Origin of the sequence: Flavobacterium sp., assembly GCF_027483985.1 — a bacterium.
Lineage (GTDB): Bacteria > Bacteroidota > Bacteroidia > Flavobacteriales > Flavobacteriaceae > Flavobacterium.
In genome coordinates, this window is sequence record NZ_JAIXTJ010000017.1 from 1 (window position 1) to 115,343 (window position 115,343).

The following is a 115,343-nucleotide window of genomic DNA, read 5'->3' on the forward strand; positions in this document are numbered from 1 at the left end:
ATCGTAGCAACACTAGAATCACTAATACAAGGCGCAACTCCTGCTAATGTATAGGTAAACGTACTTAAAGTAGCTCCAACTGCTGGAGTAAAAGTACCATTAACAGCATCAAATGTACCACCCGAACCTGTAGTTCTTACCCACGAACCTCCTAACTGTTCACCTGTGATAATACTAAACAAATCAACAAGACCACTTGAATCACAAACCGTTAATGATCCATCTAATCCAGCGTCCAATTGTGCTGTAATATTTACTGAGGCAACACTAGAATCTGCGCCACAAGGTGCAGCGCCAGTCACTGTATAAGTAAATGTACTAGAGGTCGTTCCAGCTGTAGGAGTAAATGTTCCTGATGCTGCGACAAATGTTCCGCCACTACCAGTGCTACGAACCCAAACACCTCCCGAACTCTCGCCCGTTATTAAACTAAATAAATTTATTGACGTAGAACTGCTTCCGCAAATATTGATACTGCCATCTGTGCCGGCGGTCGGTTGTGAAATAAAATTAATCGTAGCAATGCTGCTATCATTAATACAAGGAGCCGAACCTAATAAAGTATAAGTAAAAGTACTATTTGTTGTTGTTCCTGATGGTGTAAAGATTCCAGCAGTTGCGTTGAATGTTCCTCCTGTACCAGAGGTTCTTACCCAAGATCCACCTGTTTGTTCGCCGTTTATTATTGTGAATAAATCAATAGGATTTACATTACCAATACAAATATCAATAGTTGCATCTAAACCAGCATTTGATTGTGGATTAATAGTAACTGTTGCAATACTTGTATCACTTGTACAAGGTGCTACACCATTTAATGTATAAGTAAAAGTACTTGTAGTTGCGCCAACAGCAGGTGTAAAAGTTCCAGCTGCTGCATTAAACGATCCACCAGTACCAGAAGTTTGTGTCCATAGTCCGCCTGTTTGTTCACCTACAATTAAGTTAGCTAGATTTATTGAACTTGTATCTGTTTCACATACTGTTGTGCCTCCATCTGTACCGGCATTTGGTTGAGCAACAAAATTGATTGTAGCAATACTTGAATCATTAATACATGGCGCAGTACCTAATAAAGTATACGTAAAAGTACTATTTGTTGTTGTTCCTGATGGCGTGAAGATTCCTGCGGTTGCATTGAATGTTCCTCCTGTACCTGAGGTTCTGACCCAAGATCCACCAGTTTGTTCGCCGTTTATTATTGTGAATAAATCAATAGGATTCACATTACCAATACAAATATCAATAGTTCCATCTAATCCTGCATTTGGTTGTGGATTAACAGTAACTGTCGCAATACTTGCATCACTTGTGCAAGGTGCTACGCCATTTAATGTATAAGTAAATGTACTTGTCGTTGCCCCAACAGCAGGTGTAAAAGTTCCAGCTGTTGCATTAAACAATCCACCAGTTCCGGTAGTTTGTGTCCATACACCTCCTACTTGTTCACCTGTAATTAAGTTGGCTAGATTTATTGAACTTGTATCTGTTTCACATACTGTTGTTCCTCCATCAGTACCTGCATTTGGTGGTGTATTAACAATTACCTGAATTAATTGAAATGGTCTACACGTAACGTCCGTTGGAGTTGGATTTGCGATAGCATACACATAATAAGTACCTAAAACATTTGGCAAAGAACCAGAAGAACCAAGAACCGGGGCATCATAAGTTGCAACTCCAGTTCCTGAAGGTGTCACAGTACCTAAAATTGTACCTCCAGAATACATATTTGTTCCTGCTTGAGGTGTCGTAAAATATACATAACTTATACTGTTAGCAGCTGTAAATGTTGTAGAAACTGTAAATGGCGTTGGATCAGAATTTAAACATAAAGTTTGTGTTGGAGATGGATTTGTAATTGTAGGACATGTCGAACAATTATCTAAAATAATATTAAAAGATTTAACTCTGATACATGGATTATTTGTACTAATCAAACTCATAAATATTGTTTGACTTGAACCAGAAGTTAAAACATAAGCTGCAGGATTTGCAATACTATTTGCAGCTCCATTTTCAGCATCAGCTTGATTTGTATAATAATAAACATCATAAGCTCCTGTTCCGTTTAATGGTCCCAAAACAGTTGGCTCATTAGAAGTTAAATTAAATGTATTATTTGGAATACAATTAGTGATTGAATTTGGAGTAAGTGTATCATCCGGAAAAACTTCGATTGTTACAGGCTCAGTAACTGTTCTAACAATAGTTGCTGGTGGTCCAGGCACATTACATTGGGTATATCTTACTTCTGCAGTATAAGTTGTGGTAACAGAAGGACAAACTGAAATAGATGCTGTTGTTCCAATTGGGTTACCATTTTGTAACCATCTAAAACTTGTAAGCGAAGGACCAGATGGCGTAAATCTCCACGATTCATCATTTGCAATCCACTGACCTGTATTTCTACCAGGCGCTGCAATCCCTTCGGCTACCGTTTGACCAAGTAAACCAATTACACCACTACCGCCATTCCATCCTGCACATACACTTCTTCTTTTAACGTGTACATCAATAATATTAGTCGACTCATATAAAACCAACTGACTTTCTTGCAAACCTTGACCTGTTCCACAAGAAAATAATGGCATATTTTTAACATTGACAATTAATTTTCTACACGGAGCAACACCATCAACAATGTACCTAACATCCACTGGTGTAGCTGCTGGTGTAGCGACTGCAGGATTTGTATCTTGCATTGGAAAGAAAATTGAATTTAAAAATTCTGGTTCAGCCGTACCTAAAGCTGGTATGGTAGCTGAGAAAGGCCAAGGACTAGTTCCGGGTTGGCAATTCGGATTTGTAGTAACAAATGTTAAGTAAGTATTTGTACTTAATTGAAAAGCATCAAAACAACTTCCGAAGAAACTAAAATCAAATGGTAATGGAGTAGCTGCAGAATACGCGTCATCAATAGTACATAAAGAAGTACCTGCATTCCCCAGCGGAGCTAATGGTGCAAATGGAATTGATGAAACTGTATAAGATGTTGTATCTTTGATGTCGATATAAGAAGCAGTCAACGTTGTACAACTTGAAGCATTACATAATACCGGATTTGGAGCATTAACTGTAATTTCATTCGGACAACAGTTTGTAATAAAAGACAATACACCTGTTGAAGGCTGACTTGCACAACCTGTTGCAGTATTAGTAATCACCACAGTATAATTTCCTGCTATTGCGCTATTAAAACTAGCTACGTTACCTGGAGCTGGAACACCACTTGGGACAGTCCATACATAATTGTAAGTTCCAGCAACTGATGGTGTTGCTTGTATCACAGCAGGTGTCGTATCACCAGTACATTTAACAGGACTGTTCACTAATACCGATGGCGATGGATTTATTGTAATTGTAAAACTTCTAACAACATTCGTACATCCGCTTAATGAAGCTGTGACCGTTATTGTTGATACAATTGGTGCCGATGTACTATTTGTTGCAAGTACATTTGTAAGGTTACCTTGCCCGGCACTACCGATAGCTAATAATGGATTGCTATTAGTCCATTCAACTGTTGAGCCTGGTAAATTCGTTGGAAATGATAATGATGGTATCAATGTTCCATTACAAACCACTTGGTTAGAAGGTACAATTAAATCTAAGGTATTAACCGTCACAGTTACTGATCTTGTAACTGTACAAGTAGCATTAGTAGTGAACGAAATATCATCAATAGCAAAATCATTTCCAGCTGCGGTAGTTGTTCTATCATACATTACAATTTGTGCCGTAGTACTACTTCCGGAATTCCAAACATAAGAATATTGGGTCCAATTGCCACAAGTTGACAATAATGGCGCAACGCCAACTCCTTGTGAAACACCATTAATTAACACCTCAATGGCCGCTGGATTTGGAACAGCAACTGATTGTATCCAATAACTAAAGGTATGATTTTGATTAGCAATTACAGGTACCGTTTGACTCCATAATCTATCATTACCAGCATTCAAATTAGAACCATCTACTACCATCATATTTCCTGTACCAGTAGTATGATCTGGGCAATTTGAAAATGGCGTAAACCACAAATTTGGCGCAGTTACTATTCCATAAGCACGTTGAACACCAACGACTGGTGCAGTATTCAAAAATTGATAATCAGTACTAAAACCTATATTACCTTGAGAAAAATCTCCATTATTTATTAAATTTCTTGGTGATGTTATCGTTGAAGAAACAGTATATGTTGTTGTGGCTGTAGGACTAACTGTTGGCGTAGCACTTGTCGGAGCAGTTAATGTCGGATCAGACGGAGATGCTGTCCAGTTATAAGAAGAACCTCCACTAACTGATAAAGTAGTATTACTTCCACTACAAATTGCAGTATTGGCAGATACAACCAAAGGATTGACAGGATTTGCTATAACTACGTTAGTTTGAGAGGTAGTATTGGAAGCACTATCTAAAACTGAAACAGTATAAGTTCCAGCAGGTAAACTTGGAAAAACACCATTATTATTACTCAAAGAAACTGGTCCTACAATAGAATACGTAACATAAGGTGTAGTTCCTCCTGACGGATAAATTGCAATCGATCCATCTGTAGAAGTTGGACAAGATGTATTTAATGCTGAATAAGTTAACGTTAACGGCGAAGCTGGCGGTGTTACAGACAAATCATCTATAGCAAAATCATTTCCGACACTATTTGTGTTAAAATTTCTCAATTCAATATTCACACAAGCATTGGTTGGTGTAAAAGTATAAGTCCTTAATTCCCATCCCGATGCAGGCAATGGTGCTAAGAAACTTGTTGGTGAAGTTACAACAGTTGCATTATTAAAAACCGCTCTAATGTCTGATTGTGTTGCTGTATTTGTAACATTTGAAGAAATACTTTTAATCCAATAACGGAATGTATAAGTCACTCCAACTGTTAATCCGCAAACACCACCACCAGTATTTCCTGCTTTCCAAAAACTTGGATTTCCTCCATCATTACTTCCGTCAATTAGCATCATTTTTCCGGTAATCAAACCCGTTGTATGATCAAAACCACTTATAAAATTTGAAACATTGTAAGGTAAAGGATTTGCATCAAACGCATAATCACCAGGAGATGTAGTTCCAGTTGGTGCAGCCAAATAATTATAACCTGTATTATTTATGTTAAATCCAACGCCTACTCCACCTGACTCAAAATCACCATTAACTAATAAATTTTGGGATGTTATTACGTTGATAAACAAACAACTTAACAACAGATAGAGGGTACTTTTTTTCATTGTGCAAAATGTTTTAAGGAGCGAAATATACATAAATTTAACCAAAATTTATCTTAAAATTTCTAAATTTTAAAATTAGAGTTTTGATTGCCAATTATAATTCAATAATATTTATCTTTGCATACAAAATTTGCTAAAAAAATCTTATTAAAAAATGAGCCATAACGAAGAATTTGCCGACGAAATCGGAAACAATCATATTGCCACTAATGAGCAAACGCCACTTAGAAAAGACGCATTTGATAAAAGCGATGATGAAAAAATTGAATTAATAAAAAAAGATGTAGAAAATATTCTTTTTACGCTTGGAATGGACTTAACAGATGACAGCCTTAAAGGTACACCTAATCGTGTTGCAAAAATGTTTGTTAAAGAAATATTTGGCGGATTAAATCCTACTAAAAAACCAAGTTCTTCAACATTTGACAATAAATACAAGTACAACGAAATGTTAGTTGAAAAGAACATTACCGTTTATTCCACTTGCGAACACCATTTACTTCCAATTGTTGGTAGAGCTCACATTGCCTATATTTCAAATGGTACCGTTGTAGGTCTATCAAAAATGAATCGCGTGGTAGATTATTTTGCCAAAAGACCTCAAGTACAAGAGCGATTGACAATTCAAATTGTAAAAGAACTTCAGCAGGTATTAAACACAGAAAACGTTGCATGTGTTATTGACGCAAAACACCTTTGTGTAAACTCTAGAGGTATTAGAGACATTGAAAGTAGTACGGTAACGGCTGAATTTGGTGGAAAGTTTAAAGAAGAAAATGTGAGAAGAGAATTTTTAGATTACATAAAACTAGAAACAAATTTCTAAAAACAATAATCTAATTCATTTCAAAAAAGCTACTAAAATATGCAAATCTATAAAAACCAAACGCTTAAAGTTTATAACACGTTATCTGGAGAAAAAGAAATTTTTACTCCAATACTTGAAGGTGCCATTGGAATGTATGTTTGTGGACCAACTGTTTACAGTAATGTCCATTTAGGAAATGTTAGAACTTTTATGAGTTTTGATGTAATCTATAGGTATTTAATTCATTTAGGCTATAAAGTAAGATATGTCAGAAATATTACCGATGCCGGACATTTAACCGATGATGGTGATATTGAGAATGACAGGTTTGTAAAACAATCACGACTAGAAAAATTAGAACCGATGGAGGTCGTTCAAAAATATTCTGTAGACTTTCATAAAGTTTTGGATTTATTTAATTTTCTACCTCCAAATATTGAACCAACCGCAACTGGTCATATAATCGAACAAATTGAACTTACTGAAAAGTTAATCAAAGATGGTTTTGCATATGAAAGCAATGGTTCAGTTTACTTTGATGTTTTAGAATATAATAAACGTGGATTGAACTATGGCGAATTAAATAATCGTAACGTAGATGAATTATTAGCTAACACTCGCGATTTAGACGGGCAAAGCGAAAAGAAAAATCCACAAGATTTTGCTTTGTGGAAACACGCAACTCCAGCTCACATTATGCGATGGAATTCACCTTGGGGTGAAGGTTTTCCGGGTTGGCACCTTGAATGTACAGCAATGAGTACAAAATACTTGGGCGAACAATTTGATATTCACGGCGGCGGAATGGATTTAAAATTTCCGCATCACGAATGTGAGATAGCACAAGGAAAAGCTTGCAATGGCGTTTCACCAGTTAAGTATTGGATGCATACCAATATGTTAACTATGAACGGATTACGAATGAGCAAATCTACAGGAAATTATATCCTTCCGATGGAATTAATTGAAGGTGGAAATAACTTTTTTGAAAAACCATTTCATCCAAATGTAGTACGTTTTTGCTTTTTACAAGCACATTATAGAAGTGTTTTAGATATTTCTAATGATGCAATGGTTGCCAGTGAAAAAGGTTTTAATCGCTTGATGGAAGGACTTCAAATTATTACTGAAATCGAACCTAGTTCATCATCATCTATAGATGTCGCATCTTGGAGACAAAGCTGTTATGATGCGATGAATGATGATTTTAACACGCCAATATTAATTGCTCAGTTATTCGAAGGAATACGTTTTGTAAACATCCTAAATGATAAAAGAGAAACCATAACTTCATCTGATTTAGAAATTTTAAAAAATACTTTAGAAGAGTTTGTATTCGAAGTATTAGGTATCAATAACGAGAAAAATTCTAATAATAATATCGATAAACTTGAAGGCGTGGTTGCGATGTTAATTGAAATGAGAAAAACCGCTAGAGAAAATAAAAACTGGTCGTTATCTGATGAAATTAGAGATAAATTATTAGCGTTGGGCATTCAACTTAAAGATGGAAAAGAAGGAACTTCATTTAGTATTTAACTCTTAACAATAGTAGAATGAAAAAAATGCTTATTGCTCCTTTTATTTTACTAGTTAGATTCTATCAAGAAGGAATTTCTCCATTTACCCCAGCTACGTGTCGATTTGAACCAACTTGTTCTAGCTATTTTATTGAAGCCTTAAAAGTACACGGATTAATTAAAGGCCTGTATTTAGGAACGAAAAGGATATTGAGTTGTCATCCGTGGGGAAAAAGTGGCTATGATCCTGTTCCTGAAAAAAATTGTTCTCACAAATAACACAATATTAGAATTAAGTAATTTTAAAATTACTATTTTTGATAAATTACCATTAAAAAGAAATAAAAATGATTTGGAATCCCTCAGAAGGAATACACATTGGTTCACTTAACCTAAGATTCTACAGCTTAATGTTTGTAGTAGCGTTTACTCTTGGTTGGTATATAATGAAGAAAATTTTTATCAATGAAAAAGAATCTTTAGAAAAACTTGACACACTTTTTGTTTGGGCTGTTTTGGCTACCTTATTTGGTGCTAGATTAGGTCATGTCGTTTTTTATGACTGGGAATACTTTAGAAATCATCCGCTAGAGATTTTATTACCTTTTAAATTTGAACCTGAATTTCAATTTACTGGTTTTGCAGGATTAGCAAGTCACGGCGCGGCAATTTCAATGATAATAGTTATGTATTTTTACGGCAAGAAAGTGGTAAATAAACCATTGTTATGGGTTTTAGATAGAGTTGTAATTCCGGTAGCTTGTGGTGCTATATTTGTCAGACTTGGAAACTTTTTTAATTCAGAAATAGTTGGTAAAATTACCAAAAATGAAACTTTCGGAGTAAAATTTGTAAGAGATTATTATTCTCCTCAAGATGCGGTAGATAAAACTCAAATTTCAAATCCTGATTTGGCCTACGATGCTATCGCAACAAATCCGAAGTTTGCCGATTTATTAGCTGCTGTTCCAATGAAACACCCAGCACAATTATACGAGGCTTTTTGCTATGTTTTTGTTTTTTTCTTCCTATTATACTTATATTGGAAAACGGATACACCAAGAAAACACGGATTAATATTTGGTACGTTTTTAATTCTTCTATGGACGGTTCGTTTCATTGTAGAATATGTTAAAGAAAGTCAAGGTGGTTTCGAAAATGCATTAGGTTTATTTTCTACTGGACAATGGCTAAGTGTTCCATTCATTCTAGTAGGATTGTATTATCTTTTTATGGCAGAAGAGCCACTTCCAGAAGATTTAATTAAATAATTAAATGATATCATATTAAATAAAAGAGGACTTAATTGTCCTCTTTTTTTTTATGAAGTAATACAAAGGAACGACCTATTGCAATTTCTTATGACTGATTGAATACTACCAAAGAATAAAGTAAGTGCATTTATAAGTCTTTTACAAATCCTATTGAGTATGAAAAAAAATGTAGTACAACTGAAGGTATGTTAAATATAAATCGTACGCCAACTACATCAGATAGAACATTAATCCGTTTTCTATTTAATGTAGTAACACTAGTATATATTCTATTTTGAATACTTACCAAACAACAAGTACGACAATAAAAAAAGGCTACCTTTAATAAGATAGCCTTTTTTAAAATATTTTAATGATAATTAAACGTGATGACGTTCTTCAATATCTTGAATATCTTTTTTATTCATAGAATCTACTAAAACTGGTGTAGCTATAAATAATGAAGAATATGTTCCAACGATAATACCTACAAGCATTGCGAAAATAAATCCTCTAATTGATTCACCTCCGAAAATGAACATAATTAACAATACCAAAATCATTGTTAATGAAGTATTCAATGTTCTAGATAATGTGGTGTTAATAGATGCATTTACAACATCTTTAAACGAACCTTTAACATTTCCTGCTAAGAACTCTCTAATTCTATCAAATACGATTACGGTATCATTCATTGAATATCCAATAACTGTTAAAATAGCAGCAATGAAATGTTGATCCATTTCCATATGGAAAGGCATTACTTTATATAATATAGAATACAATCCTAATACAAAAATAACATCGTGGAATACTGCAGCAATCGCACCTAATGAATACTGCCACTTACGGAATGAGATTACAAGATACAAACCAACAACTAACATTGCACCAATAACAGCCCAAAATGAGTTTGTTTTAATATCTGCTGAAATCGCTGCTCCAACTTTAGAAGCTTGTAAAACACCTAATTGTTTTCCATCGTAAGAGTTGATAAAATTGTCATAAGACGTATTTGTGTAATACTTTCCTAAAACTTTATATAATTTTTCATTTACTTCTTTATCAACGTCAGCGCTTTCCTCTTTAATTTTATATTTAGTAGTCAATTTCAATTGATCGTCATCTCCAAAAACTTTAGCTTCTACAGCTGTACCGAATTCTTTAGATAATTCTTCAGAAACTTGAGTTGGTTCTACCGCTTTTTCAAATTTTACTTGAAAAGTTCTTCCTCCAACAAAATCAACACCTTCATCAAGACCATTAACAAAGAAGATAGAAACTAAACTTCCGATAACTACAACAGAAGAGAATAAGTAAGTCCATTTTTTAACACCGATAAAGTCATAATGGAAACCTGTAAACCAATTTTTCGTAATTGGTGTTGTAAATGTTAAAGCTCTATTGTTAGCGATATCTTTATCAATAAATATTCTTGCGATAAAGATTGAAGTAAATAATGAAGTTACTATACCAATTAATAATGTAGTTGCAAAACCTTGAATTGGTCCAGTACCAAAGATGAATAAAATTGCACCCGTTAAAACGTGAGTTACGTTAGCATCAATAATCGAACGCATTGCACCTTTCCATCCGTAAGAAGCGATAACTGCATCTCCTAAAGTTTTACCTTCGCGCAATTCTTCTTTAGCTCTTTCATAAATAATGATGTTAGCATCAACCGCAGTACCAAGTGTTAAAACAATACCAGCAATACCAGGTAAAGTCAATACAGCACCTAAACTTGCTAAGATTCCAAATAAGAATAATAAGTTTACCAATAAAGCAACATTAGCATACCATCCAGCTTTTCCATAATAGAAAACCATCCATAAACATACTAATAAGAAACCTACAATAGAAGATAGAAATCCAGCGTGGATAGCTTTTTCTCCTAAAGATGGTCCAACCACTTCTGATTGCACAATTTCTGCAGCAGCAGGCAATTTACCAGCTCTTAAAACGTTAGCTAAATCTTGAGTTTCAGTTACATCAAAATTACCTGAAATTTCAGATCTACCACCAGCAATTGGTCCTGTTGATACTCCTGGCGCAGAATAAACTACATCATCAAGAGCAATAGCAATAAAACCTTTGCTTGTAAATGCGTTACCTGTTAATTGTTCCCAAACCTTTGCTCCTTGTCCGTTCATCTGCATAGAAACAGCAGGTTTACCTAATTGATCAAAAGTATCTCTAGCTTCGGTAATCACACCACCACTTAATGGAGCAACTCCGTCTTTATTTCCTTTTAAAGCATAAAGTTCAAAAGTTTCAACATCTGTTTTAGTCTTTTCGTCTTTGATAACTGTTGGTTTTCCCCATACGAATTTAGCAAAACGCTTGTCTGCTGGTAACAAAGAACGAATATCAGCTCTTTTTAAATAAGAATTAATTTTAGCCGTATCCTTAACAGATACAATACCTAAAATTGGACCACCACCTTGTCCTACGAATTTATCTAAAATTGGATTTGCACCCGTTTTAGCAGCAACTGAATCTTTAGTTTTATCAGCTAACATATCTTTGATGGAATCTGTTGCTGCAGTTTTAACTTCTGGAGTTTTTACATTTTTTTCAGTAGCTTTTAAGGCATCGTTCGCTGCCATTAAGAAACCACCCATTTCATCGATTTTGTATGCTTCCCAAAACTCTAATTGAGCAGTTGATTGTAATAATTTTTTGATACGGTCAACATCTTTTGCTCCTGGCAATTCCACAAGAATTCTTCCTGTTTGTCCCAATTTAGCAATATTTGGTTGCGTTACACCAAATTTATCGATACGTTTTCTCAAAACTCCGAAAGCTGATTCAACTGATTCATCCACTTTACGACGAATCACTTTTTTAGTTTCATCATCTGACATTTTGAAGTTGATCTCATCAGATAAATTTTTATTAGCAAAAATATCTGGCGAAGCTAATTTTGTATCACCTTTAATAGCATCAAACGCAATAAAAAACGCATCTAAAAAAGATTGATTTCCTTGACGGTTAGCTTGCGCATCTTCTAAAGCCTTATTGAAAACAGCATTTTTAGAATTGTTAGAAAGACCTTTTAAAACATCTTTCACAGAAATTTGAAGAATAACGTTGATTCCTCCTTCAAGGTCAAGACCTTTATTGATTTGTTTTCCTACCACTTCATCATAAGTGTAGTCAACAAGACCAAACATACTAAAAACTTTTTTGTTTTTAATATCGTTAAGATATTCAATTTCTTTTTCTTGGTTTCCTTTTGCAAATGCCTTGGCGTCATTTTGCACACCATTGGATACAAATGTGAAAGAAAGTTGGTAAATACTTACCAGTGCAAATAGAATTGCGAAAAATTTAATAAGTCCTTTATTCTGCATTATTACTAAAAATTAATTAATTTTTTTGGTTTTGGTTTTAAAAAAACAAGTAAACATCAAGTAATCTATTGATTTTCAATATAAATCAACAAAAACACTCCTATACACGTTTTTTGAAACGTGCAAATATATAATTAACCTAAAGATTAACAAATTATTTACACATTAATATCAAAAAAAAGACTGCAAAAATGCAGTCTTTTTAAAGTATTGTATATTAATTTACGATAAAATCGATTTCAAATCACCATTCATTGCGCGAACTGCGTCAGCACTTTTTGCAAATTTTGCTTTTTCATCTTCATTCAAATCGATGTTTACAATTTCTTCGATACCATTTTTTCCGATGATGCAAGGTACACCGATACAGATATCGCTTTGACCATATTCACCATCTAACATCACTGAACAAGGAATCATTTTCTTTTGATCATTTAAAATAGAATCTACCAAAAATGCTACAGATGCTCCTGGCGCATACCAAGCAGAAGTTCCTAACAAAGCCGTAAGCGTAGCTCCACCTACCATAGTATCTGCTGCAACTTTAGCTAATTCTTCCTCAGATAAAAATTCAGAAACTGGAACTCCGTTATAAGAAGCTAATCTTGTAAGAGGAATCATCGTTGTATCTCCGTGACCACCGATGACCATACCTTGAATATCGTTAGCAGGTTTGTCTAAAGCTAATGAAAGATAGGTTTTGAAACGTGAACTATCTAATGTTCCGCCCATTCCAATAATTCTATTTTTTGGTAATCCAGTTGCTTTTAACGTTAAATAAGTCATAGTATCCATTGGATTAGAAACTACGACAACAATTGCATTAGGAGAATGCGCTAATAAATTTTCAGCAACTCCTTTTACAATCCCAGCATTGATTCCAATTAATTCTTCACGAGTCATTCCTGGTTTTCTTGGAATACCCGATGTAATAACTACTACATCACTTCCTGCAGTTTTTGTATAATCATTAGTACTTCCAGAAACTTTTGTATTGAATCCTAAAGTAGTTTGTGTTTGCATTATGTCTAACGCTTTACCTTCTGCAAAACCTTCTCTAATGTCTAATAATACGATTTCACTCGCAATTCTTCTGTAAGCAATAGCGTCTGCGCATGTAGCTCCTACGTTTCCTGCTCCTACTATGGTAACTTTCATTTTATTGTGTGTTTATATATTGATACTAATTAAAATTCGTATTGTACTGACAAGTTTGAATTCACAAATTTACCAAAAGCAATTGAAGTTTGTATATAAAATTTGCTAATTTGGTATCTACCTGCAATTTCTCCTAAAGCATTAAATTTGGATTTGTAAATATCTTTCAACTTTTCGTTTAAAACATATTGTACCGGAATAGTTTTTTCAATCTCTCCTTTTGGTCCTGACAAATAGTATTTAAAATCACTTTGATTAGTAATAATACTGGTCATCAACTCAAACTTTTTCCACTCTTTGGAAGCACTTAATTGAAATTGCCAAGTATTAACTTCTCCTGTCAACTTATTAATACCTAAATTTCCATAAGATGTATTAGTGTCTAAAAAACCAAAACTAATTTCTTCTTTAGAATAAGCAACTAATCCTGCTAAGTGAATTTTCTTTGCTTCAAGAGTTTTAAAATATTGACTGAGATTGTGCTTCAAGCCAAACCCGTACACTTGATAATCACCACGCTTTAATTTTACTTTTGTGGAATATTTTGCTATGACCTCAAAACCTTTCCAAAGTGAAATAGAACCTTGTAAATAAGGATAATATATGGTTTCTTGATTGACTCCTTTTGGAGTTTCAATTCTAACTTGATTGCCATCAATTTGACCAACTAAATAATATTGATTATCATTTCCCAAAGCTGTAGCAACTGTTGCTGATGTATTGTTTTCAATAGTAAAAAAAGAAAAATCAGCATTTTTTATTTCGAAACTTCGATCTCTTTTTGGAACAAAAAATAAGTTACTATGCAAACTTAAAGTTACATCAAACAATTTTCTCTTTTTTGGAGAAGTCATCCAACTCGAAGAGGCTTGATAAACTGCGACATCTGTAGCTGGAGTAATATATTTTTCAGAAAAATAAGTTGCATCTTCTAGAAACAACCCGATATCTTGTATCGCTTGAGGTGATTGAGAAAAGGATTTGCCTGAAAAAATCAAACAAATCCCTATCAATATGTATTTATAAAAGCTATTACGCATCAATATTCGCGTAAACAGCGTTTTTCTCTATAAATTCTCTTCGAGGCGGAACTTCGTCACCCATCAACATTGAGAACACTCTATCTGCTTCAGCAAGATTGTCAATTGAAACCTGACGCAAGGTTCTAAAATTTGGATCCATTGTAGTTTCCCACAATTGTTCTGCATTCATTTCTCCAAGACCTTTGTAACGCTGAATTCCTGCGCTTCCGCCCATTCTTTCATTGGCTGCATCACGTTGATCATCGTTCCAAGCGTATTCTTTTTTGTTTCCTTTTTTAACTAAATATAATGGTGGCGCAGCGATATAAACGTGTCCGCCTTCAATTAATTCTCGCATAAATCTGAAAAAGAAAGTAAGAATCAACGTAGCAATGTGACTTCCATCGACGTCGGCATCACACATAATAATTACTTTATGGTATCTTAATTTAGATAAGTTCAATGCTTTCGAATCTTCTTCGGTACCGATGGTAACTCCCAAAGCCGTGAAAATATTTCTAATTTCTTCGTTTTCAAAAACTTTGTGGTGCATTGCTTTTTCAACGTTCAAAATCTTACCTCTCAATGGCATAATTGCTTGAAAGTTTCTATCACGACCTTGTTTTGCCGTTCCACCTGCCGAATCTCCTTCGACTAAGTAAACTTCACATTTTGCTGGATCTTGTTCAGAACAATCAGATAATTTTCCTGGTAAACCTCCACCACCTAAAACGGTTTTACGTTGTACCATTTCACGAGCTTTTTTAGCAGCGTGACGCGCTTGAGCAGCAAGAATTACTTTTTGAACAATGATTTTAGCATCATTAGGATTTTCTTCTAAATAGTTTTCAAGCATTTCAGAAACCGCTTGTGAAACTGGAGAAACTACTTCCCTATTTCCTAATTTGGTTTTTGTTTGACCTTCGAATTGAGGTTCAGAAACTTTAACGGAAATAATAGCTGTTAATCCTTCACGAAAGTCATCTCCTGAAATTTCGAATTTTAATTTATCTAACAAACCTGAAGCATCAGCATATTTCTTTAGCGTACGAGTTAATCCCATACGGAAACCTTGTAGATGTGTTCCACCTTCGTGGGTATTGATATTATTTACGTAAGAAAAAATATTTTCTGAATAACTTGTATTATAGACTAAAGCAACCTCGACTGGAATTTCTCCTTTTTCGTGCTCCATACTAATTACGTGCGAAATAATTGGCTCACGACCAGCATCAAGAAACTTAACAAATTCCTTAAGACCTTCTTTTGAATGAAAAACTTCGCCTTCAAAATCGCCATTGTCTTTTTTGTGACGCTTATCAGTTAATGTAATTGTAATTCCTTTATTCAAAAAAGACAACTCACGCATACGAGCTGCCAAAGTATCATAAGAGTACTCTGTTGTTTGTGTAAATATAGTTTTATCTGGTTGAAAGGTTACCATCGTACCACGCTTGTCGGTTGTACCAACTTGCTTTACCGGATACATTGCTTTTCCTTTTTCGTATTCTTGTTCGTAGATTTTTCCTTCTCTAAAAACGGTAGCTTTTAAATGGTCAGAAAGTGCGTTTACACACGAAACACCAACACCGTGAAGTCCACCAGAAACTTTATATGAATCTTTGTCGAATTTTCCTCCGGCACCAATTTTGGTCATAACTACTTCAAGAGCAGAAACACCTTCTTTTTTGTGCATATCAACTGGAATACCACGACCATTATCTTCTACTGAAATAGAATTATCTTCATTAATGAAAACACTAATGGTATCACAATGACCAGCTAACGCCTCATCAATCGAGTTATCTACAACTTCATAAACTAAGTGGTGTAAACCTCTAACACCTGTGTCGCCAATATACATAGAAGGTCGCATTCTAACGTGCTCCATTCCTTCAAGTGCCTGAATACTGTCGGCTGAATAGCTATTTTTTTTAATTTCGTCGCTCATAATAAATTATATCGTATGTATGATTTTTGTCTAACACGCAAATATATAATAATTAAGGCGATTTTAAAGCATTTTAAAGCATTTTGTCGTAGAAGTTATTAACATTTGTCTATTAATAATTTTTAATTGATTTAAAACGATTTTTTGAAGTTAGCAGCATTGCGTTTTATACAACTAATTGATATTCTGACGAATGCTGTTTAGCCCTGATTGCAATGGAAAGCTTTTTCTTTTGTTGCCTGAGGTTACTCGAAGGCAACAAAAGAAAAACTTGGAATGGAAAGCAGGAAAATGGATTGCTGATAAAAAACTAACCATTCGCTCCTTTAAAAAAGATATGAGCATCTGAAACAAGTTTAGATTAAACAAAAACGCCCATCAATAATGATGAGCGTTAAGAATCTGAACAAGTTCAGATTAAACAAACAAACTAAACTTCAATATAAAACCAAGAAACTACGCTTGACCTTATGCTTTAATATAGGCATCGTCGTGAACATTTGCCACTGCTCTACCTGATGGATCATTCATATTTTTGAAAGCTTCATCCCATTCTAATGCTATTTTTGTACTGCACGCCACACTTGCTTCCTGAGGAACACATAACGCAGCTGCATCACTAGGGAAATGTTCATTGTAAATTGAACGATAATAATACTCTTCTTTAGATGTTGGTGTTTGAATTGGGAATTTGAATTTTGCATTAGCCAATTGCTCGTCAGATATTTCTCTTGCAACAACTTCTTTTAGCGTGTCGATCCAACTGTAGCCTACGCCATCACTAAATTGTTCTTTTTGACGCCAAGCCACACTTGCTGGCAACATATCTTCAAACGCTTTACGCAAAACCCATTTCTCCATACGCTCACCGTTGATCATTTTATCTTGTGGATTGATTCGCATAGCTACATCCATAAACTCTTTATCTAAGAATGGAACACGACCTTCAATTCCCCAAGCGGCTAAACTTTTGTTAGCTCGCAAGCAATCATACATATGTAATTTACTTAACTTTCTAACTGTTTCTTCGTGAAATTCTCTTGCATTTGGTGCTTTGTGAAAATATAAGTAACCGCCAAATAACTCATCTGAACCTTCACCTGAAAGAACCATTTTGATACCCATAGATTTAATAACACGCGCCATTAAATACATTGGAGTTGAAGCACGAATTGTAGTTACATCATAAGTTTCAATATTATAAATTACGTCACGAACTGCATCTAAACCCTCTTGAATTGTGAATTTTATTTCGTGGTGAATCGTTCCTAAGTGATCGGCTACTTTTTGTGCCGCAGCCAAATCTGGCGAACCTTCTAAACCTACTGCAAACGAATGTAATTGTGGATACCAAGCATCAACAGTGTCACCTGACTCAATACGTTTTTGCGCATACTTTTTAGCAACTGCCGATGTAATTGATGAATCTAATCCGCCAGAAAGTAACACACCATAAGGAACATCACTCATTAACTGACGGTGAACTGCCGCCTCAAGCGCCACTTTAATTTCTTCAATACTTGTTGCGTTATCTTTAACTGCATCATATTCTGTCCATTCTCTTTTGTACCATTGCACAAATTCGCCGTCTTTGCTTGATAAATAATGTCCTGGTGGAAATAATTCAATTTTAGTACAATATCCTTCCAAAGCTTTTAGTTCAGAAGCTACATAAAATGTTCCATATTGATCCCATCCAATGTATAAAGGAATAATTCCCATATGGTCACGCGCTACAAAATATTCATCTTTTTCGACATCATAAATTGCGAAGCCAAAAATACCGTTCATTTCGTCAATGAAATGCACTCCTTTTTCTTTATACAAGGCTAGAATTACTTCACAATCACTTTCGGTTTGGAATTGGTATCTACCTTCAAATTGTTTACGTAATTCTCTGTGATTATAAATTTCACCATTAGCTGCAAGGACCAAACTTTGGTCTTGACTGAACAAAGGTTGTTTTCCAGAAGCTGGATCAACGATTGCCAACCTTTCGTGAGCTAAAATGGCTTTGTCATTACTATATATTCCGCTCCAATCTGGTCCGCGATGACGGATGATTTTAGCCATTTCTAATACTTGAGGTCTCAATGTTTCTGCTTTTTGCTTTAAATCGAAGGCACATACTATTCCGCACATATTTTATTCTTTTATTGAGGACAAATAATATTTTATCCATAATTAATTATTAAGCAAATTTGAGCAATACTAAACAATACCAAAACACAATACCTTATTTTAGTTATAAATCGTAACTAAATAATGATAATTTATTAAAAATTATAATCTACATACTAAAAAATTCCATTTTAAAATTAAAACAAACTGAAAATCAAATCTTTATAAAAAATATGAAAAAACTTACAAAACAAAATCAAAATTGCATTTCATCGATTATTTGAGAACAAAAGTAGCACAATACCTAAAAAAAAGTTAAATTTATAAGACAAAACCCTAAATATTAACGAAATGGAAAAAAAATTCACTTTGCCAGTATTACTATTTATTAGTAATCTGCTTGTAGCGCAAGTTGGTATTGGAACGACTGATCCAACTTCTACCTTAGACGTAAACGGAACCTTACGAGTAAGAACATTACCAGCTTATAACTCAGCAACGGCTACCAAGGATTCGGTATTAGTAGCCGATGGATTGGGAAACATAAAAAGAGTGACTGCCAAACAACTTTATGACAATTCTATCAAAACCTTAATAAAAGGAAGTTTTGCAAGCTCGTCACCACTTTCCTTGTCTATTTTGTCTGGTAGTGCTAAAATTCCATTTGATTTTGCAGAATTTGATGTTAATAATGAATTTAATATTTCAACCAATTCCTTTACACCAAAGCAAGACGGAATATATGAAATTTCGGTTCAAATAAAATCTTCTGGTGTACTTTCTGCATCGACAAACTTTGGTGTTTCAGTTTTAAAAAATGGAGTAATTATTAATAGAAGTAATTTTCCAAATGTTGGCGTATTAGGAATAAACGTAACTCCACCAATAAGAAATTTGTCAACACTAGTTCAATTAACTACAACCGATGTAATAACTTTTAGAGCTAATTCTGATTTAATTTCTGTCTCAATATTAGCAACTAGAGAAGATTGCTTTTTTACAATTAAGCAAGTGAGATAAAATATGATTGCGGGTTATTAGGGTTATAAACGAAAAGCCAGTTAACTAACTGACTTTTTCAACTTTAAATTTTGAATTATTAATCTCAAACTCAAAGCCTACTTCATTCCCTAATAATTTACTACCTAGTGGCGACTGTGGTGAAACTGCAATAATTGTTTTACCTTCAATAGTGATTTTGGGTAAAGCTGCACTAATAAACAATGTCATTCCGTTTGCTTGAACTAAACTTCCTAAAGCTATTTTATTATGATTCACGGAACCATCAATCTTATCTAGAATCGATTTTTGATCAAAAACCTCTTTCAATTTGTGATTGAGTTTTTCTTGCTCAATATGCATCATTGACAAAGCGGTTTCGTGTTTATCACCAGCCGAACCTTTTGCATCGTTTTGCGCATCGACCGTTAATCCCGAAATCATATCGCGAAAAACATCGATTTTGTCTTGAAGTAATTGCTGGTGTTGTTGAAGAATTTGTAGTTTCATATAAAAAGACTAAACCACAAAGTTCACGAAGAAAGCACAAGGAACACAAATTAAATAGTGAACTTCGTGACTGCTGCAAGAACTTTGTGGTTAAAATTTAAAAATCAAATTTATAATTAGCACCAATCAATCCTTGTACACCTTGCACAGGATAATTGATCCATCTTTGGTAGTTTTGGTTCGCTAAGTTATTTCCTTTAAGAAAAAAGGTTAATCGATCACTGTATTTATATCCAACGTGTGCGTTTAAGTCGAAATAACTATCTAATGTTGTTGTTTCTGTTCCATAAGTTGGTGGATAAACAGCTGTAAGTCCTTGAACAAATTTTAAATCTTTTCGTTCTCCAACAAAGAAAACACTGGTTCCAGCATACCATTTATCAGTGATATTGAAATCTAAATTTGCTCCTAATTGCAATGAAGGTAAATTCCAGGCTTCAGCTTGCGTATCGGTTGTGTAACTGCTAAACGTTCCGTTAACTCCAAAAGATACATTTTTAGAGAAATCAGCTTTTAGTTCGCCATAAAAACTAACTGTTTTAACATCATCATAAACTACATCAAAGGAATTTCCAAAGGCATAACCATTTTTGTTAGCGTTAGAAAACGAGAATTGATTTCTAAGGAACATTGGTTTAGCACCTTCATTCATAATCGAACCGCGAATGTTGTATCCGATTGTATTAGCTAATTTTCCTTTTAATCCGACATAAATATCAAATTTTTGATCGGTTGGAGCGATTCCTAATGTTGGTGAAACAAAGAAATTTTGCTGTACAAAGTCTTGAAACGAATTTTGTTTTAAAGCACCTTCAGCACCAGCATAAGCTACCATTAAATCACCAACAACTTTATAAGACGCCGTTATATTTGGATAGATGAAAAATTTATTTTTCCCTGATTCTGTTGCCATACTGTAGAAAAATCCGGCACCAAAATTTACGGATAAATCTTCTCTATTTATTTGGAAACTTGGTTTCACTCCAAAACTAGTATAACCATATTTTAATTCGGTTAATGCATTGTAATCTTTATCAAATTTTCCATTGATGTAATCTAGTACAAAATCAACTTTTATCTTTTCATCCATAATATCCAATCCAAGTGACGGTTTTATTACCAAGCGATTTTCTCCAGATGAAAAAGCATCTGAAAAACGATTGAATTTTATTGTAGCTTCTTTTAAAACACTTTCTCCAAGTTGTAAGCGTCCGCCAAGCGAAATGTTTTGATAGGTTTGCTTAGAATCAATTCCGTTAATAAAAGCATCTCTATCAGCCGCCACTAGATTTTCAGAAAACAACGGATTCAAACCATACCAGTTATACATTTGACGTTGGTAACCTAAATCAGCATTCCAAGAAAGCGTTCTTGATCTACTACCATAAGTCAAATCTAAAGATGAATTCGAAAATTTATCATCTAAAACCAAATCTTTTATGCCACCTTGAGAAGAAAGATGACGCAACATTGCACCGATATAATTGTTGTTTTCTAACGTTTGTGTAACAAACAATTCAGCATTGATATTTCCATAATTTCCTGCCGCTAGCGTTGCATAATTATTATAAATTTTCTCTTGAGCAGCTTTATCAACTCCAGCAGCTTTTCCTTTTGACGGTGTGAAAGTTGAAGCTACAGGAAAAGAAAAAATATTGTATTGAATGTTCTCTTTTTTAGAAGTTTCATCGTCTTCTAAGCTAGGTGTTTCTTTTACTTTAAAAGCATCAGAAATTGTTGCAGTATAGGGTTTAACTACATTTACAACTTCAGTTCCGATGTTTTCATCTTTCTTTTGAGCCACCGTAAATTGAGTTCCTAAAAGAACGGTTACTATAGCTATTTTATATTGGAAATTGATCTTCATTTTTTTTATTTTTAGGTATTCCGACTGACTAAATAGGATATTAATTGGCTTTATTTTACTATAGATGAATTGGTTTTACTTTCCTCATTTTTAATAGTATTCAATTCGGTTTTGGCTTCTTCCACTACATCAGCAAAGTCGGTGAAATTCTCGATTACACCATCTAAAATAGCGGTTGCTTGAAAACTATCTTTTAATCCGAAATAATTTTTTGCCATAACAATCAATCCTTTGGCAGCAAAGTATTTGTAGCCTGAATAATCTTTGGCAATTTTTTGAACCACCTTATTTGATTCTGCAAATTTTAAATCCTTGTTTTTAAAGTAGGCGTCATAATAAAGCGCTTCGGCAGCCAATTCACCTTTAGCAATTTTCAATAAATTAGCATAGGCGATTCTTGCTTTAGCTTCGTCATTGGCTTTTATTGCTGAACGTGCTACAATAATTTGAGCATCACTTTTTACTTTATTATCGGTTTTTGGATTTGCCAAAACTTTATCTGCATAAACTACTGAATTAGGATAATCTTTTTGAGAGTAATAAGCTCGCATTAAATTAGCTTGAGCAAAAGTCACATTTTGAGGAAAATCAGCTTCGGTTTCTAATCTTTTTAAAACTGGAATAGCTTTGCCAAAATCATCCTTTTTCAAATGAATTTCACATAAACGAGCCAACGATTGTTCTGTAAATTCATTTTTAGATTGCGCAATTACATAGTCGTAGTTGGCTACAGAATTAGCTTCTAAACCATCAGCATAATAAGATTGTGCTAAATAAAAATTAGCTTTTAGTGCGTGAATTCCTTTTGGAAATTTCGCAACATAACTACTCAAAGTTGCAATGGCTTGTTTAGTATTGTTTTGTAAATATTGCTTTTCAGCAGCTTCATAAGTATCATTATCCAATTCAGCATCAGAAACTTCAACAAAATCTAAAGTTCTTACCCAAGTAGCATACTCATCTACTTTACCATTTTCAACATAAATCAATCTTGCTGTTGAAACGGCTTCTAATGCTTCAGGAGTTCTTGGATAATCGGCTGCTACTATTTTGAATTTAGCAATAGCTTGATCGTCTTTATTGGTGTTGTAATAAATTAATCCTTGACGTAAAACTGCTTTTGATGAATAAGTTCCGTTTTTGAATTCAGACAATAATTGGTCGTACGTTTTAAGTCCTAAATCAGATTTATTATCGGTAACATAAGTATTTCCGAGTTCAAATAAAGCATCGTCGCGGTATTGAGATATTTTAAATGTTTGAATAAACTTATTGAAGTCTTCAATTTTCTTATCATTTTTACTTACAAATCCGTAAGAAATAGCTTTTTGAAAGGCAGCATAATCGGCATCAACACTTTTCAACTCGATAGCTTTATTGTAAGCATCCATTGCTGGCCAATATTTTGAAGTCACAAACCTACAATCTCCTAATCGTAAGTAAGAATCGTTCAAACGAATTTTATCTTCTTTCACCGCATCAATTTGTGCCTGAAAATAATTACCAGCTTGATCATATTCTTTTTGTTTAAAATAACAATAAGCGATATTGTAATTTAAATTCTTAAATTCAGGTGTGTTTTTTGCTTCACTCATTCCTTCAAATTGTTTGAAAGTTAAAAGCGCTTCATTAAAATTATCTAAAGTAAATTCTGTTTCGGCTTTCCAAAATGTTGCTCTGGCAGAAAATCTTGCCTCTTTTTGTTCTTTTAATGATTTTAGAAACATTTTTTGAGCTTCTTGATAATCACCATCTGTATAAAATTCTAAACCTCGATAAAAGGTAACTTTTTGATAAGCTAATCTATTTTCGGGACTTTTATTTTTTTCTAGTAAAACTAAAGCTTGCTTATAATTTTTAGAAGTAATATACGAGTTAATCAACAAATTTTCAATTTCATTTTTGCTTGGTGACGTTGGATATTTGCTCAAAAAAGAAGACAAAACATCAGGAACCGATTGATAAGAGTTTCCGATTTCGTAGCTTAGTTTTGCGTAATTTAAATTAGCATCTTCTTGAATTTTTTTATCAAAATCCATTTCGGTTGCGGTCTTAAAAGCGTTTAAAGCTTGTTGTTTTTTGTCGGTTTTTAAATAACTTTCACCAAGATGATAGTAAGCATTTTGAGCAACAAAATCATTTCCATCAATTATTTTATTGAATTGTGAAATGGCGTTTTCATAATCTTTTTGTTGGTAATAAGTATAACCTAATTGGTAGAAATCTGTGTTATTCCATTTCCCTTTTTTACCTTTATATTCTTTTAAATAAGGCAAAGCTTCGTCGAATTTCTTCAAATTAAAGTAACTTTCACCAATAATTTTATTCAATTCAGATTTTTCTACTGCCGATGATTTTGCCATTGCAGCTTTTCCTAAATCAATGGCTTTTTGGAAATTTCCAAGTTTAAAATTCATATCAGCTTGGAAATAAGACATTTTATCTTTGTACTTATCAATATCCGAAATTTGCTCGAACTGCTTGTTCGCTTCAACATAGTTATCATCTTCATAATCCATAAATCCTAAATAATACTTGGCTTGAGAACCAAATTCTTTAGAGTTTTGAACTTTATTGAAATAAACTTTTGCTTCTTTTTTATTTTTAGCACTAAAAAAAGCGTAACCTTTTTGAAAATTATAACGCTCCAACTCTTCATAAGTCAAAGCACTTTCGTCAACTTTATTGAAATATTCTAGCGCTTGTGGATAATTTCCGTTTTCAAAATAAAATGTTGCTACACCAATAAAAGCCTGATTTTGTTTTGTACTAGTTGGATAATTAGCAACAAAATCTTCCATTAATTTATCAGCACCTGATTGATTCAATCGAATCGCACAATTGGCAATGTAGTAGGCACAATCAGCTTGAACTTCTTGCTCCTTGTTGTTTTGCTGCACTTTTTCAAACAAAATTTGAGCCGCTAAATATTGCTTATCGTTGTATAAATCGGTAGCTCTATCAAATTCTGAGAGTTGGTTGGTGTAAATAGCAGTTTGCTGAGCCGAAATTGTAGCTCCAGAAACCAATACATTTAAAAATAAAAAAGCTGTTATTTTACGCATTTCATATATTTTTTTTATAATCATTCAAAATTATCATTCTACTAGGTATAACGAGAGATTGTTTTGTTTTATTATAAACATTTTTCTTAACAATCTAATTTTAGATATTAGATTTTAGATATTAGATTTTAGATATTAGATTTTAGATATTAGATTTTAGATATTAGATTTTAGATATTAGATTTTAGATATCAGATTTTAGATATCAGATTTTAAATTTTAGATATCTGACTTTAAAATTTAGATATCTGACTTTATAAATAAAATAATGTTAGGCAATTTGGATTTTTTTTTAAAACCACTAAACAGATTTTTATTATAATTCGAAAAAGTCGTTTACCTGACTTGATTATCTATTTCTATGGTAATCAAAAATTGGACAATTCCAATCTTTTCGGATGCTTTTAAGGCTTTCATTGTCCTATTTCAGAAAATTACATTATTCTAACTATTACGGCACAATATAAGTCAACAAGTTAAGTTTCTAATTTTAGCATTCTAAAATTTATATATCTAAAATCTAATATCTAATATCGAAAATTTATTACTTTTACCTCCTAAACAAAATTTCCTATGTCACAACCTGTATTATCTTTAAAAGACGTTACTATATACCAAGAAAATAAAGTTATTTTATCGCAAGTAAATCTTGAAGTAAATCACGGTGAATTTCTTTATATTATCGGAAAAACTGGTACAGGAAAAAGTAGTTTTATGAAAACGCTTTATGGCGATTTGCCTTTAACAGAAGGTGAAGGACATATTGTTGAATATGATTTAGCAACATTACAAGAAAAAGATATTCCTTATTTGAGAAGAAAAATAGGAATCGTATTTCAGGATTTTAAATTGCTTCCAGATAGAAATGTGAACGACAATATGTTGTTTGTGTTGAAGGCAACTGGTTGGGTTGATGCAACCGAAATGCAAAATAAAATTGATGAAGTTCTTGATAAAGTTGGTATGAAAGGATTTGCGAATAAAATGCCACACCAACTCTCAGGTGGCGAACAACAACGTGTTGCAATTGCAAGAGCTTTACTAAATGACCCTGAATTAATTCTTGCAGATGAACCAACAGGAAACCTTGATCCACAAACAAGTGCTGAAGTTCTGGAAGTTCTAAAAAACATCAATGCCAATGGAAAAACTATTATTATGGCAACGCACGATTATGCTTTGTTAATGAAGTTTCCATCAAAAACACTAAAATGTGAAGACGGTGCTATATTTGAGGTTGTGCAAAGAACGGTTTAGGTAAATTAATCTTTTGAAGTAGCAGAACGAGTACCATTGGATAAAAAGCAATGTGAAATCGATCGCACTGGAAACAAGAAATTCCAGAAACAAAAATTATATAAAGCACACTCAAAGAACAGAATAGCTGAACAGCATTACTTGTTTTATAATTTTTGAAAGTTATCAACGAAAATGATAATCCAAGCACTGTAAATAAATTATTTTGAACTTTGGAAATTGCTTTAAATAAAAATCTACAACTTTCAAAGTAGCTCGTTTTTGACTTGTTTTTACATTCACTAACAATGTAATTCCCTTTACTAGCATTGGAGTATAAACAAAATACATAAGCTTTTAATAAATTAAGCTTATTGTTCCTGAACTGTTCTTTAAAATCTTCATTGGCAAGTATTTTTATTTGATGACTTGACAAACCTTCTAAAGTTTTGGCTCGTTGGTTTTCACCAGGTATAAATTCGATATCTTTTCTATAACAATCTGCTTTTGCACCAACATAGTTGTAATAAGTAACAGCACCTATATAGCTAATTGTGTAGTCGCCAAAATTCTTTTTTAAAGATAATATCTGAAAAAAAATTAATACCCAACTGAAAGCTAACACAATCGAAAATTTTGAAAACAAGATATACTTTACTTTTTTGATATAAAAAAAGAACAATAAAATTCCTATTCCTAAAGCAACTGGCTTGATAAGTGCACAAAAAAACAATACTGATAAAGATAAAACAACATAATCAACTTTTTGGCTTTTATAATATTTGGTAATAAAAAAGACCGCTAGCAACAGCAAAAATGAAAATATAGTTTCTGGTAAAAATTGAAAAGCATAAGCCAAATTACCGATGCAAAAAATAAATAGCAACGACCAAGTAAAAGCATTTTTTCGATTGATAATCGCTTCAACTATTTTAAAAAATAATATAATTGATGAAAACCAGACGCTAAAATTAATCAAAAACGACCATTGCAATACCATTGCAGTATAACCACCAAACAAATAAGGAAATCCAAAAATTGCCGCGATTAACAGCGGTCTCGTTGGACTTACTTGGCCATTATGATACAACATTTTGGCGGCTTCTAAATACGTGACATCATCACCCAAATAATTAAAATGAGGCACTAATTGAAGTGTGAAAGAAAAAATCAACACCCAAAACACTGCAATTAAAAACAACAAATATTCGTATTTTATTTTTGAAATCATTTAGCTGATAGTTTGGTTGCCGTAAATAGGATGTTACGATGTTTTACTGAATAAAATATAAGTAATACAACAAAAGGATAAAACAATACGTGGAAACGATCACCTTGAGTGCTGGAAATTCCTGAAATCAAAAAAACATAAAAAAAGTAGGCACAAAAGAACAAGATAATCTTTGGTACTTTCTTATGCAATACTACCAATAGTACCGAAAAAATAAGACCAAACAACGTGAGTAATTTGTTTTGCCATTCCGAAAGTTCTTTAGCAATATTTACTATTAAATTAAATCCTATAGATTGGTTTTTATTTTCTAAAATCAATAAATTGGAAGAACCTGTTTTGGTATTTTCTTCAATATCATCAATATAGGCTGCTACTAAATTTTTAGTGTTAAATTGAATTTGTGATAAAAAATCTCGAGTGGCCACTTTCTTTTGATTGGTAAAATCTAAACTAAAAATATAAGTTGCTCTAGAATTAGTAGATTGATTGAGCACTTTATTTTCCTTAAAACAAACGGCTTTACTTCCGAGATAATTGTAATAAGTGACATCGCCAATATAACTAAAAGTGTAATCACCAAACTTAGCTTTCATTGCAATCATTTGAAAAACAAGTAGAAAAACGACTAGAATAATTAAAATAAAACTCTTTGCTAAAAGTGATTTTAGCAACTCTTTATAGAAAAATAGCAAAATTAGAACTACAAAAAAGATAATTCCAGGACGAATTAATATTGAAAACAAAAAAATAAAAACAGCAAGATGAAGATATCGAATTGTATAGGTTTTAAAATATTTAGTTAAATAATAAAATGCAAGTACCATCAAAAAAAGAAAAGGTAGTTCCGACAACATAAGGGTTATGTTAATAGAAATTCCTATAAAACTGATAAATAAACAACTTATATAAAAGGAAGTTTTTCTTGAAAAAAAAAGTAATAATTGTTTAAAAAACAATTGAACCATTAGAACATACAGAACAACGTTTGTCAGAAGCAATAAAGCTGAAAATATTGAATGATTATCTTTAAAAAATACTGGTAACGCATAAAAAAAAGAAAGTCCGATTGGTCTATATTCGTGAACTGCAAATTCAGTAATAAATAATTTTACAGAATTAACATAACTATCACAATCTGGACAATAAAATGATTGCTTAAGTAACTGTAAACTAAAAACTAAGGTAAGTAGAAAAGCTACAGAACTAAAAAGTAAAAGTAACTCAAAACTTATTTTTTTATTTACAGCCATAGGATTTAGATAAAATATTTACATATTTTTACAAAAATATATATTTAATGAGAGAATTAACAATTATAATTCCAGTATTTAATGAAGAAAAAACGATACATTTATTGCTAGACAAAGTAAAAAATGTTGCTTTAAACGGAAACTTACAAAAACAAATTATAATTATTGATGATTGCTCGACCGATAATACTAAATCGGTGATTAATGACTATATTAAGACTAATGTTGAATTTAACATTCAATTATTTTCTCACGATAAAAACAAAGGAAAAGGCGCGGCAATTCATACAGGAATCTCAAAGGCAACTGGCGATTTTACCATAATTCAAGATGCCGATTTAGAATACAATCCTGAGGAATATAACATTTTATTGCAACCTGTTTTAGATGGTTTTGCTGATGTTGTTTATGGTTCGCGATTTATGGGTGGAAATGCGCATCGAGTATTGTTTTTTTGGCACACCATCGGAAATAAATTTTTGACATTCTTATCCAATATGTTTTCTAATTTGAACTTAACCGATATGGAAACTTGCTATAAATTATTCAATACCAAAATATTGCAATCAATCGTTTTAACTGAAAAAAGATTTGGTTTTGAACCCGAAATCACTGCCAAAATCAGCAGAGTAAAAAAAATCAGAATTTATGAAGTAGGAATTTCATATTATGGAAGAACTTATGAAGAAGGAAAAAAAATAAACTGGAAAGATGGTTTTAGAGCTATTTATTGTATCCTTAAATATGGACTTTTACGTTTAAAATAATTGCATAGTTTGTCACAGAAAACAATTGTCATATCAGGTATTAACATGAAAGATGGTGGAATTTTCACTATTATGGACAATTGTTTGCAAAAAATATCACAATACATTCAAAATAAAGACATTAAAGTCATTGCTTTAGTTCACGATAAATCTAAATTCGAATATCCAAATATTGAATATTTAGAATTTCCTGAGGCCAAAAAATCTTGGTTCAAACGCTTGTATTTCGAATATTTTTACTTTAAAAAATTAGCTAAAAAATTAAATCCTGATATTTGGTTTTCATTGCACGATGTTAGTCCGAATGTCATAGCTAAAAAACGATTTGTGTATTGCCATCATCCAACCGTTTTCTACAAAGCAACGTTCAACGATTGGAAATTTGATTACAAAGTCGGTGTGTTTTCAATATTATACAAGTATTTATTTCAAATTAATATTAAGAAAAATGAAGCTGTTTTTGTGCAACAACATTGGATCAAAAAAGAATTTGAAAAACTATATAATATCAATAACGTAAGAGTTTGTCAACCAGAATTTGTTGCAGTATCAAACTCAAAAAAAATTAAATTAGATGCTTCTAAAATTCATTTCTTTTATCCGTTAATTGCTAGAAGTTTTAAAAATATTGAATGTATTGCAGAAGCTCTACAACTCCTACCCGATACTTTGAAAAATCAAATACAAGTGCATTTAACATTTGGTAAAAACGATTCTAAATATGGTGATTATATTTTAAATCACTATTCGTTACCGCAATTTGTTTTCACTGAAAAATTAACCCGAAACGAAGTTTTTAGTTACTATGAAGCTATGGATTGCTTACTTTTTCCATCAAAACTTGAAACTTGGGGTTTACCTTTATCGGAAGCAAAAGGATTTAACAAACCAATCTTGGCTGCTGATTTACCTTACGCTAAAGAAACTATTGGTGATTACGAAAAAGTATCGTTTTTTGATGCCAATAATCCAAAAGAATTAGCGCGTTTGATCACTGATTTTGTTGCTAAAACCATACAATATCAAGGAAATAAATATACTTTTGATACCAGCAATCAGTTAAACGATTGGAATGCTATTTTTGATTTTATACTTAAAGAATAATTTATGCCTTTTTTTACAGTAGTCATTCCGCTTTATAACAAAGAAAAATATGTTGAAAATGCTCTTAAAAGTATTCTCAATCAAACGTTTACTGATTATGAAGTTTTAATTATAAATGATTGTTGTACCGATAATAGTATTGAAAAAATACTTCCTTTTTTATCAGAAAAAGTCAAATTAATTCATCATCCGAAAAATAAAGGACTTTCAGCAAGCAGAAATACCGGAATTGAAAACGCAACATCCAACTACATCACTTTTCTCGATGCCGACGATTTGTGGAAAACTAACTTTCTACAAACCATTCATCGGCTAATTCATAATTTTCCGGAAGCTAAAATTTTCGCAACGAATTATGAAGAAATTTATCCGACCAAAACCTACAAACCGTACAATGGTTCAAGTTCTCTAGCAGAAAATTATGAAGGTTATATCAACTTCTTCAAATTAAACATTGGACAAGGAATTTATAATCACGGTAGTGTTTGTGTGCACAAAGAAGTCTACCAAAAAGTCGGAAATTATGATGAAAATATCAATTTTTCAGAAGATATTGATTTTAATATTAGAGCCAATTTTCATTTTAAACTCGCCTACTCTTCAACAATCGCGATGAGCTATTTAATGCAAATTGAAAATCAAATTACAGCAACATCAATTGTCAATAAAAAACTTCCAGACTATAACAAATACAAATCATTTGAAGAAAAAAATGCAGACGTTACCACGTACATCAATTTTGAAAAATATGTTTTGGCCAAAAAACTCAAACTTTATGGCGATAGAAATGCTGCACATTTACTAATCAAATCTATAGACACATCAAAACTCAATTGGAAACAGAAAGTTTTACTAAAATTGCCTACAAATTTGTTAGTGACAATAGATAGCATAAAATCTTATTTAATAAAAAAAGGCATAAAAATAGCTACTTATTCGTCTTGATGTAAGAAACAAACGACTTGTAACTTCTAATGTAATCGTCTTCATCATAAACTTCGGAAGCTAAAACTAAACAAACTGCACCAGAAGAAAAATTGTCTAATTCTCGCCAAATATTGTTGGTGATTAACAAACCTTTATCGGGTTTGTTTAAAGTAATTACTTCTTTATCTGTGCCATCTTTTAGTACCACATCAAAACTTCCAGAAATTGCAATTAGAATTTGGTTTAATTTTTTATGTGCGTGTCCGCCACGTTTTGAAGTGCTCGGAATATCATATAAATAATAAACTCTTTTTATTTCAAAAGGAACCACACCATTTTCAAGTACGGCAATATTACCTTCTTTATTTATTATTTTAGGAATATCAATTAACTCAATGTTCATTTTTTAGTGATTTTAAAAGTGATAACCATTGCATTCCAATGTTTTCGAGTTCAAATTTTGACGCACTTGCAATACTGTTATTTTTACAATGTAAATATAAGTTTTTATCCTCAAAAAATGTATTTATGGCCTTAATCATCGCTTCTTTATTTTGATTCTCTACCAACAAACCATTTTGTAAATGATTGATAATTTCTGCTGGACCAGTTTCACAATTGTATGCAATTACTGGTATTCCAGAAGCTAACGATTCTATTAAAACCATTGGTAAACCTTCATATTTACTGGTAAGTACGGTATAAAGCGCTTTAGAGTAATAAGCATATGGATTGGCAACATTACCCTTGAAAACAATTCTATCCTTCTGCCCTATTTTTTCGGCTAAATCGATCCAATTTTGCTTTAACTTTCCGTCGCCTAAAATTATTAGTTTGATATTATTCTCGGGCAACTTTGATTTCGAATAACATTCTATCAGATGATCAAATTGTTTTATATTCTTGTTCATACTTCCGGCTGCAAGAATAAAATCGCCTTTAAAATCAATATCTTCTGTTTGAAATCGATTTATTTTTTTAAAATCAATAGGATTATAAATTAACGTAGCGTTTTCGATTTGATAACTATTTTCTATTTTCTTTTGAATTCCTATGGAAACCGGAACAAATTGCTTGCATTTTTTGTAAAGCAACTGTGCAAAAAATTTACTTTTTGGAAGGTAAGATTCCAAATTATTGCTGTGAATAGTTTGTATGTGATTCTTATAAAGAAAGTTGTGGATTATAAACTCTTGCCAAAAAAAATGCTTGTCTCTAAAATCAATTATAAAATCAAAATTTTGATCTTTTAGATACTTTTTTAAGTGAAAAAATCTTTGAATTCTGTTTACAATTCCAAATTTACTTGAGCTGTATTTGGCTAGATGCATCACCTTGCCTGAATGATCATATTCTATTTTTCCTGCAAAAACAATGTGATGTACTTCAATACCTTGATTTACAAAAAAGTGCGATAAATTTGCAGCACAACGTTCCGCTCCACCATCAGATAGTGTTACAGTGACAAGTGCAATTTTTGTGGGCTTCTTATTTAAATTCAACACATTAATTGTTTTATCATACTACAAAATTTAATTACAGTAGTACAAAGATGGGCAATACTTCAAAAATCAAAAATCGTAAATCAACAATCATAAATATTTGTGTATTTTAGCAAATGTAAATAAAACTTTTAAATGCGCATATTACTTGTAGGTGAGTTTAGCCGATTACATAATTCTCTCAAAGAAGGATTGCTAAAATTAGGACATCAAGTTGTTCTTGTTAGTAACGGTGATGGCTTTAAAAATTACCCTTCAGATTACTCTAACAGAGCATTTTGGTGCGAAAGCAAAATCGGCAATATTCCACGACAACTTATCTACAGATTAACCCAATTTGATATTTCAAAAATAGAACGTGGTATTCGTTTTTATTTTCTCTTAAAAAAATTAAAAGGATATGATTGTGTGCAATTAATAAATGAAGCTCCGATTCAAACCACAGCCAAATTGGAATTGTATTTATTAAAAAAACTTTTTACTCAAAATCAAAATTTCTTTTTGTTGTGCAGCGGTGTCGATCACTACACTTTGAATCATATGCTCGAAAAAAAAGAGCGTTATTCGATAATGAATCCGTACTTTGAAGGAACGAAGGAAATAAAAGAACAATATAAATGGATGTTTGACTTCAATTCAAAAACGCACCTCAAAATACACCAATTTCTTGCAAAAAACGTCACCGGAATTATTGCAAGTGATTTAGATTATGTAAATCCATTAAAAAATCATCCGAAGTTTTTGGGAATGATTCCGAATCCAATAATAATTTCAAATCACAACTTTATTGAAAACCCAATTCAAGGCAAAATAGTTATTTTTCTTGGGATTAATTTGGGAAACTCTTATAGCAAAGGAATTCCTTTTTTTGAAAAAGCATTGGAACTTATCAAACAAAAATATGTTGACAAAGTTGAAGTTATTGTGACTAGAAATATACCGTATCAAGATTATATCAAACTGTTTAATAAAGCGCACATTGTTTTAGATCAAATCTATGCTTATGACCAAGGGTACAATGCCTTAGAAGCTATGGCAAAAGGAAAAGTAGTATTTACTGGTGCCGAAAAAGAATTTGAAGACTATTACCAATTATCTAAAAAAGTAGCTGTTAATGCTTTGCCAGATGTTGACTATTTAGTTACAGAATTATCGTTTTTAATTGAAAATCCGAACGAAATTGACGCTATCGGAAATCGAGCAAAAGCTTTTATTAAAAAAAAGCACGACTATATAAAAGTAGCTGAAAAATATTTGAATGTATGGGAGAAATAAAAAAAATTGATGGTTACTTTCTTATTTTTATAGCAACAGTTTTATTTTATTGCTTAGTACTAGCTCACATTGGATTTGAATTTTGGGATACGGGTTACATTCCGAGTTTTTCTTGGCGAATCGTTACGGGAGAAAATGTTTATGAAGATTTTCTTTATAAAGGTCCGCCAGTAACTTTATACTTTCATTCTTTTTTTATGAAATTTCTTCCTGAAATGGGACAATTTTATTGGATAAGAGTTACCAATTACCTAATGTTTGGTATTCAAGTATTTTTCACCGTTACAGCTTTTGATAATTTTTATGGCTTACAAAAATTAAATATTAATAAATGGGCAATAATGACCATAGGATTTGTAATTTCTTTATTGAATTTTCCTCCTTATCCTTGGCCAACAACCGACGGATTATTTTTTGCCTCTTTAGCTTTATTTTTTTCTTCAAAAATTAAAGAAAACAATACTTTTTATTTGATTTTAATTGCATTATTTAGCGTTTTATCAGCTCTAACCAAACAATCATTTTATTTAATCCCAATATTTTTTATAGTTTTTATTACCATTCAAAACGGAATTAAAAAAGGATTAATGCTATCGCTATTCATTTCTTTTTTTATTGCGTTATTTCTTTATTGGATTACGACAATTACTACGTTAGACAATTTCCTTAAACAAACCACAGGACAAACACATTTAAAAGACTTACTTTATGCTGGATTTTTAAATTATTTCTGGATTTATGATAATAAAATTCAAATCTATGTAATCCTATTTTTTGCCATCGTATTATCCTACTATTTTAGGTTTAAAAATGTACCTTTCAACTTTAAAAAATGGTTTGAAATAGTTTCAGCTATTGTACTATTATTTTCGATTGGATTGTGTTTTTCATTTGAATTTTTAATCGCCTCAAGAATTGCAGCAATCGCTTGCGTTTTTGGATTATTAAGTAAAATAGATTTTACCTTTGAAAGTTTCAAATACTATTTACCATCATTACTTTTACTGGGAACTGCTTGGTGCTCAGCCATAAGTTTAGGCTATCCTTTTCCAATTTTATATACAACTGGTATCATTCTATCTTTAATTTTGATATTTCAAAATCAGTTTGAAAAAATTACTCAACTAAAATTTTTTTTGATTTTATTGCTAAGTTTACTAGCAGTTTCGCATAATTATAAACCCTATAGAGAACAAAATATATCAAAAATTTCAAGCTCATTAAACGAAATAGCACCAAAACTAAACTATATTTATACGACAAAAGACAATTTAAAAAAACTTAAAGAATTAAAATCATTAAGAGCCAAATATGGTTTAAAAACAATTGTTGCACCCAATATGGCGATGACCAATTATATTTTTAATAGCAAAAGTCTTTTTCCTGCCGATTGGATAATTAATACAGAAGTGAATCGAGATGCAACAACTTTCATTAACATTGCAGCTAAAAAAGAAAACTACCTATTTATTGAAAAATCATTTATTAATGGCGAAGAATTAATGCCTTCAAAAAGAGAAAATTTTAGTATTATTGCTGATTACATCTACAAAAATTTCAATAAAATTCAAGAAACAGAACATTTTATAGTTTACAACGGATTAAAAACAAATGAAAGACTACCTAAAATTAATTAGAGTTGAACAGTACATCAAAAATGCGTTTGTTTTAGCACCGCTTTTTTTTGACAGTCAATTTCTAAACCTAAACCATTTGACTAATGTGATTTTAGCAGTACTTTGTTTTTGCATTGCATCAAGTAGCATCTATGTTTTAAATGACTATTTTGACATAAACGAAGACCGAAATCATCCGCAAAAAAAATTTAGACCACTTGCCTCAGGAAGTATTAGTATAAATAATGGATTACTACTAATGACGATTTTGCTGATAAGTTCAATAACTATCTCTTATTTGATATCGGTGGAGTTATTTGTTGTGATTTTATCCTATTTAGTTTTAAATTTCTTATATTCTAAATGGCTTAAACACATTGCTATTCTAGACGTAAATATCATTGCTGTTGGTTTTATACTCCGTATTGTTGCTGGATCAGTAGTAAGTGATGTCGAACCTTCGATATGGATTTTATTGATAACCTATCTTTTAGCATTATTTTTAGGAATATCCAAACGAAGAACCGATGTCATTCTCGCAGAAAACGGAAATGATGTGCGCAAAAATATTGAAGGTTATAACCTAATTTTTATTGATATAATTTTAGGAATTTTAGCCTCAATAATTATTGTTTGCTACATCTTTTATTGTATTTCGCCCGAAGTTCAATTGCATTATCAGTCCAATTTATTATATGTTTCAATAATTTTTGTCATCAACGGAATCTTTAGGTATTTAAAATTGGTTTTCGTTGATCAATCCACTTATTCACCGACCAAAATAGTGTTGAACGATCGTTTTATCCAACTTACAATTTTAGGTTGGTTATTATTAATGAGTTATTTATTATATTTCAGAAATTAAAATGAAAATATTAGTACTTGTTGACTTTGACAAAACACTTTATAAAAAAGATAGTTTAATAGAATTTACAAGATTCTACAAAGGAAATTTTCAATTAGCAATTGGATTTTTTGCACTTGCTCCTACACTTATCAAGTGGAAATTAGGAAAAATTTCAAATGAAACTGCTAAACAAAAGTTCCTAACTTATTTCTTTAAAAACGAGCCCTATCAATTATTTTTAGAAAAAGGTAAACAGTTTGCACAAGAAAATATTCCAAAAAACCTCAACAAAAATATTTGGAAAAATATTCAAAATCTTCAAGAAAAAAACGCCGATATTTATATTGTAACTGCTTCGTTTAGCGAATGGATTCAAGGCTGGACCGAAGAAAATAATATTCAAATCATCGCCACAGAACTTGAAATTATTGACAATCAAATTTCGGGCAATTTCAAATCAAAAAACTGCTATGGAATTGAAAAAGTAAATCGAATTAAAGAAAAAATAACTTTAGATAATTACGAAAAAATAATAGTTTTCGGAAATGGAAAAGGTGATTTTGAGATGCTTCAACTAAGCAAATAAACTCTTCCTAAAATAAATACACAAGGTAATAAAATAGATAAAATAAGTAAAAGCGTGTGCCATCACAACGCCTTCAATTGAAAATTGAGCAACCAAATAAATACTACTAAAATACAATACAAAAAGCGAAAATAATTCCGATACAATGAACGCTTTAGTTAGTTTCTTGGCATAAAATTGGTATCCCAAAATAAATGCCGCAGCTTTAAAAACATCACCAAGTAATTGCCAAAAAAACAATTTGGACACGGGTAAAAATTCTTCGGAAAAGACAAATTGTATGACTAAATTTCTTAAAAAATATAGCACAATCATTCCTATTGTAAATAAAGGTAGAATTCCTTTAAAGTAGTTCCAAAATAGCGCTTTGGTTTCGGTTTTATCTTTGGCAATGGCAAGTTTGGGCAAATAATAAATCGCAATTAGCGAAGTAATAAACATAAAATAGTAAGATGAAATTCTGGTCATCGCTTCCCAAAAACCGGCTTGCTCTAAACCTAGAGTTAGAATAATATTTTTCCGTATGGCAAGAAAAACTAAAGGTCCAAAAACTGCTGAAACTAACGCCATCAAAGAATAAGAGGACAAATTTTTAAGAAAAGAAAGATTATATGAACTTAAATTAATAAGGCGAACTATCTTCAGTTCTTGATTGATGGCAACAAATGAAACTAAAAACAAAACCGATGGCGTTACAATAATTGATAGTAAAGCACCTTCGGTATTCAATTTCCAAATCAATAAAACAGAAGCTAGTAAACCAATTAAACTCCCGATAATATTGATATAAATGACTTTTTTGTAGGCACCAAATCCGTTAATTGTAGCTATTAAAAAGATGTTTCCAATATAAAATGGCAAAGCAACCGCAAGCGACTTAAAGATAAAACCATAATTATACTTTGCTCCAAAAACAGTATTATTTAGATAATCTGACAAGAAAAACAAACCCAAACTTATAGCAAGACAGGCAAATAATACTGTGATGAAAATAGTAGAAATTGTCTTTTTCAATTGCTGTTCCTCCGATTGGTGTTCGGCAACATATTTCACAACGCCATTTTCAAAACCCAATGAGGCAAAAGCTTCTGTTGTGGTTAGAAAATTTCTCAAATTTCCTACCAAAGCCAATCCACTTGGACCAACAAAAATAGCTATGAATTTAGAAGTAATAAATCCGACAAAAATCTTAATTAAAATACTAATTCCGTTCAAAGAAATTACTTTAAATAAAGGTTTGGATAGTATTTCTTTGATAATATTCAATTAGTAGTTGTTTAAAATTTCAATTACAAAACTTACCTCATCATCAGTCATCACAGGACTTATTGGCAAACTCAAAACTTCATTATGTATCTTTTCTGTAATAGGAAATGATAAATGATTCCATTCAGGAAAAGCTTCTTGCTTATGCGGCGGAATTGGATAATGAATAACGGTTTCAATTTTATTTTGTAACAAATATTCCTGTAAATCGTATCGGTTTTTCGTTCGAATGACAAACAAATGAAAGACGTGATTCGCAGAAAAATCCCATTGCGGTAAGATGATTTTATCGTTTTTAATTTCAGATAAATAACGTTTGGCAATAGCTCTTCGATTTTCGTTATCAGTATCTAAATTAGGCAATTTAACATTCAAAAAAGCTGCCTGAAGTTCGTCTAATCTTGAATTAACACCAACAAATTGATTATGATATTTTTTCTCTGAACCATAATTTCGTAAAGAAAACAGTACTTTGGCTAACTCATCATCATTAGTTGTAATTGCTCCACCATCGCCAAGTGCACCAAGATTTTTGCCAGGATAAAAGCTGTATGCAGCGCTAGATTGTTGATTGTCGATTGTTGATTGTTGATTGTTGAATACACCGTGAGCTTGCGCTGCATCTTCAATTACTAGTAAATTGTGTTTGTTTGCAATAGCATTAATTTTATCCATTTCGCACAACTGACCGTATAAATGTACGGGCAAAATAGCTTTAGTTTTAGAGGTGATTTTTGCTTCAATCAAATCAGGATTGAGGTTATAGGTTTCTAATTTTGGTTCGACTAAAACCGGAACTAAATCGGCTTGTAAAACAGCTAAAACACTAGCGATATAAGTATTTGCAGGAACGATAACCTCATCTCCTTTTTGCAATTTTCCGAGTTGTATGTAAGCTTTAAAAAGTAGTACCAAAGCATCCAGACCATTGCCTACTCCAATACAATATTTTGCATTGCAATATCTGGCAAAATTAGATTCGAACGACTTTACTTCGTCACCCAAAATAAACCATCCTTTATCTAAAACCAACTTCATTTTTTCTTGAAACTGTTCTTGATAAGCCAAATTTAATTTTTGTAAATCGAGGAATTTTATCATATCAAAACCGATTCTAACAGGTGATAATTTTTAGTTTGAACTTCATAAAAATTTTGAACAACGGTTTTCGCACCAAAACTTTCTTTCCAAAACAGCAAGCCTTGATTGATTTTCGTTCCTTGTTGTTCATTTGAATTATTAAAATCAAAAAAATGTTTGTCTTTATAAACTTCGGTAATCAAATGGTGGTACAAATAATCTAAACTTCCCAATGCATTTTTATCTACATTTCCAGAAATATACTGCGGATGAGCAACTTTTTCAGTACAAAAAACGGTTGTTCCTGCCACAATTTTATCATTGTGATAGACATTAAAATGACGAATGTTATTAGGAAATCGTTGTTGCAATAAAGTGATTTCTTCAACGGTATGAACAGGTTTTATTTGATGTTTCTTATTCAAGTTAGGAATCAAAATTTCATTCCAAAACAATTCAAAATTTAGTTCTTCCTTAATAATTAAACTATTTTTTTTGCCTCTGCGAATGCTTTCTTTTCTGGTTTTCGAAATAAAATAGGGTTTTGTTAAATCAATTACAGAAAGTGCATCTCTCCTATTCAATTGAGCTTGAGTCAAAAACAAACAATATTCTAATTCATCCGAATAATAATTTAAATAAAAATTAGGTATGGTTTTAATTGTTAATGTTTCAACTGAATTTTCATTCAAAAACTGCAAAACACTTTTGAACATAGAAATAACTGAACTTAATTTAGCTTTAGCATTTAAAACTAGTCCGCCGTAGGTCAATCCTTGATGCGAATAAACCGATGAACCTGTTCGATTGGCTGGCAAAACGGCTACTAATTTTTCTTCATCAAAAACCATTAACGAATAATCCTCAAATCGATCAGAATGATACTCCATAAAATTTCTATCGAATAGAAAAGTAGCATTCTTGGCAACACTTATAAAAGTATTCCATTGATCAAAATCTGATGTAGTATATAATCGAATTTGGTAGTGCTTCACAACTAAAATTAAAACTCTGGAAAATTACACATTTTTTTACTAGTAAATCGGATTTCAAAAATAGTCATAATTAAAAATAAATGACTAATTTAGACATCATAATTGCTATAATTCTGTGAATCTAAAACTACATTACCTTGTATTTAGTATACTTTTACTCTCTTTTTGCAACTGTTATGCGCAAAACATAACTTTATTCAATCAATTTAATGGCAGATATGATTTTACATTTGTAGGAAATACTATGAATTTAGGTGAAAACAATATCACTCCAGGATGTAGTAATTTATTGGTAACTTCATCGAGTGCATCATTAAATTTAAATCCTAATCAAGAAATTAAAGCCGCTTATTTGTATTGGGCAGGTTCAGGATTTGGTGATTTTGATGTTAAATTAAATTCAGAAACAATTACGCCACAGCGCACTTTTTCAAATGTTGCTTCCAGTACAGGACTTTCCTATTTTAGTGCGTTTGCAGAGGTTACCGATCAAGTGATTGCTACCGGAAATGGAACCTACACCTTATCTGATTTTAGTATTACACAAACATTACTAAATATCACAGGTTATTGCAACAATAGAACCAATTTTGCAGGTTGGGCAATGGTGATCATTCATAAAGATTTGAATTTGCCGCTCAATCAAATTAATGTATACGATGGTTTACAAAGTATTCCGACTGCCTTAAACATTACCTTAAACAGCTTAAATGTAATTGATAATAACGATGCGCAAATAGGGTTTATCGCTTGGGAAGGTGACTCTAATTTGGCAATCAATGAAACGCTGAGAATCAACGGAAATATCCTTAGCAATCCGCCATTAAATCCTGCTAACAACGCCTTCAACGGAACAAATAGTATAACCAACAGTGCAACTCTTTTCAATATGGATTTGGATGTTTATAACATTCAAAATAATATCAATATTGGTGATAATACCGCCTTGATACAACTAACCTCTGGTCAAGATGTTGTTTTAATTAACGTCGTTGTAACCAAACTCAACAGTCAATTGCCCGATGCAACTATAGCGATCGAAACAGTTAATCAATCTTGTAATTCCAAAAATTATATTGTGGATTATACAGTTTCCAATCTAAATTCAACAAACCCATTGGCAGCAGGAACTCCAATAGCCATTTATGCAAACGGAATACTAGTTGGTCAAACGCAAACACAAAACGTTATTCCGATAGATGGTTCTGAAAACGGACAAATTAGTATTATTTTGCCTGATGCAATTACGATAGATTTTGTACTCACGTTTGTTGTTGATGATAATGGTACAGGAACAGGCATTGTGCTCGAAATTGCGGAAAACAATAACGATGATATACAATCACTAAGCCAATGGTTTTCGCCCGATTTCAACGAATTACAAGACTTATTTACTTGCAACGAAGGATTTAATGTCGGCACTTTTAATTTTTCAGATTATGCCAACTTGGTATTAGCCAATGCTACCGATAATTTTATAGGATTTTATGAAACGTTAGCCGATGCAACCAATAATACCAATCCAATTAGTAATACTACAAATTATAATACAACCGCACCAAAGGAACTTTTTATCAGAATTGAAAATGATAATTGTTTCAATATTACATCTTTTAATTTAAGAACAAAAAACTGTGCTCCAACTATTTATAATTATGTTTCTGCCAATACTGATGGATTTAATGACACCTTTTTCATCGACGGATTGCGAAATGTTTTTGTAAATTTTGAATTAGAAATTTACAACCGTTGGGGAAGATTAATCTGGAAAGGAAATAACAACACCTATGATTGGGACGGAACAATCGCTATCGGACCAACAATAAGCTCTTCTTTAGCTCCAAAAGGAACTTACTTTTACTTATTGAATTTAAACGATGTTGATTATCCTAATCCTTTGGTTGGTTGGTTGTATTTTACCAAATAGTACTAACTAAATTTTAAGATTGCATATTTTAAAATTCTCAGTAACTTCGCACCTTAAACACTTTATTACATTTGAAACAAATCACTTCTATACAAAATCCTTTTATTAAATCTTTGGTGCTTTTACAAGAAAAAGCCAAAGCTCGAAAACAATCAGGAACGTTCTTAATTGAAGGAAAACGCGAAATTGAATTAGCAATAAAAGGAAATTATCAACTTGACACTATTCTATTTTTACCAGAATTAATTTCTGAAAGTGACATCAATAAAATCGTCACGACCAAAGTCGATTTGATTGAAATTACAAAAGATATTTATCAAAAACTTGCCTACAGAGACACAACTGAGGGCATTGTTGCTGTAGCAAAAACCAAAACACTAGCATTAAACGATTTACTATTACCAAAAGATGCTTTGATTTTGGTAATGGAATCCATCGAAAAACCCGGAAATATTGGCGCAATGCTACGCACTTGTGATGCTGCAAAAATTGACGGTGTAATTATTGCAAATCCAAAAACAGATTTATATAACCCAAATATTGTTCGTTCAAGTGTGGGTTGTCTATTCACAAACCAAATTGCAACTGATACAACCGAAAATGTAATTCAGTTTTTAAAAGACAAAAAAATTGCAGTTTTTGGTGCCACCTTGCAAAATTCTAACGCTTATCACACCCAAGATTACACCACTGCAAGTGCCTTAGTTGTTGGTACAGAAGCTACTGGTTTAACCCAAGCTTGGCGTGATAATGCTACTCAAAACATCATCATTCCGATGCAAGGTGAAATCGACTCGATGAATGTATCTGTAGCTGCAGCTATTCTACTATTCGAAGCCAAAAGACAAAGAGGATTTAGTTAGAAGTGATAAGTGAAACAAAAATAATGAAATGCCTAAATCTCAAAACTAGCTATAAATAACCTTTACTCGTACAACAATACAATATACAACAATACAACAAACTAATTTCAAAAAAATGAACTACAAAATAATCCTCGCAACCTTACTAACTAGTTTTAGTTTGAATGCACAAATTAAAGAAGCAAAGCTTGATGCTTTAGTTGAAAAAACAATGAAAACTTTTAACGTGCCTGGTATTGCCGTTGCAATAGTTAAAGACGGAAAAGTCGTACTCTCAAAAGGTTATGGAGTTGCCAATATCAATACGCAAAAAAAAGTAGATGGAAATACGCTCTTCGGAATTGCATCTAATAGCAAAGCTTTTACTGCTGCTGCATTGGCTATGCTTGTGGATGAAAAAAAAATCAATTGGGACGATAAAGTAATTCAATACATTCCCGAATTTAAAATGTATAACGACTACGTTACCAATGAATTTACCATTCGAGATTTGTTAACTCACAGAAGCGGATTGGGTTTGGGTGCAGGAGATTTAATGATTTGGCCCGACGGACACGATTTTAAGCCGAAAGATATTGTAAAAAACATCCAATTTTTAAAACCAGTTTCATCTTTCAGATCGCAATATGATTATGACAATTTATTATATGTTATTGCTGGAGAAGTAATCGAAAAAGTGTCTGGAATAACTTGGTGTGATTTTGTAGACCAACGTATTTTGAAACCTTTGCAAATGAACAATTCGGCTACAAATTGGAACCGATTAAAAGACACTACAAATACCATCGTACCTCACGTGCCAACCAACGGAAAACTCGAAGTTGTTAAACGTTACACAAACCCAATTTTTGATGCTGCTGCCGGAATCTATTCAAGTACAAATGATTTATCCAAATGGGTAATTGCTCAATTAAATAAAGGAAAGTATGATGGTGACAAAGCACTTTTTAGTGAAACGCAGCACAAACAAATGTGGACACCACAAACCATTTTACCCAATAGAGAAAGTAATCCGTATTCTTGTAATTTTACAGCTTATGGTTTGGGTTGGAGATTGAATGATTTAAATGGCCATCTTCAAGTATCACACACAGGCGGTTTAGACGGAATTGTGACACAAACAATAATGATTCCAGATCTTCAACTTGGTATCATTGTTTTGACCAATCAGCAGTCTGGTGCTGCATTTAATACTATATCTAACACAATTAAGGACAGTTATTTAGGATTACCTTATTTTGATCACTTAGAAAATTTGTCAAAAAATAGAAAATCACAAGAAGAAGATGCTGATAAAATTACAGAAGAAGTTTGGAAGAAAGTAGATGAAAATTCCATAAAAAGAACGACTATAGACGTAACAAAATACATCGGAACTTACAATGATAATTGGTTTGGAGAAGTTTATATTTATGTAAAAAGAGGTATTTTATTTTTCAAATCCAAACGCTCACCGAGACTTTCAGGTTCCGTACAATTCTATAAAGACCAAAATTTTGTAGTGCGTTGGGATAACCGAAGTTTTAATGCCGACGCTCATATCTTCTTTGAATTAGATGCTCAAGGTCGCGCTATAAAATTCAAAATGAAAGCCATTTCGCCATTAACCGACTTTAGCTATGACTTTCACGATTTAGATTTTTATCGAACCGATAATTAATTCAAAATAAATACTTTTCCGAAATCCAAATTCTTTAAAAAAAATGAAAGAATTTGGATTTTTTTTATTGCAAATTCAATACAATTTAGTATTTTTAGCTAATTGAAGAATTGGCTATGACAGAAATTGATTTAGAAGAAGAGAAAAAAGCATTAGCACGCGAATACAAAGAACTACTTCGCATTAGTTATCAAACACTTACAGCTGATGACAAGAAAATAATACGAAAAGCATTTGATGTTGCCGTCGATGCACACAAAGACCAACGCCGAAAATCAGGCGAAGCTTATATTTTTCATCCTATTGGTGTGGCCAAAATCGTGGCTTCTCAAATCGGACTTGGCGCTACAAGTATCGCTGCGGCTTTGATGCACGATGTTGTGGAAGATACTGATATTACCGTTGAAGATATCGAAAAAATGTTCAATCCTAAAATTGCACAAATTGTTGCTGGATTGACTAAAATATCTCAAGTAAAAAAAGATTTAAACATCTCAATGCAAGCGGAAAACTTCCGTAAAATGTTATTAACATTAAATGATGATGTTCGTGTAATTTTGATAAAAATTGCCGATAGATTGCACAATATGCAAACAATGGATTCAATGCCTGACTACAAACAAGTTAAAATCGCATCTGAAACATTATATATTTATGCACCACTTGCCCATCGCTTGGGTTTGTATAACATTAAAACAGAACTTGAAGATTTAGGATTAAAATATACCGAACCCGAGGTTTTTAAAGATATCGTAAGCAAAATCAAAGAAACCAAAGAAGAACAAGACGAATACATCAAATTAGTTTCCGATGTTTTAAAAAAATCTCTAGATGAAGAAGGCGTTGAATATGTTATAAAAGGTCGTCCAAAATCAATTTATTCGATTCGTAGAAAAATGTTAGCTCAAAATGTAAGTTTTGATGAAGTTTACGACAAATTTGCGCTCCGAATAATTTATAAATCCAATACACACGATGAAAAATTTCTGGCTTGGAAAATTTATTCTTTAATTACAGATCATTATCGTCCGAGTCCAAGTCGTTTGCGCGATTGGATTTCTTCCCCAAAATCATCGGGTTATGAAGCTTTGCACATCACTGTGATGGGTCCAAAAGGTCGTTGGGTGGAAATTCAAGTACGAAGCGAACGAATGGATGAAATTGCCGAAAAAGGATACGCTGCACACTACAAATACAAGCAAGGCGCAACCGAAGAAAATGGCTTAGATGTGTGGTTAAATCTTTTAAAAGAAGCTTTAGAAAATTCAGAAACCAATGCAGTTGATTTTGTAGAAGATTTCAAAATGAATTTGTATGCCAAAGAAATCTTTGTTTTCACACCCAAAGGAGAAATTAAATCACTACCAAAAGGCGCAACTTCACTCGATTTTGCCTTCAGTATTCATTCTGAAATCGGAATAAAAACACGCGGAACTAGAGTTAATGGTAAATTAGTACAACTAAATTACGAACTAAAAAGTGGTGATCAAATAGAAATTATTACATCGGCCAATCAAAAACCAACCATTAACTGGCTAGACTACGTAACAACATCGCGAGCCAAAACCAAAATCAGAAATGTTCTTAACGAGAACACTAAGAAAATCGCAGAAGAAGGAAAAGAATTATTAACTAGAAAACTGAAACATTTAAAAATCACTTTAAACGAAGGCGTTGTAAATGAATTGGTTAATTATTTCAAATTAAAAACAAGTCTTGATTTGTTTTACCGCGTTGGAATTGGTTCTATAGAAAACCAACAATTGAAAGATTATGCTGCTCAAAAAAGCAATACGCTTATCAATTTCTTCAAAAATAAAATCAAACGTACACCAAGCACAAATTCTGATGAAATTCATAAACAAGAGCTCAGTAATAATTACGATTTATTAGTTTTTGGTAAAGAACAAGACCGATTAGATTATAAATTATCTACTTGTTGTAATCCAATTCCAGGTGATGAAGTATTTGGTTTCGTGACCATTAATGAAGGAATAAAAATTCATAAAAAAGATTGTCCGAATGCTATTTCATTGCAATCTAATTATGCTTACCGCATTATGCAAGCTAAATGGATTGATTCAACGCAACAAGAGTTTAAAGCCATTCTAAAAATTACCGGAATGGATACTCTAGGGTTAACCAATGAGTTGACCAAAGTAATTTCGAACCAAATGCACGTAAACATTCAAAGCATTGCACTAAATGGTGATGCCGGAATTTTTAACGGACAAGTTACGGTTGTCGTTCAAAACAATACCATCTTAAAAAAACTAATTGACAACATCAAGAAAATCGACGGAATTGATAAAGTATCAAGAGTAAACACCAACTAAATTTTATTATTAACAACAGTTTATAAATTTAAACGATTAAACTTTTTAACTTTAAACTAAAAATTTATCTTTGCAGAATATGACACAAATAGCATCAGATAATACCAAAAATCAAGAAATCGTAAAGAATGTTTTTACAGCCTATCTTGAAAACAAAGGACATCGTAAAACGCCTGAACGCTACGCAATTCTCCAAGAAATTTATAACAGTCAAGAACATTTTGATATCGAAAATTTGTATATCAAAATGAAAAATAAAAATTATCGCGTCTCTAGAGCTACATTATACAATACTATAGAATTACTTTTAGACTGCGGCTTAGTAAGAAAACATCAATTTGGACAAAATCAAGCACATTATGAAAAATCCTATTTTGATAAACAACACGATCACATCATTATGACAGATACTGGTGAAGTAATTGAATTTTGTGATCCAAGAATTCAAACCATCAAGCAAACAATGGAGGAAATTTTTGGTATAGAAATCACTAATCACTCTTTATATTTTTACGCAAATAAGAAAAACGAATAAATAAAGTCAAGACATCTTCTTGTCGAAACAACTAACTACAAACAATAAACAACAACACAATGACCGTAGATTTACTACTCGGATTACAATGGGGTGACGAAGGAAAAGGAAAAATCGTTGACGTACTTACCTCAAAATATGATATTATAGCACGTTTTCAAGGCGGACCAAATGCAGGTCACACTCTGGAATTTGATGGTATCAAACACGTTTTAAGAACCATTCCATCAGGGATTTTTCACGATAACAATATCAATATTATTGGAAATGGTGTTGTAATCGATCCTGTAGTTTTTAAAGGCGAAATCGATGGTTTAGCAAAATTCAATTTGGATATAAAATCTAAATTAATCATTTCAAGAAAAGCACATTTAATACTTCCTACACATAGATTGCTAGATGCGGCTTCTGAGGCTTCAAAAGGTAAAGCTAAAATTGGTTCTACTCTTAAAGGAATTGGTCCAACTTATATGGACAAAACTGGTAGAAACGGAATTCGTGTTGGCGATATAGAATTAGAAGATTTCAAAGAACGTTACAGAGCATTAGCTGATAAGCACGAAGCAATGATTGCTTTCTATAATGTGGACATTCAATACAATTTACCAGAATTAGAAAAAGAATTCTTTGAAGCAATCGAAGATTTACAAAAATTAACTTTCATTGATAGTGAAGAATATTTAGCACAAGCACAAAAAGCAGGAAAATCAATTCTTTGCGAAGGTGCACAAGGTTCGTTATTAGATGTAGATTTTGGAACTTATCCTTTCGTTACATCATCAAATACCACAGCTGCTGGAGCTTGTACTGGTTTAGGGATTGCTCCAAATAAAATCAAAGAAGTTTACGGAATTTTCAAAGCTTACACTACTCGTGTGGGTTCGGGACCATTTCCTACAGAAGATTTTGGCGATGCTGGTGATGTTATGGCAAGTGTTGGAAACGAATTTGGCTCTGTAACCGGAAGAAAAAGACGTTGCGGTTGGTTGGATTTAGTTGCTTTGAAATATGCTATTCAAGTAAATGGCGTAACGCAATTAATGATGATGAAAGGCGATGTTTTATCAGGATTTGAAACTTTGAAAGTTGCTACAGCTTACAACTACAAAGGTGAAGTTATCCAACATTTACCTTATAATATTGAAGAAGAAAACGTAACACCAATTTACACGGAATTCAAAGGATGGCAAGCCGATTTAACTGGTTTAACTACTTTTGAAAGCCTACCAAAAGAACTAAAAGACTACATCGAGTTTATAGAAAAAGAAGTCGAAGTACCCATAAAAATAGTTTCTGTTGGACCAGATAGAAAACAGACAATTTTGAAGTAATAAATAGAAATCCCAAATTTTATGTTTGGGATTTTTTTTGTGCAAACAAAAACCAAACTACATAGTTTACTATGTTTTTTTATTTAAAAAAAAGTATATTTGAAACACAAATAGCCAATTTATGACATAAAGTGAGTCAACTGTTTGAAGCATTTGTGATTTATGTCTGATATATAAGTTAGCAGAAATTTTTAACTCTACAATATGAAATTAATTTTACAAGTTTTAACCTTCTTTTTTAGTATATCAATTTACAGTCAAAGTAGTATTTTGTATAATGGAGAAAATATCAATGAGCTTGATGCTAATGGAAACAAAATTGGAATCTGGAAAGTTTTTGATAAAACAAACAGCGTAACAATTATCACTGACTTTTCAAAACCAGAATTACCCGTAACTAATTTTTATAAAAGCGAAAAACTAATAGCGACTTTTGATGAAGACAAGAGATTAGAAATTTTTAAAGATACAAAAATTATTAAAGCCGATTATTTCTTCAAAGATAATGGTAGTCAAACTTTAGTTAATGAAAATGGTCAAGAATTAGATGAAGAATTAATCCGTTATTTTTCTCAGGCAGCATTTGTAAAGCCTATGTTTTATGGCGGAATTAATGAACTATTTGCTTTCATCGGAAAAAACTTTAATAGCAAAGGGCAAAAAGGAACTTTGAAAATAAAGTTTATTATTGACGGAAATGGTTCACCAACTGATATTGAGGTTGTTGAAAGTTCAAATCCTAAATTAAATGATGAAGGAATTAGAGTAATTTCAATTTCTCCAAGATGGCAACCATGTCATCAAGGAGGAGGTTTTGTTAAGTCACCATTTTTAATTCCTATAAATATAAATTAAAACTTCCGAAAATAATCACTATAACTCGAATATGTTATACTGTCTATACCAAGTCAGGATAGATATTTGTATCATTTAAGGTTGTTATCTCTAAATAGGCAGATATTTTGCCAAAAAAAACGAAAAACTAAAGTATACTAAAATAATCTAAAATGAAAAAACTAATTTACCTTTTAATTTTAATTCCATTTGTTTCATTTGCAAAGTTTTACTCCGGAGTTATGACTTTTACTGATAATACAACAAAAGAAGGATATATAGAAATACCTGACGATTCTGAGAATAACACTATTAAATTTAGAGTAGAAGAAAAAGGAAATACTGAAAAGTTTCCTTTAGAACAAATAAAATCATTCGTCATAAACAATGAAAATGGTGATAAAATAAAATTTGTAACAACTCATTTAGCATATTTTAAGCCATTTAGCAAAGATAATTCTTTTAAAGTACATAAAAAATTAGCGTGTGTTGAAGTTATAAAAGAAGGAAAAATAAACCTTTATTCCGCTTGGTTTATAAATACAGGTCCTAAATACGGTTCTATTATAGTAGATGGTAATTATTTTATTAATCGAGGAAATGATTACTCATTAGTCATATATGAAAATGATGGAGCTGTAAATGCTTGGAAATATTTTTTGTCTTTAGTAGAAAAGCACTTTAGTGAAGAGTGTCCAAACTTAGTAAAATTAGTAAACAAAGATGATTTTAAGAAAAATGGTTTTGTAAGAATCGTGGAATTATACGAACAAAACTGTGGAAAATAAAATCGAGATAACTCGGATTTGCAATCCGTGCCTACAATGAAATAAAAAAATAGAAACTTAATTTTAATTTTGATGGCTTGCTTAAAATTTACAGCCCATTGCATTTTAATTACTAAGATAAATTATGTCAGCATACGATATTAGATTTTTAGGTGGATTTGTAATCTGGATTTTTAAAGGATTTAAAGGTTCATTACAAAAAAGTGTTGATAATAATTATATAATTTCTTTTGTTGTAGGACTGATAACAGTAATTATTGTATTTTTAGTCTTTTATCTATTATACGCTATAAATTTTGGCGGATATTTTTATTAACTATTCAGAGGATTTTTAACTTATAAACAGATATTACGAATATGTTTTAAGTCGATAGCGCATTCTATACTTGATTGTGCTTTAAAACAAAATCATTCCACCTCAATTTTATCTATAAGTAATTCAAAATTTTCATTTCTCTTATTACCTATTAGAAATGCAATTTCTTCTAAGCTTTGACCATCATAATTAGGAAGTTGGAGTGTTCTACCTCTAAAAGAAGCATATAATTTAGTTACAGGAATTTCAATAGTTTCCCATTCAGTTGAAGTTTGAAATTCGTAAATGTAAGAATAATAATCACTCTGATTTTTCTTAACTCTAAACTGGTATTTTTTTCCGTCACCTTTCAAACGGATTTTAAAAACACTTTTATCTGTTAACTTTATCGGATTAAAAAAATGACGAACCGAACAAAATCCACCATTATTGTCGGTAGAAACTGTTCCTTTGAAGGTTCCATTTCCATTAGCATCAACAAAGAAATCACTTGAGGAAACGCCACCCATAACGCCATCATCAACTACTTTCCAGTTAGACAAGTTACTATCTTTTGAAAAATCAAAAATTAAAATAGGATTCAATAGTATTGAAAATAGCAGAATCATTTGCATCAGTAATATTTTTAAAAACAAACTTACTTAACGCATTTCATCTGCACTAAATTTTAACAAATTTAATTGGATAAATAACAGTTGTTTAAGAGTTCATAATAACAACTACAACTTCAAAATAAAACTTTCGCTACCTTTTAAACTAATCTTTACAATTCCAACTCCATTGGTTACTTTTAAAGTATGAGCAACGCCATAAAGTTGTTCGGTTAACAAATATGTTCCATCTTTAAGTTTCCATTCTGAAATTACATCGGCTGGAATTTTTAAATCAAACATTTCGCTTGTTTTTGGAGCTAAATTGGAAACAATGATTAGTTTTTCAGTTGCTGACCAACGCACAAACGAATACACATTTTGACCATATGTAGAAGAATCTTGTCTATTCACAGACTGAATTTCTTGAAATTTACCCATCAAAGCCTCACTTTTAATAGTAAAATTCAATAAACGCTTGTAAAAATCTCTAAGTTCTTTCTCACTTTTTGACAATTGTCCACCGTCAAATTTTCCGTTATTCATCCATCTTTGGTGATTTGGAACGCCTATATAATCAAAAATTGAAGTTCTTGAACGTTTTCCAAATCCTGCATCTTCGTTTCCTGCCTCGCCTACTTCTTGTCCGAAATAAATCATTGTAGGAGAAGAACTCAATGTAGTAGAAATCACCATCAAAGGTTTGCCATTCTCACCGCTTCCAGCAAATTCTGGACTTGCCAAACGTTGCTCATCGTGGTTATCAAGAAAATGTAACATATGATGTTCAATATCACTCATTCGGTTTTGAATATCAAACAAACCATCAGGTGATGTTTTTCCGTGAATTACCGCTTTTAGATGATCGTAAGTTTCAACTTTATCATAAAGGTAATCCATTTTTCCTTTAAAAATATAATTTCTATACTCGTTAGGATTGTAAACTTCGGCCAATAAAAAGGCATCTGGATTTTTCATTTTGATAGCAGAATTCATATAACTCCAAAACTCAAAAGGAACCATTTCAGCCATATCATAACGGAAACCATCTATACCTTTGGCTGTCCAATACAAAGCGATATCTCTGAATTTTATCCACGAACTTGGAACGTCTTTGTCTTTCCAAAATTCAAAATGCTCTTGATAAGATTTCTTTTCAAAACCAGTAGGTAGTTCCGGAAAATCTTTAGAACCATCAGGACGAATTCCGTAGTTTACCTTTACCGTTTCATACCAATCATTGATATCAGGTTTGGCCAAACGCGAACCATTTCCTGTCCATTTTGCTGGATATTCTTCAAATTTTCCATCAATCAACGGATTACTTTCTCCGTTCAACGGACGATAATCATTAGATGTTGGCACTTCAAATCGTTGTTCTGGAATATAATAAAAGTTGTTATTTCTATCATATTCGACAGCTATATTATCATCAGCTCCAAAATCTTTAACTCCTTTTGGATTATTTTTTCCTTCATATTTTCTAGCAATATGATTAGGAACAATATCAATTAATAATTTCAAACCATTTTTATGGGTGCGAGCAATCAAAGCTTCAAATTCTTGCAAACGATTCGCCGGATTGACAGCCAAATCTGGATTTACATTGTAATAATCTTTCACGGCATAAGGCGAACCAGCGCGCCCTTTTACAACTTCAGGATCATCATCAGAAATTCCTATATTTTTGTAATCTCTTACCAAAGCGTGGTGCGGAACACCTGTATACCAAATGTGAGTAACACCAAGATTTTTAATTTCTTGCAAGGCTTTATCGGTAAAATCATTAAACTTACCAACACCATTTTGTTCAATTGTTCCCCAAGGTTTGTTGGTAGTATTTGTATTTCCAAACAAACGTGTAAAAACTTGATAAACAACTTTTTTCTTTTCGGTTGGCGTCACTTTCTTTTTATCCACAATGGTCACTTTTTTATTTTTGGTGGTTGATTTACTTTTTTTATTTTGAGCATTTACTGTGAGTGACAAACCAATCAAAGCAAGCAATAAGATTTTCTTCATAAGGCGTTCTTTATTTGAAACATAATGCAACAAATATAAAAATTTGAAAATCATTTCAAACTACTTATAAAAAAATCTTAATTGCCCTTCGAGTTGACGCATATTTCATAAATTTGCAAGTGGTTTTATAAAAACTATACTAGTTAACCGCTTTAAGACTTAAATTGAATTTAAATCAAATTTAATTTTTAATTATACATACCAAAATTTCACTTTACATTGAGCGATTTCATAAAATATCAAGCACAAACTTCACCTTACCCATTAGGAATGGAAGTTTCTCACGCTATTGGTTCTTATATTTACAATACCGACGGTAAAAAATATTTAGATTTTGTTGCTGGAGTTTCGGCTTGCTCGCTTGGACATCAGCATCCGCGTGTGAATCAAGCGATCAAAGATCAATTAGATAAATATTCACACGTGATGGTTTATGGAGAATATTCTCAAAATCCTGCAGTGAAATATTGCAAATTATTAGTTGAAAATTTACCTAAAGAACTAAATAAAGTTTACTTAGTAAATTCAGGAACAGAAGCTTGTGAAGGCGCTTTAAAACTAGTACGACGTGTAACAGGAAGAAGTCAGTTGATTTCGTGTCACAATGCTTATCACGGAAACACCATGGGTTCGATGAGTGTAATGGGATTTGAAGAACGCAAACAAATTTTTCGTCCGTTGATTCCCGATGTCGATTTTATTACTTTTAATAACGAAGACGATTTACAAAAAATAACCACCAAAACGGCCGGAATTATTCTAGAAAGTATTCAAGGTGGCGCGGGTTTTATTCAACCTCAAAACGACTTTCTTGCCAAAGTAAAAAAACGTTGTGAAGAAGTTGGTGCTTTGATGATTATTGATGAAATCCAACCTGGTTTTGGTAGAACCGGAAAATTATTTGGATTTGAAAACTACAATGTCGTTCCTGATGTAATTATCATTGGAAAAGGAATGGCAGGCGGAATGCCAGTAGGCGGATTTGTGGCCAACGAAAAATATATGGATTTATTAAGTCACGATCCTAAATTAGGCCACATCACTACTTTTGGCGGACATCCAGTAATTGCAGCTGCTTGCTTGGCAACATTAGAAGAAGTTTTAGAAAAAGACTATGCCAATCAATCTTTGGCAAAAGAAAAACTTTTTCGGGAACTTTTGGTACATCCTTTGATACAAGAAGTAAGAGGAAAAGGATTGATGCTAGCAGCAATGACCACCAATGAAGAGATAACAAATCAGGTAGTTTTGCGTTGTCAAGATAGAGGATTGATTCTATTTTGGTTATTGTTTGAAGGTAAAGCCATTAGAATTACACCACCATTAACCATTTCTGAAGAGGAAATTAGAGAAGGTTGTAAAATTATTTTGGAAGTGATGGATGAAATAGTTGCGGGTTAAAAGTTACGAGTTGCGAGTTTAATAGATTCTGCAAAACCCGAAACCCGAAACCTTAAACCCGAAACTCGAAACTTATTTTCTGTTAATTAAATTGTTCAAAACATAAATCATTTTCCCTCAATAATCACTAATAGTTAAGTACTTTTATTAAGGATAATTTTAAATAAAAAGCTATGCATTTGGATCACGACGAAGAAGACTACAACTTATCCTTATCGAAGTTCGAATCAATGTTGAAAACCAACAAAGTGATCTTCTTTGATTCTGAAGAATTTGAAGAAATTATTCTTCATTATCTCGATATGGGTAAAGCCAATTTAGCTAAAAAAGCATTAAAACTAGGCTTAGAACAGCATCCAAAATCGACTGGTTTAAAGCTAGTTCAGATAGAAATGTTAGTTTATGATGACAAACTCGAAATTGCTGAAAAAATGCTAAACGAGTTGTATGCTATTGAACCTACTAATGAAGAGATTTTTATCCAAAAGGCTAATATTTATTCCAAAAGAGACAACCACGAAAAAGCTGTGGAACTTTTGCAAGAAGCTTTAAAATATACTGAAGATTTAGCCGATGTTTACAACCTAATTGGTATGGAATACCTTTTTATGGACAACTTTGAAAAGGCGAAAGAAAATTTCATTCATTGTTTGAATGTCGATATTGAAGACCAATCGGCTTTATACAATGTGGTTTATTGTTACGAATTTTTAGATCAAAATGCCGAGGCTATTGAATATTTAAAAACGTACATCGATAAAAATCCTTATTCAGAGATCGCTTGGCATCAGCAAGGCCGACTTTACTATGGATTAAAAGACTATACCAATGCCGTGAGAGCATTTGAATTCGCAACCTATATAGATGACGAATTTATGGGTGCTTTTATGGAAAATGGAAAAGCCTTGGAGCGTTTAAAACGCTATGAAGATGCTATTGAAAATTATCAAAAAACCATTGACCTTGACGATGCCACTTCTTATGCATTGTTACGAATTGGAAAATGCCACGAAAAATTAGGCAATAAAGCCGAAGCATTAAAGTTTTTCAATAAAACTGTTCACGAAGATCCACTTTTAGATAAAGGTTGGATTGCAATAACTGATTTTTACGTACGTCAAAAAAATTATCATAAAGCATTGATTTATGTCAACAAAGCATTAGCTATTGATAACCAAAATAAGGCCTACTGGAAACGTTTTGCTGCCATAAACAAAGCATTAGATATGTTTGAAGAAGCCGAATTAGGCTATAGAAAAGCAGTAGAATTTGGTGATAATAGTTTGGATACTTGGCTGTTTTGGGTTGATATACTTCAATTTTTAGGAGAAGAAGACGGTGCAGTGATGACATTGCTTCAAGCGACGGAATTTTTCCCTGAAGAATATCAAATTGAATACCGTTTGGCAGGTTTCTATTTTATTCAAAATGATACCGAAAAAGGCACTTTTCATTTAAGTAACGCACTGCGATTAAACTTTAAAAATCATACTTTATTAGAAGAATTATTTCCTTCTGTTTGGACTGAAAAAAAAGTACAGAGTTTGATTAAGAAACATACTAAATAAATTTTCAAAACTAATTTCACGAATTTACACGAAATTGCATAAAGTAAAAATTACACGAACTTATTTAACACAGATATAAATTCGTGTAATTTTTTTATTCACGAGATAAATTCGTGCAAATTTGTGTAAACCTTTTATAAAATCAACAACTATTGGAAACCAATAAAAAATTCGGATTAATTGGAAAAGACATTTCCTATTCTTTTTCTAAAAAATATTTTACAGATAAATTTTCTAAAGATCTTTTTAATGATTTTACTTATGAAAATTTTGATATTCCAACTGTTGAAGAATTTCCGAATGTGCTGAAAAATAATTCCGATTTAAAAGGATTGAATGTAACTATTCCGTACAAAGAAACCATCATTCCGTTTCTTGATACAATGTCAGATAAAGCATTTAGAATTGGTGCGATTAATGTGATTCGTTTTACCAAAAAAGGAAATCTAAAAGGCTACAATTCCGATTGGTATGGTTTTAAAAAATCACTTGAACCACTACTCCAACCGCATCACAAAAAAGCTTTAATTCTTGGAACTGGCGGAGCATCTAAAGCGGTTGCTTTTGCACTAGACAAACTCGGAATTTTCTATACTTTTGTTTCAAGAGAAGCGTCAGAAAATGCTATTGATTATAACAGAATTAATACCACAACATTTGATAATTTTCAAATAATAATCAATTGTACACCACTTGGCACAAGTCCGAATATCAAAGAGTTTCCACCTATTCCGTATGAGTTTTTTACAGAAAAACACATTGCTTTTGACTTAATTTACAACCCAGAAGAGACTCAATTTTTGAAAAAAGCAAAGAAAAAAGGCGCCACCATAAAAAACGGATACGAAATGCTAGTTTTTCAAGCTGAAAAAGCTTGGACCATTTGGAATAAGTAAGTATGAAAATCAATACATACCATCTACTACTTTCTTTTTTTATTACTTCATTTATTATAGAATTTAATGTTGTTACATTTAGAACAATTTTAGATAACCACTACGAACGTGAACCTAATTTATTTGGGTTTCCATTTATTTGTAAAACAAGTATTCCATGGGTAAATTCGATGGAACAACATTTTTATTTACTTGGATTAATTGGTAATTTGATTGTAGGTACAATTATATTTTATATAATTGTACTGCTTCTCAATAAAATAGAAATTCCAAAAATCATAAGAAAAATTAGTAACTTTATAATTATGATTTTTGGAATAATTGCGATAATATCATTCTTTTTCATTTTGTTCAATGATAAATCTTATCAATGGTACCATCCATTTGATACAAAATATTCTAAAAAGGAAATTGAGTTTTTTTCTACATCAAATGAAAAACAATAACATTTAAAATTTATTTTTTATAAATATAACCAACAGAAACCATTGATTTTCTTTGATTTTTGACGCTTCTTTACTATCTTTCGCCCTCCAAAAAGGAAAATATTGTATAACCTAACACATTAAAACAAATGTTAGAAGAAAAGAATGATAACCTGTCAGTTAACGAGAACGTGACAGATGGAAATGAAAATAGTACTTCTCACGAAGTAATTCAGTCTGAAAATCAAGAAGTTGAAGCTGTTGCTGAAGCAATTGAAAACGAAATAGAATTGGTTCCTGATACCGAAGTTGAAGCGCCATTAGTTGCCGAAGCTGACCAAGAAACAGTACTTGAAGTGGAAGACCTTGTAGGTGAACAAATTACAGAAACACCGCAAGAAGTTCCAACCATTGAAAATGTTGTTGAACTAACAGACGAACAAGTTGCCGACGATAGTATTGTAGTAGAAGATGCCAATGATTTTGCGATGAATGCTATTGCAAATGCGAATGCTGAAGAAAGTGAAGATGAAACAGTAAAAGGTCGTTATGACATTCCGCTACAAGATTATGAAGCGTTACCAATGGAAAACCTAGTTGAAGAACTAGAAAAGCTTGTTGCTGTCGACCAAGTAATGTCGGTTCGCGAGCACGTTGAAGAAGTTAAAAAAGCATTTTTGTCGAAATTTCACCACTTTATGGATGAAAAGAAAGACGAATTTCACGCTGAAAATCCTGATACTACCGAAGATTTTCACTACAGCTTTCCTTTAAAAACAAAATTTGATTCGTTATACAATCAATATAGAGATAAGAAAAACGTTCATTTTAAATCGCTTCAAAACAATTTAAAATCGAATTTAGAAAACAGAATGGCCATTGTAGAAGAGTTGAAAAACTTAGTAAACAATTCAACTGGAAATATAGCTAACGCTCTTAAACAACTTAATGATATTAGAGAACGTTGGAAAAATGCTGGTCCAATTCCAAAAGATAAATACAACCACGTTTGGAATAATTATCATTTTCATATTGAAAATTTTTATGATTTCTTGCATTTAGATAGAGATGCGCGCGATCAAGAATTCAAACACAATTTAGAATTAAAGAATAAAATTATAGCTCGTGTTGGTGAACTAATCAACGAGACAGACATCAACAAATCGTTCCGTGAATTACAAGATTTACATAAGATTTGGAAAGAAGATATTGGTCCAGTTTCTAGAGAACACCGTGAAGAATTATGGAAGCAATTCAGTGAATTGACCAAACAAATGCACGACAAAAGAGAAACTTTTTATGAAAGTTTTAGAGCAAAAGAATCTGAAAATCTTGAAAAGAAAAACGAAATTATTGCTCAATTAGAAGTTTTAGCACAAGAAAAAGTAGATTCGCATCAAGCTTGGTTGAACCAAATTGTGAAAGTAGAGGCTTTAAGAAATCATTTTTTTGCTACAGGAAAAGTTCCGGGTGAAGTTAATGAAGCTACTTGGGCTAGGTTTAAAAATGCTGTTCGTGATTTTAATGTTTTGAAAAATTCGTTTTACAAAGACATCAAAAAAGATCAAAACGATAATTTAAGTAAAAAACAAGCACTTGTTGATAAAGCAAATGAGTTGAAAGAAAGTGAAGATTTCGCTGCAACAACTCCATTAATGAAGCAAATTCAAGAAGATTGGAAACTAGTTGGTCACGTGCCAAGAAAATTCTCTGACAAACTTTGGGATGAATTTAAAGCGGCTTGTAATCATTATTTTGAGCGTTTGAAAGACAGTAAAAAAGAAGAAAATGCTGAAGAAGTTGCTGCTTTTGAAAAGAAAAAAGAATATTTAGAAACCTTGCGTGCCTTTGAATTAGTTGGCGATCATAAAACCGATTTAGACGCCATAAAAGTACATATTGAAGCTTGGAAATCTATTGGAAGAGTTCCTTTTAATAGAAGACATATTGAAGGAAAATTCAACAAAATTCTGGATGCGTTGTTCGAAAAATTAAGTTCAAGCAAAAAAGAAAGTGAACAATTGCGTTTTGCTAATCGCTTAGATACTATTGCAGGATCAGAAGACAGCAGAAAATTAGACAATGAAAAAATCTTCATCATTAGAAAAATTGAAGAAGTTCAAAACGAAATTTTCCAGTTAGAAAACAACATTCAATTCTTTCAAAATACTAAAAATGCTAAAAAAGAAAATTCAATTGTAACGGAAGTAAGAAAGACAATTGAACGACATAAAGAAGAATTGGTTACTTGGAAAGACAAGTTAAAACAAATTAGAAATTTGAATAAATAATACAGAAAGCTCACTTAACGGTGAGCTTTTTTTTGCTTAATTTTAATTTACAACAATAGGAATTTATAGTGTAAAATAAATCTGAAATACTTTATTTAACTTTGATAAATGAAATTTAAAACTTCACTTATGATTTGCCAAGTTGGCCCAACAGTATTTAGAATATAGAGGTTTTCCAACTTTCCGTCTATAACCAACGAAAAGGTACACGAGCTGAATAACTGTTAATCATAAAAAATTAAAAACCACTTCTGGGTGGTTTTTTTTATTTCTTTTTTTTGCTCGAATTACACCAATTTGCACGAATTAATTTTAATAAAAAAGTACACGAACTTTTATTGTGAAGTACAAATCTTCAAAGTTAGAAGTGTCATTTCGACCAAGGAGAAATCACATTATACATCCACTCTATTTTCTATTTTCTATTCTTTCCAACATGACAAATATCATTTTTAAATTAAAGTTCTCAGGTTACTTTTGCAACTAAAAGCAGCTTATTATGTCAATTTCCTTAATTCAAAAATATAATATTCCTGGACCAAGATATACGAGTTATCCCACGGTTCCCTATTGGGATGATAATTTATTTTCCTTGAACCATTGGAAGAGTAGTTTTATAAAATCATTCTTAGAATCCTATGCTTCTGAAGGTATTAGTCTATACATTCATTTGCCTTTTTGCGAAAGTATGTGCACTTTTTGTGGTTGCAACAAACGAATAACTAAGAATCACGAGGTTGAAAATCCGTATATTTTAGCCGTTTTAAAAGAATGGAATTTATATTGTGACTTATTTCCTGAAAAACCGATTATTAAAGAAATTCATCTTGGTGGCGGAACACCGACTTTCTTTTCACCTGAAAATTTAGAAGCTTTAGTCAGCGGCATTTTTACACGAGCTATCAAGGCCAAAGAACACGAATTTAGCTTTGAAGGCCATCCAAATAACACTACAAGAAGACATTTGCAATCGCTTTATGATTTAGGATTTAGAAGAGTAAGTTTTGGAGTACAAGACTATTCGGACAAAGTTCAAAAAGCCATTCATAGAATACAGTCTTTTCATAATGTAGCAAAAGTTACATTTTGGGCAAAAGAAATTGGTTATACTTCCATTGCACATGATTTAATCTTTGGATTGCCATTTCAGACCTTAAATGATGTTCTTGACACTATTGACAAAACCAATTCTTTACAACCCGACAGATTGGCTTTTTATAGTTATGCCCATGTGCCTTGGATAAAAGGTAACGGACAACGTGGTTTTAATAGTGAAGATTTACCTAAAGATGATGAAAAACGTCAACTTTATGAAGCTGGAAAAAATAGATTATCACAGAATAATTATCGTGAAATTGGAATGGATCATTTTGTTTTAGAAACCGATAGTATGTATAATTCTTTTCAAAAAGGAAATTTGCACCGCAATTTTATGGGATATACTTCATCCCAAACGCAATTGATGATTGGACTTGGAGTTTCCTCTATAAGCGATAGTTGGTATAGTTTTGCTCAAAATGAAAAAACTATTGAAAACTATTACAAAAGATTAGATGCTAATGAATTACCTGTTTTTCGTGGACATATTCTCACCGATGAAGATTTAATTATCAGAAAACATATTCTAAATTTAATGTGTCAATTTGAAACTTCTTGGAAAAATGATAGCGACTTTTTTCCTGAATTGCCTGAAATAATTAATCAACTTCACGAAATGGAAACTGATGGTTTGGTGAAAATTTCGAGCCAATCAATACAAGTTACTGAAAAAGGAAAACCTTTTGTTCGAAATATTTGTATGGCATTTGACTTGCGATTAAAACGAAATCTTCCGCAGACCGAATTGTTTTCAATGACCATATAAAAAATTAATCTGCAGCACTGCAAATAGTGTCTTTACTAATTATGACAATTGGCATTAGCTTGTACGAATAAAGAAAGATTACCCGGAGAAATGTAGGCAATATCTAAACCTAATCCTCTAAGGATAAACAGTGTACCAATAATAACTATAACCATTGGAATCACTTTTTGGATTTTGCTTCGAATAGATGTTGAAAGAAACATCGAGATATAAACTACAGCACTCATCATTGGAATGGTTCCTAATCCGTAAAGAACCATATAAGAAACTCCTAAAGTAATATTTTGCATAGCAATAGCGCCAAATAAAGCAGCATAAACCAATCCACATGGGAGAAATCCGTTTAACAATCCAATGGTAAAAAGAGCGTCTGGCGTTCTTCGCTTGAATTGATTTCCCAAATTAGTTTTTACATTTGATAGTAACTTATAAACTGGTTTAGAGAAATTGTATTTCATAAAAATACGTTCTGGAACAACAGCAATTATAATCATAAATATTCCCACGAAAATTGAAATACTCTGTTGCATTCCTGCCATATAAAACCCTCTTCCTAAAACACCAAATACTAAACCAAGAGTAGCATAGGCAGACAATCTACCGATTTGATAAAGCAGTATTTGCATCACTTTTTTGGCAGGATTGTTTCTGTCTACTGGCAACATCATAGCAATTGGACCGCACATACCAATGCAGTGCAAACTACTAACCAATCCGAAAATAAAAGCTGAATATAGCATTAATACGATTTCTATTTTGAGCTTTTTTTATTGATGAAAATAGACTAATTCTTTGCTCAAGTATTTTTTATCTTTATAATTCCAATCGATAGTAATGTCCCAACGACCGCCAACCAAATTACTTTTAGGTATGAGCAAATGTGAACTAGATAATGATATTGGAATTTCAAAATCTAGCTTTTGGTTTGACGGTCTATAAAGAGACACTATTCCTTTAATATTTTCATATTCAAAATCGGCAGGAAAATCAATACTGATTCCTTCTGCTGTGGTTTTTATAATTACTTTAGTGCTTAAATCATAGGCGTTTTGCTCTCTGTCTAAATCTTGCTGAGCTACTATTTCTTTTTTGTAGTACTCTTCAACAACCAATTCGTTGTCGTATTTTGAATTGGATTGCACATTAAATACAAAGAATAAAATAAAGCTCATAAATAGTGCAAACGCTATTACAATTCCTGTTCCCCAATTAATTTTCATATTTGTAAAATTTAATTTGTTAGTGGTCATATATGGTATCGCCTTTATATTAATAGGTGTTTGCTTGCGCAAACTTGCTATTATTGGCGATTTCATAAATATTTTTTTAGTTAAAACTTCTTGGTCCTAAGAAATTAGTTGTCTCGTTGTCAAGTAGTTCTTTATCGTTATAAACTTCTATTTGTAATATAGTTTTATCTCCTTTTAAAAAGGCTTGATTGATTTCTATAAACATAGTACCTTCCGATAGAGCCTGTTTTTTTACAATGAAGTGGTCTTTTCCAACCAACTTTATTTCGCCTTTTGGAGCGACAAGTTTGAAATAAACCTTATTAAAATCGTGTTCCGTTTTATTAACCACTTTAAAAGTATATACATTACTAATTTTTTCTCCTTTATGTTCAAATAATTGTCCCGGAAGATGTAAAATTGTCGCTTCAACATCATTCCTAAGAAATAACATTCCAATAAAAACACCAGTAAGAATTAGCAATACTGATGCATAACCTTTCATTCTTGTATTGAAAACAAATTTTTCTTTAGTAACAATTTCAACTTCACTGGCATATCTAATTAATCCTTTGGGCAAACCAACACTTTCCATAATATGGTCGCACTCATCTATGCATGCTGTACAATTTATACATTCTAGTTGCACGCCATTTCTAATATCTATACCTGTTGGACAAACATGCACGCACAATTTACAATCAATACAATCACCTTTTCCAGATGCTGTTCTATCTTCTTGTTTATTGAATTTTGCTCTTCCTGCTTCTTTTTCACCACGAACATAATCGTAAGCAACATTAATGGTTTTATTATCTAGTAAAACACCTTGCATTCTTCCATAAGGACAAGCAATTATGCATACTTGTTCTCTAAACCAAGCATAAATAAAATAGAAAACATATGTGAAAATTATCAAAGCAATTAAGGTATGCGTATTTTTAGTTGGTCCTTCGACAATAAATTTTATCAATTCATCACTACCAATTAAATAAGCCAAAAAAACATTTGCAATTAAAAAGGAAATGATATAAAAAATAAACCATTTAGTGCATTTTTTCCTTATTTTTTCAGCATCCCAATCTTGTTTATCTAATCTAATTTGTGCACCTCTATCACCTTCAACCCAAAATTCAATGCGGCGAAATACCATTTCCATAAAAATGGTTTGCGGACAAAACCATCCACAAAAAATTCTACCGAAGGCAACTGTAAACAATGCCAAACTAACCACACCAATAATCATAATAATAACGAAAATGTGAAAATCTTGAGGCCAAAAAGGAAATCCGAAAAGATTAAATTTTCTGTCAATAACATTAAATAATAAAAACTGATTTCCGTTTATTTTTACAAAAGGCGCTGCAAATAAAAATAGTAGTAAAAAATAACTTAACCATTTTCTTCTTTCATAAAGAATTCCTTTAGGCATTTTGGCATAAATCCACGATCTTTTTCCTTCTTTATTGATAGTACCTATACTATCTCTAAAATTATCATCTGGTAATGTTGACATTTGAGTGTTTTTAAAACCTCAAGTCCCGATTTTAGAATCGAGACTTGAATAGATTTATTTATTTGACAACAACTTTTGCCGCTACAGTGGTTGTATCTTTTGGTGCAGTTGTTGCATCTGTTTTTGAAGCAGCTTCATCAACCCATTTTTTTGCTTCAGGCTCAACGGGTTTAGGTTCTTTTGGATTAGAACCTTGAAGTGACAAAACATAACTGGCAACTTTTTGAATATCAGATGGTTTAATTGTTGTTTTCCAAGGTACCATTCCTTTACCGTCACGACCGCCTTCCATAATAACGTTGAACACATTCTTGATTCCGCCACCATTTATCCACATATCATCTGTTAGATTTGGTCCAATTTGTCCACCTGCATCAGCCCTATGACAAGCCGCACAAGTACTTTGAAAAATTGTTTTACCAGCAGCAATACTTGCCGCGTCGGTGAGCAACACCACTTTTTCTTTATCCATAACATCTGGTGCGGTTTTGTTGTATTCATCAATTGCACTTCTAGCTTCTGCAACTTCTTTTTCGTACTCTTGTGTTTGATTATCAGCGCCTAATATTTGATATCTTACCAAATAAATTCCTGCAAAAATTATACATCCGTAGAACAGATAGACCCACCACGGAGGCAAAACGTTATCTAACTCTTTAATTCCGTCATAGTTATGATCTAGCATCACGTCGGCTTCTTGTTCGATTTCTTTAGAACGAGTTAGCTTTTTTAATAATCCTTTATAAAATTCACTTTCTGTGAAAGGTATTGATTGCGCTTCGTCAAGCTGCTTTTTCTGTTCTTCAGTTAACAATTGATAAGTAACATTATCTACAGCGTTCACTACTATTTCTAAGGCAATTAAAAGAAAAAGAAATACACCAAGAAACAGCAAAACCATCGGATATTTTATAAAAGCTGGTTGATCTCCTGAGTCAATAAAATATTCCATTGCGCCAAACATCAAGGCAAATAACAACGGAACTCTTATGTAAGATGGAACTAATTTTTTCATAATCATTTAAACTTTAATAGGATTAGTCTTTGATTGGTAATTTACTCAGTTCATTTATTTTTTCTTTCTTATAGGTAAAAACCCAAACAAAAAGCCCAATGAAGAAACTGAAACATATTAATAATGAGATAATTGGATAAACTGCTACGCCATCAATTGTTTCTAAACTGTATTTTACAAATTTTAACATGACTTATTTTTTTACTTTTATATCGGTTCCTAAACGTTGTAAGTAAGCAATTAAGGCTACAATTTCTCTGTCTTTCATCGGAACGAAAGTTTCACCATTTTTTGCAGCTTTTTGTTTACTTTCTTCATAAGATTTTACAAAATCAGGGTCGTTGTGTAGATTTTTTTCAATTGAAGCAGCCTGATTTTGAATACTTTCTTGAGCATTTGCAATATCATCATCTGAATAAGGAACACCAAGAGTTTTCATAGCATTCATTTTGGCTTCTGTTGTAGAATAATCCATTGGTTTGTTAGCAAATAACCATTTGTAAGCGGGCATAATTGATTTTTCATTAACACGTTGAGGATCCCACATGTGATTAAAATGCCAATTGTCATTATATTTTCCGCCTAATCTATGTAAATCTGGACCAGTTCGTTTAGATCCCCAAAGAAATGGATGATCATACACAAATTCACCAGCTTTAGAATAATCTCCATAACGTTCTACTTCTGAACGAAACGGACGAATCATTTGAGAGTGACAACCCACACAACCTTCTCTAATATAAATATCACGTCCTTGCAATTCTAGCGGCGAATATGGTTTTACCGCAGCAATAGTTGGAATATTTGATTTTACCATTATCGTTGGAACAATTTGAATAACACCACCTATTAAAATAGCGATGGTTGCTAAAATTGTTAATTGGACTGGTTTTCTTTCCAACCATGGATGAAACTTTTCGCCTTTTAATCTTCCTTTAGTAATTTTTTCTAATGCTGGCGCTTGTGCCAATTCATCTTCAACAGTTGCACCTTGTTTTACCGTTTTTATAATATTGTAAACCATCACAATAACACCTGTTAAATACAATGTTCCACCAATTGCTCTCATCCAATACATTGGCATAATTTGCGTTACTGTTTCAAGGAAATTACCATACTGTAACGTTCCGTCTGGTTTAAATTGCTTCCACATAGACGCTTGTGTAAATCCTGCAACATACATTGGCAAAGCATACATTATGATTCCTAAAGTTCCAATCCAGAAATGGAAATTGGCTAATTTTCTAGAAAATAATTGCGTTTTAGTCATTCTTGGAATCAACCAATACGTCATTCCAAACGCCATAAATCCGTTCCAAGCTAAAGCGCCAACGTGAACGTGAGCAATAATCCAATCGGTATAATGCGCTATTGCATTTACGTTTTTAAGCGAAAGCATTGGACCTTCAAAAGTTGCCATACCATAACCCGTTATTGCTACCACGAAGAATTTCAAAACTGGTTCTTCTCTTACTTTATCCCAAACACCTCGTAGCGTTAAAAGACCGTTTATCATTCCGCCCCACGATGGAGCAATCAACATTATAGAGAAAACAACTCCGAGATTTTGCGCCCATTCTGGTAATGCTGAGTATAATAAATGGTGTGGTCCTGCCCAAATGTATAAGAATATTAAAGACCAAAAGTGAATAATTGACAATCGATAAGAGTACACCGGACGATTAGCTGCTTTTGGAACAAAGTAGTACATTAATCCTAAAAATGGAGTTGTTAAGAAAAAGGCAACTGCATTGTGTCCGTACCACCATTGAACTAATGCATCTTGAACTCCTGCATAGACCGAGTAACTTTTCATAGCTGAAACTGGTAACTCTAAACTATTGAAAATATGAAGCACGGCAACTGTAACGAACGTAGCAATATAAAACCAAATAGCTACATATAAGTGACGTTCTCTTCTTTTAATAATTGTACCAATCATATTGATACCAAATACAACCCAGATTAAAGCAATTGCAATGTCTATTGGCCATTCTAATTCGGCATATTCTTTGGAGGTTGAATATCCTAAAGGAAGCGAAATTGCAGCGGCAACAATAATTAATTGCCATCCCCAAAAATGCAGATTACTTAAAAAATCACTATATAATCTTGCTTTAAGTAAACGTTGCAAGGAATAATAAATTCCAGCAAACATTGCGTTACCAACAAAGGCAAAAATAACTGCATTGGTGTGTAAAGGTCTCAATCGTCCGAAACTCAACCACGATATTCCATCGGTCATGTTTGGGAATAGAAATAAAATGGCTAAAATAAGTCCAACTAACATTCCTACTATACCAAATACTATACTGGCATAAAGGAACTTCTTTACAATTTTGTTGTCATAATAAAATTGTTGCATTTCCATAATTAAATTGGTTTTTGTTCTTCGTTTTTGTTTGTTAATGTTTTGGTTTTTGTTAGTAATTCATCGTCAAAAAGCATTCTGACTGATGGAGTATAATCGTCGTCATATTGCCCACTTCTGACTGCTCTAATAAAAGCATAAAGAAATGCGGCCGCAACTACTATACTGATGGAGATTAATAAATAAATGACACTCATACCTTGAATTTGTGTTAACAAAATTACTCTGACCTTACTTGATAAAATATGATATTTATCATATCTAAATTTTGATTAGCGTTTATCTGGATAGTTACCTTAAAATTTAAAGTCATCTATTTTTTACCCGCATAAATATTACTCAATGTAGTTACAAAACTCACAATAGTAATCGTGCTCAAAGGCATAATAATAGCAGCTATAATAGGTGATAAATTTCCTGTAACAGCAAAGCTTAATCCAATTACATTGTACAATAATGAAAGTGCAAAACTCATGTAAATTGTAAGCATTGCATTTTTAGAATAGTTCATAAAAAAGGCAATTTTTTGAAACTGCGAAGCATCTAAAATTCCGTCGCAAGCTGGCGAAAAGACATTTACGTTTTCTGAAATTGATATACCAACATTACTTTGTGCTAAAGCTCCAGAATCATTCAATCCATCACCAACCATCATTACATTTTTTCCTTGCTTTTGAAGATTTTCTATATAGTGTAGCTTTTGTTCTGGTTTTTGATCGAAAACTAAAGTTGTATTGGCTGGCAGCATTTTTTCTAAAATTTTGCGTTCGCCGTCATTATCACCAGAAAGAACAATTAATTTGTACTTTTTAGATAAACGTTCAAATAATTTTTCTAAACCTTCTCTATATTGATTATTAAAAATATAACTACCTTTATAAACACCATTTATTTCAAGATGAACTTTTGTTTTCTTGTGTGTATTCTCGCTGATGTGTTGTAAAAATTGAGAAGAACCTAATTTTATTGTTCCGTCATCAAAATCGGCTTTAATTCCTTTACCTATTATTTCTTCAAAATGCAAAGGTTCTTTTGGCTCTTGTTTCGGAATAAAATCATACAATCTTCGACTTAAAGGATGATTGGAACCTCTTAAAGTATTGCCTAATAATTTTAATTCAAAATCATTTAATGGTTCACCTTCATAAGTAATAGAAGTTTTTTCATTAGTCGTAATTGTTCCTGTTTTATCAAATACAATCGTATCCACTTTGGCTAATTGTTCAATAACCATAGCATTTTTTAGGTACAACTTTCGTCTTCCCATAATTCGCAATACATTACCTTGTGTAAATGGAGCTGTAAGTGCTAGAGCGCACGGACAAGCTACAATTAAGATTGCGGTAAAAACATTAAAAGCAGTATCGACGCTAATAAAAATCCAATATAAAAAGGATACTAACGCCAATCCAATTAGTGCTGGAGTAAAATAACGACTGATTTTATCGGTAATCGATTTGTGTTTTAATTCTACTTTTTTTTGAAAAACATCGTTACTCCATAATTGTGTCAGATAACTATTTGAAACCGAAAACAGCACTTCCATTTCGATTACTTTACCGAGTTGTTTTCCGCCTGCAAAAATTTTATCTCCAGATATTTTTTCAATTGGAACGGCTTCTCCAGTAACAAAACTGTAATCAATTGATGCTTTATTTGAAATTAATATTCCATCAACCGGAATTAATTCTTGATTTCTAATAAGTAATCTATCACCTTTTTTAATGTCATAAACTTGTACAGGAATTTCGGTTCCATTGGGTAGCAATTTAGTAATTGCTATAGGAAAATAGGATTTGTAATCACGTTCAAACGAGAGAAAACTATAAGTTTTTTGTTGGAATAATTTTCCTAACAACATAAAGAAAATCAAACCGCACATACTATCAAAAAAACCTTGTCCGTAATCAAAAATTATATCAACCGTACTTCTGATAAACATTACTATAATTCCTAAAGCAATTGGAATTTCGATATTTAACATTCCTGCTTTGATACTTTTCCAGGCAGAAACATAATAGCCACTTGCCGAATATAAAAAAGACGGAAGCGATAGCGCAAAAACCAACCATCGCAAGAATCCTCGATATTGATTGATCCAAAATTCATTCACCTCAAAATATTCGGGAAACGAGAGCAGCATAATGTTACCGAAACAGAAAAATGCCACTCCAATTTTATAAACCAAGGTTCTGTCAACGACTTTTTTACCTTCATCAAAAGTCTCTAAGCTGATATAAGGTTCATAACCAATAGAGCAAAGTAGTGCAACAATTTGTTTAAGGTTTGTTTTATTAGGATTGTAGTTTATTCGTACTTTTTTCTCCGGAAAATTTACCTGAGAGGTATTTATTCCTGGTTGAAGTTTTTGTAGATTTTCCAAAATCCAAATACACGAACTACAGTGTATGTGAGGAATATAAAGTGAAATAATATGTGTTGTGTCTTCTTGGAATTCAAGAAGTTTTGAAACAATATTTTCATTTTTTAAAAAGTCATATTTTCCGTTAATGTCCAATGGAGTCGCACCAGGAGATGCTTCAAAATCATAATAAGAAGACAGATCATTTAGACTAAAAATTTCATAAACAGTTTTACAACCATTACAACAGAAACGTTTTTCGTCAAATAGAATTTCGTCTTTTTTTATAATTTTATTACCACAATGGAAACAATTAGATGTGTCCATAAATTTGCTCATTTTTACCTTGAGCAAAGGTTGAACAATTCTTAAATTTAAAATATGATAATTGTCATACTATTTAATATCTTTGCACAACTACTAAACAAAAAGCATTATGAGCAAGTGTGAACAATGCATTGTCAGACAATTTAGTTCGTTGAAAGCTTTGAATAAAGAAGAGCTTTTGCGAATGGCAGATTGCAAAACATCCTATTCCATAAAAAAAGGTGAACACATTTTTGAAGAAGGCGAAATCACTAAAGGTGTATTTTGTATCAAAGAGGGAATCTGTAAACTTTCTAAGTTAAGTGCCAACGGAAAAGAGCAAATTGTAAAATTGGTTAAATCGGGAGAATTACTTGGTCAACGATCTATGATTAGCGATGAACCAACCAATTTAAGCGCCGTTGCTCTTGAAGATATGGAAGTTTGTTTCATTCCAAAAACAGATGTTATGGGGTTTTTCAATACTAACAACGGATTTTCAATGAATGTTATGAAAACCATTTGCGGTGATTTGAAAGATGCCGATGATCAAATGGTTACTATGGCTCAGAAAAACGTAAAAGAACGATTGGCCGAAACGCTACTTTATCTTGAGGAAAGTTTTGGTAAAAATGAAGATGGCAGTTTACACATTCAACTTTCTAGAGATGAATTAGCGGGAATGATTGGTACTGCTACTGAAAGTTGCATTAGATTACTATCTGAATTGAAAAAAAATGGTTTGATAGAACTTAGTGGTAAAAAGATAATGCTACTTGATAAAATTAAATTAAAAAGAATGGCTGAATAATTTATTCAGCCAATTTTATATTCTATTCTTCTTTCTTTTTCAAAAACAAATAATATACTGGAATTCCGAGTCCAACAATAAATAATCCTAATCCAGTACTTGTTGTTTCATATATTAATAACGTGACACATATTAAAGTGGTAACCACGATATACAATATTGGAACTACAGGATATCCAAATGCTTTGTATGGTCTTTCAGCATTAGGTTCCTTTTTTCTTAAAACAAAAATTCCGTATATAGTTAAGATATAAAAAAGTAATGAGGCAAATGTTGCATAGGTAAGCAAGTCGCCATATCTACCCGAAATACATAAAATACAAGCCCAAAGACATTGAAACCAAAGCGCTTTGGCCGGAACATCATTTTTGTTTAATTCACCAGCTTGTTTAAAAAACAGTGCATCTTTTGCCATAGCATAAAATAACCTTCCACCTGATAAAATCAATCCAGAATTACATCCAAAAGTAGAAACCATAATTAAAGCCGCCATAGCAAAAACACCAATGTTTCCCATAATCATACTTGCTGCTGCTGCTCCTACTCTATTTTGACTGGCAAACATTATTCCGTGTTCAACCACCGAACCGTCTGGAGTTCCGTTTAAAGGTAGTAATGCTAAATAGGCAACATTGGCTAAAATGTAAATGATGGTTACTATTAATGTTCCTAAGAACAAACTTCGTGGGATATTCTTTTTTGGATCTTTAATTTCTCCCGCAATAAAAGTTACATTATTCCAAGCATCACTTGAAAATAACGAATTTATAATCGTAGCACCAATGGCTCCAACAAGTGCAACACCTGAAATTTTTGTTACTGTTGCTGTTTTAGTTGTTTCGTCAAAAACTGTTTTACTTGCGTCCCACATATTGGTAAAATTATCTTGAAACGTATTGGTATGAAAACCAATATACAATCCGAAAATAATTAGGGCAAAAAGAGCTATCAACTTAGCCGATGTAAAAACCAATTGAATAATTTTTCCGTTTTTAACACCTTTAGTATTGATGTAAGTAAGCAGAACGATACTAATCATTGCCAAAATTTGGCTATTAGCAAACGAAAAACTATCGCCAATCGTAAAAATTTTATTTTCTAAAACAGGAAAGAAAACTGCGGCATAATTGGCAAAAGTTACTGCAACTGCTGCGATAACACCGGTTTGTATCACCGTAAAAACCGTCCAGCCATAAAGAAACGAAACTAATTTTCCGTAGGCACGCTGAATATAAACATATTGTCCACCAGCGTTGGGCATCATTCCTGCCAATTCGCCATAACTCAATGCTGCCGACATTGTCAACAAACCTGTTATTAACCAAGTAACTAAAATCCAAGCTGCCGATCCTAAATCGCGCGCCATATAAACTGTTACAACAAAAATTCCGGATCCAATCATAGAACCTGCAACTAAACTGGTGGCATCGATTAAACCTAAAGAGCGTTTTAATTCGTGTTTTTCTTCTGACATTATTTTATTATTTGGTTAGATAGATTTCAAATATAATTTAAAAATGGTTATTCTTGGTTGCAATTTCGACTATAATTTCTTGGCTTCATTCCAAAAAACATCCATTTCGGCTAAAGTCATGTCCATTAATGGTTTTCCGAGTTCGTCTGCTTTACTCTCAAGATATTGAAAACGCTTGATGAATTTTTTATTGGTTCGTTCCAATGCATCTTCAGGGTTAATTTTTAGAAATCTAGCATAATTAATCATTGAAAACAATACATCTCCAAATTCAGCTTCCATTTTGTCTTGATTTCCTGCTGCAACTTCTACTTGAAGTTCTTGCAATTCTTCTTGCACTTTATCCCAAACCTGATGCGATTCTTCCCAGTCAAATCCGACGCCTTTAACCTTATCTTGAATTCTTGATGCTTTTACAAGAGCTGGCAAACCATTAGGAACACCTTCCAAAACCGATTTTTTACCTTCTTTTAGTTTAAGTTTTTCCCAATTTTGCTTCACTTCTTCTTCATCAGCAACTACAACATCGCCGTAAATATGCGGATGACGATGAATTAATTTGTCACAAATTTCATTGCATACATCGGCCATATCAAAACTATTGGTTTCGCTTCCAATTTTGGCATAAAAAACAATGTGCAGCAACAAATCACCCAATTCCTTTTTTACTTCTTGAAGGTCATTATTCAAAATAGCATCGCCCAATTCATAAGTTTCTTCAATAGTTAAATGACGTAGACTTTCTATAGTTTGCTTTTTATCCCAAGGGCATTTTTCTCGCAAATCATTCATAATGTCTAACAATCTATTAAAAGCATCTAATTGTTGTTGTCTTGTATTCATTTGACTTTAGGTTTTGGTAAAAATAAAAAATCCTACTACTTGATTTCTGTAATAGGATTTATATTTATAAAAAAGTAATTAACTATTTTTTAGTTTTTGCCTTTGGCTTTTCTGATTTTTCAGCAGCTTCTTTTTCTGCTTTCGGTGCTTTCTTTTCTTTAGCTTGTGCTACTTCTTCAACAACTTGTTCTTTGATTGATTCAGCATTTTCAACCTTTGGTTCTTCTTTAGAAACCATTCCTTTTGCTTGCAACATATTGTACCAATTCAATACCTTTTTGATATCTGATGGATATACTCTATCGGTATCATAATCAGGTACAATTTCAGAAAAATAAGCTACTAATTTAGCCGTATCTTCTTTGTGAGAAATTGCTTGACCTTCGTTTTCTTTAACTGCAATTGCTCGCAAAATTTCAACTAAAGGTTTTTCTTCGCTGAAAGTATACATTGAAATTTCAGAAAGTAAACTCACGTTACTCTTCATTCCAACAGTTATTTTTTTTCCGTCTAATAATGATTCAGCTACGAAACCTGAACGGGTTTGAATTTTTAATTCAAATAAACCTGGTTTTCCTGAAATGGCTAATATTTTCTCTACATTCATTTTCTAAAAATTATTTTAAGCGGTGGCAAATATAACTAAATAAAATTCCAAATATCAATACCTAAATACCAATTTTAACAACATTCTATTATTTTAGAATTTGGAATCATCCTGTAAATTATTGGAAATTTGAGAAAGGATTGGAATTTAGAACTGCTATATTATCTTCCTTTTTTGTTGCAAAATCTCATTCTATAATCAGGACGTGCTTTTCCATCCATAATATTTTGCAATTTTTTCTTAATCAAAGTCTTCTTTAACATTGCAATTTTGTCTGTAAAAAGAATTCCTTCAATGTGATCATATTCGTGTTGAATTACTCTAGCAATTAGACCATCAAAGACTTCTGTTTTTTTATTAAAATTTTCATCAAAGTATTCTAAAGTGATTTTTTCGTGACGATAAACATCTTCACGAACATCAGGAATACTCAAACAACCTTCATTAAATCCCCATTCTTCGCCTTCTTCTTTTAACATTTTGGCGTTGATAAATGTTTGTTTAAATCCTTTTAATTGTTCTTGTTCTTCTTTAGACAAATCGTCGCTATCACTAAAAGGTTCGGTATCAATAACAAATAATCTAACCGCCAAACCTATTTGTGGTGCGGCCAATCCTACGCCATAGGCATTATACATTGTATCGTACATATTTGCAATAATCTCTTGCAAATTTGGATGTTCCGCTGTTATATCGTCACATACTTTTCTTAATACTGGATCGCCGTAGCCAACTATTGGTAAAATCATTATGAAATTGGATTGTTGAATTCAGATAAGTGAATCCATATTTTTTGCAAAAGTAATTAAAAAAATAATTTTGAATTGAATTTTAAGGTTTCATTAATCAAAATCCGATTATTTAGGTAATTTTAAATCGCATTAGATAATCTTGCAGTAAAATAGTAGCGGCAATTTCATCAATTAAACCCTTATTTTGGCGTTGCTTCTTTTTTAATCCGCTATCAATCATTGTTTGAAAGGCCATTTTCGAAGTAAAACGTTCGTCAACTCTATCTAACTTCATTTCAGGAAATTGAGATTTGAATTTAGAAATAAATTTTTCTATAATTTCAGCACTTTCAGAAGGTTGGCCATTCATTTGTTTAGGTTCGCCAATAATTACTTTTTCTACTTTTTCTTTAGAAAAATATTCGTTCAAAAAAGCAATAGCAGTTTCAGAAGGAATTGTAGTTAAACCTGAAGCAATAATTTGAAATTCGTCAGTAACTGCGATTCCTGTGCGTTTTAATCCGTAATCAATGGCTAAAATTCTTGGCATTATTTAATTTTTATTACAAAGATAAGATTTTGAATTATGCGAAATATTTTTTCAAACTGAAATAAAATAAAAAAAGGTACTCTTTGCAGAATACCTAATCTATTATTAATAATTTGAAGTTCAAATCAAACTATTTAACCGCTTCAAACTTAGCTAAAGCAGCACCTTTTGCTTTATGGAAGTGCAATTCTTTACCTTCGATCATATAATTATCTACTTTTTCAAGAGCTTTGATAAAATCGGCTTCAAGTTTAGAATCTTTACAAGCCATTTTTGTACTAATAATTTTTGAAAATGCTAATTTAGTTGCAGCTTTCATTACAAATGAACCTCTAAGAGCATTACATCCTGCGAAAGCATTAAATTTTCCTGACTTTGAATCAAGATTGATAAAAAATTCTTTAGTAGAAGTATTAGTCACCGCTTTTCCGTTCAACTCCACAAGTTTCCAGTTGGTTTCTGCTAAAGCAAATTTACCTTTAGATGGATCATTTACAACCGTTTTTGTTGATGTTTTCATTTTGTCAAGCAACTCAACATTGGAAGTATCGGTTACTGTGGTGTCAGCATCTGATGTAGTTGCTTCATTTTGTACCACTTCAGTGGTTGTAGTATCCGCTTGTTGGTCGGTTTCAACTGCTGTAGATGACTGATTTTCTTTGTTTTTACAACTTACTAATGCAAGAAACGAAAGAGCTAAGATGATGTATGTTTTTTTCATAATATATAAGGTATAGGTTTTTTTACTATACATTACAAAATTAGAAATTATTACTAGTACTACTCTTACATAATTACAAGCGAAGTTTATATAGTGATTTTAAAAAATGTAAATTATTATTCAAAAAAAATTAAATAGCTGTACATTAACCATTTGAAATAAGATTTATGAAAATTACTCTTAATGACACTATTTTTCTGTAAAAAAGGATTTTTCAAAAAAATTATTAAAAAAATTTATTCCTATTAAACTATATTTGTGGCAAATTAATAACGATGCAAAACATACAATCAACAATAGAACAAGCTTGGGAAAACCGAGAATTATTAAAAGACGAAACAACTATAAATGCTATAAAAGAAGTAATTCATCTTTTAGATAATGGAAAACTTCGTGTAGCAGAACCAACTGAAACAGGATGGCAAGTAAACGAATGGGTAAAAAAAGCAGTAGTAATGTATTTTCCGATTCAAAAAATGGAAACGCACGAAGTTGGAATTTTTGAATACCACGACAAAATGTTGTTAAAAACAGGCTATGCAGAGAAAGGTATTCGTGTTGTTCCGCCAGCTGTTGCTAGATATGGAGCTTATATTTCTAAAGGTGTTATTATGATGCCAAGTTATGTAAATATTGGCGCTTATGTTGATGAAGGAACGATGGTTGATACTTGGGCAACCGTAGGAAGTTGTGCTCAAATTGGTAAAGATGTTCATCTTTCTGGTGGTGTTGGAATTGGAGGTGTTTTAGAACCACTACAAGCTGCACCAGTTATTATTGAAGATGGCGCTTTTATTGGTTCAAGATGTATTGTAGTTGAAGGTGTAAGAGTTGAAAAAGAAGCAGTACTTGGAGCCAACGTATGTTTGACAGCTTCTACTAAAATTATAGATGTAACTGGAAGTGAACCTGTAGAATATAAAGGTTATGTTCCGGCAAGATCAGTGGTAATTCCTGGAAGTTATACTAAGAAGTTTGCTGCTGGTGATTTTCAAGTTCCGTGTGCTTTAATCATCGGACAAAGAAAAGCATCTACCGATTTAAAAACATCATTAAACGATGCGCTAAGAGAATATGATGTAGCTGTTTAATCAACAATGAAATTATAAAATAAACTCCGGAGCAATTTCGGAGTTTATTTTTTTAGTTTAAGTTTGAGGTATTTCTTTTTAGTAATTCGTCTCTTGAATTGCAATGTTTTCTCCAATAAAATGGCGTGAATTTTATCGTTAGGTTGTTGAATTAATTCAGCATATTTTTTTGCGACAACTTTAATCATCGTTCGAGACAGCCACATTTTTTTGAAATTATCCATTCGTTTTTCAATCGATAATTCTTCAAATTTCATTCTATTTAAATCAATCAAATAAAATTCATATTGATTTGTTCCTTTTGCAACAATCAAAGTATTTCCTGGAGAATGATCTAGAAAATTTACTTGAGCTTGATGCATCTTAAAGGTGAATTCAGTAAATTGTTCTAAGATAACATTTCGATTTTCAAACAACGGATTGTGAATTAATTCTCTTATTGTAAAATCATAGTCAATTTGTTGACAGATGTAAAAACTATCACCTAATAATCCGAAACTACTACGTTCTTCGATATAAGCAATAGGTTCAGGTGTAAGAATATCGTGATCTATTAAATAGTTGGCATAATCAAAAGAGCGCTTGGCTTTGGTACTTCTGAAAAAAGAATAAATAATTGATTTAAAAATTCCAGGTTTCTTGAAAAACTTAATATTTACCTTCTCATTACCTAAATAATTCGACTTAATGGTATTTCGAGAACCTTTTACGATGAGATTACCTTCTTCAAAAAAGCTTGTAACTAATTGAATAATAGCTTTTTCTTCATTTCGGTATTTTGGATTAAGGATAATCTTCACGGTTATAAATAATATTTTGGTTTAAAAGTATAAAAAATAGTACTTTGCACCAAGAAATAGTTTTTGAAAGACAAACCAAAAACTATTTTAATTTTAATAAAATGTCATAATTACACTAGAATGAAAATATTAATTATCCAAAACAAGCGCATTGGAGATGTCTTAATTGCATCTGTGATAGCGAATAATTTTAAAAAAAAATATCCTGATAGTGAAGTGCATTTTATGGCTTATGATTTTACAACTGGTGTTTTAGAACAAAATCCGAACATCGATAAAATCATAGCAATTAAAGAAAAAGAGCTTAAAAAATTAAAGAATTTGTTTAAGTTTATTCAAGAAGTTAGAAAAGAACATTACGATATTATTTTTGATCCTTATTCTAAAACCCAAAGCAGATTAATTTGCAAATTTAGTGGTGCTAAGCAAACCATCGGACACAAAAGTCGCAAGCGCTTTGGCAATTGGAATTATTACACGCATCCAACAGAAGGTTTGCAATCTTCTACTAAATTTTGTGGTAAAGCCATTGAAGATCGCGTTCATTTAATAGAATATGCAGGCGATTTTGAACCAATAGATTATGAACCAAAATTATTTCTTTCAGAAAGTGAAAAAAGTGAGAAATGGCTCAAAAATTATACTGATAAAAAAGTAATAATGTTAGGTGTTTTAGGAAGTACACCACAAAAATCGATGCCATTTGAATATGTTGCGACAATTATAGATTATATAGCTAAAAATTATGATGCATACCTTCTATTCAATTATGCGCCACATCAAAAAAAAGATGCCTTAGCCATTTATGAACTGTGTCAATTTAAAGAAAATATAATTTTGGATATCTATGCGCCAAGCATTAGAGATTTTATCAAATTAATGAGTCAATGCGATGTTTTAGTTGCTAATGAAGGTGGAACGGTTCATATTGCAAAAGCACTTCAGAAGCCAACTTTTACCATTTTTTCTCCTTATGTAAACAAATTGCATTGGGCGAGTTTTGAAGATGGAATAAAGCACCATTCCATTCATTTATTGGACATTAAACCAGAGCTTTATGACGGTTTTACTTATGAAAAACGTAAAGAAATAGAGCAAAATCCAAGAGAATTTTATCTTGAATTAACGCCAGAAATTATTATTAAAGACTTAGAAATTTTTCTTAAAAATAATCTTTAACTATTTTACGAATTTTTCAAAATACCAATCTACTTGCTTTTGAAGTCCTTCTGCAAGAGTAGATTTAGGTTTGTAGTTTAACAACTTTACTGCTTTGTCAATTACAGCAGAAGTTTTTTGTTGGTCACCTTTTCGCGCCGGTTTATTATCAATAACCAACTTTTTGTTCATTATTTGTTCAACAATAGCTATTCCGTCTTGGGTTGTATTCACTAAATCGGTTCCCAAATTTATGATTTCACCATTTACTACAGCTTCGTTGCCGATAATTGAGGCTAAACCTTCAACAATATCTCCAACAAATGTGAAACTTCTTTCGTGTTTAACACTTCCTTCAAATAATGGAAAAGCTTGATCGTGATACAAATTATCAATCAATTTAGTGTACAATTTTTCTGGACGTTCTCTTGGTCCATAAACAGAATACAATCTTATGGAACAAGCTTTTAGTTTGTTAGTTCGTTCTAGTCCTAAAACTAGTTGCTCAGCTGCCAATTTGGTCGTTCCATAAAATGAAATTGGTTTAGGAGTTACATCTTCATTAACAGTCGCAACAGAGCCATAAACCGATGAAGTAGATATATTTACAAAAAGTTTTAAATCAGGATTATAGTTTAAAACACTTTCTAAAAGATTTTGAGTTGCGAAAATATTGTTGGTAACATAATCACTTAAAGAAGTATCTGACGATATTCCGGGTTGCGCAGCTAAATGATAGATATAATCAAAAGGTTTTTCAAAAACTGATTTTAAATCATCATTTAAATCTAATCTATAAATCTTAACACCAACTTTTTTTAAATCGGATACGTTTAGTTCCTTTAGTTTTACGTCATAATAGTTATTGAAATTATCTATTCCAAACACTTCATGCTGCAACGAAGCTAACTTTTCACATAAATGTGATCCAATAAATCCAGCTGCTCCAGTAACTAATATTCGCATAGTGTAAATCTGTTATTTTTTTATTCCAAAGTTAGTCCAAACAATCTTTTTATCTCTAACCTCTTTTCTTATTGCTAAATTGGCTGCTAAAGATTCTGGTGTTTTATAACCTCTTGCATGGTCTAAATGCAAAACTATAGCTTTATGTCTAATTTGTTTCCCTTTTACACCATAATTTTCTAAACGTTCACCAAATTCTCTATCTGGTCCGCCATATTTCATTCGTTCATCATATCCATTTATAGCAATCATATCGGCTTTAAAACCCGATGAATTGCAATTATTGAAAGAAGGAGTGGTTGGCGAAATGATATCTAAAAATTTACCTATCAAACTATTAGCACCTAATTTTAAGGTATTTGAAAAATTTAATGATTCAATAGATTTTAACCAGCTTACGCTAAAACTTCTTCCTGAAATGATATCTTCTTTCGAAATTGCTTTACTTGTTTTCATAGGCAATTTGCAATATCCACCAGATAAAAATTTACCTTTTTCAGCCAAATTAGCGTGTACTTCAACAAAATCTTTTCGCGGAATACAATCACCATCAGTCATTAAAATATAATCGTGCGCCGCTTCAACAATAGCAACATTTAATATTTCTTGTCTTCTATAACCTAAATCTTCGTGCCATAAATGTCTGATTGGCACAGGATAATTTTTAGCATAAGAATCTATCAATTCTTTTGTAGAAGGTCTAGAACCATCATCAGCAATAATGATATCAAAATCTTTGTAGGTTTGAACACTGTACCCAATTAGTACTTTTTCTAACCATTCTTCCGCATTATAAGTGCTAATTATTACTGTTATTTTCATATTTTTTCAAAAATTATTTTTGAATTGATGATTTATTTATTTCCAAATATAAAGAATATTCTTTTTAAAATGATTGCAATCCAAATGGAACTTTTTCTTATTGTTTTGGTTTTAAAAGTACGCTTTTACATCGAATACTTTTTGATTTCAACTCGATGGCATTGAAATCACTATTTTTAAAATTACTAAAATTTTTGATTTTCATAAAATCTGACTTCCAACCTGATAAATTTTCTAGTGAAATATCATTTTTAGAGAACATCATATCAAAAAAAGTATTCCATAAACCACTGTAAGAAGCTTTAAAACTTTTTACGAAAGTCAGTCCATTAGATTGTAACCATTTGAAATTGAAACAATCCGAAGCATATAAAATTTCCTTAGTAATTGCCGTTTCTGTCGACTTATCAATTGAAATAAAACTTCCGTTTAAATAACAACCTTCTACCCTATTTTTTATATGTTCTTCTACAAAATCTGGTCTAGCAATACAATCAGATGTAGTAAATAAAATGTAATTTGTTGTCGATTTTTCAACAGCATTTTTCAAAAAATCTTCCTTTGCATTTTCAGAATTGCTATCCAAATAAATTATAGGAAAAAAAACTTCTTTCGCTATGGATGTAATTGATTTTGAAATAGTTTCATCATAATTTTGATTTACTATTATCATTTCGAAATTTCTAAAAGCTTGAGTATTATAACTCCAAATTGCTTTTTTTAGCAACTCTGAATTGTTGTTAACTACTACTATTACTGAAATATTCTTTTGCATAATTCGGCAAAGGTAACCTAATTTTATTAAATTTGTGCTTACTAAAAAGCAAAATTAATGACTACACTTTCGGTAATAATTCCCACTTACAATGAAATTGACTACATCGATGATGCTTTAAAGTCAGTGGAATTCGCCAACGAAATTATAGTCATAGATTCCTTTAGTGAAGATGGAACAAAAGAAAAAGCATTGGAATATGGTTGCAAAGTTTTGGAACGAAAATTTGATAACTTTTCAAATCAAAAAAACCACGCTATATCATATGCAACTGGTGACTGGATTTTGTTTATTGATGCCGACGAACGCGTTTCTCAAAAATTAAAAACCGAAATTGTTAGCGTTATAGAACAAGGCAAACACGCAGGTTATAAACTGAGTTTTCCGCATTTTTATATGAATCGTTTTCTATATCACAAAGTGGATAAAGTAGTGCGATTGGTTAAAAATAAAAATGTAAAATTTACTGGTGACGTTCACGAAAAATTACACGTTGAAGGAAGCATTGGAAGTTTAAAAAATTTTATGATTCACTACACCTACAAAGGTTTGTTTCATCTTATCAAGAAAAAAGATTCTTACTCGTGGTTTCAGGCTAATACTTCGCTTAAAAAAGGAAAAAAAGTAACCATTTTTCATCTGTTTTTTAAACCTTTGTACCGATTTTTCTCTTCTTACATTCTTAAAAGAGGTTTTCTTGATGGTGTTCCTGGATTGGCTTTAGCTAGTATAAATGCCTATGGTGTTTTTTCAAGATACGTTAAAATGATGTTGCTAGAAAGAAACATTAAATAGTTTAAAATAAACTCAATTTTCCTAGTTTTAATTTCCATTTGAATTTTAGCAAACTATCTTGTCCTTTGACGTCAATGCGATGAATTTCATACTTATTTTTTAACGGAAAATTATTTACTCTATTTCCAATTCTGAAAGCCATTTTGATTCCGTTCTTTTCTAAAGTAGAAAAAAACAATGCCTTTCGAATTCCTTTTTTGGGATAATTTCCATAAGGATAAGCTAATGACGGATAAACTGTTAAACCGTTTTGAGTAATATAATCGAATGATTTTTCTAAATCTAGAATCACTTGTTGTTCCTCTAACTCGGTATATTTTTTGTGGTAAAAAGAATGATGACCCAACTCAATTAGCGATGCATCTAATGCTTTAAGTTGTTCAATTGTCATAATTTTTTCAGAACCATTATTCCACAAATCGCTTTTTCCAACATAAGAAAACGGAATAAAAAACGTTGCTTTACAATCATACTTTTTCAATAACGGCAAGGCATACAACAGTTGATTTTCGGTCACATCATCAAATGTAATCACCACTGATTTGGAAGAAACATTTTTATCATCTTCTAAATCAGACACAAACAAAGTAGTATAATTGTTCTTTTTCAAAAAATCTAATTGTTCTTCAAACTTAGCTGCAGAAATCGTCAATCCAAAACTCAATTCATTGTTTAGAGTGACATTGTGGTACATTAAAACGGGTAATCTTGACACAATTATAATTTTGAAATAGTATTGGTGTAAAAATATTATATTTGTCTCATATTTCATCAATTTATATGTCTGAAAATAACGCTATACCCAAAATAACTGCCTTAGCCATTACTTTTAATGAAGAAGTTAACGTAAAAAGATATGTTGAAAGCTTGTCTTTTGCTGATGAAATCCTATTCGTAGATTCAATAAGTAGTGATGCAACTATAGAAATTGCAAAAAATTGCGGTGTAAAAGTTATGGAACGCAAATTTACTAACTTTTCGGAGCAACGAAATTATGCTATTAGTCAAGCTAAAAATGATTGGATTGTTTTTTTTGACCTCGATGAAATTTTAACAAAAGAGCTAGAGAACGAAATTCAAGAAACTGTTGCAAATCCTGGAGAAAATGTGGCCTTTTTTGTGAAAAGAAATTTCTTTTTTATGGGAAGACACATCCATTTTGGCGGATGGCAAAGCGATAAAGCTGTTCGATTATTCAACAAAAAGTTTTGCCAATACAACGGTTTGGTTCACGAAGAAGTTAAAGCTAACGGTTCGATTGGAATATTGAAAAACAAATTAAATCATTATAGCTACAAGAATTTTGATAACTATAATGATAAGTTGAATTTATATAGCAAATTACAAGCAGAAAACCTGTATAACAAGAAAAGAAAACCCAACGCTTATCATTTTATTTTCAGACCATTGTACCGCTTTTTGTGGCAGTACTTCTTCCGTTTGGGAATACTTGACGGAAAAGAAGGTTTCATATTAGCTTACGTACACGCTTTCTCAGTATTTAAAAGATATTTACAACTTTGGATGCTCTATAGAAAAATTGATTAATAAAACCAAAAACCAATGTTTGATATAGCCGCCATAATCATAAACTACAACTCTAGCAAACTTACACAAGAATGCATTGAAAGTATTGTAAACAAAACCTCAACAAGTTTGAATTATCAAATAATTGTTGTTGATAATTGTAGTCAATTAGATGATTATAAATCACTTGAAGAATTTTGTAATTCACATTCATTCAAAAATCTTCAACTAGTTAGAAGTAAAATCAATACTGGTTTTGGCGCCGGAAATATGACTGGCTATCAATATGCCAAAGCCAATTATGTTGCTTTTGTAAACAACGATACTTTGTTTTTAAATGATTGTTTTTCTATTTTAAAAGCAGCTATTGAAAAAGACGAAACTATTGCTATGGTTGGTGGTCAATCGTTTACAGAAACAGGCAAAAGAATGGTCGCATTTGATCATTTTGCGTCTATAACAAAAGAACTTTTTGGTAGAGATTTTCTTGAAAAAACAAATCCGAATAAATATCCAAAAAGAAAATTAGAGTATACTAATCCTCAGAAAGTAAACTATGTTCAAGGAAGTTTTATGTTTACAAGAACTAAAGATTTCAACGAAGTTGGCGGTTTTGACACTAATCTATTTCTTTATTATGAAGAAACCGATTTGTGTATGCGATTAGAAAAAATAGGAAAATCGTGTTATTTAATTCCGGAAGCACAATATGTTCACTATCACGGAGCGAGTACGCCACAAAGTATTACTATAAAAACTGAACTAAAAATTTCTCTACTTTATATTATTAGAAAGCATTATGGTTATTTAAGTTACTGGTTTTTATTGAATTACTTACGAATCAATTACCTTTTCAGTACGTTATTTAAACCCAAATATTGGTATTTGTTAAAAGTGCTTATTGCTGGCGCACCGCTTTCAAAATCATTAAAAACTAAACAACAAATTGTCGAATGAAAGTGCTTTTTATGTGTCCGGATTATTTCGGAATTTATAAGGTAATTCAAAAGGAACTACAGAGTGATAGCACTTGTGAACTAACGTCAGTAATTTTTGAAGATTACCAATACAAAAGTTCTCTACAAAAAATTCAAAACTTTTTAGCCAAAACTTTTTTAAAGAAAAATTTAAAAAAAATATGGGCGAGCAAAGAACGAATTAGCACAATTGCTAAAGATGATTATTTTGATTTTTTGTTTGTAATATGTCCCGATTTTTTACTTAACGATGAATTGCAATACGTAACTGAGCGCGCAAAAAAAAGAGCAGTTTATTTTTGGGATAGCTTTGATAATATTCCGCGATACGAAAGAACGTTGCCTTTTTTTGATGTAAAATACAGCTTTGAACCTAAAGATGTTGAAAAATATCAGTTAAAACAGTTAACCAATTTCTATTTTAATACAACAAGAAATCCTGCTCCAAAAAACGATGTTTTCTTTATTGGAACTCTTGATGAACGTATTGATTTAATTAAAAAAATATTGAATTCGGTAGAAAAACTTGGTAAAACAGCAAAGGTATTTTTACAAACAAAAAATGAAAATGCTGCAAAAATTCATCCATCAAATAGCATTGAATTCATCAGAAAAGCAATTCCATTTGAAGAAAGTGAAAAAATCTACCACGATTCTAAAATCATCTTAGATGTGCAGAAGACGATTCAAAAAGGTCTTACTTTCAGAGTATTTGACGCTATGGGAAAAGGAAAAAAATTGATCACTACTAATGAAGATATTGTAAACTATGATTTTTATAATTCCAATAATATTTTTATATGGAAAAATGACACCGAGGCAATTCCAGAATCCTTTTTTAATTCACCTTATGAAGAATTGCCAACTGATATCTATGAAAAATACAGCATAAAAAATTGGGTAAATACCATTTTTGAAACTAAATAACAACAAAGAAAATGACCATTTTACTTTTAACAAGAGAATACAAGCACGATAAATTACCAACGTGTGGCGGAACAGGAAGTTTTATGGCTAATATGGCACGAGAATTGGTTAAAAAAGAACACCAAGTTTATGTCCTTGGTATTAACAAATCGTCGGTTAATTTTGTGGATAATGGTGTAACTGTTTGTTTCAAGAAAAACATTTTTAGAAGAAATCCAGTTGTAAATTTTTTCAGATCATTGTCAAAAAAAAGTCCTCTTTTGCAATGGTTGCATTTCAAAATTCATAGATATGAAAAAAAAGATGTTTCTAAAATAGTTACTAATTTTATAAACAAAAATAATTTAGAAATTGATATTCTAGAAACTCACGATTTTGAAGGACTTTATTTATACCTAAATACTTCTTTTCCTCTAGTAGTTAGATGTCACGGATCATTTTCGGTGTTAGAACATTTTTTTAACTACAAAGGCGTTGAAGCAGGAAAGAAACATTGTGAGAAATTAGCATTTAAGAAAGCTAAAAATATTATTTCTATTTCGGAGTTTTCAGAACAAATGAATCGCGAATTATTCGGTATAAATAATTTCAAACGTATTTATAATGGCATTGACACAACTGTTTATAAAATAGCTGAAAACCAAGTAATAATTCCGAAATCCATATTTTATTTTGGAACTGTTGCCTATGAAAAAGGAGCTGATATTGCGCTACAAATTTTGATTAAAACCATTCAATCAGAACCAAATACTTGCCTACATTTCATCGGAACAGAAAATCAAAATCATAAAATAGCACTTCAAAAAATAATTGAAGAACATCAACTTGAAGACAAAGTAACATTTTATGGATTTCAAAAAACACAAAATCTTATTTCCTTATTAGCTCAAGCTGAAGTCGTAATTTTTCCTTCGACAGGCGAAACATTTGGCTTGGCTTTGTGCGAAGCAATGGCATTAAGCAAGGTTGTTATTGCCTCAAATATTCCTTCTTTTAATGAAATAATTACATCTGGTGAAAATGGCTATATCGTAGATAACGTTGAGGAATATTGTGATGTTATACTAAAAACATTTTCTGATACAAATGAAGCAAATAGAATAAAATCAAATGCTAGAAAGTCAATTATGGAACGTTTCAGTCAAGAAAAAATGATTGAAGAAACCGTCAACTATTATGAAAAAGTCATTACCGAATTTAAAAATTAGATTTTAGTAATGTACCTTTTTATTTTTATTTTTGGTTGAAACAAAAGCAACAAACTCATCCATCCTTTTAGTAAAGTAAATTTAAATTTATTACTTTTTATAGCTTGATATTGCTTAAAACGTTGCGAGTTTCCATCTTTCAAAACTTTAATATCTTCTAGTAGTAATGGAAAATGCGTTTCGAAAACTTGTTGTTTTTCTGCTTCAATTTTAAGCAGATTTTCCTTCACACTTGACATTCCGCTATTATCAAAATTTGAAATAACAAAATCTAAATGTTTGTAGGAAACATTCATTTTACAAATACAATAAATGAAAAACTCCCAATCGGAAACGATCTTAAAATGTTCAGAATAATAAAAATGCGTATCAAACAACTCACGTTTAATAAAACTTGACGGATGCGGCAATGAATCACTTAAAAAATAGGTAAACGATAAAGTATTTGGCGGTGTCCACAATTGTGTATTGACTCCATTTAAGCTATAAATAAGATTTCCGTAATAAATTGCTGTATTTCCATCTAAATCCTTTGCTACTTTATCAATTATGGTGTTATCGATTAAGAAATCTCTGCTATTTAAAAACATAACATAGTCACCTTTGGCAGCTTTGATTCCTTTGTTCATAGCGTTATAAACTCCAGAATCTTTTTCTGAAATCAAATAAGCTAGTTTATCTGAATTTTGCTCGAGAAACTCTTTACTTCCATCAGTACTTCCGCCATCAATAACTATGTATTCAAAGTCTGTATTTGACTGACTAACAACACTATTATAGGTTTTTTCTAACCCAACTAAGTCGTTGTAATTAATGGTAATAATAGATATTTTAGTCATTATTCTTTATTTTACAGCCAAAAACTTCTCGTTATATACTTTGGTGATTCCTTCTCTTAATTCAATAGAATATCTCCAACCTAGATTGGTAAGCTTAGTAATATCGGTAAGTTTTCTTGGAGTTCCATTGGGTTTCGATTCATCAAAAACAATATCTCCTTCAAATCCTACAATATCTTTTATTAGATAAGCCAAATCCTTAATTGAAATCTCAACGCCAGTTCCAATGTTAACAAAACCTTTTTCATTGTAATGTTCCATTAAATAGACACAAGCATTAGCCATATCTGTTGCGTGAAGAAACTCTCTTAAAGGAGTTCCTGTTCCCCAAACCACTACATTATCTGAATTATTGATTTTAGCTTCGTGGAATTTTCTAATCAAAGCAGGTAAAACGTGCGAATTTTCTAAATCATAATTGTCGTTAAATCCGTAAAGATTGGTTGGCATTACAGATATAAAATTACAACCATATTGGTATCTGTAGGCATCACACATTTTTATACCCGAGATTTTAGCTATTGCATAAGGTTCATTAGTTTCCTCAAGAAGTCCTGTCAAAAGATAGTCTTCTTTCAAGGGTTGCGGTGCAAGTTTAGGATAAATACAAGTTGATCCTAAAAACAAAAGTTTTTTAACACCTGATTTGTAACTGTGATGGATCACATTGCTTTGAATGAGTATATTTTCATAGATAAAATCAGCTCTGTAGGTATTATTTGCAATAATGCCGCCAACTTTGGCTGCCGCTAAAAAAACATATTCCGGTTTTTCGATTTCAAAAAACTCAGCAACTTTGGCTTGATCTATTAAATTTAGTTCGCTTGAAGTTCGGGTTATAATATTAGTATAACCTTTACTTTTTAAGTCATTAACGATGGCGCTTCCAACCATTCCGCGATGACCAGCTACAAATATTTTTGAATTATGATTCATTAATTATTATGCTTTGTAATTCAATAAATATTTTTCTTTTTTAAAAATCTCTACATCGGCCTGAACCATTTCTTTCACCAACATATCTAGCGTATATTTTGGTGTCCATCCTAATTTAGTTTTGGCCTTCGTATTGTCGCCAATAAGCAAATCAACCTCAGTTGGTCTAAAATAAGTTGGATCAATTTGTAAAACTACTTGACCAATTTTAAACTGATAATCAGGATTAGAAGACGAAATCACAATTCCTTTTTCACCAACACCTTCGCCTTTGAATTCAAGTTCTACTCCTACTTCTCTGAAAGCCATTCTGATAAACTCTCTTACAGGCGTTGTAACACCTGTTGAAATTACAAAATCTTCTGGTTTATCTTGTTGTAACATCAACCACATTGCCTCAACATAGTCTTTTGCGTGACCCCAATCTCTTTGAGAGTCAATATTTCCCATATAAAGGGTTTCTTGCATTCCTAAAGCCATTTGAGCAACACCTCTAGTAATTTTTCTGGTTACAAAAGTTTCACCTCTTAACGGACTTTCGTGATTAAAAAGAATACCATTACACGCATACATATCATAAGCTTCTCTGTAATTGACAGTAATCCAGTAAGCGTACATTTTAGCTACAGCATAAGGTGAACGCGGATAAAATGGTGTTGTTTCCTTTTGCGGAACTTCTTGAACCAAACCATATAATTCTGAAGTTGACGCTTGATAAATTCTTGTTTTTTTAGTCAATCCAAGTAATCTTACAGCATCTAGAATTCTTAATGTTCCAATTCCATCCGTATTAGCGGTATATTCTGGTACATCAAAACTTACTTTTACATGACTCATTGCACCTAAATTATAAATTTCATCAGGCTGAATTTCTTGAATGATTCTAATCAAATTAGTAGAATCACTTAAATCACCATAATGCAATTTAAATTTTTGATTATCAATATGCGGATCTTCATAAAGATGGTCAATTCTTTGCGTATTAAACAAAGAACTTCTTCTTTTTACTCCGTGTACCATATAACCTTTTGACAATAATAATTCGGCTAAATAAGCTCCATCTTGTCCTGTAATTCCTGTAATTAATGCTACTTTCATTATGATTTTATTTTAGAAAAACTTAGGAATTGCAACTTCCATAAATTTCTCTGTTACAAATTTAATTTTTTCTTCGTTGATGTAAAGGTGGTTTGGTAGGTAAAGACCGTAATCGTGCACTATATCAGCAACTTCAAGTGGTGTATATCCAAATCGCTTTATCCAGAAGGGTTGTTTTCCCATTGAACCACAAATTAAAGGTCTAACTTCAATGTCGTTTTTCTTTAAATGGTTAAAAACCTCTACTCTATTTTCTACAATTGTTCCGAAGGCAAAACTCGATAATTGATTGTATTGACTTTCTTGGCTCCAAAATTTGTCACCCAAGTACTTCTTGTATAATTTAAAATTTTCTTCTCTTACTTTCGTGATTTCGTCCATTTTAGTCAGCTGACTTATTCCTAAAAAGGCATTTAAGTCTGTTGAACGCAAATTAAATCCAGGATAATAGAAAGTATAAAACTCTCTAACCTCATCAATATTGAAGGTTTCTTTCCATTCGTTTTTAAAATTACTATCAACATCTCTTGACCAACCGTGCGAACGAATAGACAACATTAAATTATAAAGTTTAGTATCATTGGTAGTCACAGCACCACCTTCGATAGTAGAAATGTGGTGACCATAGTAAAATGAAAACGAACCTGCTAAAGATAAATTTCCAGCTTTTCTTCCGTCAGTATTTGATGTACCAAGTGCTTCGCAGGCATCTTCAATTAACAAAACATCATATTTTTGACACAATTTGGTAATTGCATCCATATCGTTAAGATGTGCTAGTACGTGAACAATAATTAACAAGGCTGGTTTTTCTTTGATGAAAAGTTCTTCAAGCATAGCAACATCTAAACCTAAACTCTTTTTATCACTATCACATAATAAAACATCAAATCCGAATTGCAAAAAAGGAGAAAGTGTTGTAATCCAACTTATTGCTGGTACAACAACTTTTTTGTTTTTTAGATAATTTCCTTCTAGTAAGGAATAAGCCATTAATAAATTGGCTGATGAACCACTATTTACCATTACACAATGCTTAGTACCAGTGTAAGCAGCAAATTGTTTTTCAAATTCAACAACTAGTGGACCTTTTGTTAATTGAGGTGCACTCGGAATCCATTGGCTTAAAGCTACTAATTCTTCTTGAGTTATGGTATTTTCTGCTAATCTTATCATTTCTATTTTTTAATTTTAAATTTTTTGATCAATGAAAATAAATTGTATTCTTTAATGATTTTAGACAAATAAAAATACACTCTAGCGTCATTGTATGCGTTTTTAATTTTCTTCTGTTTTGAGGAATCCGACAAGGCATCAATTGTAATAGACTTATCGTGGGCTCTAAATATTGCTAATGGTTCGTTGATAAAACCATAAGACGGATAATCGATACAACTCATAATCGAAAACAAAATATCTGGACCAACACCGTGATATTCATTTTGAGTAAAAGGAACTTTCCCAACAAATAAATTATCTAAAAGCTGTTTTTTTCTAAAAATAACTGCACCTGGCGAAACCATATTGCTAGTACTAAACTTTAAAAAATTCTTAACTGGAAAAACTCCAGAAGCATTATTTAAATTGAATAAGTTATCGCTGTATTCTTTTTGATTTTCATAATATACTGTAGCATTTGAAAAAACAAATCCCACATTTTCGTCAAATAATTTAACACAATCTTCTATAAAATTAGGCTTTATCCAATCATCATCATAGTTAATATGAATCAAATCATTTGAACAATGCAAAATTCCATCCATCCAACAAAAATGAACACCCGAATCTAATGTTCTTCTAACATATTTAATTCTGTCGCCATATTTTTTAACAACTTCAGGTGTATTATCTGTACTACCATGATCGCATACTATAATTTCACACGCTTGTGTTTGCGCTAAGCACGAATCAATACATTCCACTAAATAATCAGCCCTATTGAATGTTGGTATTACTATGGAAACTTGTTTGTTAGTCATTTTTTAATATTGAATTTAATAAGGAAATATCGGCATTTAAATGGTTCACATTTTCAGTAGCATCAAAATCAAAATTTATTTTTTGAGGCGCTATTTTTTGTGCAAAATCAATAATTTTTATAGATTGACCAGAAGCTATATTGATAGTTCCTTCACAATTACCAAGAACTAATTTTATAATGATATCGCATACTTCTTCGGCATTTAAAAAATCTCTTGTTGAATTGGCTCCAAATAATTTGAAAGGTAATGATAAATCTTCCTCTTCAAATCGTTTTATCAAATTTGGATACAGAAATGGCGGTTTTTGTGAATGATGATAAAAACTAAAAATCCTTCCGATACACAAATTAATATTTGAATATTTCTTTTTGAAATCATTCAGAATCAGTTCCGACATCCACTTTGTAAGTCCGTATGAATTAATTGGACTAATAGCATCGGTTTCTTTAATTGCTGATGCTGAACTAGCATAAACGTGGCTTGAACTTGCATAAAAAAAGCCAATAGGTTGGTCATACTTTTTTATAGCTTTAACAAGATTTATGGTACCTGAAATGTTGATATCATAGGCTTCATCGATATTATTTTCAACATCAGAAACTGCAACTTTAGAAGCCAAATGAATAATATAATTTAACTTATTATCGCGAACCCAATTCAACACAGCCTTATCGTCTCGAATATCTGTAGTAAGTCTAGAAAAAGCTATATTTTGTTTTTCTAGTTTATCACAAATGATGCTGCCTAAAACACCTGTAGAGCCCGTAATACCTATCATTAAAATGCGAATTTTAAAATATCAATCAGAAAAACACATTTAAATTGTGATGTTTTTTCCAACAACAAAGATAATTTATTTAGCAAAAAAAACTAACGATTGAAGAAAATAAAGCAGTTTCACAAATTAAATAGTAAAGTTATATCTTTGCAATAAAGAAAACAAAGGTTTATGAGTGATATAAATACTGAAGTACACAATGCATATGAAGTTATAAAAAACGGCGGAATCATCCTTTATCCAACGGATACCGTTTGGGGAATTGGTTGTGATGCATCTAATGCGGAAGCAGTTGCGAAAATTTATGCATTAAAACAGCGCGACGATTCTAAAAGTATGATTGTATTAATGAATGGTGAAAAAATGATGTATAATGTTTTCAAAGAAATACCCGATGTTGCTTGGGAAATATGGGATTTATCCGAAAAACCTACTACTTTAATTTTAGATAACCCGAGAAATGTTGCAGAAAATGTAATTGCCGAGGATAAAACATTGGGCGTTAGATTGGTTAAAGAACCCTTTTGCTTTAAACTAATGGAACGAATGAAGCGACCATTGGTTTCGACATCAGCTAATATTTCGGGTATGTTTTCACCTAAAACTTTTAAAGAAATTAGTCCCGAAATTATTAATGGTGTTGACTATGTCGTAAATTTGCAACAAGATAAAGTTTGCAAAAATCCATCAACAATCATCAAACTTTCGTTAGATAATCAGGTTAAAATTATACGTAAATAGTTTGCAATCGCAGTCACAGTTTTCAGTTGATTAAACTGAAATTGAAATCATTACAATGAATTACACAAAAGCACTTACTAATCCTATTTTTAAAATTATTACTCAAGCCAGCCAAGAACTAAACGTTGAAAGTTTTGTCATTGGTGGATTTGTTCGTGATTACTTACTTGAACGAGATTTTAAAAAAGATATTGACATTGTCGCAGTTGGATCAGGAATTGACTTGGCGTTGAAAGTTTCTGAATTACTTCCAAACAAACCCAAAGTACAGGTTTTTAAGAACTATGGAACAGCAATGTTGCGTTTCAACGAAATTGATATCGAATTTGTTGGTGCGCGCAAAGAATCTTACAATCAAGATAGTCGTAATCCGATAGTTGAAAACGGAACTTTGGAAGACGATCAAAACCGACGTGATTTTACAATTAATGCTTTGGCTTTTTCTTTGAACGAAAACAACTATGGCGCATTAGTTGATCCGTTTAATGGACTCGTTGATTTGCAAAACAAGACCATTAAAACTCCTTTAAATCCAGATATTACTTATTCAGACGATCCTTTGCGAATGTTAAGAGGAATTCGATTTGCAACACAATTAAAATTTACTATTGAAGCCGAATCTCTTGAGGCCATAACTAGAAATAAGGAACGAATCAAAATCATTTCTGGCGAACGTATAGTTGATGAATTAAATAAAATTTTAGCGACTGATAAACCATCTATCGGATTTTTACTTTTGTATAAAACCGGACTTTTAGACCTCATTTTGCCAGAATTAACTGCGTTAAACAACGTTGAAGAAATTGAAGGACATACGCACAAAAATAATTTTTATCATACGTTAGAAGTTGTTGATAATATTTGCCCTCATACAGATGATGTGTGGTTGCGTTGGTCAGCATTATTGCACGACATTGGAAAAGCTCCAACAAAAAAATTCAACAAAAAACAAGGCTGGACGTTTCACGGTCACGAATTTTTGGGTGGTAAAATGACCAAGAAAATTTTTGAAAGATTACACATGCCTTTGAACAACAAACTAAAATTTGTTCAAAAAATGGTGACAATGAGTTCAAGACCAATTGTTTTGGCCGAAGATATTGTAACTGATTCTGCTGTTAGACGTTTGGTTTTTGATGCTGGAGAAGATGTCGATAATTTGATGACTTTGTGCGAAGCTGATATCACAACAAAAAATCCGAAGAAATTCAAAAAATACCACGATAACTTTGATATTGTTCGAAAGAAAATAATTGAGGTTGAAGAACGCGATCATGTTAGACAATTTCAACCACCAATATCAGGTGAAGAAATTATGGAACTATTCAATTTAAAACCTTCTAAAGAAATTGGAATGTTAAAGGAATCAGTTAAAGAAGCCATTTTAGATGGAAAAATTCCAAATGAATACCAAGCAGCTTTTGATTTTGTTATGAAAAAAGCAGCCAAAATGGGACTGCAAAAAACTAGTGAAAATTAATTGTAGATTAACTTTTGTTATAGTTTTCTAACAGAAACATTAAATAAATTTGCATAAAATTACAACGATGAAAAAATACTTCTTAAGATCTGCAACGATAGCTTTAATTCTTGTATATCTTGTTGTTTTTGCTGGTGCATTTGTGCGACTAACCGGCTCAGGAATGGGTTGTCCCGATTGGCCGAAGTGTTTTGGATATTACATTCCTCCAACTCAAGAAAAAGAGTTGTTATTTACTGCTGCCAAAGAGTATGATAAAGGTCAAGTAATCATTAAAGATGAATCCCTTTTAGTAGCCAAAAAAGATTTTATATCAAAAACCACTTTCGATGCATCGGATTGGGAATCATATACTAAACACGACTATGCCATTTTTAATCCATTACACACTTGGGTTGAATATATTAATCGCCTTTTTGGAGCATTAGCAGGAGTTGCTTGTATCATCACTTTTATTCTTTCGTTTTGGTATTGGAAAGAAAATAAAAAATTAATTGTCCTTACTTTTTTAGTTTGCGTCCTAATGGGATTTCAAGCTTGGTTGGGCAAAACTGTAGTTGATTCTGTTTTAAATCCGGTTAAAATTACAACTCATATGTTGGCTGCATTGCTGATAATAGCCTTTCAATTGATTACCATTTATGCTGTTAAAAAAGATAAACAATCACTGCTTTTTGATTCTAAATTCAATTGGTTTTTAATCCTATCATTGGTTTTAACATTGGTTCAGATTGTTCTTGGAACAAGTGTTCGCGAGCACGTAGACACCGTTTCAGAAACTGGTGCACCTGAAGTTTTATGGCTACAAAATCCAAGTATTTCTTTTTACATCCATAGAAGTTTTTCGATTATTGTTTTATTGGTTAATGGCTATTTATTCCTTAGAGTTAGAAAATTGAACTTAGGATTTGGCGCAATAAATTGGGTATTATTTTTACTTGTAATTGAAATTATTTCTGGAATTGCGATGTATTATTTTGACTTTCCTTTCGGAACGCAAACCATTCATATTGTTCTTGCAACACTGCTGTTTGGGGTTCAGTTTTATATGATTTTGCAATCTAATAGACAAAAAATCAAATTATAAAAGTATCTTTGCGCCCTGACTATATTGTCGCATCTTTTAGATTTTAAGTATTTAATGTCAAAATTATCAGCTCAAGATAAATTTCTAGACTTATCAGACTACGCTAGACCATTTGGGAAATTTCTCGCTAATCAATTAAAAAACACACGCTTTACTCCTATTCACGTTACTATTCTGTTCGGAATTTCAGGATTAATTGCAATTTATTGTATCCTAACCAACCACTACATTTGGGCCGGATTTTTCATCATTCTAAAATCAGGAATTGATGCTGCCGATGGCGAATTAGCAAGACTTAAAAACACACCTTCTTATGTAGGACGTTATTTAGACAGTGTTTTTGATATTATCTTGAATTTTCTTTTCATAATGACCATTTGCTATGTTTCTAAAACTACTATTTGGTTTAGTCTTTTAGCCTTTATCGGTATACAATTGCAAGGAACATTGTATAATTATTACTATGTAATTCTCAGAAATAAATCAGTTGGTGGCGATACTACTAGTAAAGTATTTGAATATAAATCACCCAAAGCATTGCCTGGCGAAACTCAAAAAGCGGTAAACATCTTATTTGGAATTTATACTATTGTCTACGGTCTTTTTGATAAAATCATTCACTTTTTAGATCAAGATGCTTACAAAGTAAAAACGTTTCCGAACTGGTTTATGACGCTTGTTTCCCTTTATGGATTAGGGTTTCAATTACTGGTAATTGCCTTTATGTTACCAATGAATTTAATTGAATTTATTGTTCCGTTTTTTATCATTTATACTTTATTGATTTTTGTTTTAATTGGTATTAGAAAAGCTTTAATAAAATAATAAACAAAAAAAGAGTGAACCAATTAGATTCACTCTTTTTTCTTTATAAAACTTCGATTATTTTTTAACTTTGATAGAACATCCAATGGCTTTGGTTGTAGCCGGACTTGGTTCTTGACCTTTATCTAAAGCTGTGATGGCGTTTTCTAAATAATGTTCTTTTACAGCAGTGGCATCATCAACATTGTCATCAATTGCACCAATATATTTTACCGTTAAATTCTTGTCTAATAAAAATACGTGTGGTGTTTTTGTTGCACCATATTGAGGATATACTTTCTGACCTTCATCAAATAAATAAGGAAAAGTAAAGCCTTTTTCTTTAGCTCTTACTTTCATTAAATCAAAACTATCCGACGGTTCAGCTGCAGGATCATTCGGGTTGATAGCAATTAACTCATAACCAAGTGGTTTATATTTTTTAGCCAACGCAATAATTCTATCTTCATACTTAACAGCAAATGGGCAGTGATTGCAAGTGAAAACGACTATAAAACCTTTGGCATTTTTATAATCGGCCATACTGTACATTTTTCCATCGACCGATTTCAATTTGAAATCTACTGCTTTAGCGCCAACCTTGTATCCTGTAATTGGGTTGGTAAAACTCATTAAAACTAATGCAATAACTGCAAAAAATCCAAACTTTTTCATATATGTAAAATTTAATTTGTTAGAGGTCAGATATGGTATCGCCTTTTTATTTATTGGTGTTTGCTTGCGCAAACATGTTGTTAATGGCGATTTCATATTTAATAATTTATTGATTAATAGATTTAGTAACGTGATTATTTAGTTCTTCAAAACTACTGAAGTCTTTTTCTACAAATATTTTCTTATCGCCATTAATAATTAAAGTCGCCGGAATCGAACCCGACCAATCGTCATCGACCTTTGAAATCCAATTATTATAATCTTTGGCTGCTAGAAAAGTGGTTATAAAGGTGTACTTTTTCTTGTTTAAAAAAGTTTTTAATTTAGTATCAAAATCTTTTTCAAAATCTAAACTCACAGTAATAACTTTGACCGATTTATTTTCTTTATTGAGTTGTTCAAAATAGGGCAATTCTTTAACACACGGCGCACACCAAGTTGCCCAAAAATTAACTACCAAAGGTTGTGTTTTGTTTTCATCTAAATACTTCTCAAGTTCTTCATACTTTTTGAAAGTAATAATTTCTTGAGCGTTGGATGACCAACTAAGTACCAAAAACAATATAAAACAAAAATATCTCATCACTTTTTTTTCAAAATTAATGAGATATTCCTCGATACGTTTGTTAATTAACAAATCTTTATTATCCTAACCAGGATTTAAAATCGGATACTTTTTCGCGTGCTACAATTACTTCATCGTCTTTGTATGATGGCAAAATTACTTTCAATCTGGAGTTACTGTGCATTTGAATTTCCTTGATTCCCTTCATCGGAATAATAAATTTTCTAGAAACACGATAAAATTCTTTTGGATTTATTTCGTTTTCAAGTTGCTCTAAAGTGGTATCTAGAAGATAATCACGACCATCAAAAGTATGCAGATAAGTGCCTTTATTTTCAGAATAAAAACATTCTACATCCTCAATAGCAACCATTTTTAATTGTTGTCCCATCTTTATGGTAAAACGTTTTTTAAACTCTCTATCAATTGGGTTTACCAACATTTTTTTTATCATTTCAAAATCTAATGACAAATTGGGAGTTGCACTGTTTCTGGCTTTAAACTTATTTACAGCCGTTTCTAAATCATCTTCGTCAATAGGTTTTAACAAATAATCGATGCTGTTTAATTTGAAAGCTCGTAAGGCATATTCGTCGTAAGCAGTGGTAAAGATTACAGCACTTTTTATATCGATACTTTCGAAAATTTCGAACGACAATCCATCAGAAAGCTGAATATCAAGAAATATCAAATCAGGATGAGAATTATTTTTAAACCAAGCAATAGATTCTTCCACAGAATGCAGCATCTGATTAACTTCCAACCCAAGTTTTTCTACCTTTCGCTGCAATAATCTTGCTGCAGGTTTTTCGTCTTCTATTATTATAATGTTCATGTTATTATTTTGAAACGATTTTATATTTATTTGACCATCTTAAAATTAGTGGTACCAAAATTACGGTTGGTAAAAGCCAAGCTACAATACCAGGCAAAATCGTATTATTTACTACTAAAAAAGCTGTTGCCGCAGCAATATAACTGCCTATCATTCGCTGAATGTGGACTAACAACCAAAAGTTTTTGATTGCACTTCGACCTCTATAATTTTGGAAATCTTGATAAACCATTGAGATGCTAACTAATCCAAAAACCAACAAAACAACTCCAAAATTGTTACTTGAAAGTAAAAGCAAAGCACCATAAATAATAAATCCAAAACCGAAAACCAACATTACTGAACTCAAAATCCAATCGATAATTTTTGGTTTCTCACCTTTCAACAATCCTTTTAGCGAAAGGTACCGTTGTCCAGTTGCTGCCATATATATTGAAAAAATTCCAATGATAAATAAGAATAGATTACTATGAATTAAGGTCATTAAAATACCTGCAAAACCATTGATTAGCATTCCATAAAGAAAAAACAAACCAGCATTTTTGTGTAATTTATCACCTTTTTTTCGAACTAAATTAATAGTACCTGTAATCAACCCAATGCTTCCACCTATAATATGTATTACAAGTAATACCTTGAAAATTAGTTCTAAATTCATAATTATTGCCATTTTTGTTGTTCTTTCTTTTCCTTCTCCATCAACTCTTGAATTTTTCGTTCTTCCCAATTTGTTCCAAAAAGGAATTCACCACCAAATGTTGACAAACCGTGTGCTAGCAAACCAATTCCCCAAAAGAATGCCGTGAAAAAGTTCTCTAGTTTAAAATAGCTTTCGCCACTTTTTAAATTTTGAATGTTAATAATAATGATCATTATATTGATCACAACATAAACAATAGCGTGAGAATAAAAACCTTTTATTTTCTTAACTCTTTTGAGTGCTTTTTCGTATTGTAATTGTTCTTGTGGTGTCATTTTTATTGGTATTTATTAGACTTATTTCTTTCTTCATCCATAAACTGTTGTAGTTTTTTTTGTTCCCAATCTTTGCCTAAAAGAGGAATCCAATTAAATACTTTCACAGCGTGAAAAAACACTCCAATTCCCCAACTGAAAGTAGTCCAAAAAAACCACAATGTATTTGGTGAATATTTCAAATTTATGAAAACAATAACTAGGTTAAAAGCTACATAAAAAGCTAAATGAGAGTAAAACCCTTTGATTTCTTCTACTTGTTTCTTGGCTTTTTGATACTTTTCAAAATCTTGATTGGTTTCCATAATTAGTTCCATTTATTATTGTTGTTATTTTGCTTGTTCAAAATCTCTTGAATTTTCTTTTCTTCCCAAGATTTTCCGAAGCCAAAAGTTTCAAATCCGTGAAAAATTACACCCAATCCCCAACCTAACATTGGGAACCAAAACCATTGAAATTTGTGAGAAGAACTCATATTGATAATGATTAAAATTGGAATTACCGTGCAATATGAAATTAAGTTTCCGTAGAATCCTTTTATTTTTTCAACACGTTCTTTAGCTCTAAAAAAAGCGGTATCTTGATTGTAAGTATTTTGAGTTTCCATAGTATTAATTTGTTTTGTTAAAATGGGAAGATAAACTGCAAAGGTTTCTTTTGAATCGTCTATTAAAACTTTACGTTCCGATAGAATAGCGTAACGACTAACTATATTTTGAAGTCCAACGCCTTTTCTATCTTGTAAGACTTCTTTCTTTTGCAAATTATTTTCGACCACTAAATAATTGTCTTTAATATAAATTGTAATGTGAAGTGGTTTTTTTTCGCTAACCACATTGTGCTTGATGGTATTTTCTAATAACAGCTGCAATGACAAAGGCACTACTTTAGCATCTTCCAATTCTAGATTTATTGGCAGTTCAAATGTTATACTGTTTTCGAATCGCATTTTTAGCAAATTCATATATGTTTTTGCGAAGGCTAATTCTTCTTGAACCGTTACCAATTCTTTATCTTTTTGCTCTAAAACATAGCGATAAATTTTAGATAATGAAGTTGTAAAACGTTGCGCATTTTCAGGATTTTCTTCAATCAAGGAACTTAAAACATTCAGACTATTAAAAAGAAAATGAGGATCGATTTGATTTTTTAAACTCTCGAATTGCGCGTTGGCAGTTCCAGCAATAATTTTTTGTTCTTTTAACTGATTTTCTTTGTAAGCTTTGTAAAAATGAAACAGATAAATACTTAAAATTATAATAAATGTGATTACCATTGCTACAACAAAATTCGCCGGTTTTTCTTTAGAAATATAATCCTTAAAACTTCTACCTTCAACTACAACTTCTTCAAAAATTCGCAGTAAAAAGATGATTAAAATAGTAACAACAAAGGACAAAACTATGTTCAAGATAATTCTAGTTTTAGAAAACTTATCTTTACTAAAATATTGATCTAATTTAAAGTTTAAGTAAGTATTTGCACATCCAATACTAAAACTGTACAGCATTGTATAGGAAAATGAAACAAGCAGATGATTATCAAATTTGATTTTATTTCCAAAAACAACATTTAGTATTTGAATACCTATAAAAACCAGTATTGATATTTTAAATAGTCGAATAATTTCTTTTTGATAATTCATCTTGCTTCAGGTTTCTAATTATTTTCCGCAGTTTTTCAATGTTTCTTGTGCTCTATCTAAACCCCAAGTTGGATGAAATGGTGATTCAGGTTTAAATTTAGCAAATAATTCAATTGATTTTGCAACTTGTTCACACATTGGCTTAGTATCTGTTCCCCAATATTTAGCTCCACCGATTTCAAAGTCAGCTTTACCAAAAACAGCTCTCGGATTTTCTGGTGCTAATTTAAGTGCTTTTTCATATAATTCGATAGTTGGTGCAGAAAGTTTCATTCCGTTTGTCATTGGATCTTGCACAATTAAAGCGGTATTGATCATTGCCTGCATAATGTAAATTTCAGGATTGTTTGGTGAAATTAACTGAGCTGCATCTAACGCTTTTTGTGCTTTGTCTATTAATGCTGCAGCATTTTTAGCATTTGCTGGATTAAATGCTTCGGTTGTATTAACTAAAGCAACATAATAATTTGGAAGCCAATTGTTCTTTTCAACTGATGCTATTCTTTCAAATAAACCAGAGGCTTCTGTAGCGTTTCCTGATCTCCAGGTTGTTAGCGCTTTTCCCATTCCTTGTTCAAATTGTTGTGCGTTAGCTACTAAAACAGTTGCAAAGAATACTACGATTGTGGTGATAATTTTTGACATAATTTCTAATTTTTAAATTGTTAATGTTTTTGATTATTTGATGATTAAAACTCTTGTTTTTAATTATGATGTAAATTTATTGTGATTGTGTGTGCTGTGAAATTTATAGTTACTGAATTGTTGATTTTCTATGATGAATTGTAGTGATCTAATTTATAGGAATATAATCTGTATTAACTTTAATTTTAAATAGTTACAAATTATCCAATTGGTTGGTTTTTTTGTTATCGCTGATAGTCCAAAAGAAACCTACAAAGAAAAATCGATCAGCAGTTGGTGTGATTTCGCGTCGGTTATAAATTCCTGCCGCATTTGGTGTGTTTGCGTATTCATATCCAAACACATTTTGAGTTCCTAAAACATTACTTATTGAGAAGAAAAGTATTTTTTGTGGACTAAGCAAATAGGCCCAACTCATACTCAAATTGTTGTAACTTTTAGTTTTTCCGTTCATAAAACTCATTTCGTTTGGATTGTCAAATGGTCGTCCTGAATTAAAACTATATGACACACCAACACTTGATTTCCAGTCATCAATCCAGTATTTAGTTACTATCGAAAAGTTATTCTTTGCTACAAAATTTGGGGTAACTTCAGCTTCAAAATTTTTATAGTCTCTTTTAGTGTCGATATAGGAATAGGATATCCAATATTCTAAATTTTTAACCGATTTATTATCTCTCCAAAAAACATCTACACCTTTTGCAAATCCGAAACCACTGCTATTGAAATTAGAATTGTATTGCGCCATAGGTGTATCAAACTTTACTAGATTACTGTAATCTTTATAATAAATCTCGCTTCTAAAAGTGCGTTTATCTTTAGAATATTGGTAGTTTACTATATAATGAGATGCACTTTCGTTTCTAAAATCAGTACTAAATTTTAAGTAATCTTGGCGTGGCGCTTGATCAAATTGTCCGTAAGCCATTGAGAATTGGCTCGCTTTACTAATTTTATAAGCTAATGAAGTTCGTGGCGAAATTGAAGTTTCCTTCAGCAAATCATTATTTGAAGCTCTTACACCTATTTTTAAAGCTAATTTTCTTGAAAATACAATATCTGCTTCTGTGAATGCTGCTAAAAGATTAGAATTGTATCCTGTTGTGTTGGAAATAAAAGTATACTTTTCGTCGAATTGCGTTCTAAAATAATCGGCTCCAAAAGATAATTTGATGTTATCAGCAATTGGTTTTCTAATTTTTAATTTCAAATGCGTTGCGTGTTCATTATTACTAATATTATCTGAATCTAAATCAATAGAATTAGTTCCGTAACCATAACTTAATCCTGTTGTAATTTGCCAATTTGAACCAAAATTTCCTTTGTAAGAAGCATTTACATATAAATTATTATTTTTCAAATTCACTCTAGTTTTTGCAACCGAATTGATACTTTCTTGATTCAAATCAAACCTTGAAGCATCATAAGCCGAATATAATTTAAACAAACCGCGCTCCAATTGATAACGATAAACTATTTCACCAGAAAGCGATTGAAAGGCTCTATTCCAATCAATATTTTGTGGAACAGCAACTTGATAAGGTGATAAATCTATATAAGCTGTATTAAAAGTAAGGGAACTTTTCTCCCATTTTTGCGTATTTGCTAAGCCTAAACCCACAGTCATAAGCGATATATCGGTTTTGTTTTCGGTAGCAACATCAGTGGTATTTAATAATAGTACACTTGAAAGCGCTTCGCCATATTCAGCAGAATATCCACCAGTTGAAAACGAAATTCCGCTAAAAAGAAAAGGTGAAAATCGACCGCGAGTTGGTAAATTTTGAGTAGTTGAACCAAAAGGTTGTGCGACACGTATTCCGTCTACATAAGTCTGAGTTTCATCGGCTTCACCTCCACGCACAAAAAGGCGTCCGCTTTCACCCACCGTTTGAGTTCCAGGCAAGGTTTGCAAAGCAGATACAATATCGCCATTTGAACCAGCAGTAGTAACAATATCTAAAGGTTTCAAAACTGTATTTTTCCCTTTTTCGCCAGCTTCAAATGTTCCAGCATTGATGACAACTTCATCAAGAAGATTAGCATTTGGCTTTAACTTAAAAACGTTGTACTGGTATTTTTCAATATCAATAGGTGTTGTCAAATCATTAAAAGAAAGAAACGTAATGATAAGATTTTTGTTTCCTTTTTCTGTAGTTTCAAATTGAAACTCACCTTGCTCATTAGAAGTGGCTCCATCATAAGTTCCTTCAATGTAGATATTTGCTCCAATAATCGGGTTGTTTTTTTCGTCAACAACTTTTCCTGAAATCTTAGTTTGAGAAAAACCTAATGTGGATAGTAATACAATAAAAATGGTAAAAAAAGTTTTCATATTATTTCGTTTTGATGAAGCAAAGTTGAACTAACTTATTCCATAATAAAACTTAAAATAACTGAATTGTTGAAAATTAGTGATGAATTGTAGATTTAATTTTAAATAAATTAACTCCTTTGTAATAAAAAAATTATTATTATTGCATAACATTTAAATCTTACAGTAATGAAATTAATGAAATTTTTATTCGCAGTTGCATTTTTATTTGCAATCAATAATGTGTCAGCGCAATCAGTAGTGTCAAAATGGCCACAATTAAATAGTTTTCAAGAATTGTTAGTTAAAACATTTGAACCTGCTGGTGAAGGAAATTTTGGTCCCATTAAAAATTCTTATGAGTATTTAGTTGAAAAATCAGAAGCATTAGACGTTACAACAATGCCACAAGATTTAAAAAATTCTAAAGCTGATGAAACAGTGGCGGTATTAAAAAGACAAACAAAATTATTAGCAGAATTAATTAAAACGAATTCTCCAAACCCAGAAATAATGAGAGCCTTTCAAAAAGTCAATGAAACTTATGACAGGCTACTTAGCATATACGAACCAAAAAAATAAAAATTATCCTAGCCAAGTGCTAGGTTTTTTTTGAAAAATAATTCATTTTATAATTTCATTACTACCTTTGCAAAAAAAATATTATGTCAAATATCTATTTAGGATATCACTTTACAGTTGAACCAAGAGAACTAGGTTCAGAGATATTAATTGCTGAATTAGGGGAAAAACCATTTGAAAGTTTTATTGAAACCGATTTAGGAATTGTTGCTTACATTCAAAAAGAATTCTGGAATGAAAACATCCTGGATGATATCTACATAATGGAATCGCCTGAATTTACTATATCCTACAAAATAGAAGAAATTGATCAAGTAAATTGGAATGAAGAATGGGAAAAAAACTTTGAACCGATTGATGTCGACGGCAAATGTCACGTTAGAGCGCCTTTTCATTCAAAAACTGATGCGGAATTTGATATCGTTATAGAACCTAAAATGAGTTTTGGTACCGGACATCACGAAACCACGCACATGATGATTCAGCATTTATTAGAAACAAATGTTGAAGGTTTAAAAACGTTAGATATGGGCTGTGGTACTGCAATTTTGGCAATTTTAGCTGAAATGAAAGGTGCCAAACCAATCGATGCAATTGATATAGACAATTGGTGTTACTTGAATTCTATTGAAAATGCAGAACGCAATAATTGCAATGAAATTTCTGTTTATGAAGGTGATGCAGCCTTATTAAGTGGCAAAAATTATGATTTAATAATCGCTAATATCAATAGAAATATACTTTTAAATGATATGCAAACGTATGTTGATTGTTTAAATCAAAATGGAATATTATTATTAAGTGGCTTTTATAACGAAGATATTCCGTTTATAGATGCATCATGCGTTGAAAAAGGATTAACGTATGTTAAAAAATTTGAAAGAAACAATTGGGTTTCGCTAAAGTATTTAAAAAATAATTAATTTTACTTTTGAAATAGTTTCTAATACAATAGACCTAGTTATGAGTACTATAGAAAAAACAAAAGAAGACGTATCAGTTCTTGAGCAAGTTGGAGTGAATAACGAAATCGTTTTGTATAATGACGATGTTAATACTTTTGACCACGTTATCGATACTCTTGTGAGAGTTTGTGAACATACGGCTGAACAAGCAGAACAATGTGCCATTTTGGTTCACTACAAAGGACAATGCACAGTAAAAACTGGCGCTTTTAACGAATTAAAACCACAGTGCACACAATTGCTTGAAGCTGGATTGAGTGCTGAGATTATTTAGTGAGGCAATTTATCTTTGACAACACCATAAAGAAAAGTTCCTAACAAAGCACCGATTAAAATAAAACCTACAGAGATAAAGCCTGCGCCAATTAGAATGAAAATTGGCCCAGGACAAGCTCCAACCATAGCCCAACCTAGTCCAAAAAACAAACCTCCTATCCAATAACGAAAAGTTCCTTTTTCTTTATCTTGAATCTCTATCGGATTTCCGTTGATGTCTTTTATTTTTTTGCGTTTAATAATTTGTATTCCTATAACACCAGTTACAATCGCGGTCATTATTATGCCGTACATGTGAAATGAATCAAATTGAAACATTTCATAAATTCTGTACCAAGAAACTGCTTCAGACTTAGTTAATACTACTCCAAAAACAAATCCAACAAGTAAATATTTTAGTAATTTCATAGTCTACTATTTAAATAATAAAGGAAAAATAAAGTGTACCATAATTAAGCCACCTACAAAAAAACCTATCACAGCTTTCAGTGATGGTAATTGAAGATTACTCAATCCAGATATTGCATGACCCGAAGTACAACCACCAGCATACCTCGAACCAAAACCAATTAAAACACCTCCTACTAAGAGAAATAAAATCATTTTTGGAGATTGAAATAGATTGTTTCCAAATAAAGCATCAGGTAATAATTTAGAATTTGGAGCTTCAATACCAATATTTTGCAATTTTTGAATTGTAACCTCACTTATGGCCACATTGGTATCATTACTTAAATAATGTGATGCGAAAAAACCACCGAGCATTGTTCCTGCTACAACAACTAAATTCCAGCGTTGCGCTTTCCAATCCCAATCAAAGAAGGGAACTTTTTTTCCAACACCAGTCATCGAACACAAGGTTCTAAGATTTGAAGACATTCCAAAAACTTTTCCGAAATAGATAAGTGATAGCATAATTAATCCGATGAGAAAACCAGAAATAGCCCAATGCCACGTACCCGAAATAATTTCCATTTTATTTTTTTTTACAAAAATAACCATCTGGTTTGATTTTTGATAATTATTTATCACTTTTGAACAAAATTGAAGCAAATAAAAATGAAAACTAAATCGATATTCTTTCTTTTAATAAGCTACTTAGTTTTAACTTCTTGCGGAAGTATAAAATCAACTATTAAAAATATTGATAATGCAGCCATAAAACCCGCTATTAAAGACAAACAATTTATACTTACAGAATATGATTTGTCAGGCAACTATGGTTACAAAATGGATTATCCAATAAATCTTGGATTTGAAAACGAAAAGTATTCCCCTAAAAATATTACTTATTTTTTTAATGCTTTAACTGGTCCGAATGGCGAAAAAATAACTTACGAAAAAATTGATACTTGTTGTCCGTTTCCAACAAAAAAGAGCAGCAATGGTGCAGGAACATTAGATATTTATCAGATAACAATTGAGGGAACTGAAAAAAAAATAAATTTATACCTCAATATTTATGAAAAAGGAAAAGTAGTTTGTCCGAAAGGATTTAAAATAAAAAATAAAGGATAAACAAGGTACTTTACGCCATCACATTTAATCAACAGAAAACCTTCTAATTAACAAGTTAGAAGGTTTTTTATTTTTATATTTGCATATCAAAATCAAACATAATGAACATTAATAAAATTCCACAAATCAAGCATATTGATAGTGACAACTTCTTTTTACTATCTGGTCCATGTGCAATTGAAGGAGAAGAAATGGCTTTAAGAATAGCCGAAAAATTAGTTACAATAACCGATAAGTTAGCGATTCCATTTGTATTCAAAGGCTCTTTTAAAAAAGCAAATCGTTCTAGAATAGACAGTTTTTCTGGAATTGGAGATGAAAAAGCGCTTAAAATTCTTAGAAAAGTTTCTGAAACCTTTCACGTTCCAACCGTAACTGATATACATACAAATGAAGATGCCGCTATGGCAGCAGCTTATGTAGATGTCTTACAAATTCCGGCATTTTTAGTTAGACAAACTGATTTAGTTGTTGCCGCAGCTAAATCAGGTAAAACAGTAAATCTAAAAAAAGGACAATTTATGAGTCCTGAAAGTATGAAACATGCTGTTCAGAAAGTACTAGATTGTCAAAATGAAAATGTGATGGTAACCGATAGAGGAACTATGTTTGGCTACCAAGATATGATTGTAGATTACAGAGGAATTCCAACAATGCAACAATATGCAACCACGGTTTTAGATGTTACCCACTCTTTACAGCAACCCAACCAAACTGTTGGAGTAACTGGTGGACGACCTGATATGATTGAAACCGTTGCTAAAGCAGGAATTGCTGTTGGTGTTGATGGTATTTTTATTGAAACCCATTTTGATCCAGCAAATGCCAAAAGTGATGGTGCCAACATGCTACATTTAGATTACTTCGAAGATTTAATGACCAAACTAGTAGCAATTCGTAAAACAATCAATCAATTTTAAAAAATGTTTTCAAACTTTAAATTAAAAATAGTTTGTGTGCTTACTATTTTTACACAAGTTACAATTGCACAAGACAAAAGCAATTCCGACCGATATACAAGTCATAACAAAGGTAAATTTTATATTTTTTGGGGAGGAAATCGAGAAAGTTACTCCAAATCTGATATTCGTTTAACTGGAGCTAATTATGATTTCACCATTGATAATGCTGTTGCTGATGATAGACCAAAAGGTTGGCACGTTGACTACATTAATCCTGGTGCTATGACCATTCCTCAGACCAATTTTAGAATGGGATATTATATCAATGACCATTACAATATTTCTATTGGATTAGACCATATGAAATATGTTTTAAGACAAAATCAAACGGCAAATGTATCAGGTTATGTAAATCTTCCAGCAAGCGAAAGCGGTTCGCAATATAACGGAACCTATAACAATACGCCAGTTAATTTTTTCGAAAATTATACTGGGATAGATACCTCTACTCCGCCACCTTTTCTAACTTTTGAACACACTGATGGACTTAATTATATAAACACGGAATTTTGCAGAGTTGATGATATTTCTAAGATTTTCAAAATTGCCAACACCGATAAATTTCAACTAAATGTAACCGAAGGAGTTGGTTTGGGATTATTATATCCAAAAACTAACGCAAGAGTTCTCGGAAAGCAACGTTACGATGATTTTCATGTTTCTGGCTACGGCGTATCTGCAAAAGTTGGATTGAATTTTACCTTTTTTAAACATTTTTTCGTTCAAACAGAATTAAAAGCTGGTTTTATTGATATGAATGACATAAAAACCACAAACGAAACTTCTGATAAAGCAAGCCAGCACTTCCTTTTTCTTCAAAGAATTATCGCTTTTGGAGGAATTTTCAAAATTTAACTTAAATATTTTATATTTTTTTATATTTTTGGTAATTATCTTTATTAAACAACAAACCAATCAATTAATATCATTTATGAAAAAAATTATTTTATTATTTCTGACATTATTTTTCACACTTGCCGGATATTCCCAGTTTCCAACACCAGGAATTGAAGGTTTTGAAAATACGTCAGGACCAGATTTACCTGCACCAGCAACTCCTAGTCCTTGGACTTTAGGAACTGGAACTACTGGAAACCAGTGGGCAATATTTGACAATGGCGTCGGTCCAACAAGACGATGGAGTATAAATTCTAACGCAGCAAATGTATATGAAGGCACAAATGCTGCTTTTATGGACCGTGAAAATATTGGCCTTGGAAATACTTCAGAAGATTATTTGGCATCACCTTTGGTTACAGTACCAACAAATGGTCAATTACGTTTCTGGACAAGATCAACTATTAATGGTCCAAACGGAACAGAATATTTTATTAAAGTAAATACAGTTGTTGGTACTCAAACAACGCTAGCGAACTATACGGCAACTCCTGCACAATGGACGGAAGCTACGCTTAATACAACGTTTAATATTTATGAAGAGAAAGTTGTTGACTTAAGTGCTTTTGCTGGTCAGCAAGTTTACATTGCCTTTATGATGCGTTTCAACCAACCAACTGGTGGTTTAGGCGGAGACAGATGGTTAATTGATAGAGTAAGCTTAGTACAAAGATGTTTAGAGCCTACCGATTTATCTGCTACAGGAATTACACAAACTACTGCAAACTTAAATTGGTTAAATCCAAGTGGTTCTACTTCTTGGGAAATTGAAGTTATTCCTGCAGTTGGTGGTGTTCAAACAGGTGTTGGAACGGTTTATAATGGACCACTTCCTTATGTTGCATCTGGATTATCTCCAAATACTTGTTATGTATATTATGTAAGATCTTTATGTACAGATGGTTCAAGTACTTATGTCGGACCATTTAACTTTTGTACAGTACCACCAGGTTTAACTTGTACCGCACCAATTCAAATTACTTCTTTACCTTATAGTACTACTGATAACACTGCTAACTACGGTGATTCAACAGATACAGCCCAACCAGCTGCGTGTGCCGGAACAACAGATAACTACATGACGGGTAACGATGTGTTTTATACCTACACACCTACTACTTCAGGAACAATAAGCATTACTATGACACCAAACGATGATTGGTCTGGTATTTTTGTATATGATGGATGTGCCAACGTTGGCGTTAATTGTTTAGCAGGTGTTGCTAATAATGGTGGTGGAATAAGATCAATTCCTAGTTTAAGTGTAACAGCCGGTTCTACATATGTAATTGTTATTTCAACAAATGCAACTCCGCAAACTGTTGCATACAACTTAGTAATTCAAGCAGTAAATTGTCCTCAACCAACAAATCTTTCTGCATCTAGTATTGGACAGAATTCAGCTTCGCTCTCTTGGGGTAATCCTGGTGGAGCTACTTCTTGGGAAATAGAAGTACAACCCGCAGGAAGTCCAATTCCGGCAGGTTCAGGAACAACGACAACTATTAACACTAACTATCCGGCTACAGGCTTAACTCAAGCTACTGCATATCAATATTATGTCAGAGCAGATTGCGGAAATGGTACTTTTAGTGCTTGGTCTGGACCATTTTTATTTAATACAAATATTTGTGATGTTGCGCAACAATGTAATTACACTTTCAGATTAACCGATTCATTTGGAGACGGTTGGAATGGAAATACAATGAGTGTTAGACAAAATGGTATAGAAGTTGCTCTTTTAGGAACTACTTTTACTGCAGGTAATGGTCCAATAAATATTACTGTACCTTTATGTGATGGCATACCATTTGAATTATTTTGGAATACTGGTGGTGCCTTCGCAGGCGAAGTTGGTGTGTCTATTATAAATTCATTCAATCAAACAATTTATACAAAAGCACCAGGAACAGGCATACAAAATAGTTCACTATATAATGGAACGGTAAATTGTACAACTCCTGCTTGTTTACCTCCAACAAATTTAACAGCAACAAATCTTTCACAAACAGGTGCTACTTTAGGATGGACTACTTCTGGACCTGAAACTTCTTGGGAAATAATTATTCTACCTGCAGGTTCTCCGGCTCCACTACCTAACAATACAGGATGGACTGCAGCACCTACAAATCCTTTCACAGTAGGTGGATTAACATCAGGAACAGCATATGATTTTTATGTTAGACCTATTTGTTCAACATCAAATATTGGAGATCCAGCTGGACCACGTAGGTTTAATACAACCATTTGTGACCCTGTTAACCAATGTAATTACACCTTCACAATGACAGATTCATTTGGAGATGGTTGGAATGGAAACACAATGAATGTAATTCAAAATGGAATAGTTATTGCAACTATTGGATCAACTTTTACAGCTGGTAATGGACCAGTAATAGTAACAGTTCCATTATGTAATGGCTTGCCAGTTCAATTATTCTGGAATGCTGGCGGTGCTTTTGCAAATGAAGTTGGTGTTTCTATTACAAATTCATTTTCTCAAGTTATATACACTAAAGCTCCTGGTACAGGAACACAAAATAGTTCACTATATACTGGAACTGTAAATTGTTTAGTTCCTTCATGTTTGCCTCCAACCAATTTAGTGGCAACAAATATTTCTCAAACTTCAGCAACCTTGGGATGGACAACAACTGGACCTGAAACTTCTTGGGAAGTTATTGTAGTTCCAGCACCTTCAACAACACCACTTCCAAATAATCCTGGTTGGACTGCCGCACCTACCAATCCGTTTACTGTCAATGGATTAACTTCAGGAACCGCTTATAATTTTTATGTAAGACCAATCTGCTCTTCTACTAATACTGGAGATCCGAGTTTAGCAGGTACTTTTAATACAACTATTTGCCCTCCTGCTGACCAATGTCTATATACATTTACAATGACAGATACCTTCGGCGACGGATGGAATGGAAATACAATGAGCGTAATTCAAAATGGTATCGTTGTTGGTACATTTGGTGCTACATTTACAAATGGAACAGGACCAGTTTCTGTACAATTTCCGCTTTGTCACGGAGTAGCTTTCCAATTACAATGGAATACTGGTGGAGCATTTGCTAATGAAGTTGGAGTTTCGATCCAAGAAGCTTTAGCGCCACAAGCAACAATCTACACAAAAGCTCCCGGAACTGGAACTCAAGGTAGTATTTTATATAACGGAATTGGTGAGTGTTTCTTACCAACTTGTCCGAAACCAATCAACCTTACTGCAACCAGTGTTACTCAAACGTCGGCAATTCTTGGTTGGACAGAGCAAGGTACAGCAACTTCATGGGAAATTTATTTTGTTCCTGTAGGTTCACCTGCTCCAACAGCAACTACTTTAGGTGTTGTAACTACAAATCCATATACAATTACAAACTTACCTCCTGGTGCAGCCTATACTTTTTATGTTAGAGCAATTTGTTCTCCTACTGATTCTAGTTTATGGTCACAACCATTGACTTTTGGAACTTTACCAGTAAACGATGAATGTTCAAATGCAACATTTGCTATTGTAAATCAAAACTTAAATTGCGTTCAAACAACACCAGGTACTTTAATTGGAGCAACACAATCGTTGCCTGCTGTCAATTGTCCTCCTGGAGTAGCTAATGATGATGTTTGGTATACATTTACAGCAACTTCTGCAACGCATATAATTTCTTTTAACAATGTGGTACCTGCAGGAGCTGATTTAGATTACGCTATCTTCACAGGAAACAGTTGCGGTGCTTTAACTCAATTAAACTGTAACGCTGCTGATGGTCTAACCGCAGGAGTAACTTATTATTTAAGAGTATATTCTCCTTCTGCAAATCAACAATTAGTTAATTTCAGTTTATGTATTGGTACGCTTCCTTGTACTGAAGCACCAGCTTTCTGTACTGGTCAAACAGTTACTTATGCAAATTCAACTAACGTACCTTCACTAGGTCAAATTGGATGTTTATTTACTTCTCCAAACCCAGCTTTCTTTTTCTTACAAGTAAACCAAGCTGGACCACTGACTTATTTGATCTCTCAAGTTGATAATAACGGTATCGGCAGAGATGTTGACTATGTGGCTTGGGGTCCATTTACAGACTTGCAAAATGCATGTACAGGAGTTCCTCAAAACCCGCTTCCGGGTATAATTCCTGCACCAACTCCTGCAGCTGGTTGCCCAGGAACATTACACGCTTGTAGTTACTCTTCTGCTCCAACAGAAATTATGTGTATTCCAAATGCTCAATTATGTGAAGTATATGTAATTATGATTACTAATTTCTCAAATCAAGCCGGTACAGTTACATTTACTCAAACCAATTCAGGTGGTGGAACGACAGCTTGTTTCCCAATTAATACATTTAATTATCCGCAAACAACTTATTGTCAAGATGGTGTTGATCCAACTCCTGTCTTAGCTCCTGGAGCTTCAGCTGGAACTTATACTTCAACTGCAGGATTAGTAATTGATAGTGCTACAGGTACAGTAGATTTATCTGCAAGTACACCTGGCGCGTATATTGTTACAAGTTCTACAGCAACAACAATTGGTGGTACTTGTAATACAATACCTTTTATTACAACTACAAGAACTATCATAATTACTGCACCAGCAAATGCAACAATATCTTATTCTAGTCCGTCTTATTGTAATACTGTTAACACTTTACAAACTGTAACGGTAAATGGAACTAGTGGTGGAACGTTTAGTGCATCTCCTTCCGGATTATCAATAAATTCAATTACTGGTAATATTATTCCAAGTGCAAGTATTCCTAATACATATACGGTTACGTATAATGTTCCTGCATCAGGCGGTTGTGCTGCATTTTCAACAACTACACAAGTAATAATTGTTCCGGCAACAGTACCTTCATTTACACAAGTTGCTCCAATTTGTCCAGGTGATCCATTGGCGGATTTACCTACAACATCGAACAATGGCGTAACTGGTACTTGGTCTCCA

General features: G+C 32.0%; 101 protein-coding genes and 1 pseudogene (1 of these 102 running past the window's edge). 48 read left to right on the forward strand and 54 right to left on the reverse strand.

Features of this window, described 5'->3' with window-relative positions:
• Positions 1 to 5,240: pseudogene (locus tag Q0050_RS02830) on the reverse strand (hypothetical protein); the annotation flags it as partial.
• A 154-nt stretch (positions 5,241 to 5,394) separates the two neighbouring features.
• Here Q0050_RS02830 and folE point away from each other — a divergent pair.
• From folE to lgt, 4 genes are all read left to right on the forward strand, one after another.
• Positions 5,395 to 6,066, forward strand: coding sequence for a GTP cyclohydrolase I FolE (gene folE, locus Q0050_RS02835; protein WP_298392483.1), 672 nt, complete (start codon positions 5,395 to 5,397; stop codon positions 6,064 to 6,066).
• A gap of 39 nt (positions 6,067 to 6,105) precedes the next feature.
• Positions 6,106 to 7,587: a cysteine--tRNA ligase gene (gene cysS, locus Q0050_RS02840; protein ID WP_298392485.1), complete on the forward strand. Its 1,482-nt coding sequence runs from the start codon at positions 6,106 to 6,108 to the stop codon at positions 7,585 to 7,587.
• Between the two features lie 17 nt (positions 7,588 to 7,604).
• Complete coding sequence (gene yidD, locus Q0050_RS02845) at positions 7,605 to 7,847, forward strand: membrane protein insertion efficiency factor YidD (protein WP_298392487.1); 243 nt, start codon at positions 7,605 to 7,607, stop codon at positions 7,845 to 7,847.
• A 68-nt stretch (positions 7,848 to 7,915) separates the two neighbouring features.
• Complete coding sequence (gene lgt / locus Q0050_RS02850; RefSeq protein WP_298392489.1) at positions 7,916 to 8,839, forward strand: prolipoprotein diacylglyceryl transferase; 924 nt, start codon at positions 7,916 to 7,918, stop codon at positions 8,837 to 8,839.
• A 362-nt stretch (positions 8,840 to 9,201) separates the two neighbouring features.
• Here lgt and secDF read toward each other — a convergent pair whose 3' ends face one another.
• The 4 genes from secDF to gyrB all read right to left on the reverse strand — a co-directional run bounded on the left by secDF (position 9,202) and on the right by gyrB (position 16,308).
• Positions 9,202 to 12,177, reverse strand: a complete 2,976-nt coding sequence (gene secDF, locus Q0050_RS02855; protein WP_298392491.1) for a protein translocase subunit SecDF — start codon at positions 12,175 to 12,177, stop codon at positions 9,202 to 9,204.
• A gap of 222 nt (positions 12,178 to 12,399) precedes the next feature.
• Positions 12,400 to 13,335, reverse strand: coding sequence for a malate dehydrogenase (mdh, locus tag Q0050_RS02860; RefSeq protein WP_298392493.1), 936 nt, complete (start codon positions 13,333 to 13,335; stop codon positions 12,400 to 12,402).
• A 29-nt stretch (positions 13,336 to 13,364) separates the two neighbouring features.
• A complete protein-coding gene (locus Q0050_RS02865; RefSeq protein WP_367277148.1) occupies positions 13,365 to 14,375 on the reverse strand; it encodes a DUF6588 family protein in 1,011 nt (336 codons plus the stop codon).
• Positions 14,368 to 16,308, reverse strand: a complete 1,941-nt coding sequence (gene gyrB / locus Q0050_RS02870) for a DNA topoisomerase (ATP-hydrolyzing) subunit B (RefSeq protein WP_298392497.1) — start codon at positions 16,306 to 16,308, stop codon at positions 14,368 to 14,370. The genes Q0050_RS02865 and gyrB overlap by 8 nt, the downstream gene beginning before the upstream one ends.
• A gap of 193 nt (positions 16,309 to 16,501) precedes the next feature.
• Here gyrB and Q0050_RS02875 point away from each other — a divergent pair, with 193 nt between their 5' ends.
• The gene (locus Q0050_RS02875; protein ID WP_298392499.1) at positions 16,502 to 16,657 is read left to right on the forward strand and encodes a hypothetical protein; all 156 of its coding nucleotides are present in this window, start codon (positions 16,502 to 16,504) and stop codon (positions 16,655 to 16,657) included.
• 119 nt (positions 16,658 to 16,776) lie between these two features.
• Here Q0050_RS02875 and asnB read toward each other — a convergent pair whose 3' ends face one another.
• Positions 16,777 to 18,450 carry an asparagine synthase B gene (gene asnB, locus Q0050_RS02880; RefSeq protein WP_298392501.1) on the reverse strand — a complete coding sequence of 558 codons (1,674 nt, stop codon included), beginning with the start codon at positions 18,448 to 18,450 and terminating at the stop codon, positions 16,777 to 16,779.
• 330 nt (positions 18,451 to 18,780) lie between these two features.
• On the opposite strand from asnB, the gene Q0050_RS02885 reads away from it, so the two are divergent.
• Complete coding sequence (locus Q0050_RS02885; protein ID WP_298392502.1) at positions 18,781 to 19,449, forward strand: hypothetical protein; 669 nt, start codon at positions 18,781 to 18,783, stop codon at positions 19,447 to 19,449.
• Between the two features lie 45 nt (positions 19,450 to 19,494).
• Here the strand turns inward: Q0050_RS02885 and Q0050_RS02890 are convergent, their stop codons facing one another.
• From Q0050_RS02890 to Q0050_RS02900, 3 genes are all read right to left on the reverse strand, one after another.
• Positions 19,495 to 19,938: a hypothetical protein gene (locus Q0050_RS02890; protein WP_298392503.1), complete on the reverse strand. Its 444-nt coding sequence runs from the start codon at positions 19,936 to 19,938 to the stop codon at positions 19,495 to 19,497.
• A gap of 97 nt (positions 19,939 to 20,035) precedes the next feature.
• Positions 20,036 to 21,805, reverse strand: a complete 1,770-nt coding sequence (locus Q0050_RS02895; protein WP_298392504.1) for a TonB-dependent receptor — start codon at positions 21,803 to 21,805, stop codon at positions 20,036 to 20,038.
• Positions 21,806 to 21,855: 50 nt separating this feature from the next.
• A complete protein-coding gene (locus Q0050_RS02900; RefSeq protein ID WP_298392505.1) occupies positions 21,856 to 24,870 on the reverse strand; it encodes a tetratricopeptide repeat protein in 3,015 nt (1,004 codons plus the stop codon).
• A 573-nt stretch (positions 24,871 to 25,443) separates the two neighbouring features.
• Between Q0050_RS02900 and Q0050_RS02905 the strand changes: the two genes are divergently transcribed.
• Positions 25,444 to 26,127 carry a cell division ATP-binding protein FtsE gene (locus Q0050_RS02905; RefSeq protein ID WP_298392506.1) on the forward strand — a complete coding sequence of 228 codons (684 nt, stop codon included), beginning with the start codon at positions 25,444 to 25,446 and terminating at the stop codon, positions 26,125 to 26,127.
• On the opposite strand, the gene Q0050_RS02910 is transcribed toward Q0050_RS02905, so the two are convergent.
• The gene (locus Q0050_RS02910) at positions 26,096 to 27,337 is read right to left on the reverse strand and encodes a hypothetical protein (protein ID WP_298392507.1); all 1,242 of its coding nucleotides are present in this window, start codon (positions 27,335 to 27,337) and stop codon (positions 26,096 to 26,098) included. The two genes, Q0050_RS02905 and Q0050_RS02910, sit on opposite strands and share 32 nt — an antisense overlap.
• Positions 27,334 to 27,933 carry a hypothetical protein gene (locus tag Q0050_RS02915; protein WP_298392508.1) on the reverse strand — a complete coding sequence of 200 codons (600 nt, stop codon included), beginning with the start codon at positions 27,931 to 27,933 and terminating at the stop codon, positions 27,334 to 27,336. The genes Q0050_RS02910 and Q0050_RS02915 overlap by 4 nt, the downstream gene beginning before the upstream one ends.
• Before the next feature lie 704 nt (positions 27,934 to 28,637).
• Between Q0050_RS02915 and Q0050_RS02920 the strand changes: the two genes are divergently transcribed.
• Genes Q0050_RS02920 through Q0050_RS02930 form a run of 3 tightly spaced genes read left to right on the forward strand, consistent with a single transcriptional unit; the run spans position 28,638 to position 31,406 of the window.
• Entirely contained in the window at positions 28,638 to 29,357 is a 720-nt protein-coding gene (locus Q0050_RS02920) for a glycosyltransferase family 2 protein (protein ID WP_298392509.1), read from the forward strand.
• Positions 29,358 to 29,366: 9 nt separating this feature from the next.
• On the forward strand, positions 29,367 to 30,461 hold the full coding sequence (locus tag Q0050_RS02925) for a glycosyltransferase (protein WP_298392510.1): 1,095 nt from the start codon (positions 29,367 to 29,369) through the stop codon (positions 30,459 to 30,461).
• Between the two features lie 3 nt (positions 30,462 to 30,464).
• Entirely contained in the window at positions 30,465 to 31,406 is a 942-nt protein-coding gene (locus Q0050_RS02930; RefSeq protein WP_298392511.1) for a glycosyltransferase family A protein, read from the forward strand.
• Here Q0050_RS02930 and Q0050_RS02935 read toward each other — a convergent pair.
• Together Q0050_RS02935 and Q0050_RS02940 are read right to left on the reverse strand one after the other, a co-directional pair.
• Positions 31,390 to 31,791 (reverse strand): FdtA/QdtA family cupin domain-containing protein, encoded by a 402-nt coding sequence (locus Q0050_RS02935; protein ID WP_298392512.1) that lies wholly within the window; start codon positions 31,789 to 31,791, stop codon positions 31,390 to 31,392. The genes Q0050_RS02930 and Q0050_RS02935 overlap by 17 nt on opposite strands.
• Positions 31,781 to 32,890 (reverse strand): glycosyltransferase, encoded by a 1,110-nt coding sequence (locus Q0050_RS02940; protein ID WP_298392513.1) that lies wholly within the window; start codon positions 32,888 to 32,890, stop codon positions 31,781 to 31,783. Before Q0050_RS02940 ends, Q0050_RS02935 begins: the two co-directional genes overlap by 11 nt.
• A gap of 135 nt (positions 32,891 to 33,025) precedes the next feature.
• Here Q0050_RS02940 and Q0050_RS02945 point away from each other — a divergent pair, with 135 nt between their 5' ends.
• From Q0050_RS02945 to Q0050_RS02960, 4 genes are read left to right on the forward strand one after another with little or no spacing between them, the layout of a single operon-like run.
• Positions 33,026 to 34,165 (forward strand): glycosyltransferase, encoded by a 1,140-nt coding sequence (locus tag Q0050_RS02945; RefSeq protein WP_298392514.1) that lies wholly within the window; start codon positions 33,026 to 33,028, stop codon positions 34,163 to 34,165.
• Positions 34,153 to 35,802, forward strand: coding sequence for a hypothetical protein (locus Q0050_RS02950; protein WP_298392515.1), 1,650 nt, complete (start codon positions 34,153 to 34,155; stop codon positions 35,800 to 35,802). The genes Q0050_RS02945 and Q0050_RS02950 overlap by 13 nt, the downstream gene beginning before the upstream one ends.
• Positions 35,777 to 36,646, forward strand: coding sequence for a decaprenyl-phosphate phosphoribosyltransferase (locus Q0050_RS02955; RefSeq protein ID WP_298392516.1), 870 nt, complete (start codon positions 35,777 to 35,779; stop codon positions 36,644 to 36,646). Before Q0050_RS02950 ends, Q0050_RS02955 begins: the two co-directional genes overlap by 26 nt.
• A gap of 1 nt (position 36,647) precedes the next feature.
• Positions 36,648 to 37,214, forward strand: coding sequence for an HAD family hydrolase (locus Q0050_RS02960; RefSeq protein ID WP_298392517.1), 567 nt, complete (start codon positions 36,648 to 36,650; stop codon positions 37,212 to 37,214).
• On the opposite strand, the gene Q0050_RS02965 is transcribed toward Q0050_RS02960, so the two are convergent.
• From Q0050_RS02965 to Q0050_RS02975, 3 genes are read right to left on the reverse strand one after another with little or no spacing between them, the layout of a single operon-like run.
• Complete coding sequence (locus Q0050_RS02965) at positions 37,203 to 38,480, reverse strand: O-antigen translocase (protein WP_298392518.1); 1,278 nt, start codon at positions 38,478 to 38,480, stop codon at positions 37,203 to 37,205. The genes Q0050_RS02960 and Q0050_RS02965 overlap by 12 nt on opposite strands.
• A complete protein-coding gene (locus tag Q0050_RS02970) occupies positions 38,481 to 39,581 on the reverse strand; it encodes a DegT/DnrJ/EryC1/StrS aminotransferase family protein (protein WP_298392519.1) in 1,101 nt (366 codons plus the stop codon).
• The gene (locus Q0050_RS02975) at positions 39,578 to 40,555 is read right to left on the reverse strand and encodes a GNAT family N-acetyltransferase (protein WP_298392520.1); all 978 of its coding nucleotides are present in this window, start codon (positions 40,553 to 40,555) and stop codon (positions 39,578 to 39,580) included. The genes Q0050_RS02970 and Q0050_RS02975 overlap by 4 nt, the downstream gene beginning before the upstream one ends.
• 244 nt (positions 40,556 to 40,799) lie before the next feature.
• Here Q0050_RS02975 and Q0050_RS02980 point away from each other — a divergent pair, with 244 nt between their 5' ends.
• The 9 genes from Q0050_RS02980 to Q0050_RS03020 all read left to right on the forward strand — a co-directional run bounded on the left by Q0050_RS02980 (position 40,800) and on the right by Q0050_RS03020 (position 51,145).
• Positions 40,800 to 42,482, forward strand: coding sequence for a gliding motility-associated C-terminal domain-containing protein (locus Q0050_RS02980; RefSeq protein ID WP_298392521.1), 1,683 nt, complete (start codon positions 40,800 to 40,802; stop codon positions 42,480 to 42,482).
• A gap of 71 nt (positions 42,483 to 42,553) precedes the next feature.
• Positions 42,554 to 43,345 (forward strand): RNA methyltransferase, encoded by a 792-nt coding sequence (locus Q0050_RS02985; RefSeq protein ID WP_298392522.1) that lies wholly within the window; start codon positions 42,554 to 42,556, stop codon positions 43,343 to 43,345.
• A gap of 115 nt (positions 43,346 to 43,460) precedes the next feature.
• Positions 43,461 to 45,005 (forward strand): serine hydrolase, encoded by a 1,545-nt coding sequence (locus Q0050_RS02990; protein WP_298392523.1) that lies wholly within the window; start codon positions 43,461 to 43,463, stop codon positions 45,003 to 45,005.
• A gap of 116 nt (positions 45,006 to 45,121) precedes the next feature.
• Complete coding sequence (locus Q0050_RS02995; RefSeq protein WP_298392524.1) at positions 45,122 to 47,341, forward strand: RelA/SpoT family protein; 2,220 nt, start codon at positions 45,122 to 45,124, stop codon at positions 47,339 to 47,341.
• 79 nt (positions 47,342 to 47,420) lie between these two features.
• Complete coding sequence (locus Q0050_RS03000; RefSeq protein WP_298392525.1) at positions 47,421 to 47,876, forward strand: Fur family transcriptional regulator; 456 nt, start codon at positions 47,421 to 47,423, stop codon at positions 47,874 to 47,876.
• A gap of 59 nt (positions 47,877 to 47,935) precedes the next feature.
• Positions 47,936 to 49,207, forward strand: coding sequence for an adenylosuccinate synthase (locus Q0050_RS03005; protein WP_298392526.1), 1,272 nt, complete (start codon positions 47,936 to 47,938; stop codon positions 49,205 to 49,207).
• 204 nt (positions 49,208 to 49,411) lie between these two features.
• Positions 49,412 to 50,062, forward strand: a complete 651-nt coding sequence (locus Q0050_RS03010; RefSeq protein ID WP_298392527.1) for an energy transducer TonB — start codon at positions 49,412 to 49,414, stop codon at positions 50,060 to 50,062.
• 152 nt (positions 50,063 to 50,214) lie between these two features.
• Positions 50,215 to 50,829, forward strand: a complete 615-nt coding sequence (locus Q0050_RS03015) for a hypothetical protein (protein WP_298392528.1) — start codon at positions 50,215 to 50,217, stop codon at positions 50,827 to 50,829.
• Positions 50,830 to 50,953: 124 nt separating this feature from the next.
• Positions 50,954 to 51,145, forward strand: coding sequence for a hypothetical protein (locus tag Q0050_RS03020; protein ID WP_298392529.1), 192 nt, complete (start codon positions 50,954 to 50,956; stop codon positions 51,143 to 51,145).
• Between the two features lie 92 nt (positions 51,146 to 51,237).
• Here the strand turns inward: Q0050_RS03020 and Q0050_RS03025 are convergent, their stop codons facing one another.
• Both Q0050_RS03025 and Q0050_RS03030 read right to left on the reverse strand, forming a co-directional pair.
• The gene (locus tag Q0050_RS03025; RefSeq protein WP_298392530.1) at positions 51,238 to 51,753 is read right to left on the reverse strand and encodes a CIA30 family protein; all 516 of its coding nucleotides are present in this window, start codon (positions 51,751 to 51,753) and stop codon (positions 51,238 to 51,240) included.
• A gap of 111 nt (positions 51,754 to 51,864) precedes the next feature.
• Entirely contained in the window at positions 51,865 to 53,757 is a 1,893-nt protein-coding gene (locus tag Q0050_RS03030; RefSeq protein ID WP_298392531.1) for an alpha-amylase family glycosyl hydrolase, read from the reverse strand.
• Positions 53,758 to 54,027: 270 nt separating this feature from the next.
• Here Q0050_RS03030 and Q0050_RS03035 point away from each other — a divergent pair, with 270 nt between their 5' ends.
• The 6 genes from Q0050_RS03035 (at position 54,028) to hemN (ending at position 62,202) form a co-directional block, all read left to right on the forward strand.
• A complete protein-coding gene (locus Q0050_RS03035; RefSeq protein WP_298392668.1) occupies positions 54,028 to 55,158 on the forward strand; it encodes an aspartate aminotransferase family protein in 1,131 nt (376 codons plus the stop codon).
• Between the two features lie 173 nt (positions 55,159 to 55,331).
• Complete coding sequence (locus Q0050_RS03040; protein ID WP_298392532.1) at positions 55,332 to 56,726, forward strand: tetratricopeptide repeat protein; 1,395 nt, start codon at positions 55,332 to 55,334, stop codon at positions 56,724 to 56,726.
• A gap of 152 nt (positions 56,727 to 56,878) precedes the next feature.
• A complete protein-coding gene (locus tag Q0050_RS03045) occupies positions 56,879 to 57,622 on the forward strand; it encodes a shikimate dehydrogenase (protein ID WP_298392533.1) in 744 nt (247 codons plus the stop codon).
• 2 nt (positions 57,623 to 57,624) lie between these two features.
• Positions 57,625 to 58,068 carry a hypothetical protein gene (locus Q0050_RS03050; RefSeq protein ID WP_298392534.1) on the forward strand — a complete coding sequence of 148 codons (444 nt, stop codon included), beginning with the start codon at positions 57,625 to 57,627 and terminating at the stop codon, positions 58,066 to 58,068.
• Between the two features lie 128 nt (positions 58,069 to 58,196).
• A complete protein-coding gene (locus Q0050_RS03055) occupies positions 58,197 to 60,338 on the forward strand; it encodes a DUF349 domain-containing protein (RefSeq protein WP_298392535.1) in 2,142 nt (713 codons plus the stop codon).
• A 499-nt stretch (positions 60,339 to 60,837) separates the two neighbouring features.
• The gene (hemN, locus tag Q0050_RS03060; RefSeq protein WP_298392536.1) at positions 60,838 to 62,202 is read left to right on the forward strand and encodes an oxygen-independent coproporphyrinogen III oxidase; all 1,365 of its coding nucleotides are present in this window, start codon (positions 60,838 to 60,840) and stop codon (positions 62,200 to 62,202) included.
• A gap of 35 nt (positions 62,203 to 62,237) precedes the next feature.
• On the opposite strand, the gene Q0050_RS03065 is transcribed toward hemN, so the two are convergent.
• The 8 genes from Q0050_RS03065 to Q0050_RS03100 form a co-directional block, all read right to left on the reverse strand.
• Positions 62,238 to 62,942, reverse strand: coding sequence for a sulfite exporter TauE/SafE family protein (locus Q0050_RS03065; protein WP_298392537.1), 705 nt, complete (start codon positions 62,940 to 62,942; stop codon positions 62,238 to 62,240).
• A gap of 27 nt (positions 62,943 to 62,969) precedes the next feature.
• Complete coding sequence (locus Q0050_RS03070) at positions 62,970 to 63,422, reverse strand: FixH family protein (protein WP_298392669.1); 453 nt, start codon at positions 63,420 to 63,422, stop codon at positions 62,970 to 62,972.
• A 106-nt stretch (positions 63,423 to 63,528) separates the two neighbouring features.
• Positions 63,529 to 64,947 carry a cytochrome c oxidase accessory protein CcoG gene (ccoG, locus tag Q0050_RS03075; RefSeq protein WP_298392538.1) on the reverse strand — a complete coding sequence of 473 codons (1,419 nt, stop codon included), beginning with the start codon at positions 64,945 to 64,947 and terminating at the stop codon, positions 63,529 to 63,531.
• Between the two features lie 58 nt (positions 64,948 to 65,005).
• Positions 65,006 to 65,962 (reverse strand): cbb3-type cytochrome c oxidase N-terminal domain-containing protein, encoded by a 957-nt coding sequence (locus Q0050_RS03080; protein WP_298392539.1) that lies wholly within the window; start codon positions 65,960 to 65,962, stop codon positions 65,006 to 65,008.
• 22 nt (positions 65,963 to 65,984) lie between these two features.
• Positions 65,985 to 66,152: a CcoQ/FixQ family Cbb3-type cytochrome c oxidase assembly chaperone gene (locus Q0050_RS03085; RefSeq protein ID WP_298392540.1), complete on the reverse strand. Its 168-nt coding sequence runs from the start codon at positions 66,150 to 66,152 to the stop codon at positions 65,985 to 65,987.
• Between the two features lie 3 nt (positions 66,153 to 66,155).
• The gene (ccoN, locus tag Q0050_RS03090) at positions 66,156 to 68,333 is read right to left on the reverse strand and encodes a cytochrome-c oxidase, cbb3-type subunit I (RefSeq protein WP_298392541.1); all 2,178 of its coding nucleotides are present in this window, start codon (positions 68,331 to 68,333) and stop codon (positions 66,156 to 66,158) included.
• Positions 68,334 to 68,335: 2 nt separating this feature from the next.
• Positions 68,336 to 68,530, reverse strand: a complete 195-nt coding sequence (gene ccoS, locus Q0050_RS03095; protein WP_298392542.1) for a cbb3-type cytochrome oxidase assembly protein CcoS — start codon at positions 68,528 to 68,530, stop codon at positions 68,336 to 68,338.
• A gap of 116 nt (positions 68,531 to 68,646) precedes the next feature.
• A complete protein-coding gene (locus tag Q0050_RS03100; protein WP_298392543.1) occupies positions 68,647 to 71,022 on the reverse strand; it encodes a heavy metal translocating P-type ATPase metal-binding domain-containing protein in 2,376 nt (791 codons plus the stop codon).
• Positions 71,023 to 71,131: 109 nt separating this feature from the next.
• Between Q0050_RS03100 and Q0050_RS03105 the strand changes: the two genes are divergently transcribed.
• A complete protein-coding gene (locus Q0050_RS03105; protein WP_298392544.1) occupies positions 71,132 to 71,812 on the forward strand; it encodes a Crp/Fnr family transcriptional regulator in 681 nt (226 codons plus the stop codon).
• Positions 71,813 to 71,834: 22 nt separating this feature from the next.
• On the opposite strand, the gene Q0050_RS03110 is transcribed toward Q0050_RS03105, so the two are convergent.
• The 6 genes from Q0050_RS03110 to Q0050_RS03135 all read right to left on the reverse strand — a co-directional run bounded on the left by Q0050_RS03110 (position 71,835) and on the right by Q0050_RS03135 (position 76,738).
• The gene (locus tag Q0050_RS03110; protein ID WP_298392545.1) at positions 71,835 to 73,286 is read right to left on the reverse strand and encodes an APC family permease; all 1,452 of its coding nucleotides are present in this window, start codon (positions 73,284 to 73,286) and stop codon (positions 71,835 to 71,837) included.
• A 69-nt stretch (positions 73,287 to 73,355) separates the two neighbouring features.
• Positions 73,356 to 74,129, reverse strand: coding sequence for a nucleoside triphosphate pyrophosphohydrolase (mazG, locus tag Q0050_RS03115; RefSeq protein ID WP_298392546.1), 774 nt, complete (start codon positions 74,127 to 74,129; stop codon positions 73,356 to 73,358).
• Between the two features lie 82 nt (positions 74,130 to 74,211).
• Positions 74,212 to 74,736 (reverse strand): DUF5606 domain-containing protein, encoded by a 525-nt coding sequence (locus tag Q0050_RS03120; protein WP_298392547.1) that lies wholly within the window; start codon positions 74,734 to 74,736, stop codon positions 74,212 to 74,214.
• A 161-nt stretch (positions 74,737 to 74,897) separates the two neighbouring features.
• Positions 74,898 to 75,485: a peptide deformylase gene (gene def, locus Q0050_RS03125; RefSeq protein WP_298392548.1), complete on the reverse strand. Its 588-nt coding sequence runs from the start codon at positions 75,483 to 75,485 to the stop codon at positions 74,898 to 74,900.
• A gap of 112 nt (positions 75,486 to 75,597) precedes the next feature.
• Entirely contained in the window at positions 75,598 to 76,017 is a 420-nt protein-coding gene (gene ruvX / locus Q0050_RS03130; protein ID WP_298392549.1) for a Holliday junction resolvase RuvX, read from the reverse strand.
• Between the two features lie 130 nt (positions 76,018 to 76,147).
• Positions 76,148 to 76,738, reverse strand: a complete 591-nt coding sequence (locus Q0050_RS03135) for an META domain-containing protein (RefSeq protein WP_298392550.1) — start codon at positions 76,736 to 76,738, stop codon at positions 76,148 to 76,150.
• 275 nt (positions 76,739 to 77,013) lie between these two features.
• Here Q0050_RS03135 and Q0050_RS03140 point away from each other — a divergent pair, with 275 nt between their 5' ends.
• Complete coding sequence (locus Q0050_RS03140; protein WP_298392551.1) at positions 77,014 to 77,829, forward strand: 2,3,4,5-tetrahydropyridine-2,6-dicarboxylate N-succinyltransferase; 816 nt, start codon at positions 77,014 to 77,016, stop codon at positions 77,827 to 77,829.
• 44 nt (positions 77,830 to 77,873) lie between these two features.
• Here the strand turns inward: Q0050_RS03140 and Q0050_RS03145 are convergent, their stop codons facing one another.
• Complete coding sequence (locus Q0050_RS03145) at positions 77,874 to 78,629, reverse strand: lipopolysaccharide kinase InaA family protein (RefSeq protein WP_298392552.1); 756 nt, start codon at positions 78,627 to 78,629, stop codon at positions 77,874 to 77,876.
• A 120-nt stretch (positions 78,630 to 78,749) separates the two neighbouring features.
• Between Q0050_RS03145 and Q0050_RS03150 the strand changes: the two genes are divergently transcribed.
• Complete coding sequence (locus Q0050_RS03150) at positions 78,750 to 79,808, forward strand: glycosyltransferase family 9 protein (RefSeq protein WP_298392553.1); 1,059 nt, start codon at positions 78,750 to 78,752, stop codon at positions 79,806 to 79,808.
• Here Q0050_RS03150 and Q0050_RS03155 read toward each other — a convergent pair whose 3' ends face one another.
• The 3 genes from Q0050_RS03155 to Q0050_RS03165 form a co-directional block, all read right to left on the reverse strand.
• Positions 79,809 to 80,753 carry an NAD(P)-dependent oxidoreductase gene (locus Q0050_RS03155; RefSeq protein ID WP_298392554.1) on the reverse strand — a complete coding sequence of 315 codons (945 nt, stop codon included), beginning with the start codon at positions 80,751 to 80,753 and terminating at the stop codon, positions 79,809 to 79,811.
• A 12-nt stretch (positions 80,754 to 80,765) separates the two neighbouring features.
• Positions 80,766 to 81,575, reverse strand: a complete 810-nt coding sequence (locus Q0050_RS03160; RefSeq protein WP_298392555.1) for a glycosyltransferase family 2 protein — start codon at positions 81,573 to 81,575, stop codon at positions 80,766 to 80,768.
• 97 nt (positions 81,576 to 81,672) lie between these two features.
• Positions 81,673 to 82,350, reverse strand: coding sequence for a glycosyltransferase (locus Q0050_RS03165; RefSeq protein WP_298392556.1), 678 nt, complete (start codon positions 82,348 to 82,350; stop codon positions 81,673 to 81,675).
• Between the two features lie 57 nt (positions 82,351 to 82,407).
• Here Q0050_RS03165 and Q0050_RS03170 point away from each other — a divergent pair, with 57 nt between their 5' ends.
• Complete coding sequence (locus Q0050_RS03170) at positions 82,408 to 83,145, forward strand: glycosyltransferase family 2 protein (protein ID WP_298392557.1); 738 nt, start codon at positions 82,408 to 82,410, stop codon at positions 83,143 to 83,145.
• A gap of 1 nt (position 83,146) precedes the next feature.
• On the opposite strand, the gene Q0050_RS03175 is transcribed toward Q0050_RS03170, so the two are convergent.
• Positions 83,147 to 83,860, reverse strand: a complete 714-nt coding sequence (locus Q0050_RS03175; RefSeq protein ID WP_298392558.1) for a polysaccharide deacetylase family protein — start codon at positions 83,858 to 83,860, stop codon at positions 83,147 to 83,149.
• 65 nt (positions 83,861 to 83,925) lie between these two features.
• Between Q0050_RS03175 and Q0050_RS03180 the strand changes: the two genes are divergently transcribed.
• From Q0050_RS03180 to Q0050_RS03195, 4 genes are read left to right on the forward strand one after another with little or no spacing between them, the layout of a single operon-like run.
• Positions 83,926 to 84,693, forward strand: a complete 768-nt coding sequence (locus Q0050_RS03180) for a glycosyltransferase family 2 protein (protein ID WP_298392559.1) — start codon at positions 83,926 to 83,928, stop codon at positions 84,691 to 84,693.
• 15 nt (positions 84,694 to 84,708) lie between these two features.
• Positions 84,709 to 85,629 carry a glycosyltransferase family 2 protein gene (locus tag Q0050_RS03185; RefSeq protein WP_298392560.1) on the forward strand — a complete coding sequence of 307 codons (921 nt, stop codon included), beginning with the start codon at positions 84,709 to 84,711 and terminating at the stop codon, positions 85,627 to 85,629.
• Complete coding sequence (locus Q0050_RS03190; protein ID WP_298392561.1) at positions 85,626 to 86,576, forward strand: lipopolysaccharide core biosynthesis protein rfaS; 951 nt, start codon at positions 85,626 to 85,628, stop codon at positions 86,574 to 86,576. Before Q0050_RS03185 ends, Q0050_RS03190 begins: the two co-directional genes overlap by 4 nt.
• Positions 86,577 to 86,587: 11 nt before the next feature.
• Positions 86,588 to 87,784 carry a glycosyltransferase family 4 protein gene (locus Q0050_RS03195; protein WP_298392562.1) on the forward strand — a complete coding sequence of 399 codons (1,197 nt, stop codon included), beginning with the start codon at positions 86,588 to 86,590 and terminating at the stop codon, positions 87,782 to 87,784.
• Here the strand turns inward: Q0050_RS03195 and Q0050_RS03200 are convergent.
• Genes Q0050_RS03200 through Q0050_RS03225 form a run of 6 tightly spaced genes read right to left on the reverse strand, consistent with a single transcriptional unit; the run spans position 87,781 to position 93,417 of the window.
• Positions 87,781 to 88,623 carry a glycosyltransferase family 2 protein gene (locus Q0050_RS03200; RefSeq protein ID WP_298392563.1) on the reverse strand — a complete coding sequence of 281 codons (843 nt, stop codon included), beginning with the start codon at positions 88,621 to 88,623 and terminating at the stop codon, positions 87,781 to 87,783. The genes Q0050_RS03195 and Q0050_RS03200 overlap by 4 nt on opposite strands.
• Before the next feature lie 6 nt (positions 88,624 to 88,629).
• On the reverse strand, positions 88,630 to 89,559 hold the full coding sequence (locus Q0050_RS03205) for a GDP-L-fucose synthase (protein ID WP_298392564.1): 930 nt from the start codon (positions 89,557 to 89,559) through the stop codon (positions 88,630 to 88,632).
• Between the two features lie 6 nt (positions 89,560 to 89,565).
• Entirely contained in the window at positions 89,566 to 90,657 is a 1,092-nt protein-coding gene (gene gmd, locus Q0050_RS03210) for a GDP-mannose 4,6-dehydratase (protein WP_298392565.1), read from the reverse strand.
• A gap of 12 nt (positions 90,658 to 90,669) precedes the next feature.
• Positions 90,670 to 91,833: a DegT/DnrJ/EryC1/StrS aminotransferase family protein gene (locus Q0050_RS03215; protein ID WP_298392566.1), complete on the reverse strand. Its 1,164-nt coding sequence runs from the start codon at positions 91,831 to 91,833 to the stop codon at positions 90,670 to 90,672.
• A gap of 2 nt (positions 91,834 to 91,835) precedes the next feature.
• The gene (locus tag Q0050_RS03220; RefSeq protein ID WP_298392567.1) at positions 91,836 to 92,636 is read right to left on the reverse strand and encodes a glycosyltransferase family 2 protein; all 801 of its coding nucleotides are present in this window, start codon (positions 92,634 to 92,636) and stop codon (positions 91,836 to 91,838) included.
• The gene (locus tag Q0050_RS03225; RefSeq protein WP_298392568.1) at positions 92,629 to 93,417 is read right to left on the reverse strand and encodes an NAD(P)-dependent oxidoreductase; all 789 of its coding nucleotides are present in this window, start codon (positions 93,415 to 93,417) and stop codon (positions 92,629 to 92,631) included. The genes Q0050_RS03220 and Q0050_RS03225 overlap by 8 nt, the downstream gene beginning before the upstream one ends.
• A 171-nt stretch (positions 93,418 to 93,588) precedes the next feature.
• Here Q0050_RS03225 and Q0050_RS03230 point away from each other — a divergent pair, with 171 nt between their 5' ends.
• The 4 genes from Q0050_RS03230 to Q0050_RS03245 all read left to right on the forward strand — a co-directional run bounded on the left by Q0050_RS03230 (position 93,589) and on the right by Q0050_RS03245 (position 97,550).
• A complete protein-coding gene (locus Q0050_RS03230) occupies positions 93,589 to 94,158 on the forward strand; it encodes an L-threonylcarbamoyladenylate synthase (RefSeq protein ID WP_298392569.1) in 570 nt (189 codons plus the stop codon).
• 55 nt (positions 94,159 to 94,213) lie between these two features.
• The gene (locus tag Q0050_RS03235) at positions 94,214 to 95,638 is read left to right on the forward strand and encodes an HD domain-containing protein (RefSeq protein WP_298392570.1); all 1,425 of its coding nucleotides are present in this window, start codon (positions 94,214 to 94,216) and stop codon (positions 95,636 to 95,638) included.
• 67 nt (positions 95,639 to 95,705) lie between these two features.
• A complete protein-coding gene (locus Q0050_RS03240; RefSeq protein ID WP_298392571.1) occupies positions 95,706 to 96,725 on the forward strand; it encodes a heme A synthase in 1,020 nt (339 codons plus the stop codon).
• 54 nt (positions 96,726 to 96,779) lie between these two features.
• On the forward strand, positions 96,780 to 97,550 hold the full coding sequence (locus Q0050_RS03245) for a CDP-alcohol phosphatidyltransferase family protein (RefSeq protein ID WP_298392572.1): 771 nt from the start codon (positions 96,780 to 96,782) through the stop codon (positions 97,548 to 97,550).
• Positions 97,551 to 97,607: 57 nt separating this feature from the next.
• On the opposite strand, the gene Q0050_RS03250 is transcribed toward Q0050_RS03245, so the two are convergent.
• The 9 genes from Q0050_RS03250 to Q0050_RS03290 all read right to left on the reverse strand — a co-directional run bounded on the left by Q0050_RS03250 (position 97,608) and on the right by Q0050_RS03290 (position 105,207).
• Positions 97,608 to 98,204 (reverse strand): thioredoxin family protein, encoded by a 597-nt coding sequence (locus Q0050_RS03250; RefSeq protein WP_298392573.1) that lies wholly within the window; start codon positions 98,202 to 98,204, stop codon positions 97,608 to 97,610.
• A 106-nt stretch (positions 98,205 to 98,310) separates the two neighbouring features.
• Complete coding sequence (locus tag Q0050_RS03255) at positions 98,311 to 98,787, reverse strand: TlpA disulfide reductase family protein (RefSeq protein WP_298392574.1); 477 nt, start codon at positions 98,785 to 98,787, stop codon at positions 98,311 to 98,313.
• A 61-nt stretch (positions 98,788 to 98,848) separates the two neighbouring features.
• Positions 98,849 to 99,604: a LytTR family DNA-binding domain-containing protein gene (locus Q0050_RS03260; RefSeq protein WP_298392575.1), complete on the reverse strand. Its 756-nt coding sequence runs from the start codon at positions 99,602 to 99,604 to the stop codon at positions 98,849 to 98,851.
• 4 nt (positions 99,605 to 99,608) lie between these two features.
• Entirely contained in the window at positions 99,609 to 100,262 is a 654-nt protein-coding gene (locus Q0050_RS03265; RefSeq protein ID WP_298392576.1) for a hypothetical protein, read from the reverse strand.
• Positions 100,263 to 100,264: 2 nt separating this feature from the next.
• Entirely contained in the window at positions 100,265 to 100,579 is a 315-nt protein-coding gene (locus Q0050_RS03270) for a 2TM domain-containing protein (RefSeq protein WP_298392577.1), read from the reverse strand.
• Positions 100,580 to 100,581: 2 nt separating this feature from the next.
• The gene (locus Q0050_RS03275) at positions 100,582 to 100,896 is read right to left on the reverse strand and encodes a 2TM domain-containing protein (protein WP_298392578.1); all 315 of its coding nucleotides are present in this window, start codon (positions 100,894 to 100,896) and stop codon (positions 100,582 to 100,584) included.
• Entirely contained in the window at positions 100,887 to 102,089 is a 1,203-nt protein-coding gene (locus Q0050_RS03280) for a 2TM domain-containing protein (RefSeq protein ID WP_367277149.1), read from the reverse strand. Before Q0050_RS03280 ends, Q0050_RS03275 begins: the two co-directional genes overlap by 10 nt.
• Before the next feature lie 153 nt (positions 102,090 to 102,242).
• Positions 102,243 to 102,869, reverse strand: coding sequence for a hypothetical protein (locus tag Q0050_RS03285; RefSeq protein WP_298392580.1), 627 nt, complete (start codon positions 102,867 to 102,869; stop codon positions 102,243 to 102,245).
• A gap of 193 nt (positions 102,870 to 103,062) precedes the next feature.
• Positions 103,063 to 105,207: a TonB-dependent receptor gene (locus tag Q0050_RS03290; protein ID WP_298392581.1), complete on the reverse strand. Its 2,145-nt coding sequence runs from the start codon at positions 105,205 to 105,207 to the stop codon at positions 103,063 to 103,065.
• A 168-nt stretch (positions 105,208 to 105,375) separates the two neighbouring features.
• Between Q0050_RS03290 and Q0050_RS03295 the strand changes: the two genes are divergently transcribed.
• The 3 genes from Q0050_RS03295 to Q0050_RS03305 all read left to right on the forward strand — a co-directional run bounded on the left by Q0050_RS03295 (position 105,376) and on the right by Q0050_RS03305 (position 107,007).
• A complete protein-coding gene (locus Q0050_RS03295; RefSeq protein WP_298392582.1) occupies positions 105,376 to 105,768 on the forward strand; it encodes a hypothetical protein in 393 nt (130 codons plus the stop codon).
• An 83-nt stretch (positions 105,769 to 105,851) separates the two neighbouring features.
• Positions 105,852 to 106,691 carry a 50S ribosomal protein L11 methyltransferase gene (gene prmA, locus Q0050_RS03300; protein WP_298392583.1) on the forward strand — a complete coding sequence of 280 codons (840 nt, stop codon included), beginning with the start codon at positions 105,852 to 105,854 and terminating at the stop codon, positions 106,689 to 106,691.
• Positions 106,692 to 106,731: 40 nt separating this feature from the next.
• The gene (locus Q0050_RS03305; RefSeq protein WP_298392584.1) at positions 106,732 to 107,007 is read left to right on the forward strand and encodes an ATP-dependent Clp protease adaptor ClpS; all 276 of its coding nucleotides are present in this window, start codon (positions 106,732 to 106,734) and stop codon (positions 107,005 to 107,007) included.
• Here Q0050_RS03305 and Q0050_RS03310 read toward each other — a convergent pair.
• Both Q0050_RS03310 and Q0050_RS03315 read right to left on the reverse strand, forming a co-directional pair.
• Positions 107,004 to 107,417: a DUF6691 family protein gene (locus tag Q0050_RS03310; RefSeq protein ID WP_298392585.1), complete on the reverse strand. Its 414-nt coding sequence runs from the start codon at positions 107,415 to 107,417 to the stop codon at positions 107,004 to 107,006. The two genes, Q0050_RS03305 and Q0050_RS03310, sit on opposite strands and share 4 nt — an antisense overlap.
• 6 nt (positions 107,418 to 107,423) lie before the next feature.
• The gene (locus tag Q0050_RS03315; protein ID WP_298392586.1) at positions 107,424 to 107,984 is read right to left on the reverse strand and encodes a YeeE/YedE thiosulfate transporter family protein; all 561 of its coding nucleotides are present in this window, start codon (positions 107,982 to 107,984) and stop codon (positions 107,424 to 107,426) included.
• An 84-nt stretch (positions 107,985 to 108,068) separates the two neighbouring features.
• Here Q0050_RS03315 and Q0050_RS03320 point away from each other — a divergent pair, with 84 nt between their 5' ends.
• The 4 genes from Q0050_RS03320 to Q0050_RS03335 all read left to right on the forward strand — a co-directional run.
• On the forward strand, positions 108,069 to 108,527 hold the full coding sequence (locus tag Q0050_RS03320) for a 2-dehydro-3-deoxyphosphooctonate aldolase (protein ID WP_298392587.1): 459 nt from the start codon (positions 108,069 to 108,071) through the stop codon (positions 108,525 to 108,527).
• 101 nt (positions 108,528 to 108,628) lie between these two features.
• Positions 108,629 to 109,447 (forward strand): 3-deoxy-8-phosphooctulonate synthase, encoded by an 819-nt coding sequence (gene kdsA / locus Q0050_RS03325; RefSeq protein WP_298392588.1) that lies wholly within the window; start codon positions 108,629 to 108,631, stop codon positions 109,445 to 109,447.
• 3 nt (positions 109,448 to 109,450) lie between these two features.
• A complete protein-coding gene (locus Q0050_RS03330; RefSeq protein WP_298392589.1) occupies positions 109,451 to 110,344 on the forward strand; it encodes a hypothetical protein in 894 nt (297 codons plus the stop codon).
• 76 nt (positions 110,345 to 110,420) lie between these two features.
• Positions 110,421 to 115,343, forward strand: the 5' portion of a protein-coding gene (locus Q0050_RS03335) for a fibronectin type III domain-containing protein (protein WP_298392590.1). 2,979 nt of this gene lie beyond the right edge of the window; the window shows 4,923 of its 7,902 coding nt (coding positions 1-4,923); its start codon is at positions 110,421 to 110,423; its stop codon lies off the right edge, out of view.

Excerpts from the sequence above, each read along its gene's own strand:
- folE (WP_298392483.1), top strand. The coding sequence starts at position 5,395 with ATGAGCCATAACGAAGAATTTGCCGACGAAATCGGAAACAATCATATT.
- cysS (WP_298392485.1), top strand. The coding sequence starts at position 6,106 with ATGCAAATCTATAAAAACCAAACGCTTAAAGTTTATAACACGTTATCT.
- yidD (WP_298392487.1), top strand. The coding sequence starts at position 7,605 with ATGAAAAAAATGCTTATTGCTCCTTTTATTTTACTAGTTAGATTCTAT.
- lgt (WP_298392489.1), top strand. The coding sequence starts at position 7,916 with ATGATTTGGAATCCCTCAGAAGGAATACACATTGGTTCACTTAACCTA.
- secDF (WP_298392491.1), bottom strand. The coding sequence starts at position 12,177 with ATGCAGAATAAAGGACTTATTAAATTTTTCGCAATTCTATTTGCACTG.
- mdh (WP_298392493.1), bottom strand. The coding sequence starts at position 13,335 with ATGAAAGTTACCATAGTAGGAGCAGGAAACGTAGGAGCTACATGCGCA.
- Q0050_RS02865 (WP_367277148.1), bottom strand. The coding sequence starts at position 14,375 with ATGCGTAATAGCTTTTATAAATACATATTGATAGGGATTTGTTTGATT.
- gyrB (WP_298392497.1), bottom strand. The coding sequence starts at position 16,308 with ATGAGCGACGAAATTAAAAAAAATAGCTATTCAGCCGACAGTATTCAG.
- Q0050_RS02875 (WP_298392499.1), top strand. The coding sequence starts at position 16,502 with ATGCTGTTTAGCCCTGATTGCAATGGAAAGCTTTTTCTTTTGTTGCCT.
- asnB (WP_298392501.1), bottom strand. The coding sequence starts at position 18,450 with ATGTGCGGAATAGTATGTGCCTTCGATTTAAAGCAAAAAGCAGAAACA.
- Q0050_RS02885 (WP_298392502.1), top strand. The coding sequence starts at position 18,781 with ATGGAAAAAAAATTCACTTTGCCAGTATTACTATTTATTAGTAATCTG.
- Q0050_RS02890 (WP_298392503.1), bottom strand. The coding sequence starts at position 19,938 with ATGAAACTACAAATTCTTCAACAACACCAGCAATTACTTCAAGACAAA.
- Q0050_RS02895 (WP_298392504.1), bottom strand. The coding sequence starts at position 21,805 with ATGAAGATCAATTTCCAATATAAAATAGCTATAGTAACCGTTCTTTTA.
- Q0050_RS02900 (WP_298392505.1), bottom strand. The coding sequence starts at position 24,870 with ATGCGTAAAATAACAGCTTTTTTATTTTTAAATGTATTGGTTTCTGGA.
- Q0050_RS02905 (WP_298392506.1), top strand. The coding sequence starts at position 25,444 with ATGTCACAACCTGTATTATCTTTAAAAGACGTTACTATATACCAAGAA.
- Q0050_RS02910 (WP_298392507.1), bottom strand. The coding sequence starts at position 27,337 with ATGATTTCAAAAATAAAATACGAATATTTGTTGTTTTTAATTGCAGTG.
- Q0050_RS02915 (WP_298392508.1), bottom strand. The coding sequence starts at position 27,933 with ATGAAAGCTAAGTTTGGTGATTACACTTTTAGTTATATTGGCGATGTC.
- Q0050_RS02920 (WP_298392509.1), top strand. The coding sequence starts at position 28,638 with ATGAGAGAATTAACAATTATAATTCCAGTATTTAATGAAGAAAAAACG.
- Q0050_RS02930 (WP_298392511.1), top strand. The coding sequence starts at position 30,465 with ATGCCTTTTTTTACAGTAGTCATTCCGCTTTATAACAAAGAAAAATAT.
- Q0050_RS02935 (WP_298392512.1), bottom strand. The coding sequence starts at position 31,791 with ATGAACATTGAGTTAATTGATATTCCTAAAATAATAAATAAAGAAGGT.
- Q0050_RS02945 (WP_298392514.1), top strand. The coding sequence starts at position 33,026 with ATGCGCATATTACTTGTAGGTGAGTTTAGCCGATTACATAATTCTCTC.
- Q0050_RS02950 (WP_298392515.1), top strand. The coding sequence starts at position 34,153 with ATGGGAGAAATAAAAAAAATTGATGGTTACTTTCTTATTTTTATAGCA.
- Q0050_RS02955 (WP_298392516.1), top strand. The coding sequence starts at position 35,777 with ATGAAAGACTACCTAAAATTAATTAGAGTTGAACAGTACATCAAAAAT.
- Q0050_RS02960 (WP_298392517.1), top strand. The coding sequence starts at position 36,648 with ATGAAAATATTAGTACTTGTTGACTTTGACAAAACACTTTATAAAAAA.
- Q0050_RS02970 (WP_298392519.1), bottom strand. The coding sequence starts at position 39,581 with ATGATAAAATTCCTCGATTTACAAAAATTAAATTTGGCTTATCAAGAA.
- Q0050_RS02980 (WP_298392521.1), top strand. The coding sequence starts at position 40,800 with ATGAATTTAGGTGAAAACAATATCACTCCAGGATGTAGTAATTTATTG.
- Q0050_RS02990 (WP_298392523.1), top strand. The coding sequence starts at position 43,461 with ATGAACTACAAAATAATCCTCGCAACCTTACTAACTAGTTTTAGTTTG.
- Q0050_RS02995 (WP_298392524.1), top strand. The coding sequence starts at position 45,122 with ATGACAGAAATTGATTTAGAAGAAGAGAAAAAAGCATTAGCACGCGAA.
- Q0050_RS03000 (WP_298392525.1), top strand. The coding sequence starts at position 47,421 with ATGACACAAATAGCATCAGATAATACCAAAAATCAAGAAATCGTAAAG.
- Q0050_RS03005 (WP_298392526.1), top strand. The coding sequence starts at position 47,936 with ATGACCGTAGATTTACTACTCGGATTACAATGGGGTGACGAAGGAAAA.
- Q0050_RS03010 (WP_298392527.1), top strand. The coding sequence starts at position 49,412 with ATGAAATTAATTTTACAAGTTTTAACCTTCTTTTTTAGTATATCAATT.
- Q0050_RS03015 (WP_298392528.1), top strand. The coding sequence starts at position 50,215 with ATGAAAAAACTAATTTACCTTTTAATTTTAATTCCATTTGTTTCATTT.
- Q0050_RS03020 (WP_298392529.1), top strand. The coding sequence starts at position 50,954 with ATGTCAGCATACGATATTAGATTTTTAGGTGGATTTGTAATCTGGATT.
- Q0050_RS03025 (WP_298392530.1), bottom strand. The coding sequence starts at position 51,753 with ATGATTCTGCTATTTTCAATACTATTGAATCCTATTTTAATTTTTGAT.
- Q0050_RS03030 (WP_298392531.1), bottom strand. The coding sequence starts at position 53,757 with ATGAAGAAAATCTTATTGCTTGCTTTGATTGGTTTGTCACTCACAGTA.
- Q0050_RS03035 (WP_298392668.1), top strand. The coding sequence starts at position 54,028 with ATGGAAGTTTCTCACGCTATTGGTTCTTATATTTACAATACCGACGGT.
- Q0050_RS03040 (WP_298392532.1), top strand. The coding sequence starts at position 55,332 with ATGCATTTGGATCACGACGAAGAAGACTACAACTTATCCTTATCGAAG.
- Q0050_RS03050 (WP_298392534.1), top strand. The coding sequence starts at position 57,625 with ATGAAAATCAATACATACCATCTACTACTTTCTTTTTTTATTACTTCA.
- Q0050_RS03055 (WP_298392535.1), top strand. The coding sequence starts at position 58,197 with ATGTTAGAAGAAAAGAATGATAACCTGTCAGTTAACGAGAACGTGACA.
- hemN (WP_298392536.1), top strand. The coding sequence starts at position 60,838 with ATGTCAATTTCCTTAATTCAAAAATATAATATTCCTGGACCAAGATAT.
- Q0050_RS03065 (WP_298392537.1), bottom strand. The coding sequence starts at position 62,942 with ATGCTATATTCAGCTTTTATTTTCGGATTGGTTAGTAGTTTGCACTGC.
- Q0050_RS03070 (WP_298392669.1), bottom strand. The coding sequence starts at position 63,422 with ATGAAAATTAATTGGGGAACAGGAATTGTAATAGCGTTTGCACTATTT.
- ccoG (WP_298392538.1), bottom strand. The coding sequence starts at position 64,947 with ATGTCAACATTACCAGATGATAATTTTAGAGATAGTATAGGTACTATC.
- Q0050_RS03080 (WP_298392539.1), bottom strand. The coding sequence starts at position 65,962 with ATGAAAAAATTAGTTCCATCTTACATAAGAGTTCCGTTGTTATTTGCC.
- Q0050_RS03085 (WP_298392540.1), bottom strand. The coding sequence starts at position 66,152 with ATGTTAAAATTTGTAAAATACAGTTTAGAAACAATTGATGGCGTAGCA.
- ccoN (WP_298392541.1), bottom strand. The coding sequence starts at position 68,333 with ATGGAAATGCAACAATTTTATTATGACAACAAAATTGTAAAGAAGTTC.
- ccoS (WP_298392542.1), bottom strand. The coding sequence starts at position 68,530 with ATGAGTGTCATTTATTTATTAATCTCCATCAGTATAGTAGTTGCGGCC.
- Q0050_RS03100 (WP_298392543.1), bottom strand. The coding sequence starts at position 71,022 with ATGGACACATCTAATTGTTTCCATTGTGGTAATAAAATTATAAAAAAA.
- Q0050_RS03105 (WP_298392544.1), top strand. The coding sequence starts at position 71,132 with ATGAGCAAGTGTGAACAATGCATTGTCAGACAATTTAGTTCGTTGAAA.
- Q0050_RS03110 (WP_298392545.1), bottom strand. The coding sequence starts at position 73,286 with ATGTCAGAAGAAAAACACGAATTAAAACGCTCTTTAGGTTTAATCGAT.
- mazG (WP_298392546.1), bottom strand. The coding sequence starts at position 74,129 with ATGAATACAAGACAACAACAATTAGATGCTTTTAATAGATTGTTAGAC.
- Q0050_RS03120 (WP_298392547.1), bottom strand. The coding sequence starts at position 74,736 with ATGAATGTAGAGAAAATATTAGCCATTTCAGGAAAACCAGGTTTATTT.
- def (WP_298392548.1), bottom strand. The coding sequence starts at position 75,485 with ATGATTTTACCAATAGTTGGCTACGGCGATCCAGTATTAAGAAAAGTA.
- ruvX (WP_298392549.1), bottom strand. The coding sequence starts at position 76,017 with ATGCCAAGAATTTTAGCCATTGATTACGGATTAAAACGCACAGGAATC.
- Q0050_RS03135 (WP_298392550.1), bottom strand. The coding sequence starts at position 76,738 with ATGAAAAAAACATACATCATCTTAGCTCTTTCGTTTCTTGCATTAGTA.
- Q0050_RS03140 (WP_298392551.1), top strand. The coding sequence starts at position 77,014 with ATGCAAAACATACAATCAACAATAGAACAAGCTTGGGAAAACCGAGAA.
- Q0050_RS03150 (WP_298392553.1), top strand. The coding sequence starts at position 78,750 with ATGAAAATATTAATTATCCAAAACAAGCGCATTGGAGATGTCTTAATT.
- Q0050_RS03155 (WP_298392554.1), bottom strand. The coding sequence starts at position 80,753 with ATGCGAATATTAGTTACTGGAGCAGCTGGATTTATTGGATCACATTTA.
- Q0050_RS03160 (WP_298392555.1), bottom strand. The coding sequence starts at position 81,575 with ATGAAAATAACAGTAATAATTAGCACTTATAATGCGGAAGAATGGTTA.
- Q0050_RS03165 (WP_298392556.1), bottom strand. The coding sequence starts at position 82,350 with ATGCAAAAGAATATTTCAGTAATAGTAGTAGTTAACAACAATTCAGAG.
- Q0050_RS03170 (WP_298392557.1), top strand. The coding sequence starts at position 82,408 with ATGACTACACTTTCGGTAATAATTCCCACTTACAATGAAATTGACTAC.
- Q0050_RS03180 (WP_298392559.1), top strand. The coding sequence starts at position 83,926 with ATGTCTGAAAATAACGCTATACCCAAAATAACTGCCTTAGCCATTACT.
- Q0050_RS03185 (WP_298392560.1), top strand. The coding sequence starts at position 84,709 with ATGTTTGATATAGCCGCCATAATCATAAACTACAACTCTAGCAAACTT.
- Q0050_RS03190 (WP_298392561.1), top strand. The coding sequence starts at position 85,626 with ATGAAAGTGCTTTTTATGTGTCCGGATTATTTCGGAATTTATAAGGTA.
- Q0050_RS03195 (WP_298392562.1), top strand. The coding sequence starts at position 86,588 with ATGACCATTTTACTTTTAACAAGAGAATACAAGCACGATAAATTACCA.
- Q0050_RS03200 (WP_298392563.1), bottom strand. The coding sequence starts at position 88,623 with ATGACTAAAATATCTATTATTACCATTAATTACAACGACTTAGTTGGG.
- Q0050_RS03205 (WP_298392564.1), bottom strand. The coding sequence starts at position 89,559 with ATGAATCATAATTCAAAAATATTTGTAGCTGGTCATCGCGGAATGGTT.
- gmd (WP_298392565.1), bottom strand. The coding sequence starts at position 90,657 with ATGAAAGTAGCATTAATTACAGGAATTACAGGACAAGATGGAGCTTAT.
- Q0050_RS03215 (WP_298392566.1), bottom strand. The coding sequence starts at position 91,833 with ATGATAAGATTAGCAGAAAATACCATAACTCAAGAAGAATTAGTAGCT.
- Q0050_RS03220 (WP_298392567.1), bottom strand. The coding sequence starts at position 92,636 with ATGACTAACAAACAAGTTTCCATAGTAATACCAACATTCAATAGGGCT.
- Q0050_RS03225 (WP_298392568.1), bottom strand. The coding sequence starts at position 93,417 with ATGATAGGTATTACGGGCTCTACAGGTGTTTTAGGCAGCATCATTTGT.
- Q0050_RS03230 (WP_298392569.1), top strand. The coding sequence starts at position 93,589 with ATGAGTGATATAAATACTGAAGTACACAATGCATATGAAGTTATAAAA.
- Q0050_RS03235 (WP_298392570.1), top strand. The coding sequence starts at position 94,214 with ATGAATTACACAAAAGCACTTACTAATCCTATTTTTAAAATTATTACT.
- Q0050_RS03240 (WP_298392571.1), top strand. The coding sequence starts at position 95,706 with ATGAAAAAATACTTCTTAAGATCTGCAACGATAGCTTTAATTCTTGTA.
- Q0050_RS03245 (WP_298392572.1), top strand. The coding sequence starts at position 96,780 with ATGTCAAAATTATCAGCTCAAGATAAATTTCTAGACTTATCAGACTAC.
- Q0050_RS03250 (WP_298392573.1), bottom strand. The coding sequence starts at position 98,204 with ATGAAAAAGTTTGGATTTTTTGCAGTTATTGCATTAGTTTTAATGAGT.
- Q0050_RS03255 (WP_298392574.1), bottom strand. The coding sequence starts at position 98,787 with ATGAGATATTTTTGTTTTATATTGTTTTTGGTACTTAGTTGGTCATCC.
- Q0050_RS03260 (WP_298392575.1), bottom strand. The coding sequence starts at position 99,604 with ATGAACATTATAATAATAGAAGACGAAAAACCTGCAGCAAGATTATTG.
- Q0050_RS03265 (WP_298392576.1), bottom strand. The coding sequence starts at position 100,262 with ATGAATTTAGAACTAATTTTCAAGGTATTACTTGTAATACATATTATA.
- Q0050_RS03270 (WP_298392577.1), bottom strand. The coding sequence starts at position 100,579 with ATGACACCACAAGAACAATTACAATACGAAAAAGCACTCAAAAGAGTT.
- Q0050_RS03275 (WP_298392578.1), bottom strand. The coding sequence starts at position 100,896 with ATGGAACTAATTATGGAAACCAATCAAGATTTTGAAAAGTATCAAAAA.
- Q0050_RS03280 (WP_367277149.1), bottom strand. The coding sequence starts at position 102,089 with ATGCTGTACAGTTTTAGTATTGGATGTGCAAATACTTACTTAAACTTT.
- Q0050_RS03285 (WP_298392580.1), bottom strand. The coding sequence starts at position 102,869 with ATGTCAAAAATTATCACCACAATCGTAGTATTCTTTGCAACTGTTTTA.
- Q0050_RS03290 (WP_298392581.1), bottom strand. The coding sequence starts at position 105,207 with ATGAAAACTTTTTTTACCATTTTTATTGTATTACTATCCACATTAGGT.
- Q0050_RS03295 (WP_298392582.1), top strand. The coding sequence starts at position 105,376 with ATGAAATTAATGAAATTTTTATTCGCAGTTGCATTTTTATTTGCAATC.
- prmA (WP_298392583.1), top strand. The coding sequence starts at position 105,852 with ATGTCAAATATCTATTTAGGATATCACTTTACAGTTGAACCAAGAGAA.
- Q0050_RS03305 (WP_298392584.1), top strand. The coding sequence starts at position 106,732 with ATGAGTACTATAGAAAAAACAAAAGAAGACGTATCAGTTCTTGAGCAA.
- Q0050_RS03310 (WP_298392585.1), bottom strand. The coding sequence starts at position 107,417 with ATGAAATTACTAAAATATTTACTTGTTGGATTTGTTTTTGGAGTAGTA.
- Q0050_RS03315 (WP_298392586.1), bottom strand. The coding sequence starts at position 107,984 with ATGGAAATTATTTCGGGTACGTGGCATTGGGCTATTTCTGGTTTTCTC.
- Q0050_RS03320 (WP_298392587.1), top strand. The coding sequence starts at position 108,069 with ATGAAAACTAAATCGATATTCTTTCTTTTAATAAGCTACTTAGTTTTA.
- kdsA (WP_298392588.1), top strand. The coding sequence starts at position 108,629 with ATGAACATTAATAAAATTCCACAAATCAAGCATATTGATAGTGACAAC.
- Q0050_RS03330 (WP_298392589.1), top strand. The coding sequence starts at position 109,451 with ATGTTTTCAAACTTTAAATTAAAAATAGTTTGTGTGCTTACTATTTTT.